The 111954-nt window shown below is 65.9% G+C and carries 113 protein-coding genes and 2 tRNA genes (1 of these 115 only partly in view); 53 read left to right on the top strand and 62 right to left on the bottom strand.

All coding sequences use genetic code 11. The annotated features are described in order from the left end of the window. Positions 1-663: the 3' portion of an AMP-binding protein gene (locus AC1ROX_RS26560; protein WP_493130943.1), read on the top strand. The gene continues 933 nt to the left of window position 1, outside the view; 663 of the gene's 1596 nt are visible here — the last part of the coding sequence; its start codon lies off the left edge, out of view; its stop codon occupies positions 661-663. Here AC1ROX_RS26560 and AC1ROX_RS26555 read toward each other — a convergent pair. Continuing rightward, complete coding sequence (locus AC1ROX_RS26555) at positions 660-1460, bottom strand: enoyl-CoA hydratase/isomerase family protein (protein ID WP_493130941.1); 801 nt, start codon at positions 1458-1460, stop codon at positions 660-662. The genes AC1ROX_RS26560 and AC1ROX_RS26555 overlap by 4 nt on opposite strands. 74 nt (positions 1461-1534) lie before the next feature. Between AC1ROX_RS26555 and AC1ROX_RS26550 the strand changes: the two genes are divergently transcribed. Next, the gene (locus AC1ROX_RS26550) at positions 1535-1924 is read left to right on the top strand and encodes a RidA family protein (RefSeq protein ID WP_493130939.1); all 390 of its coding nucleotides are present in this window, start codon (positions 1535-1537) and stop codon (positions 1922-1924) included. Between the two features lie 9 nt (positions 1925-1933). Here AC1ROX_RS26550 and AC1ROX_RS26545 read toward each other — a convergent pair whose 3' ends face one another. The 3 genes from AC1ROX_RS26545 to AC1ROX_RS26535 are packed head-to-tail and all read right to left on the bottom strand — an operon-like array spanning position 1934 to position 4430. Beyond that, the gene (locus AC1ROX_RS26545; RefSeq protein ID WP_493130937.1) at positions 1934-2701 is read right to left on the bottom strand and encodes a C13 family peptidase; all 768 of its coding nucleotides are present in this window, start codon (positions 2699-2701) and stop codon (positions 1934-1936) included. A 23-nt stretch (positions 2702-2724) separates the two neighbouring features. Beyond that, entirely contained in the window at positions 2725-3387 is a 663-nt protein-coding gene (locus tag AC1ROX_RS26540) for a TetR/AcrR family transcriptional regulator (RefSeq protein WP_493130935.1), read from the bottom strand. Continuing rightward, positions 3384-4430 carry a phosphotransferase family protein gene (locus tag AC1ROX_RS26535; RefSeq protein WP_493130955.1) on the bottom strand — a complete coding sequence of 349 codons (1047 nt, stop codon included), beginning with the start codon at positions 4428-4430 and terminating at the stop codon, positions 3384-3386. The genes AC1ROX_RS26540 and AC1ROX_RS26535 overlap by 4 nt, the downstream gene beginning before the upstream one ends. A 123-nt stretch (positions 4431-4553) precedes the next feature. Here AC1ROX_RS26535 and AC1ROX_RS26530 point away from each other — a divergent pair, with 123 nt between their 5' ends. The 9 genes from AC1ROX_RS26530 (at position 4554) to AC1ROX_RS26490 (ending at position 12050) form a co-directional block, all read left to right on the top strand. Next, positions 4554-5369: a sulfite exporter TauE/SafE family protein gene (locus tag AC1ROX_RS26530; RefSeq protein WP_493130933.1), complete on the top strand. Its 816-nt coding sequence runs from the start codon at positions 4554-4556 to the stop codon at positions 5367-5369. A gap of 127 nt (positions 5370-5496) precedes the next feature. Next, a complete protein-coding gene (locus AC1ROX_RS26525; protein ID WP_493130931.1) occupies positions 5497-5946 on the top strand; it encodes a tripartite tricarboxylate transporter TctB family protein in 450 nt (149 codons plus the stop codon). Position 5947: 1 nt separating this feature from the next. Next, positions 5948-7456: a tripartite tricarboxylate transporter permease gene (locus AC1ROX_RS26520; protein ID WP_493130929.1), complete on the top strand. Its 1509-nt coding sequence runs from the start codon at positions 5948-5950 to the stop codon at positions 7454-7456. A gap of 31 nt (positions 7457-7487) precedes the next feature. Further along, a complete protein-coding gene (locus AC1ROX_RS26515) occupies positions 7488-8444 on the top strand; it encodes a hydroxymethylglutaryl-CoA lyase (RefSeq protein WP_493130927.1) in 957 nt (318 codons plus the stop codon). After that, positions 8441-8797: a cupin domain-containing protein gene (locus tag AC1ROX_RS26510; protein WP_493130924.1), complete on the top strand. Its 357-nt coding sequence runs from the start codon at positions 8441-8443 to the stop codon at positions 8795-8797. The genes AC1ROX_RS26515 and AC1ROX_RS26510 overlap by 4 nt, the downstream gene beginning before the upstream one ends. A 75-nt stretch (positions 8798-8872) precedes the next feature. Next, positions 8873-10057 (top strand): CaiB/BaiF CoA transferase family protein, encoded by a 1185-nt coding sequence (locus tag AC1ROX_RS26505; protein WP_493130922.1) that lies wholly within the window; start codon positions 8873-8875, stop codon positions 10055-10057. 52 nt (positions 10058-10109) lie between these two features. After that, on the top strand, positions 10110-10814 hold the full coding sequence (locus AC1ROX_RS26500; protein WP_493130920.1) for a DUF6134 family protein: 705 nt from the start codon (positions 10110-10112) through the stop codon (positions 10812-10814). Then, the gene (locus AC1ROX_RS26495; RefSeq protein ID WP_493130918.1) at positions 10811-11194 is read left to right on the top strand and encodes a hypothetical protein; all 384 of its coding nucleotides are present in this window, start codon (positions 10811-10813) and stop codon (positions 11192-11194) included. Before AC1ROX_RS26500 ends, AC1ROX_RS26495 begins: the two co-directional genes overlap by 4 nt. Before the next feature lies 1 nt (position 11195). Next, positions 11196-12050, top strand: coding sequence for an alpha/beta fold hydrolase (locus tag AC1ROX_RS26490; RefSeq protein WP_493130916.1), 855 nt, complete (start codon positions 11196-11198; stop codon positions 12048-12050). Between the two features lie 86 nt (positions 12051-12136). Here the strand turns inward: AC1ROX_RS26490 and AC1ROX_RS26485 are convergent, their stop codons facing one another. The 6 genes from AC1ROX_RS26485 to AC1ROX_RS26460 all read right to left on the bottom strand — a co-directional run bounded on the left by AC1ROX_RS26485 (position 12137) and on the right by AC1ROX_RS26460 (position 17555). After that, positions 12137-12769 (bottom strand): LysE family translocator, encoded by a 633-nt coding sequence (locus AC1ROX_RS26485; protein ID WP_493130914.1) that lies wholly within the window; start codon positions 12767-12769, stop codon positions 12137-12139. Further along, positions 12769-13239 (bottom strand): DUF3237 domain-containing protein, encoded by a 471-nt coding sequence (locus AC1ROX_RS26480; protein ID WP_493130912.1) that lies wholly within the window; start codon positions 13237-13239, stop codon positions 12769-12771. The genes AC1ROX_RS26485 and AC1ROX_RS26480 overlap by 1 nt, the downstream gene beginning before the upstream one ends. An 8-nt stretch (positions 13240-13247) precedes the next feature. Further along, positions 13248-14849, bottom strand: a complete 1602-nt coding sequence (locus AC1ROX_RS26475; protein WP_493130910.1) for a class I adenylate-forming enzyme family protein — start codon at positions 14847-14849, stop codon at positions 13248-13250. Positions 14850-14859: 10 nt separating this feature from the next. Continuing rightward, on the bottom strand, positions 14860-15267 hold the full coding sequence (locus tag AC1ROX_RS26470) for a rhodanese-like domain-containing protein (RefSeq protein ID WP_493130908.1): 408 nt from the start codon (positions 15265-15267) through the stop codon (positions 14860-14862). 93 nt (positions 15268-15360) lie between these two features. After that, positions 15361-17409, bottom strand: coding sequence for an NAD(+) synthase (locus AC1ROX_RS26465; protein WP_493130906.1), 2049 nt, complete (start codon positions 17407-17409; stop codon positions 15361-15363). Positions 17410-17480: 71 nt separating this feature from the next. Further along, a tRNA-Val gene (locus tag AC1ROX_RS26460) sits at positions 17481-17555 on the bottom strand. 127 nt (positions 17556-17682) lie between these two features. Here AC1ROX_RS26460 and AC1ROX_RS26455 point away from each other — a divergent pair. From AC1ROX_RS26455 to AC1ROX_RS26445, 3 genes are all read left to right on the top strand, one after another. Then, positions 17683-18585 (top strand): N-formylglutamate amidohydrolase, encoded by a 903-nt coding sequence (locus AC1ROX_RS26455; RefSeq protein ID WP_493130904.1) that lies wholly within the window; start codon positions 17683-17685, stop codon positions 18583-18585. Between the two features lie 358 nt (positions 18586-18943). Then, positions 18944-20452: a M81 family metallopeptidase gene (locus AC1ROX_RS26450; RefSeq protein WP_493130902.1), complete on the top strand. Its 1509-nt coding sequence runs from the start codon at positions 18944-18946 to the stop codon at positions 20450-20452. Between the two features lie 8 nt (positions 20453-20460). Then, the gene (locus tag AC1ROX_RS26445) at positions 20461-21921 is read left to right on the top strand and encodes an N-acyl-D-amino-acid deacylase family protein (protein ID WP_493130900.1); all 1461 of its coding nucleotides are present in this window, start codon (positions 20461-20463) and stop codon (positions 21919-21921) included. Positions 21922-21976: 55 nt separating this feature from the next. Here the strand turns inward: AC1ROX_RS26445 and dksA are convergent, their stop codons facing one another. The 4 genes from dksA to AC1ROX_RS26425 all read right to left on the bottom strand — a co-directional run bounded on the left by dksA (position 21977) and on the right by AC1ROX_RS26425 (position 24439). Further along, positions 21977-22402: an RNA polymerase-binding protein DksA gene (dksA, locus tag AC1ROX_RS26440; RefSeq protein ID WP_493130898.1), complete on the bottom strand. Its 426-nt coding sequence runs from the start codon at positions 22400-22402 to the stop codon at positions 21977-21979. 201 nt (positions 22403-22603) lie between these two features. After that, a complete protein-coding gene (locus AC1ROX_RS26435; RefSeq protein ID WP_493130896.1) occupies positions 22604-23365 on the bottom strand; it encodes an HvfC/BufC family peptide modification chaperone in 762 nt (253 codons plus the stop codon). Next, positions 23349-24188 carry an MNIO family bufferin maturase gene (gene bufB / locus AC1ROX_RS26430; RefSeq protein ID WP_493130894.1) on the bottom strand — a complete coding sequence of 280 codons (840 nt, stop codon included), beginning with the start codon at positions 24186-24188 and terminating at the stop codon, positions 23349-23351. Before bufB ends, AC1ROX_RS26435 begins: the two co-directional genes overlap by 17 nt. Positions 24189-24190: 2 nt before the next feature. Further along, positions 24191-24439 carry a BufA1 family periplasmic bufferin-type metallophore gene (locus AC1ROX_RS26425; protein ID WP_493130892.1) on the bottom strand — a complete coding sequence of 83 codons (249 nt, stop codon included), beginning with the start codon at positions 24437-24439 and terminating at the stop codon, positions 24191-24193. A 63-nt stretch (positions 24440-24502) separates the two neighbouring features. On the opposite strand from AC1ROX_RS26425, the gene AC1ROX_RS26420 reads away from it, so the two are divergent. Beyond that, positions 24503-24733: a DUF3553 domain-containing protein gene (locus tag AC1ROX_RS26420; protein WP_493130890.1), complete on the top strand. Its 231-nt coding sequence runs from the start codon at positions 24503-24505 to the stop codon at positions 24731-24733. On the opposite strand, the gene mobA is transcribed toward AC1ROX_RS26420, so the two are convergent. After that, a complete protein-coding gene (mobA, locus tag AC1ROX_RS26415; protein ID WP_493130888.1) occupies positions 24681-25361 on the bottom strand; it encodes a molybdenum cofactor guanylyltransferase in 681 nt (226 codons plus the stop codon). The two genes, AC1ROX_RS26420 and mobA, sit on opposite strands and share 53 nt — an antisense overlap. Before the next feature lie 62 nt (positions 25362-25423). Between mobA and AC1ROX_RS26410 the strand changes: the two genes are divergently transcribed. Continuing rightward, positions 25424-26224 (top strand): 2-keto-4-pentenoate hydratase, encoded by an 801-nt coding sequence (locus tag AC1ROX_RS26410; protein ID WP_493130886.1) that lies wholly within the window; start codon positions 25424-25426, stop codon positions 26222-26224. A gap of 134 nt (positions 26225-26358) precedes the next feature. On the opposite strand, the gene pdeM is transcribed toward AC1ROX_RS26410, so the two are convergent. After that, the gene (gene pdeM, locus AC1ROX_RS26405; protein ID WP_493130884.1) at positions 26359-27054 is read right to left on the bottom strand and encodes a ligase-associated DNA damage response endonuclease PdeM; all 696 of its coding nucleotides are present in this window, start codon (positions 27052-27054) and stop codon (positions 26359-26361) included. 102 nt (positions 27055-27156) lie between these two features. Between pdeM and AC1ROX_RS26400 the strand changes: the two genes are divergently transcribed. The 6 genes from AC1ROX_RS26400 (at position 27157) to AC1ROX_RS26375 (ending at position 34283) form a co-directional block, all read left to right on the top strand. Continuing rightward, positions 27157-27948, top strand: a complete 792-nt coding sequence (locus AC1ROX_RS26400; protein WP_493130882.1) for an EipB family protein — start codon at positions 27157-27159, stop codon at positions 27946-27948. A gap of 51 nt (positions 27949-27999) precedes the next feature. Further along, on the top strand, positions 28000-29430 hold the full coding sequence (locus tag AC1ROX_RS26395) for a cryptochrome/photolyase family protein (RefSeq protein ID WP_493130880.1): 1431 nt from the start codon (positions 28000-28002) through the stop codon (positions 29428-29430). After that, positions 29431-30792 (top strand): NAD(P)/FAD-dependent oxidoreductase, encoded by a 1362-nt coding sequence (locus tag AC1ROX_RS26390; protein WP_493130878.1) that lies wholly within the window; start codon positions 29431-29433, stop codon positions 30790-30792. It begins immediately after the preceding gene. Then, positions 30789-31559 carry a DUF1365 domain-containing protein gene (locus AC1ROX_RS26385; protein ID WP_493130876.1) on the top strand — a complete coding sequence of 257 codons (771 nt, stop codon included), beginning with the start codon at positions 30789-30791 and terminating at the stop codon, positions 31557-31559. The genes AC1ROX_RS26390 and AC1ROX_RS26385 overlap by 4 nt, the downstream gene beginning before the upstream one ends. A 73-nt stretch (positions 31560-31632) precedes the next feature. After that, positions 31633-32748 carry a class I SAM-dependent methyltransferase gene (locus tag AC1ROX_RS26380; RefSeq protein WP_493130874.1) on the top strand — a complete coding sequence of 372 codons (1116 nt, stop codon included), beginning with the start codon at positions 31633-31635 and terminating at the stop codon, positions 32746-32748. A 59-nt stretch (positions 32749-32807) separates the two neighbouring features. Continuing rightward, positions 32808-34283, top strand: coding sequence for an MFS transporter (locus AC1ROX_RS26375; RefSeq protein WP_493130872.1), 1476 nt, complete (start codon positions 32808-32810; stop codon positions 34281-34283). Here the strand turns inward: AC1ROX_RS26375 and AC1ROX_RS26370 are convergent. From AC1ROX_RS26370 to AC1ROX_RS26350, 5 genes are read right to left on the bottom strand one after another with little or no spacing between them, the layout of a single operon-like run. Beyond that, positions 34280-35359, bottom strand: a complete 1080-nt coding sequence (locus AC1ROX_RS26370; RefSeq protein WP_493130869.1) for a DUF1501 domain-containing protein — start codon at positions 35357-35359, stop codon at positions 34280-34282. The two genes, AC1ROX_RS26375 and AC1ROX_RS26370, sit on opposite strands and share 4 nt — an antisense overlap. A 10-nt stretch (positions 35360-35369) precedes the next feature. After that, on the bottom strand, positions 35370-36932 hold the full coding sequence (locus tag AC1ROX_RS26365) for a DUF1800 domain-containing protein (protein WP_493130867.1): 1563 nt from the start codon (positions 36930-36932) through the stop codon (positions 35370-35372). A gap of 10 nt (positions 36933-36942) precedes the next feature. Beyond that, positions 36943-37485, bottom strand: coding sequence for a Spy/CpxP family protein refolding chaperone (locus tag AC1ROX_RS26360; RefSeq protein WP_493130865.1), 543 nt, complete (start codon positions 37483-37485; stop codon positions 36943-36945). Position 37486: 1 nt separating this feature from the next. Beyond that, positions 37487-38032 carry a hypothetical protein gene (locus tag AC1ROX_RS26355; protein WP_493130863.1) on the bottom strand — a complete coding sequence of 182 codons (546 nt, stop codon included), beginning with the start codon at positions 38030-38032 and terminating at the stop codon, positions 37487-37489. Positions 38033-38070: 38 nt separating this feature from the next. Then, complete coding sequence (locus AC1ROX_RS26350) at positions 38071-38628, bottom strand: RNA polymerase sigma factor (protein ID WP_493130861.1); 558 nt, start codon at positions 38626-38628, stop codon at positions 38071-38073. A 94-nt stretch (positions 38629-38722) separates the two neighbouring features. Between AC1ROX_RS26350 and AC1ROX_RS26345 the strand changes: the two genes are divergently transcribed. Further along, a complete protein-coding gene (locus tag AC1ROX_RS26345; protein ID WP_493130859.1) occupies positions 38723-40279 on the top strand; it encodes a gamma-glutamyltransferase family protein in 1557 nt (518 codons plus the stop codon). A 90-nt stretch (positions 40280-40369) separates the two neighbouring features. Beyond that, positions 40370-41449 (top strand): flavodoxin family protein, encoded by a 1080-nt coding sequence (locus AC1ROX_RS26340; protein WP_493130857.1) that lies wholly within the window; start codon positions 40370-40372, stop codon positions 41447-41449. 1 nt (position 41450) lies between these two features. On the opposite strand, the gene AC1ROX_RS26335 is transcribed toward AC1ROX_RS26340, so the two are convergent. From AC1ROX_RS26335 to AC1ROX_RS26310, 6 genes are all read right to left on the bottom strand, one after another. Then, positions 41451-41627, bottom strand: a complete 177-nt coding sequence (locus AC1ROX_RS26335) for a hypothetical protein (RefSeq protein ID WP_493130855.1) — start codon at positions 41625-41627, stop codon at positions 41451-41453. Between the two features lie 95 nt (positions 41628-41722). Further along, positions 41723-42289 (bottom strand): TIGR00645 family protein, encoded by a 567-nt coding sequence (locus AC1ROX_RS26330; protein ID WP_493130853.1) that lies wholly within the window; start codon positions 42287-42289, stop codon positions 41723-41725. An 88-nt stretch (positions 42290-42377) separates the two neighbouring features. Then, entirely contained in the window at positions 42378-44654 is a 2277-nt protein-coding gene (locus tag AC1ROX_RS26325; RefSeq protein WP_493130851.1) for a mechanosensitive ion channel family protein, read from the bottom strand. A gap of 115 nt (positions 44655-44769) precedes the next feature. Then, positions 44770-45618, bottom strand: coding sequence for an SMP-30/gluconolactonase/LRE family protein (locus tag AC1ROX_RS26320; protein ID WP_493130849.1), 849 nt, complete (start codon positions 45616-45618; stop codon positions 44770-44772). 22 nt (positions 45619-45640) lie between these two features. Next, positions 45641-46447 carry an alpha/beta fold hydrolase gene (locus AC1ROX_RS26315; protein ID WP_493130847.1) on the bottom strand — a complete coding sequence of 269 codons (807 nt, stop codon included), beginning with the start codon at positions 46445-46447 and terminating at the stop codon, positions 45641-45643. A 9-nt stretch (positions 46448-46456) separates the two neighbouring features. Beyond that, a complete protein-coding gene (locus AC1ROX_RS26310) occupies positions 46457-47431 on the bottom strand; it encodes a Bug family tripartite tricarboxylate transporter substrate binding protein (RefSeq protein ID WP_493130845.1) in 975 nt (324 codons plus the stop codon). A 242-nt stretch (positions 47432-47673) separates the two neighbouring features. Here AC1ROX_RS26310 and AC1ROX_RS26305 point away from each other — a divergent pair, with 242 nt between their 5' ends. Both AC1ROX_RS26305 and AC1ROX_RS26300 read left to right on the top strand, forming a co-directional pair. Continuing rightward, positions 47674-49023, top strand: a complete 1350-nt coding sequence (locus AC1ROX_RS26305) for an MATE family efflux transporter (protein ID WP_493130843.1) — start codon at positions 47674-47676, stop codon at positions 49021-49023. Between the two features lie 124 nt (positions 49024-49147). Then, on the top strand, positions 49148-49366 hold the full coding sequence (locus AC1ROX_RS26300) for a hypothetical protein (protein WP_493130841.1): 219 nt from the start codon (positions 49148-49150) through the stop codon (positions 49364-49366). Between the two features lie 21 nt (positions 49367-49387). Here AC1ROX_RS26300 and AC1ROX_RS26295 read toward each other — a convergent pair whose 3' ends face one another. Next, positions 49388-50998 carry a flavin-containing monooxygenase gene (locus AC1ROX_RS26295; protein ID WP_493130839.1) on the bottom strand — a complete coding sequence of 537 codons (1611 nt, stop codon included), beginning with the start codon at positions 50996-50998 and terminating at the stop codon, positions 49388-49390. A gap of 133 nt (positions 50999-51131) precedes the next feature. Here AC1ROX_RS26295 and AC1ROX_RS26290 point away from each other — a divergent pair, with 133 nt between their 5' ends. Next, the gene (locus tag AC1ROX_RS26290) at positions 51132-51317 is read left to right on the top strand and encodes a hypothetical protein (protein ID WP_493130837.1); all 186 of its coding nucleotides are present in this window, start codon (positions 51132-51134) and stop codon (positions 51315-51317) included. 26 nt (positions 51318-51343) lie between these two features. Here the strand turns inward: AC1ROX_RS26290 and AC1ROX_RS26285 are convergent, their stop codons facing one another. Beyond that, complete coding sequence (locus AC1ROX_RS26285) at positions 51344-51937, bottom strand: NAD(P)H-dependent oxidoreductase (protein ID WP_493130835.1); 594 nt, start codon at positions 51935-51937, stop codon at positions 51344-51346. Between the two features lie 51 nt (positions 51938-51988). On the opposite strand from AC1ROX_RS26285, the gene AC1ROX_RS26280 reads away from it, so the two are divergent. Then, on the top strand, positions 51989-52351 hold the full coding sequence (locus tag AC1ROX_RS26280) for a response regulator (RefSeq protein WP_493130833.1): 363 nt from the start codon (positions 51989-51991) through the stop codon (positions 52349-52351). A 1-nt stretch (position 52352) separates the two neighbouring features. Here AC1ROX_RS26280 and AC1ROX_RS26275 read toward each other — a convergent pair whose 3' ends face one another. Continuing rightward, positions 52353-52760, bottom strand: coding sequence for a putative hemolysin (locus AC1ROX_RS26275; protein WP_493130831.1), 408 nt, complete (start codon positions 52758-52760; stop codon positions 52353-52355). Positions 52761-52842: 82 nt separating this feature from the next. Between AC1ROX_RS26275 and AC1ROX_RS26270 the strand changes: the two genes are divergently transcribed. Beyond that, the gene (locus AC1ROX_RS26270; protein ID WP_493130829.1) at positions 52843-54282 is read left to right on the top strand and encodes an MFS transporter; all 1440 of its coding nucleotides are present in this window, start codon (positions 52843-52845) and stop codon (positions 54280-54282) included. Here AC1ROX_RS26270 and AC1ROX_RS26265 read toward each other — a convergent pair whose 3' ends face one another. Next, positions 54283-54792, bottom strand: a complete 510-nt coding sequence (locus AC1ROX_RS26265; protein WP_493130827.1) for a TspO/MBR family protein — start codon at positions 54790-54792, stop codon at positions 54283-54285. After that, the gene (locus AC1ROX_RS26260) at positions 54770-55438 is read right to left on the bottom strand and encodes a DUF1345 domain-containing protein (RefSeq protein ID WP_493130825.1); all 669 of its coding nucleotides are present in this window, start codon (positions 55436-55438) and stop codon (positions 54770-54772) included. Before AC1ROX_RS26260 ends, AC1ROX_RS26265 begins: the two co-directional genes overlap by 23 nt. Before the next feature lie 14 nt (positions 55439-55452). On the opposite strand from AC1ROX_RS26260, the gene AC1ROX_RS26255 reads away from it, so the two are divergent. The 6 genes from AC1ROX_RS26255 to AC1ROX_RS26230 all read left to right on the top strand — a co-directional run bounded on the left by AC1ROX_RS26255 (position 55453) and on the right by AC1ROX_RS26230 (position 61624). Beyond that, positions 55453-56139 carry a trimeric intracellular cation channel family protein gene (locus tag AC1ROX_RS26255; protein WP_493130823.1) on the top strand — a complete coding sequence of 229 codons (687 nt, stop codon included), beginning with the start codon at positions 55453-55455 and terminating at the stop codon, positions 56137-56139. A gap of 194 nt (positions 56140-56333) precedes the next feature. Beyond that, entirely contained in the window at positions 56334-57023 is a 690-nt protein-coding gene (locus tag AC1ROX_RS26250) for an orotate phosphoribosyltransferase (protein WP_493130821.1), read from the top strand. A 27-nt stretch (positions 57024-57050) separates the two neighbouring features. Then, positions 57051-58712, top strand: a complete 1662-nt coding sequence (locus tag AC1ROX_RS26245) for a peptide ABC transporter substrate-binding protein (RefSeq protein ID WP_493130819.1) — start codon at positions 57051-57053, stop codon at positions 58710-58712. Next, positions 58709-59689, top strand: a complete 981-nt coding sequence (locus AC1ROX_RS26240; protein ID WP_493130817.1) for an ABC transporter permease — start codon at positions 58709-58711, stop codon at positions 59687-59689. Before AC1ROX_RS26245 ends, AC1ROX_RS26240 begins: the two co-directional genes overlap by 4 nt. Further along, the gene (locus AC1ROX_RS26235; protein ID WP_493130815.1) at positions 59686-60588 is read left to right on the top strand and encodes an ABC transporter permease; all 903 of its coding nucleotides are present in this window, start codon (positions 59686-59688) and stop codon (positions 60586-60588) included. Before AC1ROX_RS26240 ends, AC1ROX_RS26235 begins: the two co-directional genes overlap by 4 nt. Before the next feature lies 1 nt (position 60589). Further along, positions 60590-61624 (top strand): succinylglutamate desuccinylase/aspartoacylase family protein, encoded by a 1035-nt coding sequence (locus tag AC1ROX_RS26230; RefSeq protein ID WP_493130813.1) that lies wholly within the window; start codon positions 60590-60592, stop codon positions 61622-61624. Between the two features lie 29 nt (positions 61625-61653). Here the strand turns inward: AC1ROX_RS26230 and AC1ROX_RS26225 are convergent, their stop codons facing one another. The 7 genes from AC1ROX_RS26225 to AC1ROX_RS26195 form a co-directional block, all read right to left on the bottom strand. Then, entirely contained in the window at positions 61654-62499 is an 846-nt protein-coding gene (locus tag AC1ROX_RS26225) for a DUF6671 family protein (protein WP_493130811.1), read from the bottom strand. 83 nt (positions 62500-62582) lie between these two features. Continuing rightward, a complete protein-coding gene (locus AC1ROX_RS26220; protein ID WP_493130809.1) occupies positions 62583-63776 on the bottom strand; it encodes a M20 aminoacylase family protein in 1194 nt (397 codons plus the stop codon). A 218-nt stretch (positions 63777-63994) separates the two neighbouring features. Next, complete coding sequence (locus AC1ROX_RS26215) at positions 63995-65023, bottom strand: ABC transporter ATP-binding protein (protein WP_493130807.1); 1029 nt, start codon at positions 65021-65023, stop codon at positions 63995-63997. Continuing rightward, positions 65016-66038: an ABC transporter ATP-binding protein gene (locus tag AC1ROX_RS26210; RefSeq protein WP_493130805.1), complete on the bottom strand. Its 1023-nt coding sequence runs from the start codon at positions 66036-66038 to the stop codon at positions 65016-65018. The genes AC1ROX_RS26215 and AC1ROX_RS26210 overlap by 8 nt, the downstream gene beginning before the upstream one ends. Positions 66039-66050: 12 nt before the next feature. After that, on the bottom strand, positions 66051-67001 hold the full coding sequence (locus AC1ROX_RS26205; RefSeq protein WP_493130803.1) for an ABC transporter permease: 951 nt from the start codon (positions 66999-67001) through the stop codon (positions 66051-66053). Position 67002: 1 nt separating this feature from the next. Beyond that, positions 67003-67998, bottom strand: a complete 996-nt coding sequence (locus tag AC1ROX_RS26200; protein ID WP_493130801.1) for an ABC transporter permease — start codon at positions 67996-67998, stop codon at positions 67003-67005. Between the two features lie 103 nt (positions 67999-68101). Next, positions 68102-69718, bottom strand: coding sequence for an ABC transporter substrate-binding protein (locus AC1ROX_RS26195; RefSeq protein WP_493130799.1), 1617 nt, complete (start codon positions 69716-69718; stop codon positions 68102-68104). Positions 69719-69921: 203 nt separating this feature from the next. Between AC1ROX_RS26195 and AC1ROX_RS26190 the strand changes: the two genes are divergently transcribed. From AC1ROX_RS26190 to hemA, 3 genes are all read left to right on the top strand, one after another. Further along, positions 69922-71331 (top strand): aspartate aminotransferase family protein, encoded by a 1410-nt coding sequence (locus AC1ROX_RS26190; protein WP_493130797.1) that lies wholly within the window; start codon positions 69922-69924, stop codon positions 71329-71331. Between the two features lie 2 nt (positions 71332-71333). Further along, on the top strand, positions 71334-71690 hold the full coding sequence (locus AC1ROX_RS26185) for a hypothetical protein (protein WP_493130795.1): 357 nt from the start codon (positions 71334-71336) through the stop codon (positions 71688-71690). Positions 71691-71806: 116 nt separating this feature from the next. Next, positions 71807-73030, top strand: coding sequence for a 5-aminolevulinate synthase (gene hemA, locus AC1ROX_RS26180; RefSeq protein WP_493130793.1), 1224 nt, complete (start codon positions 71807-71809; stop codon positions 73028-73030). 5 nt (positions 73031-73035) lie between these two features. Here the strand turns inward: hemA and AC1ROX_RS26175 are convergent, their stop codons facing one another. Further along, positions 73036-74250: an MFS transporter gene (locus AC1ROX_RS26175; protein ID WP_493130791.1), complete on the bottom strand. Its 1215-nt coding sequence runs from the start codon at positions 74248-74250 to the stop codon at positions 73036-73038. A 70-nt stretch (positions 74251-74320) separates the two neighbouring features. Between AC1ROX_RS26175 and AC1ROX_RS26170 the strand changes: the two genes are divergently transcribed. Next, positions 74321-74728 carry a hypothetical protein gene (locus tag AC1ROX_RS26170; protein ID WP_493130789.1) on the top strand — a complete coding sequence of 136 codons (408 nt, stop codon included), beginning with the start codon at positions 74321-74323 and terminating at the stop codon, positions 74726-74728. A 21-nt stretch (positions 74729-74749) separates the two neighbouring features. Here AC1ROX_RS26170 and AC1ROX_RS26165 read toward each other — a convergent pair whose 3' ends face one another. The 5 genes from AC1ROX_RS26165 to gor form a co-directional block, all read right to left on the bottom strand. After that, positions 74750-75121 (bottom strand): hypothetical protein, encoded by a 372-nt coding sequence (locus AC1ROX_RS26165; RefSeq protein WP_493130787.1) that lies wholly within the window; start codon positions 75119-75121, stop codon positions 74750-74752. 8 nt (positions 75122-75129) lie between these two features. Beyond that, positions 75130-75759, bottom strand: a complete 630-nt coding sequence (locus AC1ROX_RS26160) for a glutathione S-transferase family protein (protein ID WP_493130785.1) — start codon at positions 75757-75759, stop codon at positions 75130-75132. A 16-nt stretch (positions 75760-75775) separates the two neighbouring features. After that, positions 75776-76924 (bottom strand): nicotinate phosphoribosyltransferase, encoded by a 1149-nt coding sequence (locus AC1ROX_RS26155; protein WP_493130783.1) that lies wholly within the window; start codon positions 76922-76924, stop codon positions 75776-75778. A 40-nt stretch (positions 76925-76964) separates the two neighbouring features. After that, complete coding sequence (locus tag AC1ROX_RS26150) at positions 76965-78413, bottom strand: class II 3-deoxy-7-phosphoheptulonate synthase (RefSeq protein WP_493130781.1); 1449 nt, start codon at positions 78411-78413, stop codon at positions 76965-76967. A 95-nt stretch (positions 78414-78508) separates the two neighbouring features. Then, on the bottom strand, positions 78509-79903 hold the full coding sequence (gor, locus tag AC1ROX_RS26145; protein WP_493130779.1) for a glutathione-disulfide reductase: 1395 nt from the start codon (positions 79901-79903) through the stop codon (positions 78509-78511). A 138-nt stretch (positions 79904-80041) separates the two neighbouring features. On the opposite strand from gor, the gene AC1ROX_RS26140 reads away from it, so the two are divergent. After that, positions 80042-80530, top strand: coding sequence for an EF-hand domain-containing protein (locus tag AC1ROX_RS26140; protein WP_493130777.1), 489 nt, complete (start codon positions 80042-80044; stop codon positions 80528-80530). A 145-nt stretch (positions 80531-80675) separates the two neighbouring features. Here the strand turns inward: AC1ROX_RS26140 and AC1ROX_RS26135 are convergent, their stop codons facing one another. From AC1ROX_RS26135 to AC1ROX_RS26110, 6 genes are all read right to left on the bottom strand, one after another. Beyond that, a complete protein-coding gene (locus AC1ROX_RS26135; protein ID WP_493130775.1) occupies positions 80676-81896 on the bottom strand; it encodes an ABC transporter substrate-binding protein in 1221 nt (406 codons plus the stop codon). Positions 81897-82028: 132 nt separating this feature from the next. Next, positions 82029-83246, bottom strand: a complete 1218-nt coding sequence (locus AC1ROX_RS26130) for an ABC transporter substrate-binding protein (protein ID WP_493130773.1) — start codon at positions 83244-83246, stop codon at positions 82029-82031. Between the two features lie 100 nt (positions 83247-83346). Beyond that, positions 83347-84354: a branched-chain amino acid ABC transporter permease gene (locus AC1ROX_RS26125; protein WP_493130771.1), complete on the bottom strand. Its 1008-nt coding sequence runs from the start codon at positions 84352-84354 to the stop codon at positions 83347-83349. A 2-nt stretch (positions 84355-84356) separates the two neighbouring features. After that, positions 84357-85262, bottom strand: a complete 906-nt coding sequence (locus AC1ROX_RS26120) for a branched-chain amino acid ABC transporter permease (RefSeq protein ID WP_493130769.1) — start codon at positions 85260-85262, stop codon at positions 84357-84359. 7 nt (positions 85263-85269) lie between these two features. Then, positions 85270-85983 carry an ABC transporter ATP-binding protein gene (locus AC1ROX_RS26115; protein WP_493130767.1) on the bottom strand — a complete coding sequence of 238 codons (714 nt, stop codon included), beginning with the start codon at positions 85981-85983 and terminating at the stop codon, positions 85270-85272. Next, the gene (locus AC1ROX_RS26110; RefSeq protein WP_493130765.1) at positions 85983-86771 is read right to left on the bottom strand and encodes an ABC transporter ATP-binding protein; all 789 of its coding nucleotides are present in this window, start codon (positions 86769-86771) and stop codon (positions 85983-85985) included. Before AC1ROX_RS26110 ends, AC1ROX_RS26115 begins: the two co-directional genes overlap by 1 nt. 270 nt (positions 86772-87041) lie before the next feature. Between AC1ROX_RS26110 and AC1ROX_RS26105 the strand changes: the two genes are divergently transcribed. Continuing rightward, entirely contained in the window at positions 87042-88160 is a 1119-nt protein-coding gene (locus AC1ROX_RS26105; RefSeq protein ID WP_493130764.1) for a hypothetical protein, read from the top strand. Positions 88161-88232: 72 nt separating this feature from the next. Here AC1ROX_RS26105 and glmS read toward each other — a convergent pair whose 3' ends face one another. After that, entirely contained in the window at positions 88233-90056 is a 1824-nt protein-coding gene (gene glmS / locus AC1ROX_RS26100) for a glutamine--fructose-6-phosphate transaminase (isomerizing) (RefSeq protein WP_493130762.1), read from the bottom strand. 30 nt (positions 90057-90086) lie between these two features. Continuing rightward, positions 90087-91460: a bifunctional UDP-N-acetylglucosamine diphosphorylase/glucosamine-1-phosphate N-acetyltransferase GlmU gene (glmU, locus tag AC1ROX_RS26095; RefSeq protein WP_493130760.1), complete on the bottom strand. Its 1374-nt coding sequence runs from the start codon at positions 91458-91460 to the stop codon at positions 90087-90089. A gap of 59 nt (positions 91461-91519) precedes the next feature. On the opposite strand from glmU, the gene AC1ROX_RS26090 reads away from it, so the two are divergent. Both AC1ROX_RS26090 and AC1ROX_RS26085 read left to right on the top strand, forming a co-directional pair. Beyond that, the gene (locus tag AC1ROX_RS26090; protein WP_493130759.1) at positions 91520-92227 is read left to right on the top strand and encodes an HAD-IA family hydrolase; all 708 of its coding nucleotides are present in this window, start codon (positions 91520-91522) and stop codon (positions 92225-92227) included. A gap of 43 nt (positions 92228-92270) precedes the next feature. Then, positions 92271-92345 (top strand) — tRNA-Val (locus AC1ROX_RS26085). Between the two features lie 502 nt (positions 92346-92847). Here AC1ROX_RS26085 and AC1ROX_RS26080 read toward each other — a convergent pair. After that, a complete protein-coding gene (locus AC1ROX_RS26080) occupies positions 92848-93810 on the bottom strand; it encodes a cupin domain-containing protein (protein WP_493130758.1) in 963 nt (320 codons plus the stop codon). A 195-nt stretch (positions 93811-94005) separates the two neighbouring features. On the opposite strand from AC1ROX_RS26080, the gene AC1ROX_RS26075 reads away from it, so the two are divergent. The 8 genes from AC1ROX_RS26075 (at position 94006) to AC1ROX_RS26040 (ending at position 101666) form a co-directional block, all read left to right on the top strand. Further along, positions 94006-94776, top strand: a complete 771-nt coding sequence (locus AC1ROX_RS26075; protein WP_493130757.1) for an alpha/beta fold hydrolase — start codon at positions 94006-94008, stop codon at positions 94774-94776. An 85-nt stretch (positions 94777-94861) separates the two neighbouring features. Then, positions 94862-95722 (top strand): alpha/beta fold hydrolase, encoded by an 861-nt coding sequence (locus AC1ROX_RS26070; RefSeq protein WP_493130756.1) that lies wholly within the window; start codon positions 94862-94864, stop codon positions 95720-95722. 35 nt (positions 95723-95757) lie between these two features. After that, a complete protein-coding gene (locus AC1ROX_RS26065) occupies positions 95758-96252 on the top strand; it encodes a DUF302 domain-containing protein (RefSeq protein ID WP_493130755.1) in 495 nt (164 codons plus the stop codon). A gap of 53 nt (positions 96253-96305) precedes the next feature. Continuing rightward, a complete protein-coding gene (locus AC1ROX_RS26060; RefSeq protein ID WP_493130754.1) occupies positions 96306-96833 on the top strand; it encodes a hypothetical protein in 528 nt (175 codons plus the stop codon). 156 nt (positions 96834-96989) lie between these two features. After that, on the top strand, positions 96990-98630 hold the full coding sequence (locus AC1ROX_RS26055; RefSeq protein WP_493130752.1) for an Ig-like domain-containing protein: 1641 nt from the start codon (positions 96990-96992) through the stop codon (positions 98628-98630). Between the two features lie 144 nt (positions 98631-98774). Further along, positions 98775-99314 carry a histidine phosphatase family protein gene (locus tag AC1ROX_RS26050; RefSeq protein WP_493130750.1) on the top strand — a complete coding sequence of 180 codons (540 nt, stop codon included), beginning with the start codon at positions 98775-98777 and terminating at the stop codon, positions 99312-99314. A gap of 66 nt (positions 99315-99380) precedes the next feature. Continuing rightward, the gene (locus AC1ROX_RS26045) at positions 99381-100580 is read left to right on the top strand and encodes a multidrug effflux MFS transporter (protein WP_493130748.1); all 1200 of its coding nucleotides are present in this window, start codon (positions 99381-99383) and stop codon (positions 100578-100580) included. Between the two features lie 33 nt (positions 100581-100613). Then, positions 100614-101666, top strand: a complete 1053-nt coding sequence (locus AC1ROX_RS26040) for a prolyl hydroxylase family protein (RefSeq protein WP_493130746.1) — start codon at positions 100614-100616, stop codon at positions 101664-101666. Between the two features lie 19 nt (positions 101667-101685). Here AC1ROX_RS26040 and AC1ROX_RS26035 read toward each other — a convergent pair whose 3' ends face one another. The 6 genes from AC1ROX_RS26035 to AC1ROX_RS26010 all read right to left on the bottom strand — a co-directional run bounded on the left by AC1ROX_RS26035 (position 101686) and on the right by AC1ROX_RS26010 (position 107650). Further along, complete coding sequence (locus AC1ROX_RS26035; protein ID WP_493130744.1) at positions 101686-102693, bottom strand: TauD/TfdA dioxygenase family protein; 1008 nt, start codon at positions 102691-102693, stop codon at positions 101686-101688. Positions 102694-102736: 43 nt separating this feature from the next. Then, positions 102737-104248 (bottom strand): M81 family metallopeptidase, encoded by a 1512-nt coding sequence (locus AC1ROX_RS26030; protein WP_493130742.1) that lies wholly within the window; start codon positions 104246-104248, stop codon positions 102737-102739. Positions 104249-104402: 154 nt separating this feature from the next. Beyond that, complete coding sequence (locus AC1ROX_RS26025) at positions 104403-104951, bottom strand: carboxymuconolactone decarboxylase family protein (protein WP_493130740.1); 549 nt, start codon at positions 104949-104951, stop codon at positions 104403-104405. Positions 104952-105022: 71 nt separating this feature from the next. Then, positions 105023-105691: a ChrR family anti-sigma-E factor gene (locus AC1ROX_RS26020; RefSeq protein WP_493130738.1), complete on the bottom strand. Its 669-nt coding sequence runs from the start codon at positions 105689-105691 to the stop codon at positions 105023-105025. Beyond that, positions 105688-106245, bottom strand: coding sequence for a sigma-70 family RNA polymerase sigma factor (locus tag AC1ROX_RS26015; protein WP_493130736.1), 558 nt, complete (start codon positions 106243-106245; stop codon positions 105688-105690). The genes AC1ROX_RS26020 and AC1ROX_RS26015 overlap by 4 nt, the downstream gene beginning before the upstream one ends. Before the next feature lie 10 nt (positions 106246-106255). Next, positions 106256-107650, bottom strand: coding sequence for a M20 family metallopeptidase (locus AC1ROX_RS26010; protein WP_493130734.1), 1395 nt, complete (start codon positions 107648-107650; stop codon positions 106256-106258). 54 nt (positions 107651-107704) lie between these two features. Between AC1ROX_RS26010 and AC1ROX_RS26005 the strand changes: the two genes are divergently transcribed. Further along, on the top strand, positions 107705-108850 hold the full coding sequence (locus AC1ROX_RS26005; protein ID WP_493130732.1) for an iron-containing alcohol dehydrogenase: 1146 nt from the start codon (positions 107705-107707) through the stop codon (positions 108848-108850). On the opposite strand, the gene speB is transcribed toward AC1ROX_RS26005, so the two are convergent. Together speB and AC1ROX_RS25995 are read right to left on the bottom strand one after the other, a co-directional pair. After that, a complete protein-coding gene (gene speB / locus AC1ROX_RS26000) occupies positions 108847-109821 on the bottom strand; it encodes an agmatinase (protein WP_493130730.1) in 975 nt (324 codons plus the stop codon). The genes AC1ROX_RS26005 and speB overlap by 4 nt on opposite strands. 17 nt (positions 109822-109838) lie before the next feature. Next, positions 109839-111176, bottom strand: a complete 1338-nt coding sequence (locus AC1ROX_RS25995) for an aspartate aminotransferase family protein (RefSeq protein ID WP_493130728.1) — start codon at positions 111174-111176, stop codon at positions 109839-109841. Positions 111177-111348: 172 nt separating this feature from the next. On the opposite strand from AC1ROX_RS25995, the gene AC1ROX_RS25990 reads away from it, so the two are divergent. Continuing rightward, complete coding sequence (locus AC1ROX_RS25990; protein ID WP_493130726.1) at positions 111349-111897, top strand: hypothetical protein; 549 nt, start codon at positions 111349-111351, stop codon at positions 111895-111897. Positions 111898-111954 lie beyond the last annotated feature (57 nt).

Raw genomic sequence — 111954 nt, 5'->3', positions numbered from 1 at the left:
GCGGAACGGCGCGGCCTGCGCCTGTGCGGCCTCTACGGCATGAGCGAGGTCCAGGCGCTCTATGCGATGCAGCCGATCGACTCCGAGGTGGCGCGCCGCAAGAAGGGTGGCGGCATTCCCGTCTCTCCGCTCGGCCATGTCCGCGTCCGCGATCCCGAGACCGGCGAGTTGCTGGGCACCGGCCAGCCCGGTGCGCTCGAATGCGCCGGTCCCTCGCTGATGGTCGGCTACTACGGCAACGAAACGGCCACCGCCGAGACGGTGACCGCGGACGGCTATGTCCGCACCGGCGATCTCGCCGAACTCGACGGCCATGGCGGCTTCACCTTCCTCAGCCGCATGGGCGACGTGCTGCGGCTCTCGGGCTTCCTGGTGAATCCGCTGGAGATCGAGACCCATCTGCAGAAGCTGCCGGGCATTGCCGGCTGCCAGGCCATCGCCGTGCCTCGTCCCGATGGCGTGCGTGCCGTCGCCTTCGTGATCCTGGCGCCCGGCGCATCGCTCGACGAGGCCGCCGCCATCGCGCACTGCCGCCACGGCCTCGCCAACTACAAGGTACCGATGCGCGTCTTCGCCATCGACGATTTCCCCAAGACGCCCTCGCCCAACGGCTTCAAGATCCAGCGCACCCGCCTGCGCGACATGGCGCTGGAGCGGCTTTAGCGGCCCTTGAACTTCGCGGGCTTGCGCTTCTCCGTGAAGGCGCGCGCGGCTTCCTGGAAATCCTCCGAGAGATAGAGCCGCTCGGGTGCGGTCTGGTGCATGATCTCGCGCGTCATGCGGTCCATGTACCAGCGCCGTGTCCGCACCGTGGAGCGCACGCTGAGCGGCGGGTTCTTCACGACGTCGCGCGCCAAGTCCCGCGCCATCTCGAGATACTTGCCCTTCGGCGCAACGCGATTGATCAGGTTCGCCGCGAAGGCTTCCTCGGCCGTGAAGAAGCGCCCGGCAAGAGCCGCCTCCATCGCGAAGGCGCCGCCGCCCCGGAATTGCATGATGCCCCAGTAGCGGCCGGCGCCCAGGCCGCGCGACGTCTCGGTGATCTGGAAGCGCGTCCCCTCCTCGGCGACGACGAGATCGCATTCCAGCACGATGCCGACCGAGAGGCCGAGCACGTAGCCGTGCGGTGCGGCAATGACCGGCTTCCAGTTCACCGACTTGGTCAGCAGGTCGGCCGAGTGCGTCCTCCGCCCCTGCGGCCCGCCGAGCCGCAGGAACTCCTCGCGGCTTCGCAGCTGGCGCTGCTTCACGTCGGCGCCGCTCGAGAAGGCGCGGCCGCGGCCCGTGATGATCGCGATCTGCGCCTCGTCTTCCATGTCGAACCGATGCAGCGCGTCGGACAGTGCGCCAACCAGCTCGTCGTTGAAGGCGTTCAGCTTGTCCGGGCGATTGAGCGTCAGGGTGACGATCTCGCCCTCGCGCTCGTACTCGACGAGCGTGCTTGTCTGGCTTTGGGTCATCGTTCCTCCTTGGGAGAGCATTTGCCCCGGCGAGTGGAAATGCAATGCTCGCAGCCTTCCAAGGGAGAGAAACGATGACCAAACGCAAAAGCGTCAACTACCCGGGCTACAGCCACCAGAACCCGATTCCGAATGCCAGCCGCATCGGCAATATCGTGATGTCGAGCATCATGAACGGTACCGAGCCCGGCACGCGCACCATCCCGCCCGATCTCGGCGCGCAGGTCACCAACATCTTCAAGCACATCAAGCTCTGCGTCGAAGCCGCCGGCGGCACGCCCGACGACATCATCAAGATCAATTTCTGGATGAAGCAGCCGTCAACCGGCCGCGCCGCGCTGAATGACGAATGGGTGAAGATGTTTCCCGACGAGGCATCGCGCCCGGCGCGCCACACGCTTCAGCTCTCGGGCGACAGTCCGCACCAGGTGACGTGCGACTTCACCGCCGTGATCGGTGGCTAGCGGCTCTCTCTAACGACCGGGAATCTTGAGGTTGGTGACCGCGGATCCCACGAAGATCTGCGGCTGCGAGGGCGTGCGGATGCCCATGCTCTTTTCGAGGTTCTGCACGCACGTCCGAGTGGACTGCGCCAACTGGCTCCAGGTCGAGGCGGCGTCGAACTGCTGCAGCAGGCACTGGTCGTAATAGGTGTAGCGGTCACCGGCGCCGCAGCCGAAGCTGACTCGATCTGCCGCCGCCGCCGTCAGCACCACCCGGTTGGGCTGGCGCATGGCCGGCGTCAGGAAGACGCCGCTGTGGCAGGCCGAGACGACCACGACGGTCGGCAGCGTGCCGCAGCCCGCATCCAGGGCGCTGTCGAGCGTGCCGGGCCGTATGACGCCGTTGGCCTGGCGCAGCACGAAGCCGGTCTCGTTGCCGTGGCTGGTGACGAAGGCGAGGCATGCCCCGGCGCCGCCGGCATTCCGCAAGGCGTTCGAGACGTTGGCCGCGGTGGCGACTTCCGCCGATGGATTGCGCCCCGGATCGGAGGTGAGGATGCGGATGTCCCGCACGCCGCGCGCCACCAGCTTGTCGCGCAGCGCATCGATGCCGTTGTCGAAGGACGGGCTGTTATTGTCGCCGGCGATCAGCACGGCGTGCCAGCGCGCCGCCGGCACGTCGCCCGGCGCAGCTGCGATCGAGGGGTTGCGGCCGGAAGGCGGTGCCGCGTCGGAGTCGGACGTGCAGCCGACGAGCGACGCCAGCAACGCGACCAGGGCAACGACGCGAATCAACATGCCTTGCGCTCCAACTGTTTGCCTCAAGCCTGCGGCGTGGCCCCGACGACGCGCAATGCCATGTCGGTGTAGAGCTTCGCCATCTGCTCCTCGGTGAGATCGCCGCCCGGACCGTACCACATCGAGACATGGGTGCACTGGTCGAGCAGCGCCATGGCAATCGCCTTGAGATCGTGCTTTCCCTCGACTCTCGGCGGATCGAACACGCCGCGTTCGATTCCGTGCTTGAGGATGGCCACGACGATGTCACGGATGGCGCGCCGGCTGCGGCGGATGTCGGCGACGCGCGCCGTGTCCAGCCAGCCGATCTCGCGATTGGCGACCAGCGCTTCGATGCGCAGCCGGCAATGGCGGATGACATAGACCCGCACGAAAGCCGCGAGCTCGGCGCGCGGATCGCCGCCCGCCCCGCCGACCGCCTGCTGGCAGAGCCGCTCCAGCTCGCCCTGGGTCGAGGCGATGATGTCGTGGAGCAGCTCGTCCTTCGACTTGAAGTGATTGTAGAGCGCGCCCTGCGTGAGGCCGCAGGCCTTCATGATGTCGCGCACCGTGACGACCGGATAACCGCGCTCGGCGAACTGGGCGAAGGCCGCGGCGCGGATCGCCTCGACCGGCGGACGCGCCTCGCGCTCCGCGACGACCGCCGGCGGCTCGTCGACGACGTTGACCGTCTTGCGCTTGCTCATCGCGAGGCTCCGGACATGTTGCTGACGATCGACCAGGCGAGGTCGGCTGCGGGTTTCACCAGCTTGCCGGAATCGGCCGCCCGCATGTTGGCGGCCGTGCCGTCGAGCGACCGGGCGTAGACGCCCTGACGGATGCAGGACACGCGGAACAGATTGTAGGCCATGTAGAATTCCCAGAGCGCGGGCTCGGGCACCGCCCGCTTGGACAGGCTGCTGTAGTAGCTCACCATCTCCGCTTCCGTGGGCAGGCCCAGGGCGCCGAGATCGTGGCCCAGCAGGCCGCCCCAATCCTTGGGCGTGCGCCACAGCATGCAGAGATAGGAAAGCTCGGCCAGGGGATCGCCCAGGGTCGAGATCTCCCAGTCGATGATGCCCAGCACGCGCGGCTCGACGGGATGGAAGATCATGTTGTCGAGGCGGTAGTCGCCATGGACCAGCACCGTCTCGTCGTTCGTCGGCAGGTTGGCTGGGAGCCAGTCGAACAGCCGGTCCATCGACTCGATCTTCTCGGTCTCCGAGGCCTTGTACTGTTTTCCCCAACGGGAGATCTGGCGGGCGACGTAGCTGCCGGGGCGGCCGAAGTCGGCCAAACCCAAAGCGGCATAGTCGACCCGGTGCAGCCGGGCCAGCGCCTCGAACTTGGCGCGATAGATGGCCAGCCGGCCCTCCTTCGGCACGTCGGGCAGCAGCGGGTCCCACAGAACCCGGCCGTCGCAATATTCCATGATATAGAAAGGTGTGCCCACGACGCTCTCATCCTCACTGAGCGCATAGGCCCGCGGGGTCGGCACGTCGGTACGGTTCAGGGCCGAGATCACCCGGAATTCGCGATCGACCGCGTGGGCCGAGGGCAGCAGCTTGCCGGGCGGCTTGCGGCGCAGGACATAGCGCCGGCCGGCGCCGTCGGTCAGCCGGTAGGTCGGGTTGGACTGGCCGCCCTTGAACTGCTCGACGCGAACCGACGGCACGAAGCCTTCGACGTTGGCGGCCATGAACCGGCCGAGCGACTGCTCGTCGAATCGATGCTTCTCCTGCACCGCCATCGTACCGATGTAGTCCTCGCCTCTCCGTGACACCAAAAGCCTCCTGAACGACCATTCACATTGGCCGGGAGTTTGCTCGCCCGGTGGTGCGCATGCAATATCGACCAACGGGGACATTGACGCGTGGAAACGCTGCTTTCGGCCTATCCACCGGCTGCCTGGATGGCGCTGCTGGCAACAGGCGTCCTGATCGGACTGCTGGCCGGCCTGCTGGGGGTCGGCGGAGGCATCGTGGCCGTCCCGGTCCTGCTGGAAATCTTCGAATTCATGGGCATCGGCGAGCCATTGGCCGTGTCGCTGGCGGTCGGTACGGCACAGGCCAGCATCCTCGTCGCCTCGACCACCGCCGCCGCGGCCCACTGGCGGGCCGGCACGATCGACCGCGAGCTCGTCCGGTCCTGGCTGCCGGCGCTGATGGCGGGCGCCATCGTCGGGCTGGCTGTCGGTCCGCTGGCGCCGGCACGCGTGCTCACCGGCCTTTTCGCGCTGGTCGCCGCCGCGCTCGCCCTCAAGATGGCGTTGGGTGACCGCCTCATTTTTGGGCATCGGCAGCCGCAAGGCGCGCTCTTCTACCTGCCGCCAGCCCTGGTCGGCGGTTTGGCTGCCGCTGTCGGCGTCGGTGGCGGCACTTTGAGCACGCCCGTCCTGACGCTGTTCTCATTTTCCATCAAGCGGGCGATCGGCGCGGGCGCGCTGTTCAATCTGGTGATCGCCGTGCCGGCCACCCTCGTCTTTTTGATGATGGATCGGCACGCCGCAGGTCGGCCGGCGGACGCGCTGGGCGACGTTGCCTTGTTTTGCGTTGCGACCCTCTCACTCCCCGCGCTCTTTGTCGCGCCGCTGGCGGCGCGATGGTCGACACAAGCGCCCGTCGCTTTGCTGCGGCGATTGTTTGCGATTTGCCTGGCCCTAATCGCAGCCCGTCTGATTCTGCGCTGATGCAGTTATCACTTGTAATGCACTTGGCACTTGGGCAAAGCGGCCGAATTGTGTTTAGCTGTCATCGGTCCAGGGGTTAGGGCCCAACAGCAACATTTGAAGACGACGCGTTTCTGGGGAGGCATCGTTGAATCGATTCCTAAGCAAGGACTTCTTGTCCGGGCTGATGTTCATTGGCTTCGGACTGCTCGCACTTTATTTCGGGCAGAAACTCGCACTCGGCACGCCGGTCCGGATGGGACCCGGCTACGTGCCGCGCATGCTTTCACTCACGCTGCTGGCGCTCGGCGTGCTGGTTTGCATCGTCGCTGTCGTGAGCGGCAGCGAGCCGGTCGAACGGCCGAAGTGGAAGCCGATCACGCTGGTCACACTCGGCATCGTCTGCTTCGCGCTGCTGTTCGAGCGGGCGGGCCTGATCCCGGCGCTGGTCGTTCTGATCATGATCGCGTCGCTGGCCGGTGAGGAATTCAAGCTCACCGAGGTGATCGGCAACATCATTGTCCTCTCCGTCCTCTGCACGCTCGTCTTCAAGGTCGGATTGGGAATGAATATTTATATCCTGCGCGGAGTCTGGTGAGATGGATCTGCTCGACAATCTCGCGCTGGGCTTCAGCGTCGCCTTCTCCTTCCAGAACCTGACCTACGCGCTGCTGGGCTGTCTGCTCGGCACGCTGATCGGCGTTCTGCCCGGCATCGGCCCCGTGGCGACCATCGCCATGCTGCTGCCGATCACCTTCCATCTGCCGCCCACCGCCTCGCTGATCATGCTGGCCGGCATCTATTACGGCGCGGCCTATGGCGGTTCGACAACGTCGATCCTGGTGAACCTGCCGGGTGAAGCGGCCTCGGTCGTGACCTGTCTCGACGGCTACCAGATGGCCCGCAAGGGTCGCGCGGGTGCCGCCCTCTCGATCTCGGCCGTCGGCTCGTTCTTCGCCGGCACCGTCGGCACCGCGATCATCGTGCTCTTTGCGGAGCCGCTGACGCGCATGGCGCAGAAGTTCGGCCCCGCCGACTACTGCTCGCTGATGGCGCTCGGCCTCGTGGCCGCCGTCATCCTGGCCAGCGGATCGGTGACCAAGGCGATCGCGATGATCTTCCTCGGCCTGCTGTTCGGCCTGGTCGGCACCGACGTGAACACCGGCGCCCAGCGCTTCACCTTCGACATTCCGGAGCTGAGCGACGGCATCGACTTCGCGCCGATCGCCATGGGCCTGTTCGGCATCGCCGAGATCGTGGTCAACCTCGAACGGCATATGAGCCGCACAGGGGGAACCATCAAGGTCACCACCTTGTGGCCGACCATGGACGAGGTGCGGCAGGCGGTTCCAGCCGCCCTGCGCGGCACGTTCCTCGGCGCGGCACTCGGCGTGCTGCCGGGCGGCGGTCCGACGCTGGGCGCCTTCTCGGCCTATACGCTCGAGAAGAAGATCTCCAAGCGGCCCCAGGACTTCGGCAAGGGTGCGGTCGCGGGCGTCGCGGCGCCCGAGGCGGCCAACAATGCGGCCGCCCAGACCTCGTTCATCCCGATGCTGACGCTCGGCATCCCGTCCAACGCCGTCATGGCGCTGATGGTCGGCGCCATGATCATCCAGGGCATCCAGCCGGGCCCCGAGGTCATGACCAAGAAGCCCGACCTGTTCTGGGGCATGATCGCCTCGATGTGGATCGGCAACGCTATGCTGGTCATCATCAACCTGCCGATGATCGGCATCTGGGTGAAGCTGCTGACCGTGCCCTACCGCTTCCTGGCACCGGCCATCCTGCTGTTCTGCTGCATCGGCGCGTACAGTCTGCAAAACAGTACGTTCCATGTGATGCAGGTCGCCGTCTTCGGCGTGCTGGGCTACATCTTCGTCCGCCTCGGCTGCGAAGGCGCCCCGTTCCTGCTGGGCCTGGTGCTGGGACCGCAGATGGAGGAATATTTCCGGCGTGCCATGCTGCTCTCGCGCGGCGACGCCATGGTCTTCCTGCAGCGTCCCATCAGCCTCGGCCTGCTCATCACGACGGCGCTGCTGCTGATCCTGATGGCCTTGCCAAGCTTCAAGAGGGCGCGCAAGGAAGCGTTCGTGGAAGAGGAGGGCTGACGCCCTCCTCCAAGAAATCCGGAGGAAGACCATGTCGGACCTGCCCAAGCGCGTGACGATCGACGAGGAGGGTCCTCGCGAGGGCTTCCAGTCCGAGAAGAAGATGATCCCGGTGGCCGACAAGGTCCGTCTCATCGAGGCGCTTGCGGACACCGGGTTGAAGCGCATCGCCTGCGTTTCCTACGTCAACCCGAAGCGCGTGCCGACCATGGCCGACGCCGAGGAAGTGGCCTCCAGGATCGATCTCAAGCCCGGCGTGCAGTACAGCGCGCTGTGGCTGAACCAGCAGGGCCTCGAGCGCGCGCTTCGGGGCCCTTTGCATGTCGACGGCGGCGTTCGCGTCACGGCTTCCGACACCTTCTCGCGCAAGAACATCGGCAAGTCGGTGCCCGACGCCATGGTCGAGCAGCGCATGTCGCTCAAGACCTTCAAGGACCGCGGCATGCCGGTCGAATGGGGCGTCATCCTGGGCGCCTTCGGCTGCAACTATGAAGGCGAGCTGTCGACCGAGCTGATCCTGCAGCGCGTGCAGCTGGCGCTCGACGAGGCCGAGCTGGCGGGCTTCAGGCTGAAAGGCATCAAGCTCACCGACGCGATGGGCTGGGCCACCCCCGCCTCCGTCGAACGGCTGATCGGCGCCGTGCGCTCGAAGTGGCCAGACCTCGAGATCGCGCTGCACCTCCATGACACGCGCGGCACCGGCGCCGCGGCGGCCTATGCCGGCCTGCGCATGGGCGTCACCAAGTTCGACGCCTCGGTCGCGGGCCTGGGCGGCTGTCCCTTCGCCGCGACCGACGGCGCGGCCGGCAACATCTGCACCGAGGACTTCGCCTTCATGTGCGAGGAGATGGGTGTGGAAACCGGCCTCGACATCGAGCGCCTGATCGAGGTCGCCAAGCTGGCCGAGGAGATCGTCGGCCGTCCCCTGCCCGGCCACGTGATGCGCGGCGGCACATTGAAGGCGGCGCGCCGCAAGGTGGCGGCATGAACGTCGAAACTCTGGCCGGCCTCGTTCCGGACTCGACCTACGTCGATGTCGCCAGCGTGCCCTGGCAGCCGACGCGCTTCCCCGGGGTCGAGTGGAAGATCCTGATGGAGCAGAAGGAAACCGGCCTCTCGACCGTGCTGATGCGCTGGGCGCCGGGCGCCCGCCTGCCGGCACACGAGCATGTCGCGATCGAGCAGACCTACGTGCTCGAGGGATCGTTCGCCGATCATGCCGGCGTCTGCACGGCCGGCAACTATGTCTGGCGGCGCGCCGGCAGCCGCCACGATGCATGGACCGACGAGGGCTGCCTCATGCTGGCGGTCTTCCTGAAGCCCAACACCTTCTTCGATTAGAACCGCTCCCCGACCTCTGCTAATGCTCCGTCGCAGCCCGCCCTGTCGAGGCGGGCGCTAGGGAGGCAGAGGCACATGTCAGGCGTTCTGGAAGGCATCCGCGTACTCGATTTCGGCCGTTACATCGCCGGTCCGTTCTGCGGCACGATGCTGGCCGATCTCGGCGCCGAGGTGATCCGCGTCGAGAAACTGGAGGGCAGCGAGGATCGCTGGGTGACCCCGGTCGTCGAGGGCGGCGAAGGCTCCATGTTCCTCCAGATGGGCCGCAACAAGCTCGGCCTGACGCTCAACCCGATGAAGCCCGAGGGCCGGGAGATCGTGAAGAAGCTGGTGGCGACCTCCGACGTGGTGATCGCCAACCTGCCCTACGAAGACCTGCAGAAGATGGGCATCGATTACGAGAGCCTGTCCGCCCTCAATCCCCGCATCATCCTCGCCACCACCTCGACCTTCGGCTCCGAAGGCCCCTACAAGACCCGCGTCGGCTTCGACACGATCGGCCAGGCCATGTCGGGCGCCATGCACCTCTCGGGCGACGGCGAGACGCCGACCCGCATGAACGCTCCCTTCGTGGATTTCGGCACCGCGCTGCTCAACACGGTCGGCGTGCTGGCCGCTCTGATGGACCGCGCCAAGAGCGGCAAGGGCCAGAAGGTCGAGACCGCCCTGCTGCGCACCGCCATCAACATCACCAACGGCCATCTGATCGAGCAGGCGATGCTCAACCTCAACCGCATGGCCACGCTCAACCGCGGCTTCACGGCGGGCCCCTCCGACACCTTCAAGTGCAAGGACGGCTGGATCTACGCCATGACCATCGGCCAGCCGCTGTTCGTGCGCTGGTGCAAGCTGATGGGCGACGACAGCCTGGCCACCGATCCGCGCTTCAAGGACGACCTGGCCCGCGGCGACAATGGCGAGGCCCTGTCGGCGATCATGCAGAAGTGGTGCGATACCCGCACCGTTGCAGAAGCACTGTCTGCGCTCGAGGCCAACCGCATTCCGGCCGGCCCCGTCTACACGCCGCAGCAGACGCTCGACGACAGGCACGTGCAGGAAGCCGGCTTCTTCCACCAGATGGACTATCCCGGCGCCAAGATGGGCGTGCCGGTGCTGCAGGAGCCGGTGAAGCTCTCCCGCACCCCCCTCACCATCCGCCGACGGGCACCGACCCTGGGCGAGCACACGGAACAGATCTTGCAGGAACTCGGCTATGAACCCGCCGTTATCGCCAAGCTCAAAGCCGATCGGGTCGTCTGAGGCGGCTGATCCAATGGGTCAAAAGGGCGTATAAGAGACCAGGAGCCCCTGGATGATGCGTCGTCTGATTCTCGCACTGACGATCATGGGTTGCGGTTCGGCCGCTGCCCAAGCGACCTCGGATTTCCCCTACGGACCCAGCCACGTCTTCGCCGCCTTCCGCAACGGCGAGCGGATCGGCACGCATACGCTCAGCTTCCAGCAGAACGGCGACAAGCGCACCGTCACCACCTCGATCGACTTCTCGGTGAAGGCGCTCGGGATGGTCATGTATCGCTACAATCATCGCGGCCAGGAAATCTGGAACGGCAACACGTTCGAATCGATCGCCACCCAGACCGACGACAACGGCACCAAATACACGCTGAGAGCCAAACACGAGCCGAACGGCGTGTCGGTCGTCCGGGAAGGCGGCGTCGGGCCGAAAATCGCGAGCAACGACATGGGCTTCCAGCAGGCGGCCCCCCAGCAGCTCACCATGCCGGCCAGCACCTTGCCGACGACGCACTGGAACCTGAACCAGGTGAAGCAGTCGGCCATGCTCAACACCCAGAACGGCGACCTAGCCAAGGTCCAGGTCACGCCGAAGGGTCGCGAGACCATCAAGACCGCCAGCGGCAAAACCATCGAGGCGACCCGCTACTCCTATTCCGGCGACGTCCAGATGGACCAGTGGTTCGACGACCGCGGCCGCTGGGTGAAAGGCGCATTCAAGGCTCCCGACGGATCGACAATCGAGTACATACTGCAGGAATGAACCCTGCCGATTGTTTCACGAAGCTGCCCGATCTCCTCGCCGACGATCCTGACCTTGTGCGACGCGGCCGCTGGCTGACCGTCGAGTGCAGGATCGACATCGGCAGCGAGCCCTTCCACCTGACCTTGAAGGACGGCACCCTCGCCTCGCTTGATCGCGGCCCGAAGCTGATGCGCTCGACCGCCTTCACGGTGCGCGGCACGGATGAAGCATGGCGCCATCATTGGCGAAAGATGCCCGAGCCCGGCTGGCACGACCTGTTCTCGCTGACCAAGCGTGGCGCCGCCTCGTTGGAAGGTGACCTGCGGCCGCTGCTGCAGAACCTGCAATACTTCAAGGACCTGCTGGCCCTGCCCCGTCGACTGCCGGAGGAGCACTGACATGGCCCCGGTTCTCGATCCCATGGTTGGCCGCTACGTGCGGCTCGACATCGATGGCACACCGCAGCGCCTCTATTTCGAAGAGGCGGGACAGGGCATCCCGCTGGTCTGCTTGCACACGGCCGGTGCCGACAACCGGCAGTTCCGCCACCTCCTCGCCGATCCCGAGATCACGAAGCGCTATCGCGTGTTGGCCTTCGACATGCCCTGGCACGGCAAGTCGACGCCGCCGGACGGCTGGGAGAAGACCGAGTACCGGCTGACGACGGCGTCCTACACCGCCGCCATCCGCGCCTTCTGCCGGGCAATGGAGCTCGACAGGCCGGTCGTCATAGGCTGCTCGATCGGCGGTCGCATCGTGCTCAACCTCGCCATCGCCCACGCCGCCGAGTTCCGGGCGCTGGTCGCGCTGGAAGCCGCCGACTTCCAGCAGCCCTGGTACGACACGGCGTGGCTGCATCGTCCCGACGTCCATGGCGGCGAAGTCTGCGCCGCGCTGATCTCGGGCCTGATCGCGCCGCAGAGCCCGCCGGTCAGCCGCCACGAGACGCTTTGGATGTACATGCAGGGCGGCCCCGGCATCTTCAAAGGCGATCTCTATTTCTACCGGGTCGACGGCGACCTGCGCGAGAAGGTGAAGACGATCGATACCGGAGTCTGCCCGCTCTACCTGCTGACCGGCGAGTACGACTTCTCCTGCACCGCCGAGGACACGCTGCGCACGGCGGCGCAGATTCCGGGTGTCGAGGTGCAGGTCATGAAGGAGCTGGGCCACTTCCCGATGAGCGAGAACCCGGCGAAGTTCCGGGAGTACATCCTGCCGGTGCTGGAGAAGATCGCGGCGGCAAAAAGTTAGCGGTCATTGGAGCGCGCAACTCCAGTTGCGCTCATGTCTTGCTGATCGACGAAGCCAGAGCGCAACTGGAGTTGCGCGCTCCGTTGTCAGTGCCTCGAGTCGAACGCCAATCGCGTCGCGAGGCCGGCGAAGACGGCGCCGAGGAAATATTGCGGCAGGCGGCGGAAGCGGCCCTGGCCGGAGAAGATGCGGCCGAGGCGGCTTGCGCCCAGGATGACCGCGCCGTTGACCACCAGGCCAATCGCATTGAGCACGGTCGCCAGCACCATGATCTGCAGCGCGACGGAGCCCGCTTCCGGCTGAACGAACTGCGGGAAAAGCGCCAGGACGAACAGCGCCATCTTAGGGTTCAGCAGGTTGGTGAGCAGCCCCTGCCGGAACATCGTGCCGATGGCGTGCCGGCTCGCACCGGCTTCCGGCGTGAGCGTCACAGCGCCGGATCGTACCGTCTTCCAGGCGAGATAGAGCAGATAGGCCGCGCCCGCGTAACGCACGGCGTCGTAGGCAACGGGCACGATCAGGAAGAGTTGCGACAGACCAAACGCGGCTGCCAGAGCATGGCAATAGGTGCCGACCTGGATGCCGGCCAGGGTCGCGAAGCCCGCCGCCTTCCCCTGGCTCGCGCTGCGCGAGGCGATCAGCAGCATGTCGGGGCCGGGCGTCATCGTGAGCGCCAGGCTCGCGGTAGCGAAGAGCGCAAGGGTGGCAAGGTCGATCATCAGAGGATCTGGAACACTTCGTAGACGGGTCCGGTCGGATCTCGCCGGCCGGTCGAGACGCAGACGATGCGGTTGAGGAAGCGGTACTTCTCCGATGCGGTCTCGAAGTACGGCGTGGCGCGGAAGTAATACTGGCTGGGATCGACCTTCTCGCCCTTGTTGAGCTGCTCGATCACCCAGGCCGGCCCGTGCCGCATGCCGCGATAGCTCATGTAGACGAGATGGCCGTCGTCGGTCTTGAGCGTCAGCCGCACGTCGAGCATCAGGATGCCGTCGCGTCGCTGCAGCAGCCAATCGCCGGCCGGCGTCGGCAGCACCGTGCCGCGCAGTTCTTCGCCCTCGAACGTGCCGCCCGTGACCGTCGCGATGCGGCGACGTCCATAGGGCGTCTCGCCGACATCCGTGAAGTTCGGATCGACCTGGAGAGCCAATGTGAAGAGATGGGCTGAACGCAGGGTGGGACCGGTCATACTGTTCCTCAAATCTTGGCCGTCCGGCCTTCCCAATAGGGCGCGCGGAGTTCGCGCTTCATGATCTTGCCAATGGTGCTGCGCGGAAGCGAGTCCCGGAATTCGACGGCGACGAGACGCTGCGTCTTGCTGAGCTGGCCGTTGGCCCATTCGCGCACCGACTCTTCCGTCACCGTGGCACCGTCGCGGCGCACGCACAGCGCCATCGGCGACTCGCCCCACTGGTCGCTCGGCACGCCGATCACCGCGGCATCGATCACGTCGGGATGCTTCAGCAGCAGGACCTCGATGTCGGCGGCATAGACGTTGAAGCCGCCGGAGATGATCATGTCCTTCTTGCGATCGAGCAGGATCAGGAATCCGTCCTCGTCGAGCTTGCCCATGTCGCCGGACTTGAAGAACAGACGTCCCTTCTCGTCGTGCCAGAACAGCTCGCGCGTCTTGTCGTCCTGCTTGTAGTAGCCCTTCATCATCATCTCGGCGCGGCCGGCGATCTCGCCGACCTCGCCCCGAGGCAGTTCCCTGCCCTGTTCGTCGAGGATCCTGAGCTCGACGCCGAAGCCCGGCGTGCCGACCGTGTGGAGCTTGTTCGGATGCAGGTTGGCTTCGAGCATGCAGCTGCCGCCGCCCTCGGTCAGGCCGTAGATCTCGATCAGGCGGCCGGGCCAGCGCTTGACGCAGTCTTCCTTCACCTGCGCCCGCAGCGGCGCGCTGGTCGAGAGCTTCGTCTTGAAGGCGCTGAGGTCGTATCTGTCGAAATCGGGATGCGCGAGGATGCGCTGGTACTGGACCGGTACGAGCATCGCGTGGGTCACCTTCTCCGCCTGGGCGAGTTCCAGGAACTTCACGACGTCGGACCTGCGCATCAGGATCGACGTGCCGCCGACACCCACGGTCGCCAGAAGGGCGACCAGCGTCGTGTTGGAATAGAGCGGCGTCGAGACCAGCGAGACCGTGTCGGGTCCGTAATCGAAGGCGGGAAACCGGACAGGAAGCTGGCTGCGCAGCGCGTGCGAGTGGAGGATGCCCTTGGGCAGGCCGGTCGTGCCGGAACTGTAGATGATGTTGAAATCGTCGAGCGGACCGATCTCCGTCTCGAAGGGCGCATCGCTCGTCGGCGCGAGCCAGGCCTCGAAGTCCTGCCAGCCCGGCCGCGCGAAATCGTAAGCGATGCGGCCGCCGGCCACGAGCTTGCCCAGCCGCCCTTCATAGGGTTCGACCAGGGCGCGGTACTGGTCCGACAGGAACAGAACCTTGGCGTCGCAATCGTCGAGCATCTTCTCGAGCGCATCCGCCGCCGCCATGGTCGAGAGCGGCACGACGCAGACGCCGGCGCGCAAGCCGCCCATGAAGGTCTCGAGATATTCGATCGAGTTGGCGGCGAGGATGGCGATCTTGTCGCCCCTCCCCAGCCCCATCTCGGAAAGCCGACGGGCGATCCGGTTGATGCGCCCGTCGAACGCCTTCCAGCTCCGCACCACCCCGTCGCACTTCACCGCCGGCTTGTCCGGATGGGTCTGCGCATGCCGCGCGACCAGGGCCGGGATCGACGTGAAGTCAGGAATGTCGTCGATGACCGGCTGCGGAACGATTGGCTGGTCGGGGCTCATAAGCCGCGGCCTACTTCTTCGGCTCGACCGTCTCCACCGGACCACCGGCCTTCTTCCAGGCGCCGAAGCCGCCCTCGAAATGCGCGACCGGCGTGAGGCCCATGTCCTGCGCGGTCTTGGTCGACAGCGCCGAGCGCCAGGCGCCCGCGCAGAAGAACACGAACTTGTTGCCGGTCTGGAAATAATCCTTGGCGTAGGGGCTCTTCGGATCGATCCACATTTCCAGCATGCCGCGCGTCACGTTGATCGCGCCGGGGATCGTGCCGTCACGCCACAGTTCGCGCGGATCGCGGATGTCGATGAAGGTGACGCCGGGCTGGCCATGGATCTTCATCGCGTCGGCGAGCGACAGTGTCTCGATCTGGCTGTTGGCCTCGTCGACCATCTGCTGGACCGTCTTCTTGATCTCGAGCGGCATCGAACCCTCCCTGCGCGGTGCGTTCGGGCCTTGGTACCACTTTGTCTTGAGCGCGCAAACGACGGTCAAACCGCCGCGTGAAAATCGCGGCGGCTATTTCTTGTCGGCCTCGGGAATGGCCTTCATTTCCTCGAGCCAGATGTCGGGACTGCCGTCCGACGGCGCACGCCAGTCGCCGCGCGGCGACAGCGAACCGCCGGACGAGATCTTCGGACCGTTGGGCAGCGCCGAGCGCTTGAACTGGTTGGTGAAGAAGCGGCGCAGGAAGAGCGCCAGCCAGCTCCGGATCTCTTCCAGCGAGTAGGCACGCCGCGCGCTGTCCTCGAGATTGGCCGGCCACGCACCCTTCCCGATATCGTGCCAGGCGTTCCAGGCCATGAAGGCGATCTTCGACGGCCGGTAGCCGAGGCGCGTCAGGTAGAAGAGATTGAAATCCTGCAGCGCATAGGGACCCACGAAGCTCTCGGTCGCCTGCACCACGCCCTTTTCGCCGGCTGGGATCAGCTCGGGCGAGATCTCGGTGTTCAGGATGTCGTGCAGGATCTCGGCCGTTTCGCTGCTGACGTCGCCCGACGCGGCGACGAAGCGGATCAGGTGCTGGATCAGCGTCTTGGAGACCGAGCCGTTGGGATTGTAGTGGGACATGTGATCGCCCACGCCGTAGGTGCACCAGCCGAGACCGAGCTCGGACAGGTCGCCGGTGCCGACCACCAGGCCGCGCTGCTGGTTGGCCAGCCGGAACAGGTAATCGGTGCGCAGACCCGCCTGCACGTTCTCGAAGGTGACGTCGTAGACCTTCTCGCCCCGGCCGAACGGATGGCCGATATCGGCCAGCATCTGCGTCGCCGCGGGCTTGATGTCGATCTCCGCCGCCGTGACGCCCAGCGCCTTCATCAGCCGCCAGGCGTTCTTGTGGGTTTTGTCCGAGGTGCCGAAGCCCGGCATCGTGTAGGCGAAGACGTTCTTGCGGCTGAGGCCGAGCTGGTCCATCGCCCGGCAGATCACGATCAGCGCATGCGTCGAATCGAGGCCCCCCGAAACGCCGATGACGGCATTCTCGGTGCGGCTCGAATGCAGCCGCTGCGCCAGCCCCTGGACCTGGATGTTGTAGGCCTCGTAGCAATTGTCGCGCAGCTTGGCGGGATCCGACGGCACGTAGGGGAAGCGCTCGATGGCGCGGTCCAGCGCGACGCTGTCCTTCGGCGGATCGAAGGCAAACGGCAGCGTCCGGAACCGCGCGACCCGCTCCTGCTCCTGCTGGGCGCAATCGGCGAAGCCGTTGTAGCGCAGGCGCTCCTGGCGGATGCGGCCGACATCGACGTCGGCCTGGATCATCGTCGAGTCCTTCTCGAAGCGCGACGATTCGACCAGCTGGTCGCCCAGCTCGTAGATCGCGGCATGGCCGTCCCAGGCGAGATCGGTCGTCGATTCACCCGGACCCGACGCCGAATAGGCGTAGGCCGCGACGGCGCGCATCGACTGGCTGCCGCACAGCAGCCGCCGCGCCTCGGCCTTGCCGATGGTGATGTTGCTGGCCGACAGGTTCACCAGCAGCTCGGCGCCCGCGAGCGCCGCGTGGCTCGACGGCGGGATCGGCACCCAGACGTCCTCGCAGATCTCGACATGGAAAGTGAGGTCGATGCCGGTCGCCTTGAAGAGAAGATCGGTGCCGAACGGCACCGTCTGGCCGACCAGCTCGATCTCCCTGGTGATCACGTTGGCACCGGAGATGAAATGGCGCTTTTCGTAGAACTCGCGATAGTTCGGCAGGTAGGTCTTGGGGACGACGCCCAGCACCTTGCCGCGATGGACCACGACGGCGGTGTTGTAGAGGCGGCTCGAGACGCGCAGCGGCGCGCCGACGATCAGGACCGGGAAGAGGTCGCGCGATGCCTCGACGACCTTCGCGATCGACCGCTCGACCTCGTCGAGCAGCGCGTCCTGCAGGAGCAGGTCCTCAATGGCGTAGGAAGACAGGCCCAGCTCGGGAAAGACAATGACGGCCGCCCGCGCCTTGTCGCCCTGGGCCGCGAGCTTCAGCGTCTCGGCAAGATTGTAGGCCGCGTCGGCCACGCGGGTGCGCGGCACGCAGCAGGCCACACGCACGAACTCATGGGAATAGAGCGAAAAGAAATCGGACATCGGGACTCCAGCCATCCTCTACTGGTGCCCCGGCACTGGTTTCCAATCAAGGGCTGGTGGAGAGAAGGCGATGGTGGGCGCGACAGGGATCGAACCTGTGGCCACTGCCATGTCAAGACAGTGCTCTACCGCTGAGCTACGCGCCCATCACCTGCTGTTGCCGGGGTCCAAAACCAACCGGTAACGCGGAAGCCCGGTCGTCTACATTGCCGCAAACGGATTGGCAAGAGCGCGAAGGGTGACGCGCCCGGTTCCGCGGGTTATGACCGTATTATGGAGTCATTCACGGTCCTGACCGACCACGAGGCCCTGGATTGCCGGCTGCCGGCGCGCCAGACGGTCCCGGTGGTCGTGGCTTCGCCGCACAGCGGCTCGATCTATCCCGCCGCCTTCCTCGAACAAGCGGTCGTTCCGCTCTCCGCGCTCCGCCGGGCGGAAGATGCCTTCGTCGACGAGCTGTTTGCCGCCGCGCCCTCCCTCGGCATCCCGTTCCTGGCCGCCCGCTTCCCCCGCTCCTATGTCGATGCCAACCGCGAGCCTTACGAGCTCGATCCCGGCATGTTCGAGGGCCCGCTGCCGCGGCCGCTGAACCATCGCACCACCCGGGTGGCCGCCGGCCTCGGCATGATCCCCCGGGTCGCCGCCAACGGCGAGGCGATCTACCGCGGTCGCGTCCCCTCCGACACGATCGAGCACCGGCTGGAAACCTGCTGGCGGCCCTATCACCTGACCCTGTCCCAACTGGTCGAGCATACCTACAGCATGTTCGGCGGCGCCCTGCTGATCGATGCCCATTCGATGCCCTCCTCGGCCTCCAACCTCGGAACGCGCGACCGCGACCTGCGGGTCGATATCGTGCTGGGCGACAATCACGGCGAGGCTTGCGCGCCGGGATTCACCGCCGCCGCCGAGCGCTGGTTTCGCGCACGTGGCCTGCGAGTCCTGCGCAACCAGCCCTATGCCGGAGGCTTCACGACCCAGCGCTACGGCCGGCCGGCATTGGCCCGCCACACGCTGCAGATCGAGATCAACCGGGCGCTCTACATGGACGAGGCCCGGCACGAGAAGCTTCCAACCGCGAGCGTCTTCGCCCGCATGATCGCCGGCTTGCTGGAAGAGATGGGCCAGGAGGCCCAGGAAATCCTGCAGCCGCCGCGGCCCTTGGCCGCCGAATAAACCCACTGACCTGGCTGATCTGGCCGTTCGGTTCGGGCAAAAAAAGGGGCCGTGACAAGCACGGCCCGAGTTTAGGGAGGAAACGCCCAAGACGGGCATACAGCAAACAAAGAGGCTACCGAGGTAGCGTTTGCTGCCCACTCAGAATGGTGCACCTGCGAAGAGAAAGCAAGAGCGAAAAAGAGCCCTGAATTCACATATTTAGCGTTCGTTGATGTCTGAGGGTGGGTGTGTTGTTTTTGCAACGCACAAGAATAGTGCGATGCAGCTTTGCATCAAATGCATTGCTTCAGCAAACGCGCGAGGTGTGCGATTTCTATAGGGTGTTCAAAGACTTAAGTCCTGGATGGAGGGGTTGTTGGCCAAGAAGTTCGTAGTCGCGATGATGATGCATGAGACCAATACGTTCTCACCCCTGCCCACCCCCATCGAGTCTTTCACCCGCGGCGGCGGCCAGGGCGCCCTGAACGGCCCCGCCGCCATCAAGGAGTCCGAGGGGACCAACACCTCCCTCGGCGGCTTCATCGAGGTGGCCCGCAACGCTGGCGCCGAATTCACCGTTCCGATGGCCGCTTCTGCCCATCCGTCCGGCCTGGTCACCAAGGCGGCCTACGAGCAGATGACGACCGCCATCGTCGACGAGGTGAAGAAGGGCTGCGACGCCGTCCTGCTGGCCCTGCACGGCGCCATGGTTGCCGAGCACTACGATGACGGCGAAGGTGAGTTGCTCAATCGTATTCGCGCGATTGCCCCCGACGTGCCGATCGCCGTGGCGCTCGATTTCCACACCCAGATGACCAACGCCATGGTGAACGGCGCCACGATCATGACGGGCTACCGCACCTATCCCCATATCGACATGGCCGACACGGCCCGCCGCGCCGGCCGGACGCTGATGCGGACCCTGGCCGGCGAGGTCCAGCCGAAGATGGTCTGGGGCAACCGCCCGATCATGAGCAGCTCGCTGGTCCACACCCCGTCGCGCGAGCCGATGAAGACGCTGATGGGCATGGCCAACCAGGCCGAGGACACCGGCGAGGTGCTGAACGCCTCGGTGTTCGGCGGCTTCCCGCAGGCCGACATCCCCCACCTCGCCCTCTCCTCCGTCATCGTCTGCGACAAGCGCACGGCCGAGGGCGAGATCCTGCTGAATCGTATCCTCGATACGGCCTGGGAAAAGCGCGAGGGCTTCCTGTTCCATCCCGAGCCGCTGTCGGTCCAGGTCGGGCGCGCCAAGGGCTACACCGACTATCCGGTCGTCATGGCCGACCATGGCGACAACACCGCCTCGGGCGGCACCCAGGACGTGATGAGCGTCATCGAGGAAGCCCTGAAGCAGGAGCTCGAGGATGCCTGCGCCGGCCCGATCTGCGACCCGGCCTGCGTCGAGCAGATGATCAAGGCGGGCGTCGGCGCCGAAGTGACTCTCGAACTGGGCGGCAAGATCGACATGCCGGCGATGGGCCTGAAGGGCAAGCCGCTCAAGATCACCGGCAAGGTGAAGGCGATCACCGACGGCCAGTTCACCGTCACGGGACCGATGGCCACCGGCACGACCGTCCGCATGGGCCGCACCGCCGTGCTCGACACCGGCAAGATGCAGATCGTCGTGTCGGAGAAGCGCGCCGAGCCCTACGACCTCGGCGTCTTCACCCATTGCGGCATCGATCCGCGTCGCAAGAAGTACGTGCTCATCAAGTCGCGCCAGCATTTCCGTGCCGGCTTCGAGCCCATCGCCAAGCACATCGTGATGTGCGACGGCGACGGCTGCACCGCCTCCGACCTCAAGCTCTTCAAGTACGAGCGCGTGAAGCGTCCGCTCTACCCGTTCGACCTCGACATGCGGCTCGGCCGCAACGAAGCCTAGGAGTCCCCATGGCCACTTACGACATCGTCATCCGCAACGGCCAGGTGGCCGACGGAACGGGCAAGAAGCTGTTCGCCGCCGACGTGGCGGTGAAGGGCGACCGCATCGTCGCCATCGAGGCGCCGGGCACCTTGAAGGGCGACAACGAGATCGACGCCGCGGGCAAGGTCGTGGCGCCGGGCTTCATCGACGTGCACACGCACGATGACACGGCCCTGATCGACAATCCGACCATGGCGATGAAAGCGAGCCAGGGCGTCACGACGGTGGTGTGCGGCAATTGCGGCGTCTCGGCCGCGCCGTATGTCCGGCCCGACGTCGGCCACTGGATGTCGCTGATCATCAAGAAGAAGGAGAATCTCTCCAAGAGCTTCGCCGACTTCGCCGGCAAGGTGGAGGCCGCCAAGCCCGCCATCAACGGCGCCTTCCTGATCGGCCACGGCACCCTGCGCATCAACACGATGGGCGACGACCTGAATCGCGTCGCCACGGCCGGCGAGATCAAGCAGATGCGCGAGCTGCTCGACCAGAGCCTCGAACAGGGCGCGATCGGCATGTCGAGCGGTCTCTTCTATGCCGTGTCGAGCCATGCCTCGACCGACGAGGTGGCCGAAGTCGCTGCGCCGCTCGGCAAGTGGGGCGGCGTCTACACCGCCCACATGCGCGACGAGGGCGACCACATCCTGAAGGCGATGGACGAGACGTTCGAGATCGGTCGCCGCGTCGGCGCCGAGATCATCGTCTCGCACCACAAGTGCTCGGGCCGCTCGAACTTCGGCCGCATGAAGGAGACGCTGCCGCACTTCAACGAGGCGATGAAGAAGCAGCAGATCTCCTTCGACGTCTACCCGTACGTCGCGGGCTCCACGATCCTGCGGAGTGACATGCTGGAGCGCGCCGACAAGGTGCTGATCACCTGGTCCGACAAGGTGCCGGGCATGAGCGGCCGCGACCTCAAGGAGATCGCCGAGGAGATGGGCTGCTCGATGAGGGAAGCCGCCGACCGCATCCAGCCGGCCGGCGCCATCTACTTCATGATGGACGAGAAGGACGTGCAGGCCGCGATGTCCCATCCCGGCGCCATGATCGGTTCGGACGGCATCCCGTTCGACGCCCATCCGCATCCGCGCCTGTGGGGCACCTTCCCGAGGGTGCTCGGCCACTACTCGCGCGACCTCAAGCTGTTTCCGCTGGAGGACGCCGTGCGCCGCATGACCTCCTACTCGGCGCAGCGCTTTCATCTGGCCAAGCGCGGCGAGGTGAAGCTTGGCTTCTATGCCGACATCTGCATCTTCGACCCGGAGACGGTGATCGATACCGCGACCTTCGAGAAGCCGATCGCACCGGCCACGGGCATCGATACGGTCCTGTGCAACGGCGCCATCGCGTGGCGCAACGGCAAGCCCGGCGGCGGCCAGGCCGGCCGCGCGCTCAATCGCCAGGCCATGCAGGACGAAGCCAGGGCCTGATCGACGCGACGACCGCAAAAGAAAAGTCCCGCATTCAAGCGGGCCTTTTTATTCCTCAGTCGTTGCCTTCGTCGCGGCGGGTGCGTTCCATGCGTTCGTGACGCTCCTGCGCCTCGACCGACAGGGTCGCGATCGGACGAGCCTCCAGACGCTTCAGCGAGATCGGCTCGCCGGTCTCTTCGCAGTAGCCGTAGGTGCCTTCGTCGATCGACTTCATGGCCTGGTCGATCTTGGAGATCAGCTTGCGGAAGCGGTCCCGGGTCCGCAACTCCAGCGAGCGATCGGTTTCGGCGGTCGCGCGATCGGCGAGATCGGGCTGCGCCAGGCTCTCCTCCTGCATGTTCTGCAACGTCTGGTTGGATTCGTCGATCAGCTCGCCCTTCCACTTCAGCAACTTCTGGCGGAAGTACTCCTGCTGCATCGGATTCATGAACGATTCACGGTCTGTCGGCCGATAATTCTGCGGCAACGTAATCGACATCGTCGGCAACTCCACTCGCAGCATCGATGGTCCACCAGGGGAAGGCGGACCCTTTTCGAAGCGCGCGGAGTATAGGGACGGGCCCTTGCGGAGCAAGAAGGTTTAGGGTCCGGACGCCGATTCAGCCGTGCGCTGCAACAATTACAGCGGCTGTAATAATTCCCAAAATACGAGGGTTTTTTAGCCCTCGGGCCACGGGTCTTATTGCAACGCAGCAAATGCCCGCAAAGCAAGCAGCTGCGCAAAGGTTGTACTCACGTCGAAGGCAGGTTCGACCGCGTACGCAGCCTCCGCCCCCTCCTCCAGAGTAGCGCGGCCGTCCAGCGCCATCACGAAGGCCGCTTCCGGCAAGCTCAACCTCTCGAAAACCGCATCCCCGGAGCGGCGCAGGACGATCACCGCCGCCGGCCCCTCCTCCAACGAAACGCCCTCCGTCGCGCCGGGCTGGGACGCGCGCCAGATCCGGTCGATGGGATAAGGCGACTGGATCACGGCAGAGCCCGCCGCCAACACCAGCCTCAGCCCAAGCAGGCGCTCGGGCGCCCAGCCGGCGAGATCGGAGGCCGCGAGCCTCTCCTCCTCGGGCGCCTGGAAAGCCAGGTTCAGGGCCCAGTCGAGCCGCGCCATGTCGGGCAGATAGGGCAGCGACGCCGCCGGCTCGTGCTCCGCGACGAAAGCCGGAAAATCCACCCCGTACTCGGCCAGCACCGGCTGCCGTGGCAGGTCCCGTCCGATGAAGGCCTTGGCCACGGCCCGGAAGAACGCCTCGCCGACGATCGCCTCGACAGTCGGAAACGTGGCCGCGAGGGCCGTCGCCAGGCTCTCCACCACGTGATGGCGATGGACACGCAGACGCGCAGACGCGGAGATCGTGTCGCCGACGATGGCGGCGGCCAGGTCGGACCGATCCTCGCCCTTCAGATGCGCGGTGAAAGCCGCCTGCAGGTCACGCAGCGCGAGCATCGGCCATCGCCTCTCCCGCAAGCGCCCGTGCCGCCCGGCCCGCTTCGTCGAGCAGGACGTCGAGGGCCGGCAGATCGGTGTCCCATTCGACCAGCGTCGGACGCGGCCCGTAGCGGCGCACGATCTTCTCGAACAGGGTCCATACGTCCTCGCCAACCCGGCTGCCGTGATCGTCGATCAGGATCGGCTCGCCGTCCGCGTCGTTCACGGCATGACCGGCCAGGTGATACTCACCGATGGAAGATGCCGGTAGCCCGTCCAGCCACGCCGCGGGATCGAGCCGCAGATTGTGCGCCGTGACGACGATGTTGTTGGCGTCGAGCAACAGCCCGCAGCCAGTGCGGCCGACCAGCTCCGCGAGGAACTCGGGCTCCGACAAGGTCGAATGCGCGAAGGCCAGATAGCAGGAGGGATTCTCGACCAGCACCTGCCGGCCCAGCCGCTCCTGCAGCCGGTCGACATTGCACGCGACGGCCTCAAGCGCTTCCTCGGTGTAGGGCAACGGCAGCAGATCGTTGAAGTAACGCCCGCCTGCAACGCTCCAGGACAGATGGTCGGAAACGAGGGCCGGCTGGAGGCGCTCGACCAGCGCCGCGACGCGATCCAGATGGGCTTCGTCGAGACCGTCGACCGAGCCGAGCGACAGGCCGACCGCATGGACGGAGAAATCGTAATCCTGGCGCAGACGTTCGACGGCCTGCAGCGCCGGCGATCCCGCGAGATAGTTCTCGGCGTGGATCTCGAGAAAGCCGGTCGCCGGCCGGTCGCGCGCGATCTCCGCCAGATGCGGCGAGCGCAGCCCGATGCCGGCGACCGGTCGCATGGTCAGCTGGCGGTCAGCTTGCCGCCGATGATCTTCTCGCAGGCGCCCTTGGGAACCGAGACCCAGGCGTCGGGTTGCGCGTCCGTCTTCGAGGTGCCGGCGCAGGACGACTTCGCGGTCTGGCAGTCGTTCTTGCCGGCCTTCGCGATACCGTAGCACTTCTCCATATTGCCCTGCGCCTGGCTGGTGGCGGCCGGCAGCACGAGCGCGGCAGCAAGGGCCGAGGCGATGGCGAGGCGGGTCGTGTTCATGTGTCCTCCATTACGTGACGACGCCCAGTCTATACGCCAGATTGAGGCGGCAGGACGTCAGGCGTGCCTATCGTACCCTTCGACGGGAGTAACGAAAACTTGTTCGACAAGCCCGGCAATGGGCTCTTCAGCCCCGGCGACTTCGTCCGCCATCCCGACCGGCCGGATTGGGGGTTGGGCCAGATCCAGTCGATGATCGGCCACCGCATCACGGTCAATTTCGAGAATGCCGGCAAGGTCGTCATCGACGGGAATGTGATCGAACTCGTTCCAGACGACGCATCGCCTCGCTGAGCTCGGTCGGCGTGTTGACGTTGAGGAACGGCGCGGCGTTGCCCGGCCAGACAAGCTCCTCGAAGACATAGCGCTGGGCGAAGGTCTCGACCCGCCGCATCCCCTCCTCGAGGATCGCGCGCCGGAGATCGCCGGCGAGCTTCACCGACCAGATGGCGATGGTGTGCTCGCGCCGCTTGCCGTGACGGACCATCAGCACGTCGGGCTCCGGCACATGCATCAGCCCGCACAGCCGGACGGTGAGGTCGAGCGGCAGAAACGGCACGTCGGCGGGAGCCGTCAGGATCCAGCCGGAATGGGGATGATGCCGGCGGGCCCATTCCATGCCCGCGAGGATGCCCGCCAGGGGGCCGAGCCGCCGTCCCTCCCGCCGGGCGGCTTCCTCGATATCGGCGGGATCGGGGATCACCGGCACATCGAGGGCGCGGAATTCCGGGGCTGGATCGTTGGCGACGATCACGAGATCCATGACCTGGGGCCGCAGCCGCTCCACGACATGCGCCACCATCGGCCGGCCGGCCAGCAGGCGCAGCGGCTTCAGCGCGCCCGGCCCCATGCGCCGTCCCTCGCCGCCCGCGAGCACCACGCCCACGACCGCGCCGCTGCGGACCGGTCCGAAATTTTGCAACGCTTTCGCCGCCATGATGGCACTATGCGGCGACGATGAAATCAAGCAAGGGGGAGCCTCCAATGACGTTCAGCATCGCCAAGGTCGCCAAGTGGCTGCACCAGGTCGACAAGGCGCGCGCCGTGGTCGGCTGGTGGCCGGAACAGTTCGCGACCGACGACGAGCGCCTCGCCTACAAGGTCCAGGACGCCTTCCTGAAGAAGCAGGTGGTCAAGCAGGGCCCGCTGGTCGGCTACAAGATCGCGCTGACCTCGCCGCAGATCCTGGCGCAGACCGGGCTCAAGGGCCCCGCCTACGGGCCGGTCCGCAAGAAGCGCGTCTTCGAGCACAAGGCCTCCGTCCGCGCCGATCGCTGGACGCGCCTGGGCGTCGAGCTCGAGATCATCCTGACCGTGAATGCCGACGTGCCGGCGCCGAAGGGCACGCCCTACGACAAGGAGTCGATCGCTCAATATGTCGGCGATGCGCGCGCCGGCTTCGAGCTGATCGAGGATCGCGGCGCGGATTACAGCCGCCTCGCGGTCAATCCGCTGATCATGGATGCCGGCTGGAACGGCGGCTCGCTGTTCGCCAAGCCCAACAAGGACTGGTCGAAGCTCGATCTCGGCAACCTGAACGGCACGATCTCCTTCGACGGCAAGGTCGTGCGCGAGGGCCATTCGGGCGACGTGCTGGGCCATTGCTACAATTCGCTGGCCTGGCTCGTGAACAAGCTCGGCGACCACGGCAAGCGCCTGAAGAAGGGCATGTTCGTCTCGACCGGCAGCATGGTCGCCTGCCAGTTCGTGCCGCCCGGCAGCACCGCCACCGGCAAGATCGAAGGCCTGGGCGAAGTGACCCTGAAGTACGAGCTACCGAAGTAATCCCGCAGAAAGCTCGCAATGGAGCGCGCCACTCCAGTGGCGCTCATGCCTTGCTGGTCAACGAAGCTTGAGCGCAACTGGAGTTGCGCGCTCCATGGTGGGCTTGGGTGCGCCGCATCCAACGTCGCTCCGACCTACGCGAAGGTCGCGTCCGGCCGAAGCTGCCGCCACGACAGGCGGCGCACCGCATCCTTCCCGACGACGAGCGCGTCGTAGTCGTCGGGGAAGAGCTGCGCGATCGCCGGGTCGAGCGCGTTGAGACCTCCGGCATAGGCGCCGAAGGCCGGCAGGATGAGTCGCCTTCCGTCGGTCAGGAAGCAGCGCCGCCTCAGGCCACGTCCCCTCACCGTCAAGGCCGCCACCGGATGATAGTGGCCGGAGACCTCGCCGTCGGCCGGCCCGAACAGCGCCTCGTGCCGGAAGACCAGCGGCCCCGCCTTGATCTCTTCCGCGACCTCGCCCCAGCCCTCGGGCGGCGGTGCGGGATCGTGGTTGCCGGCAATCCACACGAAGCGTGTCCGTGCCGTCAGCCGCTCGATCTCGAGGCGCTCCGCCTCGGGCAGGCGCTCGACGGCCGCACGGTCATGGAACGAATCGCCGAGACAGACGATCGTGCGCGGCTCTACGGCATCGAGCAGCGTCGCCAGCAGGCCGAGCGTCTGCCGCGTGTCGTAGCGCGGCAACAGCTTGCGGGCATTGACGGCATAGGACGAGCCCTTCTCCAGATGGAGATCGGCCACCGCCAGCAATCGCTCCGCCGGCCAGTACAAGGCACCCATCGGCAAGGCTTCTAGGGGCTCGCCCGCGCAAACGAATTCGAGCCTGTTCATGCACGGATCGGACGATAAGCCCGCCAGAATCCTGCCACGATCTCTCGCAATTTCATGTGAGGCACGATTGACCCGATGCAGGGCCGTGCGCAAGGTGACTCGATGCATCGCCTTGTGTGTTTCGCCGTCGCCGCGCTCCTGTGCGGCCCGCAGTTGGCCTTTGCGCAGATGCAGCCGCATCGCGCAGAGTATGTGCTGCGACTGGGAGCAGCGGCCAACGCGCCGCGCATCGGGACGGCCGTACAGGACCTGACGCAGGATTGCGCGGGCTGGCATCTGAAGCGCGACATCGCCACGGAGATCGCGCTGACGGCCTCGTGGAAGATGAGCCTCTCGTCCAAGCTCGATGCCGAGGAATCCCGCAGCGGCAACAACTTTCGCTATCGCACTGTGCAGGTTCAGAACGGCAATACGCGCGAGACCAAGGGGCGACTCCAAAAGACCGGCGGCGAACTGCGAGCCGAGATCGTGCAGGCCGGCGCGCCGCCATCCCAATTCACCCTGCCGCTCGCGACACTGATGCCCGTCGCCGCCATCGACCATCTGATCGAACGGCTCCGGGCCAATGCGGCGTCCTTTCCGGCGCTGATGTTCGACCCCGAAGTGATGGGCGACGTCTTCCTGATCGACGTGACGCAACTGGACGACGATCGTTTGCGAGGCGCCCGGCCGACGGACAAACCTGTCGCCACGCCGAAGGGCAAATCGTGGCCGGTGGTCATGAACTTCACGCGCGGCCGCCAGCAGGCGCAGCGTCCGATGTTCACGGTGACGGCGCAGGTCTACGAGAACGGCGTGCTCGACCGGCTGACCGTCGAGACCGGCCTGGTCACTGTCACCGCCGATCTCCAGGCCCTGGAAATGCGGCCCGTGCCGAACTGCCCGCGATCCTGACTCCGGGCCTCACCCCATCATCCGTCCGGCCGCCTTGTGCGTATGCCGGACATGTCGGTTTCGATCGTCTGGTTTCGCAACGACCTCCGCCTCTCTGACAATCCAGCCCTCGTCGCGGCCCTGGAGTCCGGGCGTGCCGTCCTGCCCGTGTTCGTGCTGGATCAGGAAACCGATGGGATAAGGCCGCGCGGCGCCGCGGCGCGCTGGTGGCTTCATCACAGTCTGGAATCCCTCGACGGGTCGCTGCGGAAACTGGGATCGCGCCTCGTCCTGCGCCGCGGATCGACCGAACAAGCACTCGCCACACTCGCGGCCGAATGCAGCGCCGCGTCGATCTTCTGGAATCGCATCTACGACCAGGGCTCGCGCGATCGTGATACGCGACTGAAGAAGGTGTTCGCCGAACAAGGCGTAGCCGTCGAGAGCTTCAAGGCCAACCTTCTGTTCGAGCCCTGGGAAGTCAAAACGCAGGGCGGCGCCCCCTTCAAGGTGTTCACCCCCTTCTGGCGCGCCTGCCGGTCCTTGCCGCCTCCCGGTAACCCCCTGCCTGCGCCAGAAACGCTACCGGCGCCCGAGGTGTGGCCAGCCAGCGATACCCTCCCCGATTGGAAGCTGCTGCCGGCGTCGCCCGATTGGGCGGGCGGGCTGCGCGCCACCTGGATGCCCGGCGAGGACGGCGCCAAGGAGCGGCTGACGCACTTCCTGGGCGAAACGCTGGAGGACTACCGCCGCAGCCGCGATCTACCGGCGGTCGAAGGAACATCGCACCTTTCGCCGCATCTGGCCTTCGGGGAGATCGGCCCGCGACAGATCTGGCGCGCCGCGACGACGCGTGGCGTCTCGGCCGCCACCGAAAAGTTCCTCGCCGAAGTAGGCTGGCGCGAGTTCGCGTACAATTTGCTCTTCCACCACGGCGATCTTGCTCAACGCAATTTCCGGCCGGAGTTCGATGCCTTTCCCTGGATCGATCCCGACGCCACGCTCGACGCGTGGCGGCGCGGGCGGACCGGCTATCCCATCGTCGATGCCGGCATGCGCGAACTTTGGACCACTGGCTGGATGCACAATCGCGTGCGCATGATCGTGGCGTCCTTCCTGACCAAGGACCTGCTGATCGACTGGCGTGCCGGCGAACGCTGGTTCTGGGACACGCTGGTCGATGCCGACCCCGCCAACAACGCAACCGGCTGGCAATGGGTCGCCGGTTCGGGCGCCGACGCATCGCCCTTCTTTCGCGTCTTCAACCCGGTGCTCCAGGGCGAAAAATTCGATCCCAAGGGGGACTATGTCCGACGCTGGGTGCCCGAGCTTGCAGACATCCCCGATGCAGCCATCCATCAGCCCTGGACGGCGCCGGTTCCGCCATCGCCCGACATCTATCCCGAGCGCATCGTCGACCACGGAGCCGCCCGCGACCGGGCGCTGACAGCCTTCCGCAGTCTCAAGAAGTCCGCACAAGAAGTCTCGAGGGAGCCTCTATAAATGAAAATCGCCGTCATCGGCGCCGGCGTCTCCGGCCTGGGAGCCGCCTGGCTCCTCAGCCGCCGCCACGACGTGGTCGTCTACGAACGCGAGAACCGCTTCGGCGGACATTCCTGCACCGTCGAAGCGCCGACGCCGCAGGGCCGCACGCCGGTCGATGTCGGTTTCATCGTCTTCAATGAGCGCAACTACCCCAACCTCGTTTCCCTGTTCGACCATCTCGGCGTGCCGACCGAACCGTCGGACATGTCATTCGCCGTCAGCCTCGACGAAGGCCGGTTCGAATACGGCAGCTCTTTCGCCGGCTACTTCGCCCAGCGCTGCAATATCGCCCGCCCGTCTTTCCTGCGCATGACGCACGATATCCTGCGCTTCAACCGCCTCGCGCCGATGCTCCTGGACAGATGCGAGGATCTCGACTTCACGATCGGCGATTTCGTCGCCAGCGCCGGTTTCGGGGCGGCCTTCCGCGACCGCTATCTCGTGCCGATGGCGGCCTGCATCTGGTCGACGCCACTTGGCCGCATGCTCGATTATCCGGCGCAGACCTTCGTGCGCTTCTTCAACAATCACGGCCTCCTCACGGTCGGCCCGCAGCTCCAGTGGCGCACCGTGAGCGGCGGCAGCCGGTCCTATGTCGAGCGCATCGTGGCGCCGCTGCGCGCCCGCGCGAGGCTCGCCACACCGGCCAGCGCGGTGCGCCGCACGCAAGGCGGCGCTGAGGTGCGCGATGCCGCCGGCCACTGGGATCACTTCGATCGGGTCGTGATGGCCTGTCATGCCGACCAGGCGCTCGGCCTGCTGACCGACGCCGACCAGCAGGAGCGCGACCTGCTCGGCCGCTTCGCCTATTCTTCCAACGAGGTCTGGCTGCACGGCGACGAGAGCCTGATGCCCCGGCGCCGCAATGTCTGGGCAAGCTGGAACTACGTGGCCGACACAAGGAGCCGAGACAGCACTGTGAGCGTCACCTACTGGATGAACCGCCTGCAGAACCTGCCCGACAGCGCGCCGCTCTTCGTCTCGGTGAATCCCGGGCGCACACCCTCGCCGGCGACCGCCCATGCGCGATTCACCTTCGAGCATCCGATGTACGACGCGGCCGCCATCCGGGCGCAACGCGAGCTGCACCGTATCCAGGGTCTGCGCGGCACCTATTTCTGCGGCAGCTATTGCGGTTACGGCTTCCACGAGGATGCGCTGTCGGCCGGCCTCGACGTCGCCGAGCAGCTCGGCGTCCACCGGCCCTGGGCGCGGCCCAACGAGCACCGCCGGATCGGTGATCCACCCCGCGTCGTGGCCGACCGGCCGACAATCCTGCCGGTCCCGGTGGCGGCGCGCGTCGCAACGGAACCGACGTGACCCCCTCGCCTCATTCGATCGTTGCCGCCAGCGTCATGCATCGGCGGCTCAGGCCGCGCGAGAACGCGTTTCGCTACAAGGTCGGCTATCTCTGTCTCGACCTCGATGCGCTGGAGAGCGCCGCGGGCCGATGGCTGAAGCTCGACCGGCGCGGCCTCGTCTCCTTCCGGCGGGCCGATCACGGCGCACGCGATGGTTCCGACCTCAGGGCCTGGCTGAACGGCATCCTGCGGCAGCACGGGCTGGGGGACCTCTGCGGCGGCAAGGTGGTCCTGATGACCCTGCCGCGGATGCTGGGCTACGTCTTCAACCCGGTAAGCTTCTGGTTCTGCCACGACGGGGGCGGTGCGCTTCGAGCGGTGCTTTGCGAGGTCAACAACACGTTCGGCGAGAGCCATTGCTACCTCGTCCATCACGCGGACAGGGCTCCGATCCGACCCGAGCAGTGGCTCGAAGGCCGCAAGGTCTTCCACGTCTCGCCCTTCCTGCCGGTCGAAGGCAGCTATCGCTTCCGCTTCCGCCTCGATGACGGGCACGCCCATGTCGACGTGAATTATCACGATGCCGAGGGGCTGATGCTGGCGACCTCGGTCGGCGGCCGCCGCGAGGCGCTCGACGACCGCAGCGTGCTCCGGCACTTCCTGGGCAATCCCACCATGACACTCGGCGTCGTCGCCCGAATCCATTGGCAGGCCTTGCATCTGTGGCGGAAGCGGGCGAGATTTTACGGCAAGCCAGCACCGCCGTCGGAGCTCGTGACCCGCTGACTTCACTTCGGACCGCATGCACCTCGCCGCCCGGTTTGTCCTGAAATCCCTGGAACGACTGACCGTCGGCCGGATGACCGTCCGGCTTCCCGATGGGCATGTGCGCAGCTTCGGCCAGGCCGACGCGACGCCGTACGCCGAGATCGACGTCACCGACTGGCGCTTCTTCCGCCGCGTCCTGCTCGATGGCGACATGGGCTTCGCCGAGGCCTACATGGAAGGCTTCTGCGATTCGCCCGACCTGCCCAGCCTGATCCGCCTGCTCCTCGCCAACGAGAAGGCGCTGGGCAAGATCACCCGGACGAATTTCTTCCACGGGCTGCTGCTGAAGTTCCTGCATCGGCGGCACGACAATACGCGCGAGGGGTCGAAGAAGAACATCCATGCCCATTACGACCTGGGCAACGAGTTCTACGGCCTGTGGCTCGACCCTTCGATGACCTACTCCTCGGCCCTCTACGCCGGAGAGGCCGAGAAGCCGCTGGAGGCCGCCCAGACCGCCAAGTACGAACGCATCCTGACCCAGCTCGGCGCCCGGCAGGGCGACAGCATCCTGGAGATCGGCTGCGGCTGGGGCGGCTTCGCCGAGGTCGCCGCCCGCCGGGGCATGCGGGTCACCGGCGTGACCATCTCCAAGGAGCAGCTCGCCTATGCCCAGGCCCGCCTGCAGCGCGCCGGGCTGGCCGACCGGGTCGACCTGCAGTTCCGCGACTATCGCGACATCGAGGGGCGTTACGACCATATCGTGTCGATCGAGATGATCGAGGCGGTGGGCGAGCGCTACTGGCCCGACTATTTTGCGACCCTGAAGCGTCATGTCGTGCCCGGCGGCTCGGCCGTCGTGCAGGCCATCGTCATTGCCGACGACTTCTTCGAGCGCTACCGGACCCATCCGGACTTCATCCAGACCTACGTCTTTCCGGGCGGCATGCTGCTGTCCCCCGCCAGTCTGCGCGAGCAGTGCCGGCAGGCCGGCCTCAAGGTGGCCGAGCTCTACAGTTTCGGACTGGACTATGCGCGGACCCTGGAAACCTGGCTGGGCCGCTTCGACAAGGTTGCCGACCAGGTCGGCCGCATGGGCTTCGACGAGCGTTTCCGCCGCATGTGGCGATATTACCTTGCCTATTGTGCCGCAGGCTTTTCGACGCGCCGCACGGACGTTTTGCAGGCACACTTTCGGCATATATAACTGTCGGCAATCAAGAGGCCGCCGGTCCAAGGTGAGCCGAACAGGAAGGCAAAATCCGCGTGCATGCGCCAAAGTCCGGCCTCGGCTCGTCGACGTCCATAAGGCTGCGTTTCGACCGTCTGATCGCCTACTCCACCAACCAGCTTCCGCTCAACATGGCGGCCCTGCCGGTGGTGCTGAACGTCAGCCATTTCTATGGCGAGATCCTCAAGGTGCCGCTGGGCATCATGGGCCTGATCTTCATCACGACCCGTGTGATCGACGCGGTGCAGGATCCGGTCATCGGCCTGATCAGTGACAAGTTCACCCATCGGGGTCCGCGCGGGCGCCTCACCTTCGTCGCGCTGATGCTGCCGCTGCTGATCGGCGGCTTCTACATGCTGTTCCATCCGCCGCAGTCGCTGTTCACCCAGCCGGTGCTGCTGGCGACCTGGCTGTTCGTCGCCCTGTTCGTGGTCCATCTCGGCTATGCCGGCGTGTCGATCAGCTATCACGCCCACGGCGCGGAGCTGACCGACGACTACAACGAGCGAACGAGGGTCACCGTCGGCCGCGAGGTCTTCGGCCTGATCGGCATGACCCTGGCGGTCGTGCTGCCGACCTACTTCACGGCCCAGTTCGGCGACCATGCAGGCTACGTCTATATGGGATTGTTCTTCATCCCGATCGCCGTCCTGTTCGCCCTGCCGACGCTCCTCTGGTCGCCACCCTCGGTGCATCCGCCGGTCGTGCGTGAGAATCCCGAGATCCATGTCCGTTATTTCCGCGACTGGCTGACCGGCATGATGCCGTGGCTCGCCCGGCCGACGCAGAACATGGAGCGGAACTTCACGCTCAAGACCCTGATCCCGTTCTTCGCGCCGCTGAAGAACAAGCTCTTCCGCCGCCTGCTGCTGGTGTTCATCGTCAACGGCGCGGCGCTGGGCGTCGCGGTGTCGGTGATGCTGTTCTACGTCGAGCACGTGCTGAAGGGGAACAAGCTGCAGGCCGGCATCATCCTGCTGGTCTATTTCGGCGCTGCCGCCGCCAGCGTGCCGCTGTGGCTGCTGCTGTCGCGCCGCCTCAGCAAGACCGCCGCCTGGTTCGTCGCCATGGTCATGACGGCGGCGTCGATGTCGCTCGCCGTGTTCCTCGGCGCCGGCGACTTCATCTGGTTCATGCCCATCGCCATCGTCACCGGCCTGGGTATCGGCGCCGACTACGGCCTGCCGCCCTCGGTTCTGGCCGACATCATCAACTCCGACGAAGGCAAGGACACCAAGGGCGACACCGGCGCCTATTTCGGCCTGTGGGCGCTCTCGACAAAGCTGGCCACGGCCATCGGGGCGGCTGGCTCGCTGCCGGTGGCAGCCCTGCTCGGCTTTAATCCGTCCATGGGTCTCTACAGCGCCTCCGCGCTGGTCTTCGTCTATATCGCCATTCCGGTGGTCATCAAGATCATCGCGGCGCTGCTCATCTGGTACATCCGCGTCGAAGCCGACCGCGGCTCGGTGCGCGACGAGATCCTCGGGCGGCGCGCCGCCACGCTTCACTAGGCGAGGAAGCCCAGCCTCTGCGGCTGGCGCAGGCCGAAATCGCATTGCTGGCCCCAGCATCCCTGGGCCAGCGTGGCGAAGACGCTGCGGAAGTCCACCGTGTGCCGGAGGTCGCCGTCCGGCAGGTCCGAGAGCGACGGGTACACGCCGTGCAGGCCGCCCTTCACGTTGCCGCCCATGACGAACTGCGGCGCCGACGTGCCATGGTCGGTGCCACCGCTGGCGTTCTGCCGGGCGCGGCGGCCGAACTCCGAATAGGTCATCACCACCACGTCCTTCCACAGGTCGGCGGCGATCAGGTTCCGGCGCAGGATCGCGAGGTTCGACGCCAGGGACGCCAGAAGACGCTCGTGCGTCGGCGCCTGGTTCGCGTGCGTGTCGAAACCGCCCAGCGCCACCTTGATCGCCACGACCGGGATCCTGGCCGAGATGATTCGTGTGGCGAGGTCGAGCTGGCGGCCGAGCAGGACGTCCTGCGGATAGGCCTCTGCCGGGGCAGGTGAATCGCGCAGCCGGTCGCGCAGGCCAGCCGCCGCGGCATTGATCTCCTGCCGTACCGCCAGCAGGTGGCGCAGCGCCGGATTGCCGCCGCCGGCCATGGCCGACGCCGCGCCGATGGCATTGGCCTGGCGCAGGAAATTCTCGGCATCCTGCATCACGATGGTCCGCAGCGAGGGGCCGGTCGACGGAAGCGCATTTGTGTCGGCCACGATGCAGTCGACGCCGACGCCCTTGGCGAGCTTGGCGCCGTTGAACGCCTGGGCGACCCAGCCCTCGCTCAGCGTCTGGGACGAAGCCGAGGCGGTGTCCCAGATCTCGATCGACCGGAAGTGCGAGCGGTTTGGATAGGGATAGCCGACACCCTGCACGATCGCGAGGTCGCCCGCCTTCCACGTCTCCATCAGCGGCGTGAGCTTTTCGTGCAGTCCCACCTTCTCGTCGAGCTGAACGACCCGCTCGCGCGGCACGCCGATGCCGGCGCGCAGCTCGCGATACTTCGGATCGGCATAGGGCACGAGCGTGTTCAGCCCGTCATTGCCGCCCTTCAGTTCGACCAGCAGGAGAATACGGCCCATTGCCCTCTCCTCACTTCAGTTGATAGGCCGTGTCGAGCATCGCCGACGCCACCACCGCACCGGCGGTTCCGTTCGTGTCGACGCCGTCGACCGGCTGGCGCGGCAGGAGCGTGCGCAGCAGCGCCGCCCCGTCGACGCCGGCCAGGGTCGAGCCGAGGCGCACCTCGGTGCCGGCATTGCGCAGGCTGCGGCCCTCGACGGGACGCGGCGGTTCCATCATCTGCATGGTTTCGGCGGCAGGAAGCTGCTCGCGGCGGTCGGCCCGCCGGTTCGGGCGGTCGGCCATCCGCATGCCGCTTTCTATCGGCGCCACGGCGGTCGCCTCGATCATGCGCCGCAGGAACTGCTGGCGCAGCAGCAGCGTGTAGGTCGAGATCCAGCTCTCGCCGCCGGCCCAGCCCTTCACGTTCGGCGGATCGAACGGCACCTGCCCCAAGCCCTGCAGCATGCGCACCAGGCCCGTCTTCTCCGGCACGGGAAGGCCCAGCACATGGACCGAACCGACGATGAGATCGACCGGCGACTTGATGAGGGCGCCGCGATTGGCGGGGTCGCGGAAGGCGGCCGACAGGAAGAGCGCGCGCATCAGCGGCTTGATCTCGTAGCCGCCCTGGCGGAATCCGACCGCGAGTCGCTTCACTTCGGCGGGATCGGGGCTCAAGGACACGAATTCGCGCCACAGTTTCTCGACGATCATCTCCGCCGTACGGGGCTGGGCCAGCAGGATCGTCAGGATCTCGTCGCCGCCGAAGCGGCCGGCCTTGCCGAGAAACGTCTTCTGGCCATCGTCGTGCTGGCGGGGATGCTCGATGAACTGCCCGGACTCGCGGTCGACGCTCCAGCCCGTGAAGGCGCGCGCCGCCGCCTTGATGTCGGCTTCGCCATAGTTGCCCTCGCCCAGGGTGAAGAGCTCAAGCAGCTCGCGGGCGAAATTCTCGTTGGGCTGCCGCGCCACCGATCCCCTGCCGTCGAGATAGATGAGCATCGCCGGATCGCGCACCACGGCCCTCAGAAGAGTGGCGTAGTTGCCGAGCGCCTCGCGCCGGAACAGCGCGTTCTGGCGGAACAGCGACGCCGGATAGCGCACCTTCATCAGCGAGGAGGTGAAGTGGCCGTGCCAGAACAGGGTCATGCGCTCGACCAGCGGCTGGTCGGTGACGAGCATTTCCTCGACCCACCAGTTCTTCAGCTCGCGGCCCTGCTCCTGTACCGGACGGACGATGGCGAGAGTCTTGCCATCGACGCCTTTCTTGCGCTCGGCTTCCGCCGCTTGCTGGCGGCGCTGTACCTCGGCCGGGCCGAGACCGATCCACTCCGGCGCGGGTGTCATCGCCTCGCGCCGCGGGTTGGCGAGCAGCCGGTCGACCGCGACCGAATAGTCGACGGCTTCCAGGGAGCGGATTTCGGCCGGCGTCACGCCGAAGGAGGTCCGCGACAGCAGATGCCGCGCGTCGTCGAAGCCCATCGCCGAAGCCGCGCGCGCCGGCACGGCCGACCACAGATTGGTGGAAAGACCGGCTGAAAATGCCGCAGCGCCCTCCATGAAGCCGCGACGACCAAGGCGTGTACTCATGACAGGCCTCCTATTGTGGCGGGCGCGGCGGGCCTCCGGCCGGCGGACGAGACGGCAGCGGCGGCGAGATGATCCGCTCAACGAGCAGCTTCTGCATGCGCTCACGCTGCTCGGGTCGCAGGCTTGGCTCGAGCTGCGTGAACGTCCGCAGCGTCTCCTTCTGCTGTTCGGCCCGAAGCTGGCTGACCTGATCGACCAGCTCGTCGATCTTCGTCATGTCGGGCGGCTGTCGGCGTATTTCCAGTCCCGTCTGCTCGCGCAGTTGCTGGATCGCCTGAAGCCGTTCCCGGCGCGCCTTCGCATATTGATCGAACAGCCCCTGCAGGACCTTGCGCTGCTCGGCGTCGAGGTCGAGATCGTGAGCCACCATCTCGACGGGGTTGAAGCGCGGACCGGCCGGCTGTCCTGGTTGCCCGGACTGACTGCGTGGCGGCGGCGGCCGGTGCATCTCGAACGGTGGCGCAATCCAGCTGCGATAGACGAAGCCCACCAGGACGAACGTGTTCAGCAGCAGCGAGAGGCCGAGGAGGACCTGCAACAGGCGCGAGTTCATGTCAGATCCCGTCGCCGGCGAAGAACTCGCTGACCTCGTTCGATGTCGTTGCCGAAACCGTCGTGATGTTGGCGGCCTCGGTGGTGGAATAGCCCTCGCGCTGCTGGGCGAGCGATTCGCCCAACCCGCCGCCGACCACGAAGCCGCCCGTCGCGATCACCAGGGCAGCCGCCGCCATCACGCCCTGCTGGAGTGCATGGCGCGGGCCGCCGAACAGCCACCCGCTGAGCCAACCGCCCGACCGGGTCGCACGCCCGGTCTCGAACCCGACCAGCGCGCGGGCGCGCACCATCATCCGCTCGGGCGCGGCCGGCAGGGGCTTGCCCAGGATATCGGCCAGTTCGAGCGCGGCGCGGCGCAGGGCCGGATCCGCCGCGACAGCCGTCTCGATGGGGGCAGCGGCCTCCTCGGACAGGCGGCCTTCGAGCCAGGCGGCGAGATCCATCTCGCTTACCGCGGCAGGCGCGGAGACAGGCGCAACCAGGGGCTGGCTGGCGAGGCTTCGCCACAGCTCCTTGTCGCTCCTCGGGGTCCGCTCGATGGTCATGGGTCGCTCCTGCCCATAGTACGCCAAAACATCCCGGTTCATCCCCCACCGGCGGGGTCGTCCTCGCGGAAATGCGCACGCAGCCTCTGCAAAGCCTTGTGGTGGGTGCTCCGGATGGTCTGGGCATCCACGGACAGGAGCCGTGCAACTTCCATGACATCCCGCTCCTCGTCGTAGAGGTATTTCAGGATCAGGATCTGCCGGGCCGTCAGGAGTCCTTCGGGAATCTTGAGTTTTTCGACATGTCGGTCCTCCACGCCAAGGAAGGCCTCCGGCACGTCGTCGATGGGCTCGGTGCCCTGTCGCCGTCGCCGCACATGGTCGATGGCACAGGATCGCGACACCACGGACAGCCAGGTCGGCAATCCGGCGCGGGCCGGGTCGTAGGTTTTCAACAGCCTGAAATCCTGGGCGCACAGGCGCACGAACACATCCTGGGCGGCGTCCATCACATCGTCCTCGCTCAGCCGGTAGGAGCTGAGGGTCCGGCGCACGACGGCATTGATCAATGGTGCAGCGGCAACGACGAACGCATCCCATGTGCGTTTGTTGCCCTTAATGAGTGCCTGCAGATCGATCTGGTTCAGTTCAGCCACGCCACGATCTTTCTGCCGGTCCGCCCTGCAGTTTAACAGGCTTTGTGGCCAAAAGAGGCCCCGCTACAGTCTCCTTACCATTTGAGGAGCATTGATGAGCGAGTCGCTGACACGGCAATTGAAATTCACCAAGCATGCAGTCCGCGGCAAGGGCGTGGTCGTCGCCCAGAACGTGAAGGCGGCCGAGGTCGGCGCCTCGATCCTGCGCAAGGGCGGCAATGCCATCGATGCGGCCGTCGCCACCGGCATGGCGATCGGCGCCCTCGAGCCCTGGATGAGCGGCATCGGCGGCGTCGGCTTCATGACCATCTGGAGCGCCAAGGAAGGCCGCGCCTGGACGGTCGATTACGGCCCCGTCTCGGCCAAGAAGCTCGATCCGTCGGTCTACGAGATCGTCGGCCCCGGCCCGGCCAATCCCTTCGCCTGGCCCGACATCAAGGAGCAGCGCAACGAGGTCGGCTATCACTCGATCGCGGTGCCCGGCATGGTCGCAGGCCTCGCCAAGGCACTGGAGCGCTTCGGCACGGTCGCCTGGAAGGACGTGCTGCAGCCCGGCGTCGAGATCGCCCAGCGCGGCATGGAGCTCGACTGGTACATGCAGGTGATGATCGCCAACGGGGCGAAGCATCTCGAGAAGTTCCCCGCCTCCAAGGCCAACTATCTGTGCGACGATGGCCGCGTCCCGGCCAACGACTGGGCCGGCACCCGCCGCTACATCAAGCTCGGCAATCTGGGCGAGACGATGCGGCGGCTGGCCGAAGGCGGCCCGCGCGAATACTACGAAGGCAGCCTGGCGCGCGACATCGCCGCCGACCTGCAGGCCGGCGGCTCCAAGATCTCCTACGAGGACCTCGCGAGCTACGAGGCGAAGATCCTCGATCCCCTCGCCTTCGAGCATAACGGCGTCACCATCAACGTCGCGGGCGGCCTCACCGCCGGCCCCACCCTGCGCCGCGCCATCGAGCTGGCGGGCGCCGCGACCAAGGGCAAGGGTGCGCCCGGCGCCGATTTCTTCGCCGCCATCGCCGAGGGCATGCACAAGGCCTACGAGGAGCGCCTGAAGACGCTGGGCGACAAGCCCACCGAGACCTGCACCACGCATTTCTGCGCAGCCGACTCCGAAGGCAACATGGTGGCGCTGACCCAGACGCTGATGAGCCTGTTCGGCTCCTGCGTGATGCTGCCCAAGACCGGCATCACCATGAACAACGGCATGCTGTGGTTCGATCCCGAGCCCAACCGTCCCAACTCGATCGCGCCGGGCAAGAAGCCGCTTTGCAACATCTGCCCGGTCGTCGTCACGAAGGACGGCAAGCCGTGGTTCTGCATCGGCGCCTCGGGCGGGCGGCGTATCGTGCCGGCCGTCTCCCAGCTCTCGCTGATGATGATCGACCGCGGCATGGACGTGGAAGCGGCCTTCCATCAGCCCCGGGTCGACATTTCCGGCGTCGGCCCGATCCGGGTGAACCGCGACCTGCCCGACGAGGTGAAAAAGGCGATCGCCGCCAAGCTGCCGATGGTCGAAGTCGACAATCCGGTCTCGCCGCTGGGCTTCGCCAACCCGTCCTGCATCGTGCGCGATCCCAAGACGGGCGAACTGACCGGCATGAACGAGGTCATGTCGCCCTGGGCGGGCGGCGCCGCCCAGTAGTCGCAGCAGCTTCTCCCGCCGAAGTGATATCGGCGGGAGTGAACCTGTCCAGGCCCGCTGCGTTATCGTCCGGTAGCGGGGGTGAAACTCATGGCCAGGACCAAGGCCCGCAAGGGCTCACCCAGCACGGCGCTCGACAAGGCGGAGTTCGAGCAGCGCCTGCGGCAACGCTACTACGATCCCGCCTTCGGCCCCCTTGGGAACGACATCGAAGAGATCCTGGCCGTCGCCTGGGAGGCCTATCGCGACAGCCGCAAGTCGCCTGTCACCCGCCGCGCCGGTGCGGGCTTCGCCGATCCCGACTACGAGCTTTCCGTCGAATGGCTGGCGGCGCGCGACGCGATCCGCCGCGCCGAGCGCCGGCACAGCGCCGCCACGGCAAAACCGCGCATCCTGCTGATCAACGGCTCGCCCCGCAGCGACCAGACCTGCCCCGGCGAGGTGTCGAAGACCTGGCGCCTCGTGAAGATCGCCCAAGATGTCTTCGAAGAGTCGCGTGGGATCGAGGTCGAGGTGCTCGACCTCAGCCGCATCACCGCCGAGCGCAGCCTGCACATCCATCCCTGCAAGGCCTGCGTCTCGACGGCGATGCCGCTCTGCCACTGGCCCTGCTCCTGCTATCCCAACCATTCCTACGACCAGATCAACGACTGGATGAACGAGATCTATCCGATGTGGGTCGCCGCGCACGGCATCATGATCGTGACGCCGGTCCACTGGTACCAGGCGCCGACCGTGTTGAAGTCGATGATCGACAGGCTGGTGTGCGCCGACGGCGGCAACCCCGATCCGACCTCGACCCAGGGGAAGGATCCCGACAAGGCCAAGGCGATCGAGCGCAAGGGCTGGCACTTCCCGCGCCATCTTGCGGGCCGCCTCTTCTCCGTGGTCGTGCACGGCGACACGGCCGGGACGGAAAACCTGCGTCGCTCGCTCAGCGACTGGCTGGGCGACATGGGACTGGTCGATGCCGGCCACCAGGCCGTCATCGATCGCTATGTCGGCTACTATGAGAGCTACGCCGACAACCATGTCGCCCTGGATGGGGATCGCGCCTTCCAGGAGGAGACACGGAATGCGGCCCGGACGCTTCTCGACGCCGTGAAGCTCAAGCGCCGGGGAAAGTTCGTCGCGGCAGACGCGGACCTCGAAGAGCCGCGTCCCAAGTGATCTATCTCTGCGGATCGCAGGCCCGCGGATCGGCCGACGACTTGCCCAGCGCGCAGTCCGGCAGGTAGGGCCCCTCCGACGGCGGCGTGTACTGGCCGCGCTGCAGGACCGCGGCGAGGAAGAAGATACCGACGATCACCACGACGAGGGCGACCATCCCGATGATGAGGTCCCACACCTACCACCACTCCGTCATGAACATGACCGCCACTTCCCGTCCCGGTAGTATTCCCGGGACTACATAAACAGTCGGGAACGGAGCGGTCCAGCCTCCTAGTGATGCTGGACAGGCGGCGTCGAAATACGGTCGACGATGGCGATACCGATGGCCGAGAGGATGAACAGGCCGTGGATGATCGACTGCCACATGATGGCGGCTTCGGTGTAGGTCGAACCCTCTTTGCCGAGCGTACCGGCCTCGATGAAGGTCCGCAGCAGGTGGATCGACGAGATGCCGATGATCGCCATCGCGAGCTTGATCTTGAGGACGCTGGCGTTGACGTGGCTCAGCCACTCCGGCTGGTCGGGATGGCGGTTCAGCTCCATGCGCGACACGAAGGTCTCGTAGCCGCCGACGATGACCATGATCAGCAGGTTGGAGATCATCACCACGTCGATCAGGCCCAACACGATCAGCATCGCCTGCTGCTCGGTGACGCTGGGGCTCTCCTTCACGAGATGCACCAGTTCCTTCAGGAACAGGAAGACGTAGACGACCTGCGCCACGATCAGCCCGAGGTAGAGCGGAAGCTGGAGCCAGCGTGACGCGAAGATGAAGCGCGGGATCGGCCGCAGGCCGCGCGGGTCGCGGACGGTCTCGGAATGCGCTTTGGTCGTCATGGCGGCTCCTCGATGGTTGGGTCGGGGAGCGCTTTTGCACCAATCAGGTCGCGAATTGCAACCCGTGTGCAATGACGAAATTATGGCGTCAGCTGGCGGCCACCGGGACGTTGGCCGGGGCCGGTGCGGGCGGCGTCGGCATTCCTTCCGCCCCATCGTTCGAGGCGTCGTGCGAAGCCGGGCCGGTGTGAACGAAGACGTTGGCGCCCTCGGTGGCGAATTCGAAGCCCATCGCCGGGAAGGTGCTGAACATCCGCTTCAGCGCCTCGCGCTGGATCGCCGACGGATTGCCGGGCCGGGCGGTGAACTTGAAGCGGACCACGATGGCGTTGCCGGCGATGTCGGCCACGCCCTGCATCTTGAAGGGCGCCAGGACCTGTTCGGCGATGGCCGGCATTTCCATCATGTCGGCGCCGATCTTCTTGGACGCCTTGCGCAGCTTCTCGACGTCGGTGTCGCGGGCGAAGCGCAGGTTGAACTTCACGGTGATCCAGTCGCGGCTGAAGTTCGTGATCTGGCCGAGCTGGCCGAACGGGATCGTGTGCACCTGGCCGTTCTGGTGGCGCAGCTTGATCGAGCGCAGGGTGAAGCCCTCGACCGTGCCCTTGGCCTTGCCGCAGTCGATGTACTCGCCGACGCGGAAGGCGTCGTCCGAGAGGTAGAACAGGCCCGACACGATGTCCTTCACCAAGGTCTGGCTGCCGAACGAGATGGCGATGCCGAACACCGAGGCGCCGGCGATCAGGGGCGTGATGTTGATGCCGAAATCTTCCAGCGCGATCATGACGGCGACCAGCAGGATCAGGGCCGCGGCAGTGCCGCGCATCAGCGGCATCATCGTGCTGAGCCGCGAGGCCGGAGCCGCATTCGCGTCGCCATCGGCGATCGCCTGGGCGGCATCCTTGGTCTTGGGCTTCATGTAGGGCTCGGTCATGTACTTGACGAGCTCCCAGAGGACATAGGCCACGAACAGCGTCACGCCGGCGGTACGCGAGGAGCGCGTGAGCTGCTCCCACTCGCTGCCGTTCACCAGGCCGAGGACCTCGACGACCCAGCTTTCCGCGATCACCACGGCCACGCCAATCAGCACGGCGACGCGGATGCAGCGCGCGACGACGTCGGGCAGCTTGGGCGTGTTGCCGGCCGGTGTCCCGCTGGCAAGCTTCGAGTCGAGGCGGCGCACCAATGCCTGCATCAGCGTCTCGAAGATCAGCACGCCGACCACCAGGTTCAGGGTGACGATCATCGCCGAGGCGATGTACCTGTAGCCGGAGACGGCGCCGTAGATCAGGGTCACGCCGAGAGCGGCGAAGAACAGCGGTGCAATCGGAATCCATTTGCGCCCGACGCCGCCGATCAGGGGCGCCAATTCGCTGAGACCGCCGAACCATTGCTGGGCGGCCACGCGCGAGCGGAACGCCAGCCACAGGAAGGTCGCGAGATAGATCAGTCCGCCGATCACCTGGAACGTGGCGACTGCATCCGGCGGCGTGCCGATGGCCATGAGGACCTGACCCAGGATGCGCAGGAGGACGATCGTCAGCATCACCGCGGCGATGCGCAGGTAGAAGGTCTTCGCCTCGTGATTGCCCGCTGCGCAAAGACGGGCTGCCGGCAGCTCGGGCTGGAGCACGACGCGGAACAGCAGCATGTAGAGGCGCCACGAGAATATGCCGGCCAGCACGGCGGCCGCGAGCTTGTCCTGACCCGTCGTGCCCGTGAACCACAGACCCGTAGCGGCATTGCAGATCAGCCAGACGACCAGCACGCCCAGCCCGTCCAGGACGGCGAGACCTCCCAGGAAGAGAATCGATCGCGTGCCATTTTCAGGCACGGCGCTCGCGGCAAACCTGGCCCGCAGCCGGTGCAGCATCAGGCGCAGGATCGCCTCGGCCGCGACCGCCACGACGACGACGGCGCACAGGAGCAGCAGGAAGGCGGACGTGCCGCGACCTCCCTCGGCCCGCTGGTCCAACAGTGTCGCGATCCGGCCGAGATGGGTGCCGAGATCCGGCAGCGCATGCACCACCCGCTTCGTGCCCTCGATGAAGGCGACGAACGGGTCGGGACCCGACTTCGGCTCGACATGGACGATCTTGGGCGGCGGCGGCGCCTTGGACTTGGATTTCGAATCCGATGCCGCCGGGGCGGGCGCCGCGGCAGGGGCCGGCGCGGGCGACGACGGTGCGGCGGCACCCTCGGCTTTCAGCTTCTCCGAGACCGAATTGCTGATCGCATCGACCAACGCATCGAACTGCTGTTGCGACATGCCGGCGGGCGCTGCCCCCGGTGCCTGAGCCTGCGCCGATACACCCAAGCCGATGAACAGCGACAGGGCCAAAACAAGCGAGCGAAGAGCGTTCACGATCTCTATCCCTTCCCGTGAGCCGGCGATCGGTCGAAGCAGGCTTCCGGTAATTTTACACCATGTTGCTTCGCATCTCCTATTCTACATTGTCGCTGCAGTCATATTTCGTCGATTAGAGGCGCACCCGTGCCGGCGGCAAAGCGAGGCCGGGCGCATCGACCCTCATGTGGAAGATGCTGCCGCAATTCTCGCTCGGGCCGCCGCGCGAGCCGGTGACGACGTAGAGATCGCGCAGATCGTCGCCCCCGAAGCAGACGCTGGTGACCATCGGCAGCGGCACGGCGAGGTTCATGCGGTGTGTGCCATCGGCATTGAAGACGGCCACCCGCCCTCCATGCGCATCGGCCACCCACACCGATCCGTCGCTTGCCACCTTCAACCCGTCGGGCACACCACCGGCGCCGAGCGAGGCGAACTGCCGCCATGGGCCCACGCTACCGTCCGACGCAGTATCGTAGACGCGCACGATGCCGGCGCGGGCGTCGCTGTGATAGAGGCGCTTGCCGTCGGGCGAGAAGCCCAGCCCGTTGGTCAGCAGCACGCCGTCGGACAGGGTACGCATCGAGCCGTCGAGATCGATGACGTGCAGGAAGCCGGGCTTCGGCGCCTCGCCACCGAATACCTTGAAGGCGAGCGAGCCGACATAGATGCGTCCGGCTTGGTCGGTCGTGAGATCGTTGAAGCCGGTGGCACCGGAAATGGCGTCGAGCGCCAGCAGCGTTTCCGGAGTGGCTCCGTCGAACGAGACGTGGGCGATGTCGCGTCCGCCCACGATCAGCCCGCCCTTCTCGTGCAGCGCCATGCCGCCGATGCCGCGCCGCTTCGGGACGACCGGCGAGACCTTGCCGGCGCGATCGAGCAGGAAGACACCGCCATTCAGCACGTCGCTGAAATAGAGACCATGGGCGGGGTCCCAGACAGGACCTTCGATCAGGCCGTAGCCGGTGGCGACTTGCTGCATGGCCGTCCTCCTTGGTGGCGCTTCAGGTGCGCCGGTCGATGAAATCCAGCATCGATTTCGCACAGACGTTCGGATGGGTCGCCGCCACGTGATACGAATCGCCCGGCACCACCATGAATTCCGATTTCGGGATCATCTGCTGCCATTCGCGAACCGCCTCGACCGAGCCCAGGCCGCTGCCGTCGGTGGTCACGACGAGAGTCGGGCAGGCGATCGAGGGGAGATCGGACCGCACGTCGATGGCAGGCACCGAGCGGATGAAGCCGAGTTGGGTCGAGAGCGGCGTCTTGCCCATCAGCTTCGCCCAGCCTTCCATCATCGCCGGATCGCATGTGCTGCCGAGACGCCCCGGCATCGTCCAGCGCGCCCAGCTCTCGACGCCCTTCTGCTCGATATGCTCGAGCCAGGAAGCGGCCCGCGGACCCACGGAGATCTCGCCCGACACGATGCCGCCCAGCACGGCGAGCGAGCGCACGCGGCCGGGATGGCGGGCGGCGAGGCGCAGCGCCAGCGGACAGGCCACCTTGGCCGCACCGATGTGGAACGATGCCAGGCCCAGCGAATCGGCGAGCGCGATGAAATCGTTGATCAGGCGGTCGACCGACCATTTGTAGTCGAGCGCCATCGGTGTCGACTGGCCGAAGCCGCGCATGTCGGGCCGCACGACCCGGAAGCGGCGACCGAGAACCGGCATCAATCCGTTCCACGCCTCGCCGCTCTCGGCATTGCCGTGCAGCAGCAGCATGGCCTGCGGCTGCGACCAGGAATCGGCGAAGCATTCGTCGCGATAGTGCATATCGAGATCGGGGGTGATTTTGGCGCGCGGCATCTCTCGCTCCTACTCGGGCTGGATGCCGGCGGCGCGGATCAGCTCGCCCCATTTGTTGACGTCGTCGCGGATCAACTTGGCGAAGGCCGCCTGCTCCATGGGCGCAGGATCGGCGCCCTGCTGCTCGAGCTTCGCGCGGACCTCCGGCTCGGCCAGGACGGCACGCAGCTCAGTGTTCAGCTTCTGAACGATCGGCATCGGTGTCGCGGACGGCACGAGGATGCCGTTCCAGCCCAGCACCTCGTAGCCCGGCACGCCGGCCTCCGCGATGGTCGGCACGTCGGGTAGCAGCGGCGATCGCATGAGGGTGCTGACGCCCAGCGCACGCAGGCGGCCATCCTTCACCAGCGGCACCGCGGTGATGGGCGTGTCGAAGAACACCATGACCTCGCCGCCCATCAGCGCCTGCTGCGCCGCCGGTGCGCTGCGATAGGGAACCTGCGTCATCTCGATGCCGGTCTTGGAGCGGAACAGTTCGGCGCCGAGATGCGCGAGGCTGCCGGCGCCGACCGAGGCGAAGGTGACGCGCTCCTTCTTCGCAAGCTCGATCAGATCCTTCACGGTCTTGACCGGCAGCGACGGCGGCACCAGCAGCACCAGTGACACGGTGGTGAGAGTCGTGACGCCGGTGAAGTCGCGCAGCGTGTCGTAGGGAAGCTGCTTCTTCAGCGTCGGGTTCACCGGATGGCTGGGATAGACCATCAGCAGCGTGTAGCCGTCCGGCGCTGCGCGGGCCGCGACCTCGGTGCCGATGATGCCGCTCGCGCCGGTGCGATTGTCGATCATCACCGGCTGGCCGACGCGCTCGGAGAGGCGCGCGCCCACGATGCGGGCCACGATGTCGGTGATGCCGCCCGCGCCGGTCGGAACGACGATGCGGATCGGCTTGGAGGGATAGGCCTGCGCCCGGGCATTCGACACAGCGCCAACGGAGGCGACAGCAAACAGGAGACCCGCGCCCACGGCGCGTCTCGACAGCTTCATCCGACGTTTCCTTCCCACTTCTTTATGCGGCGAGGCTAGGAAGCGGGTCGAAGCACGGTCAAGCCGGCCCTTCTGCACCGTGGTGCGGCCTTGCCATCAGGCGAGCGGCTCGCCACAGTGCCGTTCGCTTCGAGGAACGCCCACTTGGATCAGCGCTAACCCCAACGATCGATCGTTCTCCCGTCCCGCGACGGGAGCAGGCACGGCAACGCCGTGCGCAAGCGCTGCTATCCGGAGTCCTCGTGTCCCATCCCCTGCTCATCGCGCCCATCGGGCCGGCCCTCCTGCGCCTCGCCGGTCCGACGACGGCCGTCATGGCGCTGCAGATCCTCGTCGCGATGGCCGATGTCTGGATCGTCGCGCGGCTCGGGACCGACTCGCTCGCGGCCATTGCCCTCGTCTTCCCGGTGATGGCGCTGATGGTGAACAACGCCAATGGCGGGATGGGCGGTGCCGTGGCCTCGGCCCTCGCGCGTGCCCTGGGCGCGGGACGGCGCGAGGACGCAAACGCGCTTGTCGTGCATGCGTTGGTCCTTGCCGGGATCTGCGGCCTGCTCTTCACGACTCTTGCCTGGACGGCAGCGGCCCCGCTCTACCGCCTGCTGGGCGGCAGCGGGGAGGCATTGGAGCAGGCCCTCGCCTTCAGCCACGTCTGGTACAGCGGCGCGATCGTCATCTGGCTCAGTGCATTCCTGTCGGCCCTGCTGCGCGGCGCCGGCGACGCCGCCACACCCGCCCGCATCCTGGTCGTGACGTCCGTGATCTATGTACCGCTGGCCTTCGTGGCGGCGCTCGGCCTCGGCAATTGGCCGGGCTTCGGCATCATCGGCCCGGCCATCGCCTCGATCCTCGTCACCACCGGCTCGGTGCTGATGCTGGCACGGGCGCTCGGGCACGGCCGGCTGGGGTTTGTGCCGATCCTGTCCGGCATCCGCCTCGAGGGACGGCTGTTCGGGCAAATCCTGCGCGTCGGCCTTGTCGGTTCCTTCGCGACCATCATCTCCAACGTCACAGCACTGGTGATGACGGGTCTGGTCGGGCGGTTCGGCGCGGCAGCCCTCGCGGGCTACGGCGTCGGCGTGCGCCTGGAATTCATGCTGGCACCTCTGGCCTTCGGCATCGGCACCGGATTGACGACCCTGGTCGGCGTGGCCTCGGGCGCGGGCGACTGGAAGCGCGCGGCGCGGGTCGCCTGGATCGGCGGAATGATCTCGTTCGGCATTTTCGGTGTCGTCGGCGGTACGGTGACCCTGCTTCCGGAAGGCTGGTCGCGCCTGTTCACCACCGACCCGGAAGTCATTGCCGCCAGTGCCGCCTACATCGTCCGTGTTGCGCCTTTTTACTGCCTGTTCGGATTGGGCCTGACGCTCTACTTCGCCAGCCAAGGTGCAGGCCGCATGTCGGTCCCATTCTGGGCTGGCGTCGGTCGCATGGTCGTGGCCGTGTCCGGCGGCTGGCTCGTCATCGAGAAGCTGAATTGGGGTCTCGATGGGGTCTTCGTGGCGATCGCCGCCGGCCTCATCACCTATGGCGGCACGATCGCCGGGGCGCTGCTGCTGCAACCCTGGAGGGCTAGCAAGCTGCTAAAATAGGTTGGATTCAAGAGTCGCCGTTTTTCGATTCGTTTATTTCGCTTGTTTCGATTATTTCGTTTATGCGCCCTACTAGGCGCGCGGCGACTTAGATGCCAACCTCACGCCGGACGAGCGGGGGCCGATGGACAAGGAACGACTGGAAGAAGTGAACCGGGTGCTGGCGCCATGGTCACCGCGCCGCAGGATTCATCGTCACCTGGTGATGGGCCTCATCGGGCTCGGCCTGATCCCGTTCTTTCGGCCGGACATGCACCTCGAATTCCTGCTCCTGGCCTGGCTGGTGCTGCCGTTCACCTCGCCCCGCATCAGGGCCATCGTGGCCGGCTGGTTCGGGCGGTAGAGCTCAAATCATCCTCTCCGACTAACTCAGCTCCATCTCTCTATAGCCTTGCGCGGCGACCTCGTCGCAGCGGGTGCGGTAGGCCGGGGCGCTGCCGCTGTAGCGCGAGATGCGGCGGGTCTGCTTGCCCTCGACATTGGTGTTGATGCCGGTGAACCATGAGTTCACGTCATTGGACAGCAGGCCGACCGAGGCCTCCTGCACCGTCTGCATCCAGGCCTTCACCCCTTCGGGCCGGGCATCGATGCGGGTCAGGCCCTTGTCGCGCATGAAGCGCATCAGGTCGGTCACCCATTCGACATTGTATTCGATGCTGCGGGGGATATTGCCCAGCGCCGTGTGCGGGCCCAGCAGCATCAGCATATTGGGAAAGCCCTCGACCGACATGCCCACGAAAGTCTCGGCGCCGCCCGACCACTCGTCCTTCAGCTTGCGGCCATCGACGCCGCGGAAGTCGATGCGGTCGAAGGCGCCGGTCAGCGCGTCGAAGCCGGTCGCGTAGATGATCATGTCGAACTCGTAGTCGCGCGCACTGGTCTTGATGCCGGTCGGCGTCACCCGCTCGATCGGCGTCTCGGTAAGATCGACCAGTTCGACGTTGGGTTGGTTATAGACCTCGTAGTAGCGCGTCTCGAGCGGCACGCGGCGGGTGCCGAAGCCGTGGTTCTTCGGGATGAGCTTTTCGGCGACCGCGGGATCCTTCACCCGGCTCCGGATCTTGCGCGCCACAAAGTCGGAGATCAGCGCGTTGGCGTCCTTGTTGGTCAGTATGTCGTTGAAGTTGCCGACCCAGATGCCGAAGCCGCGCTCGCCGTAGAGCTTCTCGAAGAAGGCCTCGCGCTCCTCCGGCGTCACCTCGAAGGTGCCGCGCGGATCGGCGGTGTGCAGGAAGCAGGCGAAGGTCTCCTGGCAGCGCCGGAAGATCTCGGGATAGTCGGCGCGGATGCGCGCCATCTCGTCGGGCTCGATCTTGCCGTTGTGCAGCGGCGCGCACCAGTTGGGCGTGCGCTGGAACACGGTGAGCTGCTTGGCGGTCTTCGACACTTCCTGGATGGTCTGGACGCCGGTCGCGCCGGTGCCGACCACCGCCACGCGCTTGCCCTCGAAGCTGACCGGCTCGTGCGGCCAGCGCGCGGTGTGGCAGCTCTGGCCCTTGAAGCTGTCGACACCCTCGATGCGCGGCATGGTGAAGGCCGAGAGTGGCCCGATGGCGGTGATCAGGAAGCGCGCGGTGTTGCGGCTGCCATCCTCGAGCGTGACCTGCCAGCGCCGCCCCTCTTCGTTCCAGTGTGCCGCTGTGACCTTGCTGTGAAACAGGATGTCGCGGCGCAGGTCGAACTTGTCGGCGACCTTGTTGAGGTAACGCAGCGTCTCGGGCTGGGGCGAGAAATGCTCGGTCCAGTCCCATTCCTCCAGCAGCTCCTTTGAGAAGGAATAGCCGTAGGAATAGCTCTCGGAATCGAAGCGCGCGCCGGGGTAGCGGTTCCAGTACCAGGTCCCGCCCACCCCCGACCCCGATTCGAACACCCGGACCCTGAGGCCAAGCTCGCGCAGACGGTGAAGCTGGAAGAGGCCGGACATGCCGGCGCCGATGATGATCGCGTCGAAATCGGGGCTTTTTTCGGAGGTCATGGCGGGAGCCTAGCCGCGGGTGTGGCCGATCTGCAACGCATCACCACCGCACAGCGATGGCCAGGCCATAAGCGCAACCGGCGCTCCCCTGGTTCCGTTGGGCCCCCATCAATTGCAGAAACAGGAGAGGTCCATGATCAAGTCCATCGTTCTCGTTGTCCTGGTTGGCGCCAGCGTGGCCGCCTGCTCGGTGCGCTCGGAACGTGTCGTCGAGACGCCCGCCCCCGCCACGACCCAGCGCACAACCACCGTCTCGACCGATCCGTACGCGCCGGCCGCGACGACGACCACCACGACCTACACGACCCCGACCCGTTAAAGCGGCTCCACGTCAGGGCGCGGCCGTCACCGGATGGTGGCGAGCCGCGCCCTTACTTTTTCCAGATAGGCTTCGCGCGAATGTGGCGTGGAATGATCCATGTCGTAGTGCGCCAGCCAGAAGCTCGCGACGCCCTTGGCGCACATCGGCTTCATGCCGCGCATCATCACCTTGCGCCCGGGATCGCCCGCGAACAACCGCACCACCCACCAGGGTGAGCCGAAGGTCGTCACGACGCCGAACAGCCTGATTTGCTTCAGGTTGGGTTCGAGATGGTTGTCCTTGGCGTCGTAGACGAAGGCCGTCCGGGGCCCCCAGACACGGTCGACATAGCCCTTGAGGACCGCGGGCATCGAGAACCACCAGTGCGGATAGCAGAAGATGATGCCCTCCACGCCTCGCAGCGTCTCGACATATCCCGCCACCGCCGAATCGTCGTAGCCGTTGCCCATGTAGGTCCGCCGCTCGCTTTCCGTCATCGCCGGCTGGAAACCTTCGCGATAGAGATCGGTCGCCACCACCTCGTGACCGGTTTTCCGCAGCGTCTCCACCGTCGCGAGGAAAAGAGCGTGGTTGAAACTGTCTTCAAGTGGATGGCAGTGCACGACCTGGATGCGCATGATGGGGCCTCAACGGTCGCGCCCGCAGCGACGTTGCGCTAAAGATGTTGCATGAATTCGCCCCCGGTCAGACGGCGCATCCTCATCGTCGAAGACGAGGCATTGGTCGCCATGCAGCTCGAGGACATGCTGGCCGAACTGGGCCACGAGGTCGCCGCCTCGTGCGCGCGGCTCGAGGAAGCCATGGCGACGGCGCGCACGCTGGCCTGCGACGTGGCCGTGCTCGACATCAACCTCTCCGGCCAGAAGAGCTTCCCTGTGGCCGAGGCCCTGAAGAGCCGCGGCGTGCCTTTCTTCTTCGCCACCGGCTATGGCGTGTCCGTCCTGCCGCCGGGCCTTGTCGGGACGCAGGTCCTGCACAAGCCCTACAGTCTCGAAGACCTGAATACCGCCCTGCTGCACGCCCTGGCATGACCTATCGGCCGGTACAGGTCCCGGCATAGTAGGCCTCGGCCTCGCACGCCTTGCCGTTCGGAAATGAACAACCTCCGAGTTCCGGCGTCACACCGGGAGGCGACGCGACCGAATATCGCCCGCCGGTGATCGCGCAATAGCGGCCCGCCGGCGTCGCATAGCCGGTCACGCGCAGGCCAGTCTTCGGGCATTCGCCACGGAACAGCGCCCACTCCTCGCATTGATAGTTGTCCGTGAAGGTGCAGACGCCGAACTGGCCGCCATCGGGCCGCCGTTCGAGGGTCAGGGTGCCGCCCTGCTGCGTGCAGTTGACCGAGGCCGGGTTGGCGAGCTGCGGCGACGGCGGCGTCTGGGCAACGGCGCCCATTGCCAACAGGGAAAAAATTAGTGCAACGAATGTTCGGTACATGCGGGGCTCCTGCCCAACCCTAAACCAACCGGCGGATTGCGTCCGCTGCCGGTCCGAGGCCAGACTGCGAAATGATCTCGACATGAGTACGCCTTCGACTCCCCTGCCCGACGAGAGCATCAAGCGCCTGCTGCCCTGGCTGGTGGCCGTGGCGTTCTTCATGCAGTCGCTCGACACGACCATCCTGAATACCGCCGTGCCTGCCATCGCCCAGGCGATGGACGTGACGCCGCTCGACGTGAAGTCGGTGCTGGCGAGCTATACGCTGAGCCTCGCGGTCTTCATTCCGGTGAGCGGGTGGATGGCCGACCGCTTCGGCACGCGCCGCGTCTTCGTCACCGCGATCGGCCTGTTCTGCCTGGGGTCTCTGCTCTGCGGCCTGTCGACCAGCATCGAGATGCTGGTCGCCTGCCGCGTCCTGCAGGGCGCCGGCGGCGCCATGATGATGCCGGTCGGCCGCATGACCTTGGCCCGGACCTTCGGCAAGGCCGATCTCGTGAAAGCCATGAGCTTCGTCGCCATCCCGAGCCTGATCGGACCGATGATCGGTCCGGTGGCCGGCGGCGCGATCGTCCACTGGCTGCACTGGAGCGTCGTGTTCTTCGTCAACATTCCCGTGGGCATCGTCGGCTTCTACTTCGTGGGCCGCTACCTGCCGGATTACCGCGAACAGACCACCCATCCGCTCGACGTGCTGGGCCTGGTCCTGTTCGGCGGCGGCATCGCGCTGCTGTCCTATGTGCTGGAGGTATTCGGCGACAACACGCTCTCCGGCGAGGAGGTGATCGTCCTGCTGGTGATCGCGACGGTGCTGCTCGCCGGGTACGGCATACGCGCCTCGCTGACGGCCTTCCCCCTGCTCAACCTCGGCCTGTTCAAGATCCGCACCTTCCGGGCTTCCGTGAACGGCGGGTTCTTCACCCGGCTGGGCCTCGGCGGCATCCCCTTCCTGTTTCCGCTGCTCTACCAGATCGGCCTCGGCTTCTCGCCAATCCAGTCGGGATTGCTGGTCCTGCCGCAGGCCATCGCCTCGATCGGTCTGAAAACCTTCATGCCGGCGATCCTGGCGCGCCTCGGCTATCGCAACGTCCTCGTCTTCAACACGATCATCGTCGGCCTGCTCATCATGTCGTTCGCCACCGTGGGCGCGGAGACCCCGATCTGGCGCATCATCGTGCAGGCCTTCGCGCTGGGCCTGTTCACGTCCATGCAGTACACCAGCATGAACACGCTGGTTTATGCCGATGTCTCCGGCTCCCAGACCAGCGGCGCCAGCACGATCGCCGCCACCGGCCAGCAGCTCTCCATCAGCTTCGGCGTGGCCGGTGCGTCAATGATCGCCGCCATGTTCGTGCCCGCCGAGATGCATTCCCATGCCGGCGCGATGATCTACGGCGTGCAGCAGGCCTTCCTGATCCTGGGCGTCATGACAATCGTATCGTCAGCCGTCTTCATGGAGCTGAAGGCCGATGACGGCGATGACATCAGCAACAAGCCGCCCCATCACGAGCCGGAAAAGTAATTAATTGAGGCGCCAGATGGCGATGTTCAGCACGGTGGCGAAGGCGATCCAGGCGAGATAGGGCACCAGCAGGAGCGCCGCCCACCGGTCGATGCGACGAAAGAGCAGCGCCGTCGCGAGCACGAGCAGATCGAGCGCGAGGATGACGGCGACGGCGGGGCCGATCTCGCGCAAGCCGAAGAAGGCCACGCTCCAGCCGAGATTGACCGCGAGCTGGAGCGCAAAGACCGCCAGCGGCCCCCTCGCCGTGTCCCGGTCGGTCCTCCGCCAGACGCGCCACGCCGCAACGGCCATCAGCACATAGAGCGCGGTCCAGACCGGGCCGAATACCGCGTTGGGGGGATTGAACGACGGCTTGGCGAGTGTCGGATACCAGGTCGAGACGCTGGTCGCGGTCACCGAAGCGCCCAGCGCGCCGATGCCGAGGCACAAGCCTACGAACAGCACGAGCGCCAGGATGTCCTTGGCCGGGCCGAGCCCGGGCCGTCTAGACGAGACTTGCGCCGACATTGATGGTGAGCGCCAGGATCGCGGTGTTGAAGATGAAGGAAACGATGCCGTGAACGAGGGTGATGCGGCGCATCGCTGGCGAAACGGTACCGACATCGCCGGTCTGGGCCGCGCACCCGATCACGAACGCATAGTAGAGGAAGTCGCGATAGTCCGGCGGGCGATCGCCGGGAAATTCCAGGCCGCCCGGTCCGTCATCGTCGGGCCGGTAGTAGATGTTGGCGTAATGAAGGGTGAACACGAGGTGCGTGAACGTCCACGACAACGCCACGGTTGCACCGGTCAGCACGAGCGCATGCCACAACGGCCCGTGCGGCGTGTTCAGCACGGCCAGCTCTGAGAAGATCGTCGCGAAGCTAGCACTGGCGCTCACGATGACCACCAGCAGGATCACCCAGTCGCCTTCGTCGTAGTAGGCCGCCCGCGCGTAGCAGGTATCGACCGTCGACTTGGCGATCATGCGCAGGGTCATCACGATGTAGAGCAGAGCCATCAGGTCCCAGCCCAGCAGACACCGCGTCGCGAACCGCATGTCCTGCGGCAGCACCAGGAACAGGATAAAGCCCGCGGCCAGGGCGATCAGCAATCGCGTGCGCGCATGGACGAAGCGGCGAAAACCGCGGGGCGGGGCAGTGGTCTCGGTCATGCGGGTCCCATGGGTTGCACTCTGCCATCTCGGCGGCGGGCGACAATCGCGGTAGTGTCGCCTCGATGATCTTCGACGCGATGGATCTTGTGGCGACCTTCGTATTCGCCATCAGCGGCGCCACGCAAGGCGTGCGCAAGCAATTCGACCTGTTCGGGGTGCTGGTGGTCGCCTGGGTGGCCGCGGTCGCCGGCGGTCTGGCCCGCGACCTGATGATCGGCGCCGTCCCGCCGGCCGCCATCGCCGACTGGCGTTACCTCGCCGCGGCGGTCGCGGCCGGCCTCGTGGGCTTCTTCGCCGCCGACCCGATCGCCCGGCTGCGGACCCCGGTCCTGCTGTTCGATGCCGCCGGTCTCTGCCTGTTCGCCGTCACCGGCACCCAGAAGGCGCTGGCCTATGGGCTGAGCCCCCTGATGGCGGCGATGCTGGGCATGGTGACGTGCATCGGCGGCGGCGTGGCCCGCGACCTCCTCACCCGCCAGATCCCGACCGTGCTGCGCTCCGAACTCTACGCGGTCGCAGCCCTCGCGGGCGCGGGAACGGTGGCCGTGGGCTTCTGGCTCGATCTTCCCCGTCATCCGGTGGCGCTTGCCGGAGCCGCGATCTGTCTCTTTCTGAGGCTCATGTCGATCTACCGGGGATGGCACCTGCCCGTTGCCGTCGCAAAACATAAGTTTTATGACAATACCGACCAAAATTAGCGCCTTCATTCTGTCAGAATCGCCGCCGTGCCCTTGCCGGTATTCTGGATGAACGCTAAACACACGCCCGTCATTTTGTCGCAAGCGGCGGGGGAAAAGGCAGCATGGCGACGAAGAAGAAAGCTAAAACGTCTGAAACTGCATCCGCAGATAAGGGCGCTAACAAGCTGAACGGCAAAGCGAATTCGGACCGCGTGAGCGGGACGCCGGAGGCGCGGGACACCGCCCGTCTCCTGCTGGAGATCGAGGCCATCCATTGCCGGCCGGAGAACCCGTACATCTTCACCTCAGGCCGGGCGAGCCCGGTCTATATCGACTGCCGCAAGATCATCTCGTTCCCCGAAGCGCGCGCCAAGATCATGGCCCACGCCCATAAGATGATCGAGAAGACCATCGGCTGGAACAAGATCGACGTGGTGGCCGGTGGCGAGACCGCGGGCATCCCCTTCGCCGCCTTCCTGGCAGCGCTTTCCAAGAAGCCGATGATCTACGTGCGCAAGCAGCCCAAGGGATTTGGCCGCATGGCGCAGATCGAGGGTGAACTGAAGCCCGGCAAGCGCGTCCTGCTGGTCGAGGATCTCGCGACCGACGGCGGCAGCAAGCTGGTCTTCATCGAGGCACTGAAGAAGGCCGAGGCCAAGGTCACGGACTGCTTCGTGGTCTTCCACTACGGCATCTTCCCACAGAGCATCGAAATGCTGGCCGCGGCCGGCGTGAAGCTGCATGCGCTGGCGACCTGGTGGGATGCGCTGGAAGCGGCCGAAAAGCACAAGTATTTCGACGAGAAGGGTCTCACCGAGACCCGCGCCTTTCTCGAGGCGCCCGAGAAGTGGTCGGCCAGCCACGGCGGCCGTCCGCCGGCACCGCGTCCGCTGGGCCGCTAGCCGGCTCTTTGCTACGGTGCGGCGGACATGATCCGCCGTCTCCTCTCCACCATCCTGGCGCTCGGCGCCCTCGCCGCTCCTGCCTCCGTCCTGGCGCAGGCCAAGGACGAACTCGTCGTCGCCATGACGCAGATGCCGGGGACCTGGAACCCGGTCATCAGCTCCATGCTGGCCAAGTCGCTGATCGCCAACATGACGGCGCGGCCGGTAACGGCCTATGACGCCGACTGGAAGCTGGTTTGCCTCGTCTGCACCGAATTACCCACCATCGAGAACGGCAAGGCGCGGGTGATCGATCTTCCCGATGGCAAGAAGGGCATGGAGATCGACGTCGAACTGCGCGACATGCGCTGGGGCGACGGCATGCCGGTCACCGCCAGGGACGTGGCCTTCACCCTGGAGGTCGGCAAGCATCCGCTGTCAGGCGTCGCCTCTTCAGAGGGTTACAAGCGGATCATCAAGCTCGACGTGAAGGACGACCGCCGCTTCACCATGACGATCGACCGCGTCACCTTCGACTACAACAGCATCGGCCTCTTGTTACTCCCGGCCCATATCGAAAAGCCGATCTTTGACGCAAACCCGGCCGAGTATCGCAACAAGACCGCCTACGACACCCAGTCGACCAATCCTGGCCTCGGCTTCGGCCCCTATCGCCTGACCGAGATCGTGCCCGGCAGCCGGGTCGTGCTGGAGCAGAACCCGACCTGGACGGGACAGAAGCCCTACTTCAAGCGCATCACCGTGCGGATCATCGAGAACACGGCGGCGCTCGAGGCCAATCTCCTGTCGGGCAGCGTCGACTATGTGCTGGGCGAGCTCGGCCTGTCGCTCGACCAGGCGATCGCCTTCGAGAAACGCCACAAGGACAAGTACAACGTCGTCTACAAGCCGGCGCTGATCTGGGAGCATATCGACGTCAACCTCGACAACAAGCTGCTGGCCGACAAGCGCGTGCGCCAGGCCATGCTGCTGGCCATCGACCGCAAGGCCATCTCGGAGAAGCTGTTCGAGGGCAAGCAGCCGATCGCCCATGGCGGCATCAGCGAGCTCGATCCGATGTTCAGCCCGGCGGCGCGCCAGTACGGCTACGACGCCTCGGCGGCCCGCAAGCTGCTCGACGAGGCGGGCTTCTCGACCATCCGCAACAATGTCCGGCAGAACGCCGCCGGCGAGAAACTGTCGATCGAGTTGGGCACGACCGCCGGAAATCGCGTGCGCGAGCTGGTGGCGCAGGTGATCCAGAGCCAGCTCCGCCAGGTCGGCATCGAGGTGCGCCTCAAGGCCGAGCCGCCGCGCATCTTCTTCGACGCCATGGGCAAGCGGACCTATAGCGGGCTGGGCATGTATGCCTGGGTCCAGCGGCCGGAAGGCGTGCCGCGCTCCTCGCTGCATTCCCAGGAAATCCCGTCGGCGACCAACGGCTGGAGCGGGCAGAACTACCCGGGCTACGCCAATCCCGAGATGGACAAGGTCCTGGATGCCGCCGAACGCGAGCTTGACGCCGTCAAGCGTCGGGCCCTGTTCGCCGAGATCCAGAAACTGGCGGCCGACGACCTGCCCTCCCTGCCGCTGTTCTTCCGCGTCGATCCCTTCGTGATTCCCAAGCCGCTCAAGGGCGTGACGCCGACCGGCACGCTCAACAGCTCGACCCTGTGGGTCGAGCAATGGCGCTGGGAGAACCAGTGAGCCGCTATTTCGTCGCGCGTGCCGTCCAGACCGTCGTCACGCTCGTCCTGATGAGCTTCGTCGTCTATCTGCTGATCGGCCTGATGCCGGGCGATCCGATCGACATGATGATCTCCGGCGACCCGACCATGACCAGCGCCGATGCCGCCCGCCTGCGCGCCGCCTATGGTCTCGACAAGCCCCTGCTCGAACGCTACCTCGCCTGGCTCTCGCAGGCCGTTCAGGGCAACTTCGGCTACTCGCGCACCTACGGCCAGCCCGTTCTGTCGGTGCTGTGGCCACGCCTCCAGAACACGCTGCTGCTCGCTGGTATCGCGTTCGTCCTGTCGGTGTCGATCGCCCTGCCGCTCGGCATGTGGGCTGCCGCCCATCCGCGCACCCGGGCCGACTACCTGATCAATCTCCTGTGCTTTGGCGGCATCTCGCTCCCGCCCTTCTGGCTGGCGCTGATGCTGATCAGCCTGTTCGCCGTGACGCTCGGCTGGCTGCCGGCCGGCGGCATGCCCGACATCCGGCCCGGCACGCCCTGGGGCAGGGCGGCCATCGAGCAGATACGCCACCTCATCCTGCCTGTGGTGACGCTGACCCTCGTCCAGGTCGGCGGACACATCCGCTTCATGCGAGGGGCGATGATCGAGACCCTGCGCCAGGACTATGTGCGAACGGCCCGCGCGAAGGGTGCCTCGCAGCGCATCGTCCTGTGGCACCACGCCTTTGCCAACGCGCTGGCGCCGGTGCTCACGATCCTCGCCCTCTCCTTCGGCGGCCTGGTCTCGGGCGCGCTGATCACCGAGACGATGTTCTCGTGGCCCGGCATGGGCAAGGCGATCTACCAGGCCGTCCTGGAGAACGACTACAACCTTGCCCTGGTCGGTTTGCTGGTGGCAACGGCCGCCACCATGGCCGGCAACTTCCTCGCCGACCTCGCCTACGCCTGGGTCGACCCCCGCGTTTCGCTGGCGAGCAGCGCACCATGACGGCCGTCACGCTCCAATCCGACACGTGGCGCCGCATGCTGCGCCACAAGCCGGCCTGGATCTCGCTCGCCTTCCTGACGGTCATACTGACCCTGTCGCTCGCCGCCCCGCTGATCGCCGACTGGCGCGGCATCGACCCGGCGCAGGCCGATCTCTTCCGCCGCTTCGAGCCGCCCTCGGCCGAGCACTGGCTGGGAACCGACGATCTCGGACGCGACCTGTTCCAGCGCCTGCTCGACGGCGGCCGGGTCTCGCTCATGGTCGGCCTGGCCGGCGCGCTGCTGTCGATGGTGGTGGGCGCCTTCATCGGCGTCGTCTCCGGCTACGTCGGCGGGCGGCTCGACGCCTTCCTGATGCGCTTCGCCGACGGCGTCATCGCATTGCCCCTACTGCCGCTGATGATCGTGCTGGCCGCGATTGATCCCCGGAAGATCGGCATCCCCGCCGAGGTCGCGCAGTCGGAGATGTTCTCGCTCTACCGCATCGTCGCGATCGTCTCCTTGACCGGCTGGACCACCATGGCCCGGCTGGTGCGGGCCGAAACGCTGTCGCTCAAGGCCCGCGACTTCACGCGCGCCGCCGTGGCCCTCGGCGCCCGGCCGCAGCGGATCATGTTCCGCCATATCCTGCCCAACACGGCCGGCACCGTGGTCGTGGCCACCACCATGTCGATGGGCACGCTGATCCTGGTCGAATCGACCCTGTCGTTCCTCGGCCTCGGCATCCAGCCGCCGGCCGCAAGCTGGGGCAATATGCTGACCGGCGCGCAGGAACTGCTGCAGCAGGCGCCCCTCCTGGCGACGTGGCCCGGCCTGCTGATCTTCCTGACCGTGATCGCCTTCAATTTCCTGGGCGATGGACTGCAGGACGCCCTCGACCCCAGAAGCGAGAGACGCTGACATGACCGATGCAACGCTCAAGTCCACCGAATTCACCGCGATGAGCCGGCTGACGCCGGACATCGACATCAATGAAGAAGGCAAGGCCACCGGCTTCGTGCGCGTGCCGCACTCGGTGCATCGTTCGGCCTATGGCTGGATCCCGATCCCCATCGTACGCATCAAGAACGGGGACGGGCCCAACGTGCTGATGCAGGCCGGCAACCATGGCGACGAATGGGAAGGCCAGATCGGCCTCGGCAACCTGATCCGCTCGATCGAACCCAAGGACATCAAGGGCCGGCTGGTGATCCTGCCCTCGGCCAATTTCCCGGCCGCGATGGAGGGCCGCCGCACCTCGCCGATCGACGGCGGCAACCTCAACCGCTTGTTCCCCGGGGACGCCGAGGGCACGATCACGCAGCAGATCGCCTACTGGATCGAGCACGCGCTGCTGCCGGGCTTCGACTATGCCTTCGACTTCCATTCCGGCGGCAGCTCGCTGACCTACATCCCGAGCGCGCTGGCGCCGCGCCACCAGGACGCCGCCCGCATGGAGAAGGTTATTGGCCTACTGAAGGCCTTCGGCGCGCCGGTGAGCTACATCTCGGCAGCACCTCAGGGCGGCGGCCGCACCTTCACCTCGGCCTCGTTCCGCCAACGCGTCGTCGGCATGGGCACCGAGCTGGGCGGCGGCGGGCTCGTGACGCCGGCCTCCCTCAAGGTGGCCGAGGACGGCATGCGCCGCGTGCTGGCCCATGTCGGCCTGCTGCAGGGCCCCGTGCCGGCGCCGACCAAGACCCGCTTCACCGAGATCGGCGGCGACGACTACTACGTCTACGCATCAGACGGCGGCCTGTTCGAGCCGTTGGTCGAACTGGGCGACGAGGTGACGGCCGACCAGCCGGCCGCCCGCATCCACTTCCATCACACGCCGTGGCGCGAGCCGGAAGTCGTGAAATTCAAGCGCGCCGGCCTCGTCCTCTGCAAGCGCGTCCCGGCCCGCTGCGAACGCGGCGACTGCCTCTTCCATCTCGCGACGGATTTGAAGGTTTAGGAAAAGCCCGTCGTCCTTCGACTGCGCGCCTACGGCGTTTCGCTCAGGACGACGGGAGTTACTTGAGCTTCACGACAGCTCTTGCAGGAGAGCTTCGGGGCCGTCCGCCGACCGTCCTTGCGCGGGCGGGTCTCGGCGTGGCCGCAGACGGTGCAGCCGTCGATCTCGAAATCGATCCAGTGGGTCGGCGCGCTGCAGGCCTCGCACGGCAGGCCGCGGCGCGACTGGATAAGACCAAATCCCGGCGCGTCGCACTTCGGGCAAAGACACTGCAGACGCTTGGCGAGCTGCCAGCCGGCCGCGCGCAGCACCTTCATGCGGGTCGGATTGCGGTGCGCGCGCATGTCCGAATAGAGGACCGCCAGGCCTTCGGTGGATCGCTCGGCCTCGCGATCCATGGTCGCGATCACCTCTTCCTCGGTGGCGAGGCCCTTCACCGGATGGTCCATGTCGCTGCTGCAGGCGACGAAGACGCCGTAGCGCGGGAAACCCATGGCGCGCAGCACGGCGAGGCGGGCCGGGTCGCCGGCGCGGAAGCGCGACAGCCGCCAGCTCGTATGATGCGTCGGGTAGGTATCGACCAGGCGCAGGCCGCGCTTGCGGTCGATGAAGGCCAGGATCTCGACACCGCTCGAGACCAGCGGCACGCGATCGATCGGTCCGTAGCTGCCCTCGCTCGCCACCGCGCAATCGACGTCCATCGTCCGGAAGGCCAGCTCGGCCTTGAGCAGAGACGTCTCCACCAGCGCATCCGGCCGCGGCACCTCGCCGGAGAAGGTGCCGAGCGTATCGGTGTCCAGTTCCGGGACGGCAACGACTTCAGCGCCGAGCACGCGCTGGAAGGCGGGCCCGAGCGCCCGCTCCTTCTCATGCATCGTCGCCAACCCTATGCGTTGGCCCGCATAGGGATGTCCGGTGGAAGAGACGATGCGAGGCGCCGCCAGGGTATCGATGACGGCTACTCCGCCGCCTGCGGCAGGGCCTCGCGCGCGAGCTGCTGCTCGACCAGGGTCGCCCAGTAGGAGGCGCCGAGCGGCAGGATATCGTCGTTGAAGTCGTAGCCCGGGTTGTGGACCATGCAGCTGCCGGCGCCATCGCCGTTGCCGATCCAGATGTAGCAGCCGGGCTTCGCGAGAAGCATCCAGGCGAAATCCTCGCTGCCCATGGCCGGAGTCGGATTGCGGTTGACGTTCTCCAGCCCGACCAGCGCCGAGGCGGCGTGGGCCGCGAACTCGGTCTCCTGCGTGCTGTTCACCGTCGCGGGGTAGCGCTTCTCGTAGCGCCACTTCACGACCTCGGCGCCGAAGCCCGCCGCGACGTTGCGCGAGATCTTCTCGATGTTCTTCTCGATCAGGTCCTGCACCGGCTTCTTGAAGGTGCGGACGGTGCCGCGCAGCACGCATTCCTGCGGGATCACGTTCCAGGCGTCGCCGGCATGGATCTGCGTCGTCGAGACGACGGCGGTGTCCATCGGATCGACGTTGCGCGCCACGATCGACTGCAGCGCCGTCACGATGTGCGCGCCGACCACGACCGGGTCGATCGTGTACTGCGGCATCGCGCCGTGGCCGCCGACGCCCTTCAGCACCACCTCGAAGATGTCGTAGGCGGCCATCATCGGACCGGGACGGACGGCGAACTTGCCGACCGGGATGCCCGGGATGTTGTGCATGCCGTAGACGCCCTCGACCGGGAACTTCTCGAACAAGCCCTCTTCGACCATCACTCGGCCGCCGCCCTCGTTTTCCTCGGCCGGCTGGAAGATGAAGTAGACGGTGCCGTCGAAGTTCTTGGTCTCGGCGAGATACTTGGCGGCGCCCAGCAGCATCACCGTGTGGCCGTCATGGCCGCAGGCGTGCATCTTGCCAGGGATCGTCGACTTGTGGTCGAACTCGTTGGTCTCGTGGACGTCGAGCGCATCCATGTCGGCGCGCAGGCCGATCGCGCGGCCGGACTTGCCGGACCGAAGCACGCCCACAACGCCGGTCTTGGCCAGGCCGCGATGGACCTCGAGGCCGAAGCTCTTCAGCTTCTCTGCAACGACGTCGGCCGTGCGCACTTCCTCGAAGGCCGTCTCCGGGTGGCTGTGAATGTCATGGCGCCACGCGGTCATATCCTTGTGGAACGAGGCAATGCGGTTGATGACCGGCATCCTTGGATCTCCGTTGAAATTGTTGCGCCGGATCGTAAGCGAGCCCCGCCACAGATCAAGCACGCTCGGCATGCGCCCACGCACATCATGCCTCGTGCGGGAAGTTTGGGGGCCTCTGGGCATGATTCAGGGGCCGCCGACTCCGATTCGTTTGATTCGTTTATTTCGGTTGTTTCGTTTGATCGCCAAAACTTCGAACGAAGTGGGGGACCTTCCGCTTACGCGTAGGTCCGGTCCTCGATCGGCAGCCGGCCCTCTTCGATCGCGTGGCAAGCCACGGTGCCGCCTTCGATCGGCAGCGCCTTGGGGCGCTCGATCTTGCAGCGTTCGTTGGCGAACGGGCAGCGCGGATGGAAGGAGCAGCCCGAGGGCGGGTTGATCGGGCTCGGCACCTCGCCGCCGACCGGGCTGCGCTGGCGGCCGGTCATGTCGAGGTCGGGGATCGTGTCGAGCAGCATCCGCGTGTAGGGGTGCTTCGGCCTCCGGAACAGCGTCTCGGTCGGCGCCACCTCGACCAGGCGGCCGAGATACATCACGCCCACCCGCGTGGAGATATGATAGACGACCGCCAGGTTGTGCGAGATGAACAGGTAGGTGAGCCGCAGGCGCCGCTGCAGGTCGACCATCAGGTTCAGGATCTGCGCCTGCACCGAGACGTCCAACGCCGACGTCGGCTCGTCGCACACCAGGAATTCCGGCTCGCTGGCGAGCGCGCGCGCGATCGAGATGCGCTGGCGCTGGCCGCCCGAGAATTCGTGCGGGTACTTGCGGCCGTCCGCCGGGTTCAGCTTCACCTGCCGCAGCAGCGCCGCGACTCGGGCCTCGAGGTCGGCCTTGCCGGTGGAGAGGCCGAAGGCGCGGATCGGCTCGGCGATGATGTCGAACACGCGCCAGCGCGGATTGAGGCTGGCGAACGGGTCCTGGAAGATCATCTGCATGCGCCGGCGAAGTGCTGCCATGTCCGACCGGCTGTGGCGCCCCGCCATGTCGTTGCCGTCGAACTCGATGCGGCCGGCCGTCGGCGGATAGAGCCCGACCACGAGGCGGGCCACCGTCGACTTGCCGCAGCCCGACTCGCCCACCAGCGAGAAGGTCTCGCCCTTGGCGATCTCGATATCGATCCCGTCGACCGCCTGCACGACCTGACGCGGCCGGCCTTCCAGCTTGCGCACCAGCCAGGGCGCGGAGACATCGAAGTGACGCTTCAGCCCTTCGATGCGGACAAAATCGGCGCCGCCGTCAGGCATCGACCGTCTCCTTGAGGATGGGCGCGCCGACGCCGCCGCGATCGTGCAGCCAGCAGGCCGCCCGTGCGGCGCCGGCCGGCATCAGGTTCGGCCGCTCGACGAGGCAGCGCTGGCCCTTGAACGTGCAGCGCGGATTGAAGGCGCAGCCCGGCGGGATTTCCGTGAGGCGCGGCATGGCGCCGTCGATCTGCGTCAGTCTCTCGCTGCGCACGCCGAGGCTCGGGATCGAGCCCATCAGGCCCTTGGTGTAGGGGTGCTTGGCGTGCTTCACGACCTCGCGCACCGGGCCGATCTCGGCGACCCTGCCGGCATACATCACCGCCACGCGGTCGGCGGTCTCGGCGATCACCCCCATGTCGTGGGTGACCAGCATCACCGCCGTGCCGTGCTCGCGGCACAGCCGCTTCAGGAGCGCGATGATCTGCGCTTGGATCGAGACGTCGAGCGCCGTCGTGGGCTCGTCGGCCACGATGAGGCGCGGGCCGGCGCAGAGTGCCAGCGCGATCACGACCCTCTGGCGCATGCCGCCGGAGAACTGGTGCGGATAATGGTCGATGCGCATCTCGGCGCCGGGAATGCCCACTTCCTTGAGGAGCTCAATCGCCCGCGCCTTCGCCTGCCCGGCCGACAGCGGCATGTGCGTCTGGATCGTCTCGATGAGCTGGCGGCCCACCGAATAGAGCGGATTGAGGCTGGTCAGCGGGTCCTGGAAGATCGCGCCGATCTGCGCGCCGCGGATCCGGCGCATCTCCTCGTAGGGCAGGTTGTCGATGCGCCTTCCTTCGAGGCGGATTTCGCCGCCGGCGATGCGGCCCGGCGGCTCCAGCAGACCGATGATGGCGTTACCGGTCAGCGACTTGCCGGCGCCGGACTCGCCCACCACGCCCAGCACCTCGCCGGGCGCGATGTCGAAGGAAACGTCGTCGACCGCCAGCAAGGTGCCGCGGCGCGTCGGGAACTCGACCCGGAGATTGCGGACTTCGAGGAGCGGCTGGTTGTTCGATGCGGCGGCCATCTTGCGTGACCCCTATCGCAGCTTCGGATTGAGGGCGTCGCGCAGCCAGTCGCCCAGCAGGTTGACGGCCAGAACCAGCGCCGCGAGCGTCACGCCCGGGAAGACGGTGATCCACCAATCGCCCGACTGCAGCACGTCGTTGCCGAGGCGGATCAACGTGCCGAGCGACGGCTCGGTCGAGGGCAGGCCGACGCCGAGGAACGACAGGGTCGCCTCGGTGATGATGGCGAGGCCCAGGTTGATGGTGGCGATGACAAGCACCGGCCCGGTCACGTTGGGCAGCACATGGCGCACCATGATCAGCAGCGGCGACAGGCCGATCACCCGCGCCGCCTGCACATATTCCTTGTTCTTCTCGACCATCACCGAGCCGCGCACCGTGCGCGCATACTGGACCCAGAAGCTGAGGCCGATGGCGCCCACGATGACGAAGACGGCGATCTCGTCGTGCCGCTGCACCGAGATCACGCTGCGCACGATGCCGTCGATCAGCAGCGCCACCAGGATCGCCGGGAAAGTGAGCTGCACGTCGGCGATGCGCATGATCAGCGCGTCGATGGCGCCACCGAAATAGCCGCTGACCAGGCCGAGCGCGATGCCGATGGTCATGGCAACCACGACCGAGGCGAAACCCACCACCAGCGACAGCCGCGTGCCGTACATGATCGAGGACAGGATGTCCCTGCCCTGGTCGTCGGTGCCAAGCGGGAAAGCCCAGTCACCGTCGGGAGACAGTAGCACCGGCGGCTTCAGCCCGTCGCTGAGGCTGAGGGTCGCCGGATCGAACGGCGTGTGCGGCGCCAGCACCGGCGAGAGGAACGCGATCAGGACGATCAGGATCGTTCCCACGGCGGCCACGACCGTGAGCTTGGAGGACTTGAAGCTCCACCAGATGTCGCTGTCGGTGAGGCGGTGCAGCCAGCCAGCCGTGGCGTTGGGCGTCGTGGTCGAACGGTCGCTCATCTCAATGTCCCGCCACGCGCGCCGCCCCGCCCTGGCTGCGCAGGCGCGGATCGACGACGAAATACAGAAGATCGACCGTGAGGTTGATCAGCACGAACAGAAGACCGATCAGCATCAGGTAGGCCGCCATCACCGGGATGTCGGAGAATTGCACCGACTGGATGAAGAGCTGGCCGACACCCGGCCAGGCGAACACCGTCTCGGTGACGATGGCGAAGGCGATCAGGGCGCCGAGCTGCAGGCCGGTGACGGTGATGACCGGCACCAGCGTGTTCTTCAACGCATGGCCGAAGTTGATGGCGCGGTTGGTGAGGCCCCTCGCCCGCGCGAACTTGATGTAGTCGGTGCGCATGACTTCCAGCATCTCCGAGCGCACCAGGCGCATCAGGAGCGTCAGTTGGAAGAGACCCAGGGTGATCGACGGCAGGATCAGCGCCTGCAGGCCCTTGATCGTGAGGAAATTGGTCGGCCACCAGCCGAACAGCATGACCGTCTCGCCGCGCCCGAAGGACGGCAGCCAATGCAGCCAGACCGCAAAGACGAGGATCAGCAGGATGCCGATCACGAAGGTCGGCAACGAGATGCCTATGAGCGACACCGCCTGCATCAGCCGGCTCGACCAGTGTTTGGGATAGAGGCCGGTATAGACGCCCATGGGAACGCCCACGAACAGCGCGAAGACGGCGGCGCAAAACGAAAGTTCCAGGGTCGCCGGCATACGCTCCACGATCATCCGGCCGACCGGCTCGGAGGTGCGGTAGCTCAACCCGAACTTGCCCTGCGCCGCATTGCCGATGAAACGCAGGAACTGGATCGGCGGCGCGTCGTTCAGGCCGAGCCGCTCGCGCAGCGCCTCGCGCTCACTCGCCGGCGTGTCCTGGCCGACCATCGAGTTGATCGGGTCGCCGACGTAGCGAAAGAGTGAAAAGGCCACCAGACCGACCGTCAGCAGGACGGCGATCGATTGAAGAAGTCTTCTGAGGATAAAGGCGAGCATTTGCTGTTCTTGGCCTGGCGCAGCCCTAGCAGGAATGACGCCAGAACGGAACCGGCCCCGGTCGCAGTGTGCCTGCGCCGGGGCCGGTCGTCGGTTGCCGAAGCTACTTCAGGTTGACGAAGCGCAGCGGGAAGCTGTTGTCGGCCGGCTGGACCAGCTCGACGTTCTTGCGCGTCGCCCAGACCAGCGCCTGCTGGTGCAGCGGGATGTACGCGAAGTCGTCGACATAGAGCTTGGTGGCCTCGGCGATCATGGCGTCGCGCTTGGCCTTGTCGGTCTCGACCTCGACCTTGGCCGACAGATCGTCGAACTTCTTGTTCGAGTAGCCGCCGGCGTTATAGAGGCCCTTCTTGGCCTTCGCGTCCGGCGTCTGGATGATCTGCTCGAACACGTTATGCACGTCGTAGGTCGTCGCCGGCGACCAGCCCAGCATGTAGAAGCTGGTGTTGCTCGGCTTGCCGTCCGAGGTGCTGCGCAGGATCTTGGCGAAGTACAGATTGCGCGTCTGGGCGCGCAGATTCACCTTGATGCCGATCTTGGCCAGCATCGCCACGACGGCCTGGCAGATCTTCTCGTCGTTGACGTAGCGATCGTTCGGGCAGTCCATGCCGGTCTCGAAGCCGTTCGGATAGCCGGCATCGGCCAGCATCTTCTTGGCTTCCTCGGGCTTCAGCAGCGCCGGGCGCTTGTCGAGGTCCTTGGTGTAGCCGTTGATGCCCGGAGCGACCATCAGGTTCGTCGGGAACGACTGGCCGCGCATCACGGTGCGCTTGATCGCGTCGACGTCGATCGAACGGTGCATCGCCTCACGGACGCGCTTGTCCTTGAAGGGGTTCTTGCCCTTGACGTTCGACTCGACCAGCTCGTCGCGCTCCTGGTCGAAGCCGAGGAACACGACGCGCGTCTCCGGCCCTTCCAGGACCTTGATGTTGGCGTCCTTCTTGAGGTTGTCGGTGTCGGCCGGCGGGACCTCGTAGGTCATGTCGATGTCGCCGGCCTTGAGCGCGGCGATGCGGGTCGCGGCATTCGGCACCGGCGTGAACACCACCTCGGTGAGGTTGTGGACCGGCTTGTCCCACCAGGTCGGATTCGGCACGAGCACCGTCTTCTCGCCGGCGCGGCGCTCCTTCAGCATGAAGGGGCCGGTGCCCATGGCGTTGCGGGTCGCGAAGTTCTCCTCGTTCTTGATCATGTCCGCGGGCTGGGCGGCGTTGTTCTTCTCGGCCCAGGCCTTCGACATGATCGAGATCGACGCCCACTTGTCGGCGAGCAGCGGGTCGGGAACGCTGGTCGTCACCTCGACGCGGTGGTCGTTGATCTTCTTGATTTCCTTCATCGAGGAGAAGTTGCCGTTGACGTTCGAGCCCGGGCCGTTGGCGCGGTTGATCGAGAAGATGACGTCGTCGGCCGTGAACGGGGTGCCGTCGCTGAACTTCACGCCCTCGCGCAGGTCGAAGAACCAGGTGGTCGGGCTGGTCTGGCCCCACTTGGTCGCGAGCGCCCGCTCGAGCTTCAGGTCCTTGTCGCGGCGGACCAGCGGGTCGTAGATGTTCGCGGTGAAGGTCAGGAGGAAGGTCTCCTGGCGGGCATAGGGGTCCATCGAGCTGACGTCGCCCGAATTGGCCCACTTGAAGGTCTTGGCGTCGGCCGCCGGCGCCATTGCGAACGTCGCGCAGGCAAGCGCCGTCAGCGCCACTGAATGCCGCAGATTGAAGTGCATGGATCTACCCCTTCGAATGGTCCCCGTTGGCTGACGCAGGTGAGCCTCCCCGGCCGCCGGCCCTGCGTCCGCGCATATCTCACCCTAGTTGCACCCGACCGCCGACCGCGTCAATTGCACAAAAAATTTGCATGGCCAGATACAGTGTACTTCGGCCTCGGGCGGGCTATCGTGCGCGCCACCATTGTTCCAGGGGTACCGGCATGAACGACGTCTCTCGCAGCTTCCGCGGCAATTCCAACGCTTCGCGGGACATTGCCCATCATCTCCACCCCTACACCAACTTCAAGAAGCACGAGCAGACCGGTCCGCTGACCATCGTCCGCGGTCGCGGCGTCTACGTCATGGACGACGACGGCAAGGAATATATCGAGGGCATGGCGGGCCTCTGGTCGGCCGCCCTGGGCTTCAGCAACGAGCGGCTGGCGACCGTCGCCTACGAGCAGATGAAGCAGCTGCCATTCTATCACGCCTTCAACCAGCGCTCCCATGAGCCCGCGATCAACCTCGCGGAGAAGCTGAAGTCGATGGCGCCGGTCGAGATGTCGAAGGTGTTCTTCGCCAACTCCGGTTCCGAGGCCAACGACACCGTCGTGAAGATGGTGTGGTACATGAACAATGCGCTGGGCCGTCCGCAGAAGAAGAAGATCGTCTCGCGCACCAAGGGCTATCACGGCGTCACTGTCGCCTCGGCCAGCCTCACCGGCCTGCCGGTCAACCACCGCTCGTTCGACTTGCCGATCCAGGGCGTGCTCCACACGACCTGCCCGCACTTCTACCGCTTCGGCGTCGAGGGCGAGACCGAGGAGCAGTTCGCCACGCGCTGCGCCGAGGAACTCGAGGCGCTGATCATCAAGGAAGGCGGCGCCGACCAGGTGGCCGCGATGATCTGCGAGCCGGTCATGGGTGCCGGCGGCGTCATCGTCCCGCCCAAGGGCTACTATGAGAAGATCCAGGCGGTCTGCACCAAGTACGACATGCTGTTCATCGCCGACGAGGTGATCTGCGGCTTCGGACGCACCGGCAATGTCTGGGGCAGCCAGACGATGAACATCAAGCCGGACATCCTGACCTGCGCCAAGGCGCTGTCGGCGTCGTTCCTGCCGATCTCGGCGGTGATGGTGAACGAGAAGGTCTACCAGGCGCTGATGAGCGAGAGCGACAAGGTCGGCACCTGGGGCCACGGCTTCACCTACTCCGGCCATCCGGTCGCCGCCGCCGTCGCGCTCGAGGCGCAGAAGATCTACGACGAGACCGACCTGTTCGGTCACGCCAAGCGCATGAGCCCGATCTTCACCAAGCACGTGCAGTCGTTCGCCGACCATCCGCTGGTCGGCGAGGCGATGAGCGTCGGCATGATGGGCGCCATCGAGATCGTCGCCGACAAGAAGACCAAGACGCCGTTCGACCTCGTCGCGGTCGGCGCCGGCATGCGCGTCTACAACCACGCCGTGGCGCGCGGCCTGTTCATCCGCAACATGGGCGACCGCGTCGCGATCTGCCCGCCGCTGGTCATCAACGAGACCGAGCTCGACGACCTGTTCGGACGCCTGCACCAGTCGTTCGACGCAGCCCTCGCCGACCTCAAGTCGGAAGGCCTGTTCAAGGGCTGATCGTGAGCGCTGGCTCCGAAGGCGGCGGCGCGGACTCCGTCCGCACGCCGCCCTTCGGGACGAGCCAGCGCATCCGCACCCGCGCGATCTGGGCGGTGTCGCTGTTCACCGCCGCGATCCCGCCGGCCGTCGTGGGTCTCGGCATCTCGACGGCCACCGACGACCAGGTGAACGTCGCGATGCCCCTCGCCCTCCTCTTCTGGGCGCTGGGGTTTTTGTTTGCCCTGTGGGCCGCCGTCCCGACCTTGCGTTACTGGGACGGCCTGCCGGGGCAGACCCGCTGGCTGGGTTCCCTGCCCCTTCTCTCGGTCTCGCTCTTCCTCAGCATCGCGCTCATCGTGCCGCTGCTGCTGCGCTGACGATCTCCGCAAACCTGCGAACCATTCTTAGTTGCCGTCACACTCCCGCGACCAATTGTGTCGCTTGGGAGAATCCTGTTGCGACTAAAATCGGCGCGCGGGAGACAAGCGCCGAAATGGATTACGAAGCCTTCTTCAACGGCCATCTCGGCCGCCTTCGTGACGAGGGACGCTATCGCGTCTTCGCCGAACTGGAACGCATCGTCGGCGCCTTTCCGCGCGCCCGCCTGCATCGCGAGGGCGAAGCGCCGCGCGACGTCACCGTCTGGTGCAGCAACGACTATCTCGCCATGGGCCAGCATCCAGCTGTCGTCGAGGCGATGCAGGCCGCGATCGGCGCCCAGGGTTCGGGGGCCGGCGGCACGCGCAACATCTCCGGCACCAACACGCTGCATGCCGCGCTGGAGCGCGAGCTGGCCGCTCTTCACGGCAAGGAAGCCGCCCTCGTCTTCACCTCGGGCTATGTCGCCAACGAGACGACCCTGCAGACGCTGGGCGCCATGCTGCCGGGCTGCGAGCTCTATTCCGACGCCTTCAACCACGCCTCGATGATTGCGGGCATCCGCCATTCCGGCGCGACGCGCCGCATCTTCCGGCACAACGATCCGCGCCATCTCGAAGACCTGCTGTCGGCTTCCGATCCCGCGACGCCCAAGGTCGTGGCCTTCGAATCGGTCTATTCGATGGACGGCGACATCTCGCCGATCGCCGAGATCTGCGACGTCGCGCATCGCCACGGCGCCCTCACCTATCTCGACGAGGTCCATGCCGTCGGCATGTACGGCGCGCGCGGCGCGGGCGTGGCCGAGCGCGACGGCGTGCTCGACAAGGTCGACATCGTCCAGGCGACGCTCGCCAAGGCCTTCGGCGTGGTCGGCGGCTACATCGCCTCGACAGCAGCGACGGTCGATTTCGTGCGCTCCTGCGGCTCGGGCTTCATCTTCACGACCTCGCTGCCGCCGGCGATCGCCGCCGCGGCGCTGGCCAGCGTGCGCCTCGTCAGCAGCCAGCCGGAGCTGCGCACCCGCCACCAGGAACGTGCCACCACCCTGAAGCGCCGTCTTGCCGGCGCCGGCCTGCCGGTCATGCCCTCGACGACCCACATCGTGCCGGTCTTCGTGGGCGATGCCGCGCTGTGCAAGCAGGCCAGCGACCTGCTGCTGGAGCGCCACGCGATCTACGTGCAGCCGATCAACTATCCCACCGTGCCGCGCGGCACCGAACGCCTGCGCCTTACGCCGACGCCACTGCACGGCGACGACGAGATCGCGCGGCTGGTCGCTGCCCTGCAGGATGTCTGGCAGACGCTGGGCCTCGGCTCCCGCGTCGCTGCGGAGTAACTTCGCTACTCCACCGTCCGCATCGACCACAGGCGCGAGCGCAGCAGGACGATCGCGATCATCAAGAGCATCGCGAGCGCCGGGATCAGCAGCGCGGCCTTGAGGCCCCAGACCGAGCAGATCGTGCCGGTGAGGAAGGCGCCGATCGGGCCGCCGCCGCTCAGGCCGAGCTGGAACAGCGACATCAGGCGCGCGCGATGGGTGGCCGGCGCCACGATCTGAACCACCGTGCGGCTCTGCGTCATGGTGATGCCGGCGCCGAGGCCCCAGACGAAGACCAGCGCCAGGAACACCGGGAACGGCGGCAGTTGCGAGAGCGACAGCAGCACCATGGCGCCGACCAGCACGGCGCTGCCGATCAGGCGTCCGCGAAGGGTCAGCCGCCGCGCAAGGGCAACCAGCGACATGCTGGCGATGATCGTCGCGGCCCAGAAGGCCAGGTTCATGTAGGAAAGCTCGGCGGCGCCGCCGGCATAGTGATCGCGGATCGCCAGCGGCAGCACCGCCATGAACGGCCCGACATAGAAGATGCCGACGCCGAAGTTCAGCAGCAGGACCGGCCAGATCTGGTCCGATTTCGCGGCAGCCGAGACGCCGTCGCCGACGCTGCGCCAGAAGCCGGGATGCTCGGCCTTCGGATGCGGCGGTGGGTCGGGCAGCCGGCGCACGAAGAGGGCACCCGCCAGCACCATGGCCGAATGCAGCGCCAGAAGCGGCAGGGGGCCGAACCAGTCGGCGGTCGAGGCGCAGGCGATGCCGACCAGCTGGCCGACGAACTGCAACGCCGTCGCCAGCGCCACGGCTTTCGGCAGGCCGCCCTTGGGCGCCACGACCGGCAGCAGGGCATCGCGGGTCGGGATGGCGAAGGCACCGATGGCGCCGGCGGCGATGCCGTAGGCGATCAGCAGCGGGTAACTGAGGCCGCCCGACCACAGGACGAGCGCCAGCGCGAGCGGCGGCAGGGCATAGAGCAGGTGATAGCGCAGCAGGAGCGCACGGGCATTGCCGCGGTCGGCGACCAGCCCGCCCAGCGGCAGGAACAGCAGCGACGGCGCCATGACGGCTGCCTGCGCGACCCCCACCGCAAAGGCGTCCATGTGCAGCACCACGGCGACCAGCCATGGGAACAGCACCATCTGGATGCCGAGAGGCACGAACCAGCTGGCGAGGCCCGCCAGGTAGGCGGGGAAGGCATTCACAGGGGGCTTGCCTTGATCCAAGGCACATCCATCTATATCTTGTAAGCACTTAGTGCCCGTTGCTCATGCAATAGTCAAAGGCGCAATGCCCGTGTCGACCTTCAATCGCAACACCCTGGTCAAGGTCCTCGAGATCCTCGACAGCAGCCACGCCCAGGAGGCGCTGGCGGCCGCCAAGCTTGCCTCGGCCATGATACGCGAAGCGGGCCTCACCTGGGATGACGTGATCGATACAACGGTCCTGCCGCGGACCGCCGCGCCCTCGTCGGCGCAAGAGGCCGTCCCCGCCCGCTCGCCCGGCACCGGCCCGTTCGGCTATCGCCGCGAACGCGAACTGTCGCCGCACGAGCAGTTCTTCATGGTGCTGCTGAGCCCGCGCACGCCGGTCGACATCAAGCGCAAGCTGCGCGCCTGGGAAGGCCGCGTGCTGGACGGCGAGATCACGCCGCAGGAGAGCGCCGACCTCCAGTTCATGTACCAGAGCTTCGTGGTCGGCTGAGGCCGGCCTCACGCGGCCGGACTACAGAGGCTGGCGCGTGATCCACCGCCGGGCATCCTCGACATTGTCGAAAATACGCATCGGCCGCGGAGCCGATGCCATGATCCCCAGCAGGCGCGACATGGGCTGGGCCCGCTCTGCGGAGAGCGCCACGGCCAGCGCTCCCACGGGGCCCGCCTCGTGCCCTGCCCTGATCCTGACGCCGATCGCCATGAGATCCTCGGCCGTCATGGATGTCATGCAGTGCATCACGTCGAACAGCTTGCGATATGAGAGCAGGTCGCCGCTTCCCAGAACGTCCAGGAAGGCATCGGCTTCGCTGCGCATGACGTCGCCCTCGGCGACGACGGCGAGCAGGCGCTTTCGCGAATCGATCTTCCAGTGAACCGGCACGGAAGGCGTCAGGCCGCGAGCAGGACGCTCTGCTCGCGCTCCAGCACACGCATCACGGCCGGCCGCGCCAGCATGCGGTCCTTCCATTCCGTGTAGTTCTTGAGTTCCGCCACCGGCAGGCCGATGCGCTTGCCCCAGCCGTAGAAGACCAGCGCATAGCCGTCGACGACGGAGAACTCGTCGCCCAGGATCCAGGTCTTGCCCGCCAGGAGACCGTCGATCTCCTTGAGATTGGCGAAGAAGTTCTCGCGGCCGACGGCCTTGAGATGGTCGAACACGGCGGTGTCCGTGGCGAAGCGCTCGGGACGGCCGATATGGGTGAAGTTCGGGTGCACGGCGTTGGAGAACCAGGCCATCAGCGAGATCGCGCGGGCCCGCGCCACCGGATCCTTCGGCATCAGGTGCGGCGCGTACTTGGTGGCGATGTAGTCGAGGATCGCGGTGTTCTCGACGATCGTCCCCTCGTCCACCACCAGCGCCGGCACGCGGCCGCGCGGATTGACCTTCAGATATTCGGGCGTCCGCTGCTCGGCCTTGGCAAAGGACAGCGCCTGCGAGTCATACGTCGCCCCGCTCTCCTCGATACCGATATGCGATGCGGTCGAGCAGGCGCCCGGTGCGAAATAGAGCTTGAGCATGTGGGCCTCGGGAGGGTTAGAGCGGCTTGGTGGCGTCGGCCGGGCGGTTGCGGTGGAGGAATTCGCGGCCGATCTTCACGCGCTTCTCGCCGTCATATTCGACGATGTCGGCGGTGGCGTAGGTCTCCGACCAGTTCGACGGCAGGAACGAGCCCGAGCCGACCACGTCGATCGGCGCCTTGGCCTCGGCCATGACACGGCACTTGGCCGGACCGAAGCCCGACGAGGCCACGATCTTCACCTTGTCGAAGCCGTTGCGGTCGAGCTCGGCGCGCAGGTGGAAGATCGCCGCCGCCGACACGCCGGTGCCGACGAGGAAGCGCAGCTCCTCCTCGCTGCGGTAGCCGCGGATCGATTCCGGGGAGAAGCGCTCCAGCACCGCATAGGACGAGGCGGGATCGAGGCCCTCGATGTAACGGCCGCCCGTCGTATCGAGACGCAGCGACAGGTTCCCCGCCGCAGCGAGTTCGGGAAAGCGCCGGCAGACTTCCAGCGAGTCGGAGATCTCGCGCGCAAAGTAGTCGACCAGCACGGTCATTCCTTCCGTCGGGAAGGTCTCGTGGAACATCTCGGCGGCACGCAAGGTCGAGCCGGCATAGCCGATCAGCGCGTGCGGCATGGTGCCGAGGCCGTATTCGCGGCCGAAGTAATGCGCCGTGGCATGGGTGGCGTTGCCGATGAAGCCGACGGCGCCGACCTTGCGCTTGGCGCGCGCCGAGCCGACCGAGGCTGCATAGGCCATCATCTCGGCCATCTCGCGGCCCGCACAGTGACGTGCGTCCATGGCGAGGAAGGCCGACTTCGGCATGTCCGCGCACATGGTCCAGGCATTGTAGGCCGCCACGCAGGCGGGCCCGAGCTTCTGCAGGAAGATCGTCTCGAGGTCGACCAGGTGGAAGAAGGAGCCGGTGATGTACATCATCGGCTCGCCGGCGCCGACCCACTTGCCCTCGCGATAACGCATATCGAGGTCGAGCTTGGTGTTGCGCGCGCGGCCGGTCTCCTCCAGCCATTCGAGCGCCAGCCGCGGGGCGAACACCACGGGACGCCGCATGAAGATCGCGTAGGTGACCGTGCAGTCGCCGAACTTGCCGATCACCTGCTTCGAGCGATTGAAGTAGTGATCGGTGTAGCGTTCGATCTCGCCATTCTCTGGATGCGTCATCGGCCCTCCCCGGCCTCTAGCGCGTCAGGCCTCGCGTCGGTCAGACGGCCGGGCGCGCCCTTGCGACCGACAGGCGCTCCGCCTTGAGCTGCTCGGCGAGCAGGAAGGCGAGTTCCAGCACCTGGCTGGCGTTGAGCCGCGGGTCGCACTGCGTCTCGTAGCGTTCGTTGAGGTTGTCGACGGTGATGTCGGTCGAGCCGCCGATGCACTCCGTGACTTCCTGGCCGGTCATCTCGAAATGCACGCCACCCGGATGGGTGCCCTCGGCGCGATGCACGGCGAAGAACGCCTTCACCTCGTTCAGGATCGAATCGAAGTGGCGGGTCTTGCGGCCGTTGTTCGCCGTGATGGTGTTGCCGTGCATCGGGTCGCACGACCAGACGACGGACTTGCCGGCGCGCTCGACCGCGCGCACCAGCGGCGGCAGCTTCTCGGCCACCTTCTCCGCGCCCATGCGGACGATCAGCACGATGCGACCGGGCTCGTTCGCCGGGTTCAGCGTATCGATCAGGCGCAGCGTGTCGTCGGTCGAGAGCGACGGGCCGCACTTGAAGCCGATCGGGTTGCGGACGCCGCGCAGGAACTCGACATGCGCGCCGTCGGGCTGGCGGGTGCGGTCGCCGATCCACAGCATGTGGGCCGAGCAGTCGTACCAGTCGCCCGAGGTCGAATCGACGCGGGTCAGCGCCTCCTCGTACTGCAGCAGCAGCGCTTCGTGGCTGGTGAAGAAGTCGGTCTCGGCGATCTGCGGCGTCGTCGCCGAGCTGAGCCCGCAGGCGGCCATGAAGTTCAGCGTCTCGTCGAGGCGCGCGGCCAGGTCCTGGTAGCGCGCCGAGGCCGGCGAGTTGCGCACGAAGTCGAGGTTCCAGCGGTTGACCTCATGCAGGTCGGCATAGCCGCCCTGGGCGAAGGCGCGCAGCAGGTTCAGCGTCGCGGCCGACTGGTTGTAGGCCTGCACCATGCGCTCCGGATCGGGCAGGCGCGCGGCGGCAGTGAACTCGAAGCCGTTGACGTTGTCGCCGCGATAGGACGGCAGCTCGACGTCGCCGATCTTCTCGACATTCGAGGAGCGCGGCTTGGCGAACTGGCCGGCCATGCGGCCGACCTTAACGACCGGCACGCCGGCGCCGTAGGTCAGCACGACGGCCATCTGCAGCAGCACGCGGAACGTGTCGCGGATGTTGTTGGCGGTGAAGTCGGCGAAGCTCTCGGCGCAATCGCCGCCCTGCAGCAGGAAGGCTTCGCCATTGGCGACCTTGGCCAGCGACGCCTTGAGCTTGCGCGCCTCGCCGGCAAAGACCAGCGGCGGATAGCGGCGCAGGCGGGCCTCGGCGCCCGCCAAGGTGGCGGCGTCCGGATAGACCGGCATCTGCAGGGCCGGCCGGCTGCGCCAGCTGGTCAGCGACCAGTCGGGTGCGCTCGAGCTGCGGGACTGGCCCTTTGCGGGGCTGCGCGAATCGGCCCTGGACTGGCCCTGGATCGCGGTCATCGACTCCTCCTCGACCCGCGGGCCAAAGGGGCCGGCGGGGTGGGTGAACCTATACGTGCTGTGGATAAAAGGCCAGCCGCGAGGCCGGCCTTGTTCTACTCCGCGGCTGCCCGGGTCGGGGTCGAATCCGCCCGCGCCGTGCGCATGGTTACGAACTCCTCGCCGGCGGTCGGATGGATGCCGACCGTGGCGTCGAAATGGGCCTTGGTGGCGCCGGCCTTCATGGCGACGGCCAGGCCCTGGATCAGCTCGGCCGCGTCGTCGCCCACCATGTGGATGCCGACCACCCGGTCGGTCGCGTCTTCCACGATCATCTTCATGAAGGTGCGCTGGTGGCGGCCGGAGATCGTGTACTTCATCGGCCGGAACGCCGCCGTGTAGATGCGGATGTCGCCGAGCTGCAGCCTGGCCTGCTCCTCGCTCAGGCCGACATTGGCCATCTCGGGCTGGCAGAAGACCGCCGACGGCACGTCGTGATGGTTGGCCTTGCGCGGCTTATTGCCGAACTCGGTGTCGGCGAAGCAGTGGCCCTCCATGAGCGCGACCGGCGTCAGATTGATGCGGTCGGTGACGTCGCCCACCGCCCAGATATTGTCGGCCGTGGTCTTCGACCATTCGTCGACCGCGATGGCGCCTGCCTTGTTGAGCTGTACGCCCGCCTTCTCCAGCCCGATGCCCGAGGTATTGGGCGCGCGGCCGGTCGCATACATGATGCAGTCGGTTTCGATCATGCCGCCGTGCGGCGTGTGAAGTTCGAACGGGCCGCTCTTGCCGTCGGCGCCCTTGGCGACGATGCGGCCGATCTCGGTCTCGGTGCGCATGCGGATGCCGCTGTCCTTCAGCGCCTCATGGACGAAGGTGCGGCACTCCTCGTCGAAGCCGCGCAGCACGCGGTCGCGGCGCAGCACCAGATCGACCTTGGCGCCGAGCCCGTGGAAGATGCCGGCGAACTCGACGGCGATGTAGCCCGCGCCGACGATGGTGATGCGCTTGGGCAGCTCGGGCAGATGGAAGGCATCGCTCGAGGTGATTGCCAGCTCGCAGCCCGGGATCGAGGGGATCACCGGATGGCCGCCAGTCGCGATCAGGATCTTCTCGGCGGTGATCGTCTCCTCGCCGACCTGGATCGTATGACGGTCCATCAGGCGGCCCCGGCCCATATGCAGCTTCACACCGGCGCCGTCGAGCAGGCGCAGGTAGACCGCGTTCAGCCGGTCGACTTCCCGGTTCACGTTGTCCCGCAGGGTTGCCCAGGCATGGGTCGGCGGCTGCACGATCCAGCCGTAGGCTGCCGCGTCCTCGAACTCGTGCGCGAACTTGGAGCCGTACATCAGCAGCTTCTTCGGCACGCAGCCGCGGATCACGCAGGTCCCGCCGACGCGGTAATCCTCGCAGATGCCGACGCGCGCGCCGTGGGTCGCCGCGATGCGCGAGGCGCGCACGCCGCCCGAGCCGGCGCCGATGACAAAGAGATTGTAATCATACGCCATGGGTTATCCCCAGAGAGAACAAAACCTCAACGCGGCCATAATTCGGTCGCCGGGCAGACTATATCGGGGCCTAGACGGGCCGGTAAGGGAAATGGCGCGTGCATTGCTGTCTCCTGACACAACCTATAGGACATGCCAATGCCGAGATTTTCCCTGATCACGACCGCCTTCCTGCTCATGACAGCCCCGGCCCTCGCCGCTCCCGGCGACGCGCCTGCTCCGCAGACAGCTCCCTCCGCCTCCATGGCCCGCCCGGCAAGGGTCGACGGCGGTGTCATGCGCTACGATGCGAACAAGGACGGCGCGGTCACGATCGAGGAATGGAAGGCCGGCCAGCAGGCGCGCTTCAAGCGCCTCGACACCAACAATGACGGCAAGCTCAGCCAGGACGAGCTGTTTGCCCGCACACCCGCCGTCGGCAACAGCGTTCTCCCGACGGACCGCCAGGCCAGCCAGCAGTCCAGCTACTTCCTGCTGCTCGATACCGACAAGGACGGGGTCGTCACCCTGACGGAGTTCATGGCGGGCGCCGATCGCAACTTCACGCGCTGCGACGTCGACAAGAACGGCCGCATCGACACGGCCGAGTGCCGCCAGGCGCTGCAGCGCAGGCCCGCCGAGCGGTAGAGGCAATCCCTCAATGGAGCGCGCCACTCCAGTGGCGCTTATCTCTTGCGCATCGACGATGTCTGAGCGCCACTGGAGTGGCGCGCTCCATTGAGACGCCCTCCCCCGCGATACGATTCGCGGGGGAGCTTCGCGGGAGCAGCCGTCAGGTGCTCTCGGCGGCCATGACGTCGCCGAACAGTTCCCAGCTATCGTCCTTGAAGCGCGAAAGCTGGACGGCCTGGATCGGGTAGAAGTCGGTCGGGCTGGTGCTGACCAAGATGCCGGGCAGCAGCAGCGGGATGCGGGCTTTCTGGAAGTTGGCGGCCTGCTTCATGACGTTTTCGCGCGTGAGATTGTCGCCGCACTTCTTCAGCGTCTCGCGCAGCATCGTGGAGACGGCGTAGGCGAAGATGTAGTTGGCGTCCGCCTGGTTGGCGCCCGGCATGTATTTCGTCATCCATTCGCGCCACGCCTTCATCTCCTCGTCGGCGTCCCACTGCTTGTCGGTCGGGTCCTTGAGATAGGCCGCGGTGATGATGCCCTGGCTGTTCTCGAAGCCGGCCGGCTTCATGACCGCGGCGACGGACGCCGACACGTTGTTGAGGTACTGCGCCGGCTTCCAGCCGACGTCGGTCGCCTTGCGGATCGCCTGGGCGGCGAACTTCGGCGTCGAAATGTTGAAGAAGACGTTGGCACCGGAATCCTTCATCTGGATCACCTGGCTGTCGACCGTCGGGTCGGTGACCTCGTAGGTCACGTGCTTCACGACCTTGTTCGCGTCCTTGCCCAAACCCTCCTTGAACCCTTCCCAGTAATCCTTGCCGTAATCGTCGTTCTGCATCAGCACGGCGATCTTCGGATCCTTCACGTTGGCCAGGGCGTGTTTGGCGTAGATCACGCCCTCCGTGTGGTAATCGGGCTGGAAGCCCATCGTCCACGGGAACTCCTTGGGCTTGCCCCACTTCGACGCGCCGGTGGACACGAAGAGATGCGGCACCTTCTTCTGGTTCACGTACTTGTGGATCGCCGAGTTGGTCGGCGTGCCCAGCGTATTGAACAGGCAGAGCACCTTCTCCTGCTCGATCAGCTCGCGCGTCACCTCGACGGACTTCGACGGATTGTAGCCGTCGTCGCGACTGACGAAGACGATCCGGCGGCCGTTGATGCCGCCCGCATCGTTGACGCTCTTCCAGTAGGCCTCGTGCGCCTTGCCGATCACGCCATAGGCGGAGGCCGGACCGCTATAGGGGCAGAAGTGACCGACCTTGATCTCCTTGTCGGTCGCGCCGTCGTCGTACTTCTTCTGCGCAGACGCAGAACGGGAACCGGAAAGCAAAGCTGCGGCCGACGCGCCGCCGATGAAACCACGCCTGTTGGTAATCAACGCTTCCTCCCTTGTTAGAATTAATGGAGGAAGCCTCTCGCCAAAGAGGCGGCTTGGAAAGACCCAAAATGCCAAAGAAAAAGGCCGCCGGGATGCCGGCGGCCTTCATTCTCACTGCAACGAGTCCGAGGCTCAGGAGCCCTCGGCCGACATGACGTCGCCGAACAGATCCCACGTCTCGCCCTTGAAGCGGGCGAGCTGCACCGACTGGATCGGATAGTAATCGGTCGGGCTGGTGTTGATGGTGATGCCCGGCAGCAGCAGCGGCAGCTTGAACTTCTGGTAGTTGGCGGCCTGCTTCATGACGTTCTCGCGGGTCAGCGTGTCGCCGCACTTCTTGAGCGTCTCCAGCATCAGGTTGGAGACCGCGAAGCCGAACACATGATTGGCATCCGCCTTGTTGGCCCCCGGCATCCACTTGTCCATCCAGGCGACCCAGGCCTTGAAGTCGTCGGTGTTCTCCCACTGCTTGTCCGTGGGGTCCTTGAGATACTGCGCCGTGATGATGCCCTGGCTGTTGTCGAGGCCGGCCGGCTTCATCACCGAGCCCACCGAGGCGGACACGTTGTTGAGATACTGCGCCGGCTTCCAGCCGATATCGGCCGCCTTGCGGATCGCCTGCGCGGCGGCCTTGGGCGTCGCGATGTTGAAGAAGACGTTGGCGCCGGAGTCCTTCAGCTGGATGATCTGGCTGTCGACCGTCGGATCGGTGACCTCGAAGGTCACGTGCTTGACGATCTTGCCGGTCTCCTTGCCGAGGCCCTCGCGGAAGCCCTCGTAGTAATCCTTGCCGTAGTCGTCGTTCTGCATCAGCACGCCGATCTTGGCGTCCTTGACGTTCGACAGGATGTGCTTGGCGTAGACGACACCCTCGGTGTGGTAGTCGGGCTGGAAGCCCATCGTCCACGGGAACTCCTTGGGCTTGCCCCACTTCGAGGCGCCGGTGGCGACGTAGAGCTGCGGCACCTTCTTCTGGTTCATGTAGCGATGGATCGCCGTGTTGGTCGGCGTGCCCAGCGTATTGAACAGGCAGAGGACCTTGTCCTGCTCGACGAGCTGGCGCACCAGCTCGACCATCTTCGGCGGCGAGTAGCCGTCGTCGCGGGTGATGAAGTTGATCTTGCGGCCGTTGACGCCGCCGGCCTCGTTCACCGACTTGAAGAAGGCCTCGATCGTCTTGCCGATCTGGCCGTAGGACGAGGCCGGGCCGCTATAGGGGCCGGTATGGCCGATCTTGATCTCGGTGTCCGTCGCGCCGTCGTCGTACTTCTTCTGCGCGAAGGCCGAGTTCGCGCCCAGCACCGCGAACGCCGAAGCGCCCGCCACGAAACCACGCCTGCTTGTACCCATTTTTATCCTCCCAAGTGACTAGAGCCTGCCGGAGCCTCCTATCGATTCCGGCCAGAAAGAAGGCCGCCTTCCGGCGACTTTCCGACGAAGAGGGTCCAGGTTAGGCCCGCGCACCCCGCAGCTTGCGGTAGGCCATGTAGAGCCCGCCGGCGATGCCCATCGGCATCAGGTAGATGATCGCGATCAGCAGCACGCCGAAGACCGTGTAGGCTGACAGGTCGAACGGCAGGCCGAGGTCGTTGCGGATGAACTGGGTCAGCGACTGCGCGGAATTGTCGACCAGCACGTAGAAGATGCCGCCGAGCACCGAGCCGAACAGCGAGCCGATACCGCCCACGACGAGGCCGATCAGGAACTTGATCGACAGGAAGATGCCGAAACTGTCGGGAGCCACGAAGGCGATGGCCGAGGCCGAGAGCGCGCCGGCGATGCCGGTATAGGCCGCGCTGATGCCGAAGGTCACCGTCTTGTAGAGGGACGTGTCGATACCCATCGTGTCGGCCGCCAGGTACTGGTCGCGGATCGCCATCATGGCGCGGCCGCTGCGGCTGTTCAGCATGTTCGCCGCGCCCCAGAACAGCACGATCATGACCAGGAGGCAGAAATAGTAGAGCCACTGGTCTTCGCTGAGCGGCAGGCCGAACGGCACCTCCGGCTTCAACAGGACGATGCCCTGCACGCCGCCGGTCAGGCCTTCAAGCCACTTGTATTTCAGGATCTGCGGCACCGCGAGGGCCAGCGCAAACGTCGCCAGCGCGAGGTAATGCCCTTCGAGCTTGAGCGCCGGCAGGCCGAACAGGTAGCCGACGATGAAGCACACGATGGCCGCCGCCGGGATCGTCGCCCAATAGGGCACGTTCAGCTTGTCCATCAGGATGGCGGCGGTGTAGGCGCCGACCGCATAGAAGGCGCCGTGGCCCAGCGAGAACTGGCCGTTGAAGCCCGTCAGCAGGTTGAGGCCCAGCACCGCGATCGAGGCGATGATCATGGTGCTGACCAGGAACAGGCGATAATCGGAGACGACATCCGGCATGACCGGCTGCAGCAGCGGGACGAGCACCGCGAGCGCGATGACGCCCAGGACCCACTTCTTCGACGAGGCGGCCATGATCAGACCCTCCTCACGACGACCCGCCCGAACAGGCCGGCGGGTTTAACGGTCAGCACGAAGATGACGATGATCAGCGCCACCGTGAGCTTCTCGCCGTTGCCGATGATGTAGACGCCGGTCGCCTTCTCGATCTGGTTGCCGGCATAGGCCACCATGTTCTCGAGGATGCCGACGATGAAGCCCCCGGCCACCGCGCCCGCGGGATTGGAGATGCCGCCGACCAGGGCGCTGGCGAAGGCATAGAGCAGGATGCCGCCCATCATGTTGGGCTCGAGATAGACGATATGGGCGACCATGATGCCGGCCACCGCGCCGACCGAGGCGGCGAGGCCCCAGCCCAGGGCCAGCATCCAGTCGACCCGGACGCCGACCAGCCGCGCCATCTGCGGGTTCTGCGCGGCCGCGCGCATGGCAAGGCCGAGCGGCGTGTAGCGGAAGAACACGAACAGGAGGCCGAGCACGATCAGCGTGATCACGACGACCCCGAGCTGGTGCGGCCCGATCACGCCTGCGATGCCGAAGCTGCTCTTGGGGAACGGCGACGGGAACTCCTTGATCAGATAGCTCCAGAAGGCGCCGGCCATCGAGTTGAAGATCGCCAGCAGGCCGATGAACACCACGATGATCGACAGCACCGGCGCATTGTGCAGCGGTCTCAGGATCAGCCGTTCGATGAGCACCCCCATGACGAAGGAGATCATCACGGTGAGGATGAAGGCGACCCAGTAGCTCATGCCCCACGACATCAGTTGCCAGGCGATGTAGGTGCTGAACATCGCCATTTCGCCCTGGGCGAAATTGATGTGGTCGGTCGACACGTAGATCATGACCAGCGCCAGGGCCACGCAGGCATAGATGGCGCCGTTGGCGAGGCCGGAGGCGATCTGCTGGAGAAACTGTTCCATTGCTGCCTCAGTACCCGAGGTAGGATTTGCGGACGTTCTCGTCGTTCTTCACGACGTCCGAGGGACCCGACATGACGACCTTGCCGGTTTCGAGCACGTAGGCGTGCGTGGCGAGGTCGAGGGCCAGGGCGGCGTTCTGCTCGACCAGCAGGATACTCACCTTCTCCTCCTCGTTGATGCGCCGCAGGATGCGGAAGATCTCCAGCACGATCAGCGGCGCGAGGCCAAACGAGGGCTCGTCGAGCAGCATCAGGCGCGGGTTCAGCATCAGCGCCCGCGCGATCGCCAGCATCTGCTGCTCGCCGCCCGACAGGGTGCCGGCCTGCTGCTGGATGCGCTCCTTCAGCCGCGGGAAGTAGACGAACACGCGCTCCAGCTCGTCCTTGACCGCCTGCTTGTCCTTGCGGGTATAGGCCGCGATGCGCAGGTTCTCGTCGACCGTGAGCGTCGTGAAGGTGCCGCGGCCCTCGGGCACGTGGGCGATGCGCTGGCGGACGATCTCTTCCGTCGCCATGCCGCGGATGTTCTTGCCGTCGAAGCGGATCGTGCCGTCGGTGCGGACCATGTTGCAGATCGCCCGCAAGGTCGTCGTCTTGCCCGCGCCGTTGGCGCCCAGCAGGGTCGTGATGCCGCCCGTCGGGATTTCGAAGCCGACATCGTAGAGGGACTGGGTCTGGCCGTAGAAGGCCTTCAGTCCGCTGACCTCGAGAAGCGCAGCCATCAGGAGGTCCCCAGGTAGGCGCGGATCACTTCCGGATCGCGCTGCACTTCCGCCGGCGTGCCGTCGGCGATCTTCTTGCCGAAGTCGATCGCGACGACCTTGTCCGACACCGACATCACGAGGCTCATGTGATGCTCGACCAGCAGCACCGTGACGTGCTGGGTATCGCGGACCCGCTTGATCTGGCCCTTCAGCACCTCGATCTCGTCGTGGTTCAGGCCGGCGGCCGGCTCATCGAGCAGCAGCAGCTTGGGGCTCGACGCCAGCGCCCGGGCAAGCTCGACCCTCTTGCGGATCGGGAACGGCAGAGGCCCGGCCATGGCATGGGTGAAGGGCACGAGGTCCATGAACTCGATCAGCTCGAGCGAGCGCCTGGTGATCGCCGCCTCCTCGACCTTGACCTTGGGGACCCGCAGCGCGTTCTCGAAGAAGCTGGTCGAGCTGACGCTGTGGCAACCGACCTTGACGTTGTCGAGGACCGACATCTTGTCGAACAGCGCGACGTTCTGGAACGTGCGGCCGATGCCGATCTGGGGAATGGCGTGCCGCGGCCGGTCGAGGATCGTCCTGCCCTCGAACTGCACGTCGCCGCTGTTGGGCGTGTAGAGCCGGCTGAGGCAATTGAAAAGGGTCGTCTTGCCGGCGCCATTGGGGCCGATCAGGCCGGCGATCTGGCCGGCAAAGACATCGAAGGTTACGCCATCGAGGGCAACGATGCCGCCGAACCGGACGGAGACGTCGCGCACGCTGAGCAGCGGCGAGCCGCGGGATGTAGATGGTCCTGCCATGCGAATGCTGATTCCGCCGGCCAGCGCATTACACGCGCCAACGTGGCGAAATTACCCTGTCCTCCCAAGTACTTGCGACCCTTCTTCGGAGTCTGCACTCGAATTACGATGGCCCATCCCGCGCGGACGTGCAACTCAAATGGAACAACGCCATGCTTTCGGCGCGATTGCGCCGCAGGTTCGCTATGGTGGGCGGACATTGACATGCCGCTCTTTGCAACCGATACGAAAACTCCCCTTACAAAAGCGGGCTCCACCGCAATGAATCGCATGTTCCGCCCGACCCTCTTCCTCACCGCTGCTACTGCTGCCTGCCTCGCCATTCCGGCGATGGCCCAGACTCCCCCGACCCAGGCCTGGCCCCAGAACCGGCCGCCGGCCCAGGCCGCTCCGCCCGCACCGGCACAGCCCGCCCAGCCCGCGGCGCCGCCGGCTGCCAGCCCGATGGCTCCTGGCACCGCTGCCGCCCCGGCCCCTGCCCCGGGAGGAGCGATCCCGCTGCCGCAGTGGTTCACCGACATCGACGTCGACAAGAAGGGCGAGGTCACCCGCGCCGACTTCCTGAAGTACCGCATGAAGTCGTTCGACACGCTCGACACCAACAAGGACAACAAGATGTCCGTCGAGGAGTTCATCAAGGTCGTCGAACCGCCGATCACCCCGGCCGATTCGCCCGGCCTGCCCCCGCTCGAGGAGCGCCGCCGGAACGCCCGCGCCGAGTTCCAGAACCTCGACACCAACCGCGACGGCTTCATCGAGCGCGGCGAGGCCGAGGCGCTGGTCCATTCGGAGTTCAACAACTACGACACCGACCGCGACAACAAGATCACCGAGCCCGAGGTTCGCCTGATCATCCAGCGCGTGATGCAGCGCGAGGCAGCCGAACGCCAGCAGGTCGAGCAGCGCCGCCGCCAAGGCATGATGACCCTGAACGAGTTCATGGACATGCAGCTGCGGCAGGGCGACGAACTCGACAAGAACAAGGACACCAAGATCAGCGGGCAGGAATATCTGGTCCTGGCCGGCCCCGCCGACGGGCCGCAGGCCAAGAACCTGATGCCGTTCGACATGCGCAAGAATATCGCCATGCGCAAGTTCGCCGAGATCGACACCAACAAGGACGGCCAGATCGACCGCGTCGAGCTGACGGGTTATGCGCTGAAGCAGTTCGGCGAGATGGACCTCAATAAGGACCGCTTCATCAGCGAGGAAGAGTTCAAGAAGGCGCAGGAGGCCGAAGCCGCCAAGATCCGCGCCATCGTCCAGACGCTGATGCCGGCCCAGCCGGCGCAGCCCCGTCCCGCCCAGCCGCAGCCGCGCGGCGGTCAGCCCGCCCCGGCGCCGCAGCCCGCGGGTCCGCTGCCCGGCCTGCCGCAGGGCACGCGGTAGAAGGACCTCTCCAGGACTCAAAAAAGCCGCGGCCTGAAAGGTCCGCGGCTTTTTCATGCCCGCCCGGCAACGCTATTCGACGGTGACGCTCTTGGCGAGATTGCGCGGCTGGTCGACATCGGTGCCCTTGGCGACGGCCGTGTAATAGGCCAGCAGCTGCACCGGCACGGTGTAGAGGATGGGCGCTACCACGGGATCGACCGTCGGCAGGGTTATGGACGCCGCCGCCTGCGACCCCAGCCTGGCGACGCCGGCGGCATCGCTCATCAACACCAGCTTGCCGCCGCGCGCCTTGACCTGTTCGAAGTTCGAGGCGGTCTTCTCGAAGATGGAATCGGACGGCGCCACCACCACGACCGGCACCAGCTCGTCGATCAGCGCGATCGGCCCGTGCTTCATCTCGCCGGCGGCATAGCCCTCGGCGTGGATGTAGGAGATTTCCTTCAGCTTCAGCGCGCCCTCGAGCGCCAGCGGGAACGAGGTGCCGCGGCCGAGATAGAGCACGTCGCGCGCCTCGGCCAGGATATCCTCGGAGATCCGGCGGTACTGTTCCTCCATGTTGAGCGCCTCGTTGACCTGCGCCGGCAGCTCGATCAGGGCATGCCCGATCCTGGTCTCGTCGTCGGCGCTCAGCGTGCCGCGCGCGCGGCCCGCGGCGATCGCGGCGCACAGCAGGACGGTGAGCTGGGTCGTGAAGGCCTTGGTCGAGGCAACGCCGATCTCGGGCCCGGCCAGGGTCGGCAAGACGGCATGCGAATCGCGGGCGATCGCGCTCTCCGGCACGTTGACCACCGAGAGGATGGTCTGGCCGTTGGCCTTGGCGTAACGGATCGCCGCCAGCGTATCGACCGTCTCGCCCGACTGCGAGACGGCGATGCAGACGCCGCCTTCGGGCATCGGCGGCTCGCGATAGCGCAGCTCGGAGGCGACCTCGACCTCCACCGGCAACCGCGCCAGCTGCTCGAACCAGTATTTCCCGACCATGCAGGCATAGAAGGCCGTGCCGCAGGCCGTCATGGTGAGGCGGCTGACCTTGGCCCAGTCGAGCGGGAGCTTCGGCAGCGTCACCGTGCGCGTCGCCGGGTCGAGGTAGCTGTGCAGCGTGTCACCGATCACCGCCGGCTGCTCATAGATCTCCTTGAGCATGAAGTGGCGGTGGTTGCCCTTGCCGATCATCGCGCCCGAAATGCCGCTCTGGCGGACCTCGCGGGTCACTTCCTTCGTGCCCTGATAGACCTTGGCGCCGTCCTGGGTGAGCACGACCCAGTCCTCGTCCTCAAGGTAACTGACCCGCTTGGTGAAGGGCGCCAGCGCCAGCGCGTCGGTGCCGATATACATCGCGCCGTCGCCATAGCCGACCGCCAGCGAGCTGCCGCGACGAGCGCCCATCAGCAGGTCGTGGCGGCCGCTGAACAGCACCGCCAGCGCAAAGGCGCCGCGCAGGCGCGCCATCGCCGTGCCCATCGCCTCCTGCGGCGACATCTGCTTCTCGAGGTAGGAGGTGATGAGCTGGGCCACGACCTCGGTGTCGGTGTCGCTGTCGAAACGGCGACCCTCGGCCTCCATCTCGGCCTTCAGCTCCTGGAAGTTCTCGATGATGCCGTTGTGCACGACGGCGACCCGGTCGGTGGCGATCGGATGGGCGTTGCGCTCCGAGGGCTTGCCGTGCGTGGCCCAGCGTGTGTGGCCGATGCCGATCGTGCCGGTGAGCGGCTCGGCGGCCAGCCGCGCCTCGAGGTTGACCAGCTTGCCCTCGGCCCGGCGGCGGTCGATGTGGCCGTTCACCAATGTGGCGATGCCCGCCGAATCGTAGCCGCGATATTCGAGCCGCTTCAGCGCGTCGACCAGGAGAGGCGTGACGGGCGCTTTGCCGATAATGCCGATGATGCCGCACATGGGATCTGTCTCGACCGAGAGAGAGGGGGATTATTTCTTGCTGGACCGTTCTCCGGCGGCCTTCTTGGCGGCCACCGCGCGGTCCCGCAGCTTCGCACGAAGCGCCGTCGCCCGCCCCTTCTTTATGACCTGGCGGGCCCGCCCGAACGCCAGGGCATCCGCCGGAACGTCTTCCGTCACGACGCTGCCCGCGGTCACGTTGGCGCCCTTGCCGACCTTGAGCGGCGCCACTAGGGAGCTGTTCGAGCCGATGAACACGTCGGCGCCGATCACCGTGCGGTGCTTGCCGTAGCCGTCGTAGTTCACGGCGATGGTGCCGGCGCCGATATTGCTGCCCGCACCGATATCGGCGTCGCCGAGATAGGCCAGGTGGTTGGCCTTGGCGCCCTTGGCCATCCGCGTGGCCTTGAGCTCCACGAAGTTGCCGATATGGACGTCGTCGGCGACCTCCGAGCCCGGGCGGATGCGCGCGAACGGCCCGACCAGCACGCTCCGGCCGATACGTACGCCCTCGATGTCGCAGAAGGCCTTGATGACGGTGTCCGAGCCGACGCTCACCCCCGGCCCGAAGCGCACGTTGGGACCGATCGTGACGTCGGTGCCGAACTTCGTGTCGGCCGACAGCCAGACCGTGCCGGGATCGGTCATGGTGACGCCGCCCATCATCGCGGCGTGGCGCAGGCGCTGCTGCAGCGCCTGCTCGGCCACCGCCAGCTCGGCCCGCGAGTTGATGCCCTGGAACTCCGCCTCCTCGCCGGCCACGGCGATCGCCTTGTGGCCGGCCTCGCGCGTCAGGCGCACGGCATCGGTGAGATAGAATTCTCGCTTCACATTGTCGTCGCGGATGGCGCCCAGCAGCGCGGTGATCAGCCTGCCGTCGATGCACATGACGCCGGAGTTGGAGAAAGCGACCGCCTTCTCCGTCGCATCGGCATCCTTGCTCTCGACGATCTTCACCAGCTCGCCGTCCTGCACGATCAGGCGGCCATACGGCGTGGGATCGCGGGCGATGAAGCCCAGCACGCCGACGGCAGCCTTGGCCTTCTGGCAGGCCGCGACCAGCTTCCGCAGGCTGGATGTCGTCACGAGCGGTGCGTCGCCGAACACGATCAGCACCGGCCCGTCATGGCCCTTGAGCGCACCGAGAGCCGCGCGGGCGGCATGCCCTGTTCCCAGCGGCTTGTCCTGCACCACCGTCGGATGGGGCGCGAAGGCCTTGGCCACCCCGGTGGCGCCGGGCGCGATCACGCCCACGATGAGGCCCGGTTTCAGCGCCGCTGCATTGGCCAGCACATGCGCCACCATGGGCCGGTTGGCCAGGGGATGCAGGACCTTCGGCAGGGCCGACTTCATGCGGGTTCCGGCGCCGGCTGCCAGCACGACCACGGCGATGGGGGATTTCATGCCCGTCCGATGCCATGGGGCTGGCGGACGGGCAAGGTGGATGTGGTAGAGGAAACGGCATGCAAACAGATGCCGAAAAACTCATCACCTCCCGTTTCGACACGGTCCTCTACGACCTCGACGGTACCCTGATCGACAGTGCCAAGGACATGCAGCTGGCCGTCAGCAACGTCCTGGCCGATCACGGCCTGCCGCCCGTCACCGAGGACGATGTCCGCATTTTCATGGGCCAGGGCAGCAAGGTCACCATGGGCAAGGCCTTCGCCAAGCACGGCAAATCGCTGGACGACGCGGCCCTGACCGCCGTGACGCGCGAGTTCGTGCGCTATTACGAAGCCGACCCGATCAGCCACACCACCGCCTTCGCCGGCGTGGCCGACGTGGTTACCACCTTTGCCCGTCTCGGCCTGAAGCAGGGCGTCTGCACCAACAAGTTCGAGAAGCCCTCGCGCATGATCCTCGAGCACCTGAAGCTGATGCCGCCGATCAGCGACGTGGCCGGCGCCGACAGCTTCCCCGTCCGCAAGCCCGACCCGCGCCACATCCTGATGCTGCTGGAGCGCATGGGCGGCGACCCGCGGCGCGCCGTCATGATCGGCGATTCGACGCACGACGCCGAGGCCGCCCGCGGCGCCGGCATCCCGGCCGTGCTGGTGAGCTGGGGCTACACGGCCAAGCCCGCGAGCGAGCTGGGCGCCGACGCCGTGATCGACCGTTTCGACGCCCTCCCCGAGGCGCTGGCCAAGCTCGCGGCGGGGCGCCGATGACCCGTTGACGATTCCGGCCGCCTGCCCTATACGCGCCCCTTCCGGGCGCTTAGCTCAGCGGGAGAGCACACCCTTCACACGGGTGGGGTCGAAGGTTCAATCCCTTCAGCGCCCACCATCTACCCTCCGGAAATTGTCAGGTTTCTCGGCATTCCGAGCGCCGGGCCTCGTTCGCCATCCTGCATGAACCTGCACGAAGCGGCTGTTTTCCTTCCCCACGGGTTCCTCGCCTACGTCTACTCCAGAGGCTTCTCGGCTCCGAACCCTACTTTTGGTTCACGAGACGCGATTTCCTCACGGACCCCAGCCAACGCCCCTTGAACGATCGACAGCTCCCTAAGGACCTCGGCGGGAAGCGTCGCATCTGAAGCGAGCTTTTGAATGAGCTCCAGGCGAGCCGCTTCCAGCTTGTCACGAAGAGTGTGTATCGGTTGAGCTGTCTGCATCGTCCTCTCCCTTTGGCTTTACAACGTCTTTCAGGATCTTAACGGCAAGCAGCAATGTGCTGAGGGCCGGTGGCCTCCTCACCGGCAACGCTGTCGGAAGCCTATCGTTTCCACGGAAGTGGTCCCGTGTGATGGCCTACCGTTATTCGCGGCAGAAGGGGCGGCGTCGCGAGATCAATCGGCTGCTTCTGCTTCCAGAGCGTCTTCTTGCATACGGCCACCGTCGGCGCGACGAACTGCACGGTACCGGCCCGGCGACTCGCCATGATGCCGATGGAACAGTTTCGAAAACGCGGCCGCGCTCTCGTAGCCGACACGGGTCGCAATCCGTGCAATGCCTTCGTCGGTCGTTTCGAGCAGAAACGCGGCCTCCGACATGCGGCGTGCGATCAGGTAACGATACATCGACTGGCCGACGAGCTTCGTGAAGCGAGCCGAAAACGCCGAGCGACCGAGCCCGACATTGTGCCCGAGGTCGCCAAGGGTCCAGGGCTGATCCGGTCGTTCGTGGATCAACTGAAGCGCCGGTCCGATGTGCGGGTCCGCCATCGCCCCCAGCCACCCGCCTTCACCGGGACCGAGAGACTTGATCCAGCTCCGCAAGACCTCGACAAAAAGCACTTCCGTCAACCGGGAGAGCGCGACGCCCTGACCGGGACGCTCGAGTGCTGCCTCGCTCACCATGCGTTTCAGAATCGCCTCGAGCCATCCACCGTCTTCCGTGGGCTTCAGGAGAAGCACGGGCGGAAGCAATTCCAGAACGCTGCCCCGCGAGGGCCGCGCCACCGTGAAATTGCCGCAGATCATCGTCGAGAGCGGCTGCGCACTGCCGCCGTGGCGAACGAGACCGAGACGTCCGGGCAGTCGTTCGATATCCAAAAGCGGCAGCGGCTTCGCCTCGCGATCCGAATAAATCACATGAGGCTCGCCGCGCGTGACGACAAAAAAATCGCCCTCGGCCATATGGAATTCCTGTCCCCCTTCAAACGCGAGGGTTGCAGAGCCACGACTGAGATAATGGAACAGGGCGTAAGGGCGCGCCGGCAACGACAAATTCCACGGGTGCCCGAGCTCGAAGTGGAAGAGCAAAGCCCCACCGAGGCGAACGCGATCGAGCACTTCGCCAAGAATATCCATGCTCCGATGTTAAGCCGCCGGACGGTCAGACACAATATTCGGACGATTGGGTCCTGTCGTCCGAGTGATCCCCGCATTAGGTGATGTCTCGGCAGGCCGACGTGTGGTGCGGCAACCATTTTCGCCAATACAGATGGAACAGACGCCACCTCACCGCGCCCTTCCCACCCCTCGAACATTTCAACAGGACAACCCATGCGCACTCTTCTGCTCTCCGCTGCCACCGCCTTGCTGGCCGGGGTCCCGTTTGGCGTCTTCGCCCAATCGGCTCATCTCCCGAACGGTGCGGCTCACAACATCGTTCTCGTCCATGGCGCTTTCGTCGACGAGACGAGCTGGAAGCCCGTCGCCGATATCCTCTCAAAGAAGGGCTACACCGTAACGCTCGTCGAAAATCCGCTCACATCGCTTGCAGCGGATGTCGATGCCACCAAACGCGCGCTCGAAAAGCAGAACGGCAGGACCGTTCTCGTCGGCCACTCCTGGGGCGGCGTGGTCGTCACACAGGCAGGTGGCGATCCCAAGGTCTCGGCGCTGGTCTACGTCTCCGCCTTCGCGCCCGACGTGGGCGAATCTCTGGCAAGCCTCGCCAAAGGCGGTCCGGCAACCGAGGGCAGCGCGGCCATTCATCCCGACGCAAAGGGCAACCTCTACATCGATCCCAAGGTGTTTCCGTCTGCCGTCGCGGCCGACCTTCCCCCGAAGATCGCCGAAACCCTGGCAACCCATCAGCTCCCGCTGAACCACGTGGCATTCGAGGCCCCTGTCGATACGGCAGCCTGGCGAACCAAGCCCACATTCTATGTGATCAGCACGAAGGACAAGGTTATCGCCCCCGAGGCACAGAAGATGTTCGCCGCCAGGATCAAGGCGCAGACGACAGAGGTCGCCGGCAGCCATGCGTCCCTCGTCGTTCACGCCAAGGAAGTCGCCGACGTCATCGAAAAGGCCGCGCTCGCGAAGTGACGACCGGGGCTCCCGGCGCATTCGTGCCGGGAGCCCAGGCTCGCCTTAGACCTGATCAAGTTGAACCGCACATCCGGAGAATGACATGACTGAAGCCGACACTGCGAGCGAGGCCACCGACAGGCTGGAAACGGCGGCCACCCGTTACGTCGAAGGCAGCGGCATCCGCTTCGCCTATCGCCTTCTCGGCCCGTCGACCGGAACGCCGCTGATCCTGCTGCAGCACTTCTCCGGTAACATCGACGCCTGGGATCCCGCCGTCGTGAATGCCCTGGCTGCCGATCGTCCGGTGATTGCCTTCGACAACGCAGGGGTCGGCCGCTCGACGGGCCAGACGCCCGACAATATCGCGGCGATGGCCCGGGATGCGGTCGCGTTCATCGACCTGCTCGGCCTTTCCGAAGTCGACCTGCTGGGCTTTTCCCTTGGCGGCTGCATCGCCCAACAAATCGCGGCCGAGCACGGACGGCTGGTCCGCAAGCTCATCCTTGTCGGCACCGCTCCGAAGGGTGGAGAGGAACACCTGCTGGCGGTTCTTCGGGAGGCGTTTGCTCAAACCGAGGCGCCCGACCCGCGCCTGCCGCTGTTCTTCACGAAGTCGGCCGCCAGCCAGGCAGCCGGCGTGGCGTTCCTGCACCGGGCGAAGGTGCGCACGGAAGACCGGGATACAGACAATGGCAGCGCCGTAACCGGTCCGCAGGCCACCGCGCTGATTGCGTGGTGCGCCACCACCGAACCCGGACACGCCACGCTGCGGGCCATCAGCCAGCCCGCCCTGGTCGTCGGCGGGAAGCAGGACACCATGCTGCCGGCGGACAACGCCTACGCGATGTTCAACGCGCTGAGCAACGCCCAGCTTATTCTCTATCCCGATTCCGGGCACGGCGCGCCGTTTCAGTATCCCGCGCTGTTCGTCAGCCACGTCCGCACATTCCTGGAAGCGTAACCGCGAACTACAGGAGAGCCGCTATGGAGGACAGAATGACAATCTCAAAGGTCGAGGTCGAACGCTTCAGTCTCACGTGTTCGAAATCATTCGCCGGCGTCGTAGCCAAGCTCAAGTCGGCCGTCGGGCAACCCGACATGGTCGAGTACTTCAGGTCGACGAGGGCCGCCAATTCCTTCTCTGATCTGGAGCGCATCGTCCAAAGTGGCCTCGGTCGTTCAGGCTTCATGCTTTTCGCGGAATTCGACCTGGGCGCCATCCTGCGCCGTGAAACCGGAGCCGCGACTCCCGAGAGCATGCGGTTCCTGATCGGCAACCCACTGATCATGAAAGAAATGGTGAAGCACGTTCCCGATGCCGGATCCTACGCGCCCGTCACGATCCTCGTCGATGAGAGACCCGATGGTGTCCATGTTTGCTACGACAAAATGGAGAGCTTTCTCAACCCGTATGGCAACCAGAACGCTCTCGCCGTTGCCCGCAGTCTCGATACGAAGATCGCGACCTTGCTCCGCGAATGCACAAGCTGAACTTTCCGACGATGTTTTGGGCGGATGAAAGCGCAGAGTAAGGAATTCCAGACATGTACAAGACACTTCTTGCCATCCTCGCCGCCACGGCCCTTTCCGCCAGAGTCGTCGCGGCTGCTCCCACCGTCAGCGAAGAGCCGCTGGATGCCGCAAGCCTGAACACGATCAGATCGCAGTTCGACAGGCTTATGGAATTGGCCAACAAGCACGATTTCAAGGCTCTCCATGGGATGTTCTGGCAATCGCCCTCGACTCTGTTAGTGGCGAAGAGCGCGATCGCGTCCGATGGGAACTGGGCCGGCTTCTGGGGCAACGAGGCAATCGACCAGAAACTGCACGACATCGGCAGCTCTGGGCCGGTCGTACTTGAGCCGGACTATTCGAAGCTCAAGGTCGTCGGCCTGACGCGCGATGTTGCGGAGTCCTATGTGCCGATGAACATCACGGTCTCCTATGCGGGACAGGATGGAACGGCCAGGCCGTTTCTTATGATCATCAACTGGCTACGCGTCGGGGAGGACTGGAAGGTCGCTTCCGAAATCATTCTGCCGGTGCCGCCGGCACCCGATGCGAAGCGGTAGCCCCCAGCCTTCGACGCCAGTGAGTTCTGTCCAAGTTGCTCGGCATCACTCAGGAGAACACGCTCCACGCGCTTGATAATTGACTAAAGCAACCTCCGTGACAATTATTGTCGACCCGGTGGGAATCCCGTTGGACGACCTACGGTGGAGGGGACGATGGACGAACCTCTTTGGAGGAAGATCGGGATTTGGATCTGGCCGTGGGGGCGGACAGATCCAGCGTCGGCGGACAAGCAGTCTGCATCGACAGCAGATCAATTTTCCAAGGATGTCGCTGCGGCTTCGGCTCTTCTCGATTTCCTCGTCAAGGAAGGGCTACACCCGATCCGGGACCAGATCATCGACGATATAGAAGCGGCTCGCGAGGTCGCCGCGACTGGCACACCCTCGAAGGAGGATCGTGCGAAGTTGTGGAAAGCAAGTCGAGATCTCGCATTGGTGCCGAGGATCACAGTCGTTTCGGCCAGGGTTCCGCCAATCACCTTCTGGAGTGTCGACTCGCCGTGGCCTGGATTGCTGATATGGGTAAGCGTTCTTCCAACAATAATCTGGCTGGTCGCGGCTTTGTGGTGGAAAGGTCCTTGGCATTGGCCGATCGCCTATTTCGCTCTTTCCATGCTCGTGATTACAGGACTTTATGTATTTTCAGGGACGGTCACGAACAACAAGCTCAATCAGATCATAAGGTTTTGCTATTTCTTCACCGGAATTGCCTTGCTGGGTTCGATATTGCCATTCGCTCTTCTCGACCCGCTTTCCAGCAAGAACATAGCGTCGGACGCCCCGCTCGGTATTCTGCAGGGATGCGTCAAACCGGTTAACAAAGACGCCTATCCAAAGGAAGTGCTATGCGAATACAGCGGTAGCCAATGGGTGGCGAACCTGGGTGGCCTCGTGACGGACAAGACCGTGGGCCACATCAATGGCGGACTGGTTGTGCCGCTGTACGTGCTCGTCCTCGCACTGTTTGGTGGGGCTGTCAGCATGACACGCCGGGTTCCCGAATACCAAAGGCGCGCCATGGACTCGCAAGACGTGCTGACCAACGCCGAGGCTCGCGAGAGTCTGGTCTTTCAAATCATGCAGGTGTTCACGGCGCCGCTCATCGCAGTCACCGCCTACTACATCATTCTTCCGGACACACCTCTGAAGTCCGTGGTGCTCGGGTTTGGAAGCGGCTTCGCATCCGAGCCGATCCTGCTGATGATTCGGGCTTTGGTAGACAAGCTGAGGCCGGCAACGGCTGCTCCTCCGCCCACCGCAAGCGGCGACGCTGTCAGCGTCACAGTGACGCCGCCCTCGGCGATCGTACCTCCGGGAACCTCGATGGACTTCGCCGCCAGCGTATCGGGCACCTCAAATACTCAGAGCCTCTGGACCCTCGACCCGCCGGATGCCAGTGCCGGCACCATTTCCCAGAATGGATTGTACGTCGCTCCCGCGTCTCCTCCGACGAAAGGAGTGACTATTACGGTACGAAGCATGGCGAATTCGACGAAGTTCGCCACGGCCAGCGTCAAGATCGAGCCGATCGTCACCGTGAGTCCGGCTGCTGGCGCGCTGGGCCCGGGAGAGAGTCTGCAATTCGAGGCCAAGGCTCTGGGGTTGTCAGGCCCTGGCGTGGATTGGTCCATCGAGCCCAAGGCGGTTGGCCAGATATCGAACAGCGGCTTGTATAGTGCTCCGAGCGCAATCGAAGAGACGAAGACGGTAACGGTCGTCGCGCGCAGCAACGTTGACACGACAAGGTTTGGCAGTGCCAAAATCACCCTCAAGAAGAAGGAGGGTGCCGGGTGAGCGACCTTCCGGCAACCAACCGGTCGAGTGATGACGAAAACTCTGTCTCTTCGACCCGGTGATCGTCTTCCCGACGTCGTGTTGCCGGGCCTGGATGGAACCGGAAGAACAAGCCCATCGCGTCGTGCCGTCATCGGTGCGCTGTTGACCCTGACAACGGGGTTCGTCGCGCGCGCCGTGTCGGCACAGAGCGATTCCTGGGCAGCGTTGCGCCGGCCCGCCTCCTTCGCACTGATTCGCCATGCCCTGGCGCCGGGAAACGACGATCCGCCGGGTTTTCGTCTCGACGACTGTGCGACACAGCGCAATCTCTCGGCCGAGGGCCGCGCGCAGGCCGTCCGCATCGGCGACCTGTTCCGCGCCAACGGCCTTGCCGCCGCCGACATCCATTCCAGCCAGTGGTGCCGCTGCCTCGAGACCGCGACCCTGATGCAGCTGGGCGGAATACGCCAGCAACCGCTGCTCAATTCCTTCGTCCAGGACCGATCGCGCGAACCCCGCCAGATCGAGGCGCTGCGGCTGTGGATCGGACAACTCGACATCGCGATGCCGACGGTGCTGGTAACGCACCAGGTCGTGATATCGGCCGTCAGCCAGATCTTTCCTGGCAGCGGCGAGATCGTGGTGATGCAACGCATGGCCGACGGCCGCCTGGCGGTTCAGGGACGCCTGCCGACCGCGTGATGTCGGCGCCGAAGGCTGCTATTGAGCCTGCCATTCCGCCTTTCGCGGACAAGTGAATTGCCGCGTATGCGTACGACCAAACCGCCGATCTGGCTGCTGATGAGCGCCACAGTGTCCTCGCAGATGGCGCTGACCATGTTCCTACCGTCCCTGCCGACCATCGCAAGGGAATTGAGCGTCTCCTACGGTACCGCGCAGTTGACGCTGTCGATCTACCTGTTCGCCTTCGCCTTTGCTCAGTTGGCCGTAGGTCCGCTCTCGGACAGTCTGGGCCGCCGGCCGGTGCTGCTGGCCAGCCTCGTCGTGTTCACGATCGGCAGCGTCTGCTGCGCGCTGAGCCCGACGATCGAGACCCTGATCGCCTCGCGCCTGGTCCAGGCCTGCGGCGCCTGCGGCAGCGTGGTGCTGGGGCGTGCCATCGTGCGCGACAGCCGGACCGGTCCCGAAGCCCCCCGGGCGATGGGCTACATGGCCTCTTCCATGGCCCTCGGGCCGGCACTCTCGCCGCTGCTCGGCGGCCAGCTGCTCGGCTTCTTCGGCTGGCGAAGCAATTTCTGGTTCACGGCTGCCTGCGGGATCGCGGTGCTGATCCTGGTCTGGCGCATCCTCGGCGAAACCGCGCCGAAGGCCGCGCCGCGCACGAAGGGCGTGGTGCACGACTATGTCGACGGCTTCCGCGCGGTGCTGCGCGAGCGCCGTTTCATCGGTCTCATGATCGCGGCGACCTGCGCCTCGGCCGGATTCAATGTCTTCTTCTCAGGCGGCCCCATCCTGCTGATCCAGGTCATGGGCGTGGCCGCCGAACTGTTCGGCTGGTTCACGCTCGCCTGGGCGGGCAACTTCGTCGTCGGCAGCCTGGTCTCCAGCCGCCTGCAGGGCCGGGTCAGCAGCCTGCTGCTGATACCGGTGGGACAATCCATTCTCACCATGGGTGCACTGGCGATGATCGTGACGGCGGCGCTGGGCTACGTCACGCCGCTGGCGCTGATCGTGCCGCTGGTCCTGATGGGCTGGGGCAACGGTCTCAACATGCCCAACGCGATGGCGAACGCGCTGGTCTCGGTCCCCGCCAACCGGGTCGGCGCGGCCTCGGCGCTGATGGGCTTCGTGCAGATGATGACCGCCGCGGTGCTGACCCTGCTGGTCGGTTACGTGCCGCACGACACCCAGATGAACATCGGCATCGGCGTCGCCCTGACCGGCATCGTCGGGCTGGCCGGCTGGTGGACTCTGGTGCGCCGGTCGCCCGCCCAGGCCGCCGGTTGAGCGCGGTTATCCGGTATCCTGTACAGTCGAGCGATGACAAACGCGCTGTCTCTCCGCCCCGGTGATCGTCTTCCCGACTTCGTGCTGCCGGGCCTCGACGGAAAACTCCGGAAGTTCATCTGGTCGTTCGGCGGCGATCCGGTCGCGCTGCTCGCCGTGGCGGATCTCGCAGCTCTCGACGGCGAGCAGTTCGCGGCCTTGCGTGCTGCCTGCACCGCGGCGTCGACGAAGCTTGTCGTTGTCGCCGGCAATGCCGTAGCGGCGGCCGGTGCTCTCTGGAAGAAACTCGGCGCGGTCCCCGAAAATCCTCTGCTCCTCTGCGACGAGAAAGGCCAGTTCCTGCCGGCACTCCTCTCCCAGGCCGGTGCGGTATCATTCGGCCAGGGCATGGGCATGCGCCAGCGGGTCATCGTGCTCGACCCCAACCAGAGGGTCGCGACCACCTTTGACACGCGCGCCCTGCTGGCCGCCACCGAGGCAATGGGCGGACTGGCCCAGTCGGTACGCTCCGACGGCGGCGCCGGCCTGCTCCTGAACACCGCCATGGCGCCGGTCATGATCCTGCCGCGCGTCTTCGAGCCGGATTTCTGCACCCAGCTCATCCGGCTGTGGGGCAAGGGCGATCACAAGGATGGCGGCGTTTCCAGCCGCTACGGCAATGTCGACATGTCGGCGCTGAAGCAGACCGAGGACTACACGATCGTCGAGCCGATGATGCAGAAGGCAGTGTCGGATCGGCTGGCCTATCGCATCGGCCCCGAGCTCACCAAGGTCTTCGCCTTCGATCGCGAATTCACCTTCGATGCGCATGTCGTGCTGTCCTACAGCGAAGAGGGCCGGCACTTCTTCGCCGCCCATCGCGACAATGGCGCACCGACCACGGCCGACCGCGCCTTCGCCGTGTCGCTGAACCTCAACGACGATTTCGAGGGCGGCGAGCTGGTGTTTCCCGAATATGCCGGCGTGAGGGTCAGCCCGCCCGCAGGCGCGGCGGCGGTCTTCTCCTGCGGCCTGCTGCACAAGGTCGGCCCCGTGACCCGGGGCCGCCGCTACGTGCTCACGACCTTCTTCCGCCAGAAGCGCTGAACGACGTCAGGCAGCCCCATCAAGCAGCAGTCGCGGGAATCCAGCTCTTCTTCTCGCCTGCATAATAGGCGCCGGGATTGCCGTGCACCGTCGTGCGCCACATCAGGCGGCCCTCGCGATCGCCGTCGAACCAGGTGGCGGCATGGACGAGGCAGCGATTGTCCCAGATCAGGAGATCGCCCTCGGTCCATTCATGGGCGTAGCAGAAGCGACGCTCGGTGTAGTGCGCCATGATCTCGTCGAGCAGCCCGGCCCCTGCCCCGTGCGGGCCGGGCTCCATGCCGACGAACGGCCCCTCGAACCAGTCCATCTGGCCCCATTCGCAGAGGTAGAGCGACTTCTCGCCCGTCACTGGATGGGTACGCACGACCGGCTGCGGCTGCGAGCGTTCATGGGCCGCGAAAACGCGCGGCGTGCGCCCGGAGAGCGCGGCCTCGCGCGAGCGGCCGCTGCCCGGCTGGGCATGCAGCCCGACCAGGGTATCGACCTTCGCCTTCAAGGCCAGCGGCAGCGCCGCATAGGCGAGAATGCCGTTGGCGAACAGGGTCTGGCCGGTGTTCTTCTCAGCCGGCGTCACCGCATAGAAGAGCGAAATATCCGGCGGCGGCCGGCGATAGCTCTGGTCGGTGTGCCAGCCCATGCGATGGGGATACTCCGTCGGGATCAGCCCGTCGGCCGCCAGCGGCGGCTCGGGCCGCTTGGGCGGCGCCTTGCTGACCGGCGCCATGTTCGACACCAGCAGTATCTCGGGCACCGAGACATGCACCGACGTGAGGTTGGTGAGCGTGTGGCGGTAATCTTCGACCTCCGGGCCAAAGACGCGGCTAAGGCGGATCAGCAGGTCGGGATCCTCGGAGATGCCGTTCATGCCCTGGATCAGCAGCAGCCCCTTCGCTTCGGCCAGCGCCGCCGGCAGGGCCTCAGGCTCGGCCTCGGCCGCCGCCACGATCTGCGCGGCATCGCCCTCGAGCCGCAGCGTTGCGCCGAAGGATGCGCCGGGAAAAGGCGCCTCGCGTGTGATGTTCATGCCCATCCTCATGCCAGTGTCATGCCAATGCTCGGGCCAAGGTTCAGGCCCGCTGCCCCGCGTAAGGATCGTTGACGCCGTCGAGCGGCCAGATCGGCCGGCGCAGCTTGGTGAACTTCAGGCGGCTGATGTCGGGCGAGCAGATGCCGCCGGAATCGACCAGCACGATCTCGCGGGCGATCGGTGCATAGGCCGCGCGGAAGTGTTGCACGCTCTTCACCACCACCACGCTCTTGGTCCGTGGGTCGATGCCCTGGCTCAGGAAGACCTGCAGATCGATCGTCTGAATGCGGTTGGAGATGGTCACCACGTCGATACCGCCGATGCGCAGCACGGCGGTCGGCCCCATCGAGGTCTCGACGCCGGCATTCATCGGCCCGTCGTTCTTGAACGAGCCGTCGGACAGCATCTTCACAATGGCCCTCGCCTTCACCGGCCCGCCCATCGAGGGATCGGTGTGGCCGCCCAGCACGACGTCGATCTCCGCGCCGACGCCGGCCTTGATGGCCTGCTGCACCGTGCCGGGGTCGAAGATCGTGCCGAAGGCCACGTTCTGGACGTCCGCGTAGATCAGCGCCTGCAGCACCGGCGTCGTGTCGTTGTAACCGCCGCCGCCCGGATTGTCGGTGCCGTCGGCCACGACCAGTGGGCCCTCCTTGCCGACGCCCGCCTTGGCTGCGGCGATCGCGTCGGAGACCGGCTTGAAGGCCGACGAATTCTCGTCACGGCGCTTCCAGATCTCGTCGAGGATCGCGGCTGCCACTTCCTTCGCGCGCTTTTCGGCCGCCGGCTCGTGGCTCACCGCGATGGACGGGCCGGTATAGGGAATGTCGGCCCAGGTGAAGCCCGCCTGGATGCTGACGACGTTGATGCCCTCCTCCTTCTCGAAGGCGTCGGCCTTGGCCAGCAGATCGCGCATCAGGCCGGGCTGGGTCGTCTTGCCGTGATCGGCGCCTTCCAGCATCGCGGGCTGGATCAGCAGGCACTTCGGCGTCTTCTTACCCTCCAGCGCCTCCTGGACGAGTGCTGCCGCCTGCACCGCGCGCTCGTAGCCGTCGATATGCGGATAGGTGCGGTAGCTCACCAGCGCATTAGCGTTGCGGGCCATCTTGAGCGTGGCGTTGGCGTGCAGGTCGAGCGTGGCGACGACCGGGATGTCCGGCCCGACGATGGCGCGCAACGCCTCGAGCAACGCGCCCTCGGCATCGTCCTCGGTGTCGGTGACGGCGGCGCCGTGCAGCGAGAGGCAGATCGCGTCGAGCTTGCCCGCCTTCTTCGCGGCATCGAGGATCAGGTCGCGGATATGCTCCCAGGTCTCCTTGGTGAGCTTGCCCGACGGCGTAGCATTGGCCGCCGCCGCCCAGACCGGCTCCCAACCGTACTTCTTCACCGAGTCGATATAGCCGCCGACTTCGTTCTTTGTGCCGGTGAAGCGCGGCACCATCTCCTCGCCCTCGATCAGCCAGCGCTTGCGGTAGTCCTCCAGCGTCGTCTTGAGTTTGCTGAAGGTGTTCGTCTCATGCATGAACTGCGCGATCAGGACGCGGTACGCCATCTCTTACTCCTAGTCTTCCATCCCTCCTCCCCATTCAAATGGGGAGGTGCCCCGTCATCGGGGCGGAGGGGTCATGCTTTTTTGCAAAGTCTTGACCCCTCCGTCGTCGTGAGACGCCGACACCTCCCCCGATGACGGGGGAGGAAAACAATACTTACAGCTTGGCCGTCTTCAGCCATTCTGCCTGGCCCTCTTCGCCCTCGACACCCGTGGTTTCGAGGAAGCGGCAGACCATCATGTAATAGCCGATGGTCAGGGTCAGCTCGACCAGCGCGCCCGGCGTCAGGAAGGCCTGCACGGCCTTCAGCGTCTTGTCCGACGCCTTGACGTTGCGCACCACGTCGTCGGCGAAGCGCAGCACGGCCTTCTCGTTGTCGTCGAAGGCCGGCGCCTCGATGGTGGCGTCGCGCAGGGCGGCGATCTTGTCCTCGGTCACGCCGACCTCGCGGCCGATGCGCTCGTGCTGGAAAACCTCATAGGCGGTGCGGCTCAGGCGGCCGACGCGGATGATGGCCAGTTCGCGCAGCACCGGATTCAATTCGCATTTGTAGAGCAGCCCGTTGCCCATGCGCAGGAAGCCCTTCGCGCCCTGCTCGGAGTTGGCCAGCATCCTGTAGATGTTGAGCATGGGATCGAGCTTGCCGAGCAATTCGGCGTGCTTGCCCGTGGCGTTTTCGAGTTCGTAGTACGGAATGCGTGGCATTGGTGTCCTCTTTTCAGGCTGCAAACCTGAAGGGAAGCCCCTGCGGGGTCAACGTCGCTCGGTGGGGCCGCTCAGATCCAGCCGCGTCGGATCAGGGGATTGAACAAGTGGCGCCATCGATTGGTGAGCACGATGGGCCTTTCGATCACGATCATCGCGATGCAGGGCTCGCCCGGATCGGCGATCGGTTCGTGCCGTTCCGAGCCGGGGCCGACGGCAAAATCTCCGACGCCGTAATTGCCGGTCTCGTCCGTATAGCCGCCCTGAAGAACGACCGTGTATTCGTAGCCGGTGTGCTTGTGCTGCGGCAGGCCCTTTCCGGGCTCGAGCCGCAGGAGGGACACGCGATGGAAACTCCCCGGCAGGTCGAGGCGGATCTCTTCGAAGTTGCCCACCACGCGCCGCCAGCCCATGCCCGGCCGCAGGTGCGGCCACAAGGGCGCCGGCGCCCAGTCGAAGCTCGGATGGCGGCGTGCGGCAGGAGCCGGCCGGGGCTCCACCGGAATTTCATCCAGGCGAGCGAGCGCGCGTTCGAGCGCAGCATCGTCGAGGTCGACTGCAAATTTCGAAGCCGCTTCGTTCTCGATAAGTGCGCCGCCAATAGCATTGAGGCGATCGACGGCGCGCCGAGATTGCGGGTCCAGTGCAACATGCAACGCCACGGCGAGCGCCGGCCCGGCAGGCAACGTGCCCGCCGCATAGTCCAGCAGCAGTTCGTCGGGCGCCGGATGGCGGCTCATGATTCGTCTTTCTCCAGCGCATCCCGCAGGCGTGCCAACGCCAGGCGGATGCGCGACTTCACCGTCCCGAGGGGCAACTTCAGCTCCTCGGCGATGACCGTATGTGTCTTGTCCTCGAAGAACGCCTTCTCGACCACCAGCAGTTGATCGGCAGACAATCCCGCGAGCAGCTCCTTCACCCTCGTATACGTCTGTCCTGCGAGAACGGATTTGTCGGCATCGTCGTCTTCGGGTGCAAATACCGTGAGCCAATCCTCCGTGTCGATCGCCGGCCGGTTGTTACGCCGCAGGAAGTCGATCCGCTTGTTGCGGGCGATCGTATAGAGCCAGGTGGCCGCCGAGGCCCGCGTCCGATCGAAGCTGGCGGCCTTGCGCCACACCATGATGAGCGCTTCCTGCGCCACTTCCTGCGCGGACTCTGCGTCGGCGCCGCCGCGCATGATGAAGGCCTTTAGGCGCGGCGCGTAGTGGCGGAAGAGAGTCGCGAAAGCCGCGCGATCCTGACGGGTCGCGATGGCTTCGATCAGGTCTGCGGCCTCGTCGGCTGACAGCATCAGGCAGAGCTTACCCCGGCCGGCCCTGCGCGCCCAAATCCCAGAACAGGCCCGTCATCAGGCGCAGCCCGTCCCGCGCGACCGGCGTCAGCAGATGCTCGTCCGGTGCATGCTGCGAGCAGGCGGCATAGGAATGCGGCACCCAGACCGTCGGCAGGCCGAGGATGTCGGTGAACACCTCGTTCGGCAGCGAACCGCCGAGATTGGGCAGCATGTTGGGCTTCTGTCCCGCCGTCTTCTCGATCGAGTTCGACGCGAACCTGGCCCACGGGTTTTCGGGATCGAGGCGCGTTGCGTTCATGATCACGTCGCGCGCCTGTTCGATCTCGATCATGCCGAAGCCATGCTTCTCCAGATGCCGGCGCAGCGCCGGGATGATGTCGTGCGGGTCGGTGCCGACGACGAAGCGCAGTTGGCAGTAGGCGACGGCACTGGGCGGGATGGCGTTGACCGGCCGGTCGGGATTGCCGGTCTTGAAGGCCAGCACCTCGAAGCTGTTCCAGCCGAACACGCGCTCGACCGGCGTCAGCGACTTCTCGCCCCAATCCTCGTTGATCTCGGGCGCCCCTTCACCGGCATCGACATGGGCGTCGGCCAAAGCCGCGCGGATCGAGTTGGTGAGCGTCTTGGGCCGCCATTCCGGCACTTTGATCTGGCCGCGCTCGTCGGTAATCGTCGCCAACGCATGGGCCATGATGATGCCGGGATTGGCCAGCAGCCCGCCCCAGTTACCCGAATGGTGACCGCCCTCGCGCATCGTGAGCTTCAGGTTGAAGTTCAGCGTGCCCCGGGTGCCGCCGAAGATGGTCGGCCGGCGATGGTCGAGCCGCGGCCCATCCGAGCCGATCAGGGCGTCGGCCTTGAGCGCGTCCTTGTTGGCCTTGCAGAAGTCGCCGAGGCCGGGCGAGCCCGTCTCCTCGCCGGTCTCGATCAGGATCGTCGAGTTGAAGCCCAGCGAGCCCCGTTCCTGCATGACGCAGGCAAGGGCCGCGATGTTGATCGTGTGCTGGCCTTTGTTGTCAGCCGTGCCGCGGCCATACATCTTCTCGCCCTCGATCACGATCTTCCAGGGCGAGAGACCGGCGCGCCATTGCTCCTCCTGGCCCCGGATCACGTCGCCATGGCCGTAAGTCAGCACGGTCGGCTTGGACGGATCCTCGACCCGGCGGGCGATCAGGAACGGGCCGTATTCGCTGCGCGGGTTGGGCAGCACCGTGCAGTCGTAACCGAGCTTCTGCAGCGACTCGGTCATCTCGCCGGAGACATATTCCTGAAGGGCGGGCATCGAGCCCTGCTCCTGGCTGGTCGTGGGGATGGCCACCCGCCGCTGCAGCTCCTCGAGGAAACCGCCATCGTCGAAGTATTTCTCTGCGCGGGCGATCGCGCCATCCCGTGTGCCGGTCATGCTTTTCCTTGCCTGGTTCTGCCGTCACGATAGCAAAATTACAGGGGGAAGAGCATGACCGCTTCGGGCCGCGTCGTTTTCAGCAGGATGGAGGAAGTCATCTTCGGCCGGCCCGCCGCCGAGGCCGTCGCGGAGCTGGTCGAGCGCCAGGGCGCAGCCCGCGTGTTCCTGATGGTGAGCGGCACGCTGAACCGCGAGACGGACGAGATCGAGAAGCTGCGCCGGGCGCTGGGCAACAAGTGCGTCGGCACCTTCGACAGGATGCCCGCCCATTCGCCTCGCGCCGCGGTCGTTGCGGCCGCCGAGCAGGCCCGCGAGGCCCGCGCCGACCTGATCGTGACGCTGGGCGGCGGCTCGATCACCGATGCGGCCAAGGCGGTCCAACTCTGCCTCGCCAACGACGTGCGCACGCCCGAGGACATGGACCGGATCCGCGGCCAGGCGGACGTGAAGCCGCCGACCGTGCGGCAGATCTCGATCCCCACCACGCTCTCGGCCGGTGAGTTCTCCGGCATCGCCGGCGTCACCAACGAGGCGACCAAGGTGAAGGAGATGTTCCGCCATCCCCTCACCATCCCGCAGGCCGTCATCCTCGATCCCGAGGTGACCCGCCACACGCCGATGTGGCTCCTGCTCTCGACCGGCATCCGCGCCGTCGATCACTGCGTCGAGGGCGTCTGCTCCCTCGAATCCACGGAGTTCAGCAACGCCTCTTCGCTGCATGGCCTGTCGCTGCTGGCGCGCGGCCTGCCCCGGGTGAAGGCTGATCCCTCCGACATGGCCGCCCGCCTCGATTGCCAGACCGGCTCCTGGCTCTCGATGGCCGGCATCGCCGCCGGCGTCCCGATGGGCGCCAGCCACGGCATCGGCTACGTGCTGGGCGCCGTGTTCGACGTCCCGCACGGCCATACCTCGTGCATCATGCTGCCCTCGGTCATGCGCTGGAACAAACCCGCCAACGCCGACCGCCAGGCACTGATCGCCAATGCGATGGGCCATCCCGGCCAGGACGCCGGCGACGTGCTCGACCGGTTCATCCGCGGCCTCGACATGCCGCGCTCCCTCTCCGACGTGAAGATCGGCCGCGAACAGTTCGACCGCATCGCCCAACAGGCGATGGGCACGCCCTGGGTCCCGCGCAACCCCCGCCCGATCCCGACTCCCGCTGAGGTGAAGGAGATATTGGAGCTGGCGGCCTAAATCCGCCCCTTCCGCTTCGCTACCGACTCCGCGAGCAGGCAGAGGATCTCCCACATCATGGTGACGCCGACGAGGGCGGTGTTGCCGCTCATGTCGAAGGGCGGCGAGACCTCGACGACGTCGCCGCCGACAAGGTCGAGGCCGCGCAGGCCGCGCAGCATGCGCTGGGCCTCGTGCGGGGTGTAGCCGCCGATCTCCGGCGTGCCGGTGCCGGGCGCGTAGGCCGGGTCGAGGCCGTCGACGTCGAAGCTCACATAGGTTGGGCCGGTGCCGACGACGCGGCGGGCCTCCTCGATCACCTTCTCGACGCCGAGGTCGAAATACTCCTCGATGGTGATGACCCGCATGCCCTGGTCGACGGCCCATTGGTTGTCGTCGGCCTTGTAGAGCGAGCCTCGGATGCCGATCTGGACCACGCGCTTGGGATCGAGCAGCCCCTCCTCCACGGCGCGGCGGAAGGGCGTGCCGTGCGTGTACTTGAAGCCGCCGAAATAGGTGTCCCAGGTGTCGCTATGGGCGTCGAAATGGACCATGCCGAGTGGCGGCAGGCCTTTGCGGATGCCGCGCATGATCGGCAAGGTGATCAGATGATCGCCGCCCGCCGATAGCGGCACCACGCCGGCGGCATGGAGCTTGGCGTAGTGCTTCTCGATGCGGTCGAGCGAATCGTCGAGGCTGGCGGGATTGACCGGCGCATCGCCGAGATCGCCGCATTTCGCCAATTCATAGGGGGCGACCCGCGTCACATGGTGGATGCGGCGCATCATGGTGGAGAGGTCGCGCATCTGGCGCGGGCCGTGCCGCGCGCCGGGACGGTTGGTCGTGCCGCCGTCCCAGGGCACGCCGACCATGCCGATCTCGACTTCTGCCGGGTCACGGAACAGCGGCAGGCGCATGAAGGTGGCGACATCGCCGAAGCGGGGCACCACGGTGCCGGCGACCGGCTGGGGGAATTCATGGCTCTTGGTCATGCCCCCAATGTAGGCCGTTACGGCGCCTGCAAAAGGGCCTTTCTCGCCGATACGAACTCTTCCAAGGCTGCCACGAAACGGTCGCCTTCGGTGTCGCCGATCATGATGTTCAGCGCCACGAAACCGCGGCGGGCGATCCAGATGCCGGCCGCGCTCATGTCGAAGAAGAACAGCTCCTTGGCGTCCTGGTTGGACGAGGCGATGTCGGCCGCCGTCTTGATCGGCCGTGCCGTGGCGTGCGCCGTCATCATCGAGCCGATGCCGGAGAACTGGAAGGCGACGCCCGCCCTCTTGCAGATCGCATTCAGCCGCTCGCGGATCGCGTCGCCGCGGTCGTTGAGCGTCTTGGCCGCCTCGGCCGTGTAGACCTCGCCGTAGCCCGCGACGCCCGCGGCCATGGTGAGCGCGTTGTTGTTGAAGGTGCCGGCATGGGGCAGCGCGTCCGGCTTGGTCGGGTCGAACAGCTCCATGATCTCGCGCTTGCCGCCGAAGGCGCCGAACGACATGCCGCCGCCGATATACTTGCCGAGCGTCGTCATGTCGGGAATGACGCCGTGCTTGGCCTGCAGGCCGCCCGGCGAGAGGCGCGAGGTCATGACCTCGTCGAAGATCATGGTGATGCCGCGCGCCTTCGTCTCCTCGCGCACCGCCTTCAGGAACTCGACATCGCCCGGCAGGCAACCGTGGCTGCCCTGCATCGGCTCCAGCAGGACGGCGAATAGTTCCTCGCCATGTTTGGCCAGCAGCGCCTTGGTGCCCTCGATGTCGTTGTAGGGCGCCACCACGTATTCGTAGGGCATGTTCACGGGGCTGCCGCCGCTCACGAAATAGAGCACGCCGCCGTGATAACCGCCGTGGAACACCATGACCTTGGTGGCCTTGGTGCGGCCCTTGCGCTGGGCGTAGACGCGCGCGCCGGCCAGCGCCATCACGTTGCTCTCGGTGCCGGAGTTGGTGAAGCGCACCAGGTCGATCGACGGCATGCGGTCGGCGATCAGCTTGGCGAGCTTGCCCTCGTTCTCGTTACGGCCGCCATAGTTCCAGCCGTGGTTCAGCGCGCGATCAATGGCGGCGCGGATCACCGGATGGGAGTGGCCGTAGATGCCAGCGGTGTATTCGCCCAGCACGTCGATATATTCGTGGCCGTCAGCGTCCCACAGGCGGCAGCCCTCGCCACGCACGACCGTGAGCGGGAACGGCGAATTGTGCAGGGTCGTGCGGGTGTTGCCGCCGGGCATGGCCACGCAGGCATCCTGGTGGCGGGCGAAGCTCTTGGGATTGCGGTCGACATAGGCCTGCTTGGCCTCGGCCAGGGCAGATTGCAGATCCGAATTCACCAGCGCTTGATCGGGCACGTCACTCTCTCCTCAGGTGGGAACAAGACTATAGCAGTACCTTCCCAGCTCGGAAGCATCGATGGCGCCCCACTCCGCCCGCATACGACAAGCGGAGGGCGTGTAATTGTTACGAGTGTGCACAATATAGTTGGTGTATGATACGCAGTACTTACTACTTGGAGTCGCTTCCATGCCGGTGAAGATTGCCGATGTCGTACGCGATCTAAAGACCAACGCAGGCTTCGCCATTCTGCTCGCTGCCGCATGGATACTTTCGTCTGTAAGTTACGAGAATGCCCTCAGAATGCGTGAGCAAACTCGTGATTTGGTCGCCTATCTGCTTTTGCGCGACACTCTAGACGCATATGACTTCAACAACATTGAATGGCCCACACAGGGAAACTCCACGAACGAAGTTTGCGAGCTTGTGACATCCAATAGAGGCGACACCCCATCGTGCTCCAAGATATTGATCAGGGCGCCATGGGACTCCAGCCTGACGTCAACCGTCACAATAGCTCCCCACAAAAACAAGTCGCTCGACGGCTATCTGTATACGGCAACATTCAGCAACGAGTTTGTTCCTTTTGGCAGATATGTCATCGCAAGTGTCAACGGCAAGGCGATCATACTGCAAGACTTACCCTACGTGGGCCCACGAAACGTCTTGGACAATGCGTTGTTGAAAGACAGGCCACACCAACTTCTCCGCTCTCCGATGTACGGACCGGAGACATAGTGAACGGATGTTCGGAGACATGGTGAACACTCCCAGGGAGTGTACCCATGAGGTTTC

The organism is Reyranella sp. GW821-FHT14A01, assembly GCF_058803965.1.
Note: the sequence above shows the minus strand (reverse complement) of the source record. Positions and strands in the feature narration are given on the sequence as shown.

Bases quoted from the DNA above. Each gene is read 5' to 3' on its own strand.
- gor (WP_493130779.1), bottom strand. From the start codon at position 79,903: ATGGCGTATGATTACAATCTCTTTGTCATCGGCGCCGGCTCGGGCGGC.
- AC1ROX_RS26040 (WP_493130746.1), top strand. From the start codon at position 100,614: ATGACAAACGCGCTGTCTCTCCGCCCCGGTGATCGTCTTCCCGACTTC.
- AC1ROX_RS26315 (WP_493130847.1), bottom strand. From the start codon at position 46,447: ATGCCGCGCGCCAAAATCACCCCCGATCTCGATATGCACTATCGCGAC.
- AC1ROX_RS26205 (WP_493130803.1), bottom strand. From the start codon at position 67,001: ATGAGCGACCGTTCGACCACGACGCCCAACGCCACGGCTGGCTGGCTG.
- AC1ROX_RS26160 (WP_493130785.1), bottom strand. From the start codon at position 75,759: ATGCTCAAGCTCTATTTCGCACCGGGCGCCTGCTCGACCGCATCGCAT.
- AC1ROX_RS26455 (WP_493130904.1), top strand. From the start codon at position 17,683: ATGGAGTCATTCACGGTCCTGACCGACCACGAGGCCCTGGATTGCCGG.
- AC1ROX_RS26545 (WP_493130937.1), bottom strand. From the start codon at position 2,701: ATGTTGATTCGCGTCGTTGCCCTGGTCGCGTTGCTGGCGTCGCTCGTC.
- AC1ROX_RS26220 (WP_493130809.1), bottom strand. From the start codon at position 63,776: ATGCCGGTCATCAACCGCATTGCCTCGTTCCACAAGGATATGACCGCG.
- AC1ROX_RS26030 (WP_493130742.1), bottom strand. From the start codon at position 104,248: ATGGCGTACCGCGTCCTGATCGCGCAGTTCATGCATGAGACGAACACC.
- glmS (WP_493130762.1), bottom strand. From the start codon at position 90,056: ATGTGCGGCATCATCGGCATTATCGGCAAAGCGCCCGTCACGCCTCTC.
- hemA (WP_493130793.1), top strand. From the start codon at position 71,807: ATGGATTACGAAGCCTTCTTCAACGGCCATCTCGGCCGCCTTCGTGAC.
- AC1ROX_RS26495 (WP_493130918.1), top strand. From the start codon at position 10,811: ATGAACCCTGCCGATTGTTTCACGAAGCTGCCCGATCTCCTCGCCGAC.
- AC1ROX_RS26520 (WP_493130929.1), top strand. From the start codon at position 5,948: ATGGATCTGCTCGACAATCTCGCGCTGGGCTTCAGCGTCGCCTTCTCC.
- AC1ROX_RS26065 (WP_493130755.1), top strand. From the start codon at position 95,758: ATGACAATCTCAAAGGTCGAGGTCGAACGCTTCAGTCTCACGTGTTCG.
- AC1ROX_RS26150 (WP_493130781.1), bottom strand. From the start codon at position 78,413: ATGACCGCGATCCAGGGCCAGTCCAGGGCCGATTCGCGCAGCCCCGCA.
- AC1ROX_RS26535 (WP_493130955.1), bottom strand. From the start codon at position 4,430: ATGGCGGTGCAGGAGAAGCATCGATTCGACGAGCAGTCGCTCGGCCGG.
- pdeM (WP_493130884.1), bottom strand. From the start codon at position 27,054: ATGAACAGGCTCGAATTCGTTTGCGCGGGCGAGCCCCTAGAAGCCTTG.
- AC1ROX_RS26290 (WP_493130837.1), top strand. From the start codon at position 51,132: ATGATCAAGTCCATCGTTCTCGTTGTCCTGGTTGGCGCCAGCGTGGCC.
- AC1ROX_RS26510 (WP_493130924.1), top strand. From the start codon at position 8,441: ATGAACGTCGAAACTCTGGCCGGCCTCGTTCCGGACTCGACCTACGTC.
- AC1ROX_RS26025 (WP_493130740.1), bottom strand. From the start codon at position 104,951: ATGCCACGCATTCCGTACTACGAACTCGAAAACGCCACGGGCAAGCAC.
- AC1ROX_RS26355 (WP_493130863.1), bottom strand. From the start codon at position 38,032: ATGACCATCGAGCGGACCCCGAGGAGCGACAAGGAGCTGTGGCGAAGC.
- AC1ROX_RS26490 (WP_493130916.1), top strand. From the start codon at position 11,196: ATGGCCCCGGTTCTCGATCCCATGGTTGGCCGCTACGTGCGGCTCGAC.
- AC1ROX_RS26410 (WP_493130886.1), top strand. From the start codon at position 25,424: ATGACGTTCAGCATCGCCAAGGTCGCCAAGTGGCTGCACCAGGTCGAC.
- bufB (WP_493130894.1), bottom strand. From the start codon at position 24,188: ATGCGACCGGTCGCCGGCATCGGGCTGCGCTCGCCGCATCTGGCGGAG.
- AC1ROX_RS26055 (WP_493130752.1), top strand. From the start codon at position 96,990: ATGGACGAACCTCTTTGGAGGAAGATCGGGATTTGGATCTGGCCGTGG.
- AC1ROX_RS26485 (WP_493130914.1), bottom strand. From the start codon at position 12,769: ATGATCGACCTTGCCACCCTTGCGCTCTTCGCTACCGCGAGCCTGGCG.
- AC1ROX_RS26425 (WP_493130892.1), bottom strand. From the start codon at position 24,439: ATGAACACGACCCGCCTCGCCATCGCCTCGGCCCTTGCTGCCGCGCTC.
- AC1ROX_RS26505 (WP_493130922.1), top strand. From the start codon at position 8,873: ATGTCAGGCGTTCTGGAAGGCATCCGCGTACTCGATTTCGGCCGTTAC.
- AC1ROX_RS26035 (WP_493130744.1), bottom strand. From the start codon at position 102,693: ATGAACATCACACGCGAGGCGCCTTTTCCCGGCGCATCCTTCGGCGCA.
- AC1ROX_RS26465 (WP_493130906.1), bottom strand. From the start codon at position 17,409: ATGTCCGATTTCTTTTCGCTCTATTCCCATGAGTTCGTGCGTGTGGCC.
- AC1ROX_RS26470 (WP_493130908.1), bottom strand. From the start codon at position 15,267: ATGCCGCTCGAGATCAAGAAGACGGTCCAGCAGATGGTCGACGAGGCC.
- AC1ROX_RS26115 (WP_493130767.1), bottom strand. From the start codon at position 85,983: ATGGCTGCGCTTCTCGAGGTCAGCGGACTGAAGGCCTTCTACGGCCAG.
- AC1ROX_RS26020 (WP_493130738.1), bottom strand. From the start codon at position 105,691: ATGAGCCGCCATCCGGCGCCCGACGAACTGCTGCTGGACTATGCGGCG.
- AC1ROX_RS26515 (WP_493130927.1), top strand. From the start codon at position 7,488: ATGTCGGACCTGCCCAAGCGCGTGACGATCGACGAGGAGGGTCCTCGC.
- AC1ROX_RS26365 (WP_493130867.1), bottom strand. From the start codon at position 36,932: ATGAGTACACGCCTTGGTCGTCGCGGCTTCATGGAGGGCGCTGCGGCA.
- AC1ROX_RS26195 (WP_493130799.1), bottom strand. From the start codon at position 69,718: ATGCACTTCAATCTGCGGCATTCAGTGGCGCTGACGGCGCTTGCCTGC.
- AC1ROX_RS26475 (WP_493130910.1), bottom strand. From the start codon at position 14,849: ATGAGCCCCGACCAGCCAATCGTTCCGCAGCCGGTCATCGACGACATT.
- AC1ROX_RS26330 (WP_493130853.1), bottom strand. From the start codon at position 42,289: ATGACGACCAAAGCGCATTCCGAGACCGTCCGCGACCCGCGCGGCCTG.
- AC1ROX_RS26400 (WP_493130882.1), top strand. From the start codon at position 27,157: ATGCATCGCCTTGTGTGTTTCGCCGTCGCCGCGCTCCTGTGCGGCCCG.
- AC1ROX_RS26005 (WP_493130732.1), top strand. From the start codon at position 107,705: ATGACCGCTTCGGGCCGCGTCGTTTTCAGCAGGATGGAGGAAGTCATC.
- AC1ROX_RS26155 (WP_493130783.1), bottom strand. From the start codon at position 76,924: ATGACGCATCCAGAGAATGGCGAGATCGAACGCTACACCGATCACTAC.
- AC1ROX_RS26285 (WP_493130835.1), bottom strand. From the start codon at position 51,937: ATGCGCATCCAGGTCGTGCACTGCCATCCACTTGAAGACAGTTTCAAC.
- AC1ROX_RS26010 (WP_493130734.1), bottom strand. From the start codon at position 107,650: ATGACCGGCACACGGGATGGCGCGATCGCCCGCGCAGAGAAATACTTC.
- AC1ROX_RS26540 (WP_493130935.1), bottom strand. From the start codon at position 3,387: ATGAGCAAGCGCAAGACGGTCAACGTCGTCGACGAGCCGCCGGCGGTC.
- AC1ROX_RS26060 (WP_493130754.1), top strand. From the start codon at position 96,306: ATGTACAAGACACTTCTTGCCATCCTCGCCGCCACGGCCCTTTCCGCC.
- speB (WP_493130730.1), bottom strand. From the start codon at position 109,821: ATGACCAAGAGCCATGAATTCCCCCAGCCGGTCGCCGGCACCGTGGTG.
- AC1ROX_RS26125 (WP_493130771.1), bottom strand. From the start codon at position 84,354: ATGGCCGCCTCGTCGAAGAAGTGGGTCCTGGGCGTCATCGCGCTCGCG.
- AC1ROX_RS26075 (WP_493130757.1), top strand. From the start codon at position 94,006: ATGCGCACTCTTCTGCTCTCCGCTGCCACCGCCTTGCTGGCCGGGGTC.
- AC1ROX_RS26500 (WP_493130920.1), top strand. From the start codon at position 10,110: ATGATGCGTCGTCTGATTCTCGCACTGACGATCATGGGTTGCGGTTCG.
- AC1ROX_RS26015 (WP_493130736.1), bottom strand. From the start codon at position 106,245: ATGCTGTCAGCCGACGAGGCCGCAGACCTGATCGAAGCCATCGCGACC.
- AC1ROX_RS26435 (WP_493130896.1), bottom strand. From the start codon at position 23,365: ATGCTCGCGCTGCGTGACCTGCAGGCGGCTTTCACCGCGCATCTGAAG.
- glmU (WP_493130760.1), bottom strand. From the start codon at position 91,460: ATGAAATCCCCCATCGCCGTGGTCGTGCTGGCAGCCGGCGCCGGAACC.
- AC1ROX_RS26090 (WP_493130759.1), top strand. From the start codon at position 91,520: ATGCAAACAGATGCCGAAAAACTCATCACCTCCCGTTTCGACACGGTC.
- AC1ROX_RS26320 (WP_493130849.1), bottom strand. From the start codon at position 45,618: ATGCAGCAAGTCGCCACCGGCTACGGCCTGATCGAAGGTCCTGTCTGG.
- AC1ROX_RS26080 (WP_493130758.1), bottom strand. From the start codon at position 93,810: ATGGATATTCTTGGCGAAGTGCTCGATCGCGTTCGCCTCGGTGGGGCT.
- AC1ROX_RS26445 (WP_493130900.1), top strand. From the start codon at position 20,461: ATGGCCACTTACGACATCGTCATCCGCAACGGCCAGGTGGCCGACGGA.
- AC1ROX_RS26045 (WP_493130748.1), top strand. From the start codon at position 99,381: ATGCGTACGACCAAACCGCCGATCTGGCTGCTGATGAGCGCCACAGTG.
- dksA (WP_493130898.1), bottom strand. From the start codon at position 22,402: ATGTCGATTACGTTGCCGCAGAATTATCGGCCGACAGACCGTGAATCG.
- AC1ROX_RS26215 (WP_493130807.1), bottom strand. From the start codon at position 65,023: ATGCCTGACGGCGGCGCCGATTTTGTCCGCATCGAAGGGCTGAAGCGT.
- AC1ROX_RS26105 (WP_493130764.1), top strand. From the start codon at position 87,042: ATGTTCCGCCCGACCCTCTTCCTCACCGCTGCTACTGCTGCCTGCCTC.
- AC1ROX_RS26120 (WP_493130769.1), bottom strand. From the start codon at position 85,262: ATGGAACAGTTTCTCCAGCAGATCGCCTCCGGCCTCGCCAACGGCGCC.
- AC1ROX_RS26390 (WP_493130878.1), top strand. From the start codon at position 29,431: ATGAAAATCGCCGTCATCGGCGCCGGCGTCTCCGGCCTGGGAGCCGCC.
- AC1ROX_RS26395 (WP_493130880.1), top strand. From the start codon at position 28,000: ATGTCGGTTTCGATCGTCTGGTTTCGCAACGACCTCCGCCTCTCTGAC.
- AC1ROX_RS26235 (WP_493130815.1), top strand. From the start codon at position 59,686: ATGACGGCCGTCACGCTCCAATCCGACACGTGGCGCCGCATGCTGCGC.
- AC1ROX_RS26550 (WP_493130939.1), top strand. From the start codon at position 1,535: ATGACCAAACGCAAAAGCGTCAACTACCCGGGCTACAGCCACCAGAAC.
- AC1ROX_RS26265 (WP_493130827.1), bottom strand. From the start codon at position 54,792: ATGTCGGCGCAAGTCTCGTCTAGACGGCCCGGGCTCGGCCCGGCCAAG.
- AC1ROX_RS26360 (WP_493130865.1), bottom strand. From the start codon at position 37,485: ATGAACTCGCGCCTGTTGCAGGTCCTCCTCGGCCTCTCGCTGCTGCTG.
- AC1ROX_RS26300 (WP_493130841.1), top strand. From the start codon at position 49,148: ATGGACAAGGAACGACTGGAAGAAGTGAACCGGGTGCTGGCGCCATGG.
- AC1ROX_RS26110 (WP_493130765.1), bottom strand. From the start codon at position 86,771: ATGGCAGGACCATCTACATCCCGCGGCTCGCCGCTGCTCAGCGTGCGC.
- AC1ROX_RS26270 (WP_493130829.1), top strand. From the start codon at position 52,843: ATGAGTACGCCTTCGACTCCCCTGCCCGACGAGAGCATCAAGCGCCTG.
- AC1ROX_RS26340 (WP_493130857.1), top strand. From the start codon at position 40,370: ATGGCCAGGACCAAGGCCCGCAAGGGCTCACCCAGCACGGCGCTCGAC.
- AC1ROX_RS26190 (WP_493130797.1), top strand. From the start codon at position 69,922: ATGAACGACGTCTCTCGCAGCTTCCGCGGCAATTCCAACGCTTCGCGG.
- AC1ROX_RS26370 (WP_493130869.1), bottom strand. From the start codon at position 35,359: ATGGGCCGTATTCTCCTGCTGGTCGAACTGAAGGGCGGCAATGACGGG.
- AC1ROX_RS26245 (WP_493130819.1), top strand. From the start codon at position 57,051: ATGATCCGCCGTCTCCTCTCCACCATCCTGGCGCTCGGCGCCCTCGCC.
- AC1ROX_RS26070 (WP_493130756.1), top strand. From the start codon at position 94,862: ATGACTGAAGCCGACACTGCGAGCGAGGCCACCGACAGGCTGGAAACG.
- AC1ROX_RS26275 (WP_493130831.1), bottom strand. From the start codon at position 52,760: ATGTACCGAACATTCGTTGCACTAATTTTTTCCCTGTTGGCAATGGGC.
- AC1ROX_RS26200 (WP_493130801.1), bottom strand. From the start codon at position 67,998: ATGCTCGCCTTTATCCTCAGAAGACTTCTTCAATCGATCGCCGTCCTG.
- AC1ROX_RS26260 (WP_493130825.1), bottom strand. From the start codon at position 55,438: ATGACCGAGACCACTGCCCCGCCCCGCGGTTTTCGCCGCTTCGTCCAT.
- AC1ROX_RS26210 (WP_493130805.1), bottom strand. From the start codon at position 66,038: ATGGCCGCCGCATCGAACAACCAGCCGCTCCTCGAAGTCCGCAATCTC.
- AC1ROX_RS26230 (WP_493130813.1), top strand. From the start codon at position 60,590: ATGACCGATGCAACGCTCAAGTCCACCGAATTCACCGCGATGAGCCGG.
- AC1ROX_RS26130 (WP_493130773.1), bottom strand. From the start codon at position 83,246: ATGGGTACAAGCAGGCGTGGTTTCGTGGCGGGCGCTTCGGCGTTCGCG.
- AC1ROX_RS26480 (WP_493130912.1), bottom strand. From the start codon at position 13,239: ATGACCGGTCCCACCCTGCGTTCAGCCCATCTCTTCACATTGGCTCTC.
- AC1ROX_RS26555 (WP_493130941.1), bottom strand. From the start codon at position 1,460: ATGACCCAAAGCCAGACAAGCACGCTCGTCGAGTACGAGCGCGAGGGC.
- AC1ROX_RS25990 (WP_493130726.1), top strand. From the start codon at position 111,349: ATGCCGGTGAAGATTGCCGATGTCGTACGCGATCTAAAGACCAACGCA.
- AC1ROX_RS26345 (WP_493130859.1), top strand. From the start codon at position 38,723: ATGAGCGAGTCGCTGACACGGCAATTGAAATTCACCAAGCATGCAGTC.
- AC1ROX_RS26280 (WP_493130833.1), top strand. From the start codon at position 51,989: ATGAATTCGCCCCCGGTCAGACGGCGCATCCTCATCGTCGAAGACGAG.
- AC1ROX_RS26225 (WP_493130811.1), bottom strand. From the start codon at position 62,499: ATGCATGAGAAGGAGCGGGCGCTCGGGCCCGCCTTCCAGCGCGTGCTC.
- AC1ROX_RS26380 (WP_493130874.1), top strand. From the start codon at position 31,633: ATGACCGTCCGGCTTCCCGATGGGCATGTGCGCAGCTTCGGCCAGGCC.
- AC1ROX_RS26310 (WP_493130845.1), bottom strand. From the start codon at position 47,431: ATGAAGCTGTCGAGACGCGCCGTGGGCGCGGGTCTCCTGTTTGCTGTC.
- AC1ROX_RS26140 (WP_493130777.1), top strand. From the start codon at position 80,042: ATGCCGAGATTTTCCCTGATCACGACCGCCTTCCTGCTCATGACAGCC.
- AC1ROX_RS26295 (WP_493130839.1), bottom strand. From the start codon at position 50,998: ATGACCTCCGAAAAAAGCCCCGATTTCGACGCGATCATCATCGGCGCC.